Source organism: Bacillus cereus group sp. BcHK124 (genome assembly GCF_027712065.1).
Taxonomy (GTDB): domain Bacteria; phylum Bacillota; class Bacilli; order Bacillales; family Bacillaceae_G; genus Bacillus_A; species Bacillus_A pacificus.
This window is the reverse complement of record NZ_JAQFPJ010000012.1, coordinates 1-115343: the sequence shown is the minus strand read 5'-3', so window position 1 is coordinate 115343 and position 115343 is coordinate 1. Positions and strand designations below refer to the sequence as shown.

Genomic DNA, 115343 nt, shown 5'->3' with positions numbered 1-115343 from the left:
TTTTAACTTGGAAACTTTCTTGATGACCAACGATTTCTCTCATTACATCATTAATTTCATCAATAAACTTCCCTAAATCCGTTACATTTGTTAAAACACTTACTAGCATTTCATTACATTCTTCTTGTACTCTTTCTGATTTCTCTACTTGCACTTCTACCTTACTTGCTTGATTACTAAAATCCTTCAAAATCCCTTGAATTCTTCCCGCAGAACGATTCGATTCCTCAGCAAGCTTTAATACTTCATTCGCTACAATAGCAAATCCTTTTCCATGCTCACCTGCTCTTGCAGCTTCAATATTTGCATTTAAAGCTAGCAAACTCGTCTGACTTGAAATATTCGTTATTACATCTACAATTTCATTAATTTGTTTCGATTGCATCATTAAATCTCTAAATATAATTCCTGATTGTGAAACAACATCATTTAAACTTCTCATATTCGCTTCAAAACTTCGTAGAGTATGTACACTACCTTTTGAAATTTCTAAGCTTTCATCAACACGAATCGATGCATTTCTTACTTGAGAAATGATTTGTTCAATATTTCCCTCCATATCGTTCAATACTTCTACCGAACGATGCATCATCTCTGATTGTGATTGCGTGCCAACTGCTACCTCTTCAAAAGCAAAATTGATTTCACTCATTGACTCCATCGATGTATTCATATTTTGTCTTAAATAATTGAAATTACGATCTAGTTTCACAACCGTTTCCTCAATAAGCCTTTGCGTTTCTTCTAACTCCTGAGCTTTTCTCATTACTTCTTGCTTCTCATCACTTAAACGAGCCAGTAAGTTAGAACCAATTTTCGTGACGCCCCACATAGCGATTGTAACGATCGCTAACAAGCTTGCGAAGTTTGCAGCTTCAGATGCTGCTGTATAAGCAAAGAATTGCTCGGGCCAATAACTACAAAGAATAAATGTGATTACAACTGCCACTCCGCCGAGAATTACAACGAGACGTTCACTTAAATAAATAAGTGAAACGGCTAGTGTAAAATAGACCATTTGAAATACAGCTGGGCTTTCATTAAAAGCTTGTACCATAATGAAAGACATCGTAAGTAACATAAACGTCATGATATATTTATACATCGCTTCCATGCTTTCTATAAAAGTAAGAAGCGTTCCAAATACAACGACAGAAATACCACAAACCCAAAACGCGATTGCTCTCTCTGTAAAAATATATCCGTAATACCCAATCGCGATGATTCCAAGGAAGAAACTACAAATTGTAATAAACAACAATAAATGATTTTTCTGTGATTCTTTCTCAAGGTTAGAAAAACAAGTTTTCTTTAACCATTCCATATATAGTCCCACCTTCTGCACCTAATTACTTCAGCTTAAATACCGCACTCACTGGGTTATGATCACTATTTTCAAACTTTAAATCTTTTCCTTGCACATTTACAATCTCAACATTCGGTGAAACGATAAAGCCATCAATAATCGTGACGAAGTTTTCACCTTCTACATACTTCTTCACATCGTCTCTCACCGTCATAACAGATGAGTCTACAGCCCACTTAAAGCCACCATCAGTAAAGTCCTTCGGTAACTCTACCAACCATTCAGGACGCTCTTTCACAAACTTCGGATCACTTAATTGAACGTTAGAAAGTAATTGATTCCAATCTCCGCCCATTATTACGTAATCACCATTTTTATAATGCTTGTTCATATATTCTTTTAAAAACTCTACTTGCTGTTTTCTAATTTTCCCGCCTTCATCATACGCAGACAAATGTAAATTTACGAGTCTAACAAACTTCCCATTACTAACAGGAATTTTATGCTCAACAATCGCTCGATCTAAATCAAACAAACGCTTCGGCCAAGGCTCCATTCCAGGAAGTTGGAACCTCTCCGCTGTTTGAACTTTATATTTAGAAAATGTACTTAATCCAGCCTCCGCATATCCCATTGGACTTGTAATTGGGACAGGGACCCATTTTGTATCATAGTTCTTTCCGAATGATGAAGCATAATCAGGTAATCCATTTTTCAAAAATTCATGCCCATTTACATCAAAAGATCGCATTGATTTTATATCGACTTCTTGTAATAACGCAAAATCACTATTCTCATTTTGTAAAAACGAAAGCATATTCTTTAGGTTAACTTCCGTTTGCTCTTTACTACTTGAACCAGACCCCTTTCCTCCATCCATAAAGAAGTCTTGGTCCTTATCTAATCCGGCATATCCAATATTAAATGTTGTAACTTTAAATTCATTTCCTGTCGCTAATACGCGCTCTTTATTATTTTCCACCTTCAAACTTACAACATCAGCAGGCTGTTCTTTAGTAAGTGTCATATACCCTAAAAAACCACCTACAACTCCTACCCCTACTAAAATACATATAAGTACTATTTTTAATAACTTCTTCAAATAAACGCCCCTTTTCTAAAACACACAGCTAAATTATCTTTATTTTCAGTTAACTACAACTGAATGACAGACATAAGAAATATTTTATCACATTGAAAACCTTATATCACTATATTTAGTTTATAAGCATACCCATCTACCCTAAACCATTACACACATACAAACGACTTCACTTCTTCACTGGAAATTCAATAAGATTTTTAGTACACTATATGTAATAATCATAGGCGATGGAGTTCGCCATAATCGCTGCTTAGCTAATGACTCCTACCAGTATCACTACTGGTAGGAGTCTATTTTTTTGAGCACACTATTTTAAAGAGGTGAAGATATTGATTTATATTATCGTTGGCATTGCCGGTATATTAGGAGCCCTCTCTCGTTATTATTTAGGCCTTACTATTCATACTTCATGGCATCATTCATTTCCATTAGCTACATTACTTATTAACTTAGCTGGCTGCTTCTTATTAGCGTGGCTAACTAGCTATATCGCTCGGCGAAATATTTTGCCCTCAGAGATTATAACAGGTATTGGAACTGGATTTATCGGTTCATTTACGACATTTTCGACATTTAGTGTAGAAACTGTGCAATTAATTCATCATTCTGAATGGAGTACGGCTTTCTTATATGTATCATGCAGCATGCTCGGTGGCCTCATTATGTCTGCTCTTGGCTATACACTAGGTGGTTTCTTAATTAAGAAACATCTTACGGAAGGTGATCACTTATGATAGAAACTTTATTAGTAGCAATAGGCGGTTTTTTCGGTGCTATTACACGATTTGCAATTAGCAATTGGTTTAAAAAAAGAAATAAAACTTCCTTTCCAATTGCTACATTTCTCATTAATATAACAGGTGCATTTTTACTCGGATATATAATTGGCAACGGGGTCTCTACAAGTTGGCAATTATTATTAGGGACTGGATTTATGGGAGCCTTCACTACATTTTCGACGTTTAAATTAGAATCTGTTCAGCTTCTTAATCTAAAAAAATGTAGCACACTCCTTTTATACATAAGCACTACTTACATAATCGGTATCCTCTTCGCATTCCTTGGAATGAAACTAGGCGGAATATAATGAAAGAAAGCGACTCTAATCAGTCGCTTTCTTTCATAAGAAGTATGTCCCGCCATATGGAATAGAAAATAAGCCCATTGGTTGCACATCGTAATGTACACTTTGCATCGGAAGCTGTGAGTACGACATATACGGTCCTTGCATCATTTGTGCAAAATATGCTTGTTGCTGCATTTGAATCGCTTGATTCACAGCATGAATTGTCCCCTGAGCTCCTGCCAGTGTAATAGCTGCCCCCACTTGTCTACCATTATAAAAATAATGATTCATTATGATTCAGCTCACTTATTATTTTTCTTAGATATAGTATGTTCCTATTTTATAGTGAGTATTTTGTCCTGATTAATGGATCCCTCACTACTTAAACTTCATTTTATCTATTACTTTTTTTTAGCTTTGAAGCAATAAATTCAAATAGTAATACACCAATACCACTCAAGAATAATACATAACTTATCGGTACTAGGAAAAAGAAAGGTTCTTCAAGAAATCCATTCGCCCCCACTTTACTATTTGAAGCATGTATAGTTAAAGAAATGATCGCTAAAATCATGAAAGAAATAGATACTACGTATTTATTTATCATTTCAAATTCTCCTCCATTCATATAATTATCCTTAGATTGTTAACATCATACTATCTAAAAACAAATTAAAAATCAATATTTTTTTATCGTTTTACAATAAATTAGTTTTCTAAATTTAAAACAAAAAGTTTTGCGAAGCATCTTGCATTGCCTCACAAAACTTTTCAAACATACATATTTATACTTCAAATCTCTTACTTACTACAACATATATCGCACACAATAGTACGAATATCCCAGCATAAATTAACAAAATTTCTACACTAAACATATCAGCCAATGGGCCAAATATTATCATTCCTAAAGGAAGGGCGCATGAATTAGCGATTTGTACAAGACTAAACATTCGTCCGTGCATGGAAGGTTCTACTTTTTCCTGCAATAACACGTTAACCGGTGTATTGAAGCACGGCATTGTTATACCAATTAAAAAGTTAAATACTAAATACATAATAAATACCGGAGCAATTCCTAGTCCAATCATAAGCAGTCCATACAACGCACAAGCTAGCGCTGTTGTATGCATACGATTACGGAAACCACCCCACGCTGCAATCAATATGCCACCAGCTGCCGCTCCCGCACTAAAAATCATCTCGCTAGCAGTAAGTCTCCACATTTCTGCACCGAAAGAACGAGTTACCATTAAAGGTGTTAAAAAGGCAGCTGGACTTATTAAAATCATGACAATGATTAATAAAACGAGTAGCCTTTTAATAAATACATTTTCTTTTAAATAAGCAAAGCCTTCTTTTATGCCTTGTAGATTAGATTTTTGCTTACTCTCTGCATTCACATGTCTCTTCACTTGAATGATAAACATAATACTAATTCCAATCATAGCCGTAATGACATCAATAAAAAATGTCGTTTCAATACTAGCAATAGAAAGAATTGCAGCACTTGCTGCTGGAGAAAGAAACATAATTAAAGATGTAATACTGCTATTCATCCCATTTACTTTCATAAGATAATCTTTTGGAACGATTTGTGGGATTAATGCATTCACAGCTGGCGTTTGTACCCCTGTCCCAGCTGAACGAATGAGTAATACTATAAAAAGTAACCAAATACTTTTATATCCTGTTAAAAATAAAACTGCTAAAACTAATGTAGCAATTGCTATAACCCCGTCCGATAACATAATCATCTTTTTACGATCGTAACGATCAATCCAAACACCCGCAAATAAAGAAATCGCAATTTGTGGTAAGAAACCGGAAACGGTTGAAATGGTTAACATTAACCCTGACGATGTCGTTAAGGTGATATACCATATAATCGCGTACTGTACGAGAGATGAACCGAATAACGAAATCGTTTGAGAGGTCAAAAATAATATAATTTTCGTTTTCCAATTGTTTTCAATCATACGTTTCACACCCCCTTAACTAATCCTGTCTCTATATTAAAAATACTATCTGCCCAATCAAGATAAAAACTTGCTTCGTGAGATACGAGTATAATGCTGCCCTTAAACTTAATTAATGCCTTTTGCAAAGCTTCCTTCGCTTCTGCATCTAAATGGTTTGTCGGCTCATCTAAAATTAAGAAGTTACAAGGTGATAGTAATAATCCGCACAGTTTCACCTTCGATTGTTCACCACCACTTAACGTACGAATTTCTTGCGAAACGTGCGTATCCTTCACACCACATGCAGCTAAATGATGGCGTATTTCCTTCCTATTCAGTTTAGGAAACTGTTCTGAAATAATTTGAAGCGGCGTTAAAGAATCATTGCTCCAATTTAAATCTTGCTCATAATATCCAATCTTTATTTGCTCTGAAAAGTGAAACTCTCCAGAAATACTAGCAATATTTCCAACGATTGTTTTTAACAAAGTAGATTTCCCTACTCCATTGAAACCTGTAATCACAAGTTTTTGCCCACCCATTACTGAAAAATTCAACTTTGGTAAGAGAGCAAAATCGTAACCAACTTCAAGATTATTTACTTCCAGAACTGTCTGAACTGAAATGGGAAGTTCCCGAAAATGAATAGACGGTTTATGAGTAAAACTTGGTGGCGCAATTCTTTCCATACGTTGCAACTGCTTTCTACGTCCCTGTGCTATTTTTGAATTGACCCCAGCAATATTTCTACGAATATACTCCTCCGTTTTTTCAATTTTCTTTTGTTGTGCATGATATTGACGAATATAATCTTTTCGCAAATGCTCCTTTTGTCTTACAAAATCCGAGTATTTTCCATAATACTTCTTCACCGTTCCAAACTCTACATCACATATACAAGAAGTCACTTTTTCTAGAAAATCAAAGTCATGAGACACGACAATAAACGCCCCTTCAAAATTCATTAAATAATTAGCAAGCCATTCAACATGCTCTTTATCAAGAAAGTTTGTCGGTTCATCTAGTAATAAAATATTAGGCTCTTCTAATAAAAGCTTTGCTAAAATTACCTTTGCCCGTTGTCCTCCGCTTAATTCACCAATAATACGCTCCATCCCAATAGCATCAATACCTAAACCAGCTGCCACCTTGTTTATTATGCTATCTACTGAATAAAAACCGCGAGCCTCAAGCTGCTCTTGTATTTCAGCTGCTTTCAATAATTGATTCTCACCTCTAGTCATCGCACTTTCTTCATATAACTTATTCATTCTCTTTTCCATTTCAAACAAATCATAAAAAGCTCGTTTTAAATACTGTGAAATAGTATAGCTCCCATCAATTTCTGCATATTGATCAAGATGTCCAATCTGAATATTAGGTTGCCACTTAACACTCCCCTTATCAGAAATAATTTCCCCCACCAATATTTTCAGTAACGTACTTTTTCCTGCACCATTCTGTCCAACAATCCCCATATGTTCCCCTTTATGCAAATCAAAAGAAGCATTTTCGTATAATACTTTATCTATAAAACTATGTGATAAACTTTCAACTTTAAGTAAACTCATTTTTATTCCTCTTTTCCTGAAATTAAAAAAAGCAGAGAGATAGCGTCATTCGACACTAGCCCTCTGCTTCGTGGTTTTTTCCATACTAATCCAATTTACAGTAAAAGCTCATTGGAATAATATACACAAAGGGCCATAGACAAAGCATTGTCTATGGCCCCTTAATCTATTTTATACATCAGCTAAATAACCATAACGAAATAAGCATAGGTAGACTATACTTTTTTCAAAAATTATTCAGCCGATGAATATAGGGGGTTATACCCCTTGATTAAGCTCCGTACAACGCTTCACCGTATACATTTGTGCGGAGCAAAGTTTTCTAATGAGTTTTACAAATTTTATATAAAGCATGTTCTACACCTTCCTTAATACTTAAAAGGGATTTTAGCATACAGTTTTATGAAGCGTCAACATTACTTCCAAATCTTTCAACTACTTATTTTCAAAATATTGCTTCTGAAACATACACATTCTTATCGCATTATGATAGTTACCATCAACGAAAAACTCGTCTAACAGTTCACCCTCTACCATAAATCCAACCTTTTTATAAACATGTACTGCTTTTTCATTTTCCTTATCCACAACTAAATATATTTTATGCATATTTAATACAGAAAAAGCGTAATCCATCGCTAAACGCGTCGCTTCCGCTGCATAACCATATCCTTGATAATTCGGATCAATAATGATTTGGAATTCCGTTCTACGGTGAATATAATCGATTTCCACTAACTCAACCAATCCAACCATTTCATTATCTTTTTCAACGATAAATCGGCGTTCACTTTGATCATGTATATGTTTATCGTATAAATCTTGCAGCTCCACAAATGCCTCATACGGCTCTTCAAACCAATACGACATAATATGTGCATTATTATTCAGTTCGTGTACAAACTTTAAATCTTCTCGCTCTAATGGACGCAATTTCAATTCCTGACTCATTTCTATAACCTCCAAGTAAAAGAAACCTCTTCACTTAATTTCTCAATTTTTTTCAATTTCAAACGCCCTAATTTCATTGTAAAGTCTCAAGTGACTTTAAGGTCAAGATATAAAAAAAGTAGTGCAAACTTATGTGTGCACTACTTTCTCTTACTCTTACTCTTCTTCTCGTAATGTTTCTAACACTTCAATTGCCCATTCACACCAGTCGATGTACATTTTTGAATACCTTATTCCATATTCAACAGTAATATACTCTCCGATCACCTGTTTACGAATAGACGACTGATCCGGAAAACTATAATCTTTCCATTTTTGAGTTTCCCGCATTACATGTGTTTCTCTATCAATTACCTTCTGTAATAGTGAAATAGCTTCACTTACTGAAATAACATTAAAACTTGAGGCTTTTAATAAAAACTCATCCTTTATACGTTGAGGCTTCGTTTTCGAATGAATAATCCATTCAACAAGAGCCTTTTCGCCCTCTTTCGTCAAAGAATATATTTTTTTATTTGGACTTCCTTCTTGATAAATATATTCGAACGTAACCAGGTTATCCTGCTCCATTTTTGATAATTCTTTATACACTTGTGAATGACTTGAATTCCAAAAATAAATGAGTTGTTCTTGAAAAGTATGATACAAGTCATAACCAGTTTGTTCTTTTTTTGAAAGTAGTCCAAGTAATGCATAACGAATAGACATTCTAAATTCTCCTAACTGGACTTTTAAATTATGAATAATTTGTTTCAATTTCATTATATCGATTGTACTCCTTTTAATAAACCATTATCATAACCATATGACTATTTAGTCATATGTCATTTAACTAATAAGAGTAAAGGAGGATATGATGAAAAAGAATATAGTTCCGTTAATGATCGTTCAATTTTTCATCTTTTTAGGATTCGGTATGATTATCCCTGTTCTACCAGAAATCATTACAAATTTACATGTGCCGTCGCATCATTTAGGAATGCTGTTATCTTCTTATTCGCTCGCTTCATTCTTAACAGCTCCACTTTGGGGAAAGATTTCTGATCGAGCAGGTCGGCGTCCTGTACTACTAATTGGCATACTCGGGTATTCCATTAGTTTTTTCTTAACAGGTTTACTGATTAATAATTTAACTGGCTTATACATCGCAAGAAGCCTAAATGGATTGTTTGCCGGTGCATTATACACCGCTGCAACAGCTTCCATTGTCGATATGACAAATGAAACTGAGCGTAATCGTTATATCGGAATGATGGGTGCTTGTATCGGGATGGGCTTTATTGTCGGTCCAGCAATTGGCGGGATGCTAAGCCATTTTGGAAATGCAGTTCCGTTCCAAATTGCTAGCAATCTTCTTGTCATTTTATTTCTCTATACATGCTTTACTTTTAAAGAGAGTTTAAACAATGCAGGTGAAAAAAATGCGGGAAATCCATTTAAAAAGTTTATTCATTTACCAGCTTCATCAATCGGCTTGTTTTTCATTACTTTCACAATTTCTATGGCATTAGCTGGGTTAGAAGGTACCTATCAACTATTTGGCAAACAAGCAATCGGCATTACACCATTACAAATCGGCATAATCTTTTTAGCAAGCGGCCTAGTAGATGCATGTATACAAGGTGGACTCATACGCTACATTCGTAACGGAGATGAAAAACGCTACATTATAATCGGACAAATCATTTCTGCAACAGGCCTATTTTTAATCCCTTTTATTACGAACTTACTATGGGCCGGCATTTGTTTATCCATCTTCACAGCTGGAAACGCGCTCGTACGAACTTGTACTCTATCCTTTTTAACAAAACAAGTAAAAAGCGATCACGGTACCATTTCAGGCTTAAATTATTCATTTGATAGTTTAGGAAGAATTATCGGACCAATATTTTTCACAATGATATTTACATCACAAGGGGCAGTATCTTTCATAGTAGGAGGCATGATGACGATGCTTTCTATCGGATTCGTAATCCTATTTTCAAAAAAACAACATACATACGGGAGTGAACTATAATGCTTAATATGTTTTATCAAATTCACGCGGGATCATGGGCAATTCTTATCATCTTATTTATTATGAGTTACATGCTTAACAAACAAGAATTTACACTGTGGGGACAACGTGCCTTTTATGTTCTTATGCTAGGTTCAGGAATTGGAATGGTAGTCATTAAAAACTTCCCTGTCATTTCTATGATAAAAGCTGTATTCGCTCTTATCCTTATTATGTCGATGGAAATCCTCGTAGCAAGGAAAAGAAGAGGACAAACTCATACGTTATGGTGGGGCGTATTCGCTATCACGTTCATCGTTATTTTATTAATTGGATTTCATATTATATAAAGTGAAACTTTAATCAGTGGGGTTTTGTTCATCCCCCACTGATTATTAGTTGAACCAATCGGGCTTTTACGGGCAGTTGATCCCCCACCTAACTTCTTTGCTTCCTCTGAATTTTGAGATGGGGGTCTTACTGCCCGTTAATGCGGGATAAAGTAAAAACCCCTAGATTTAGGGGTTTTTACTACTCTTTTCTCAAATCTCTCATATTTGATATGTATAACGCAATGACTAAAACAAGAATTGCTCCTGCGTATAATAACGTCTCCATCGGTTCCTCATGAGATACAATAATTAATCGAATTAAAGCCGTAATTCCTATATAAATAAAATAGCGTAACGGGAAATGATAATTCGATTTAAAATACTTAATAATCAATGCGATGAACTCGAAGTATAAGAAATAGACGATGATACTCTCAACCAATTTATACGATGTATATTCCTTTGTTGAAAATATGTATTGAATAAATGTGATAGTCTCGTTAATTAAAAAGATAGATAAGACAATGGATAATATAATTAACGCTATATTCAATATCCACTGTAAAACGCTAGCTATGTAATGATCGATATTAAACTTCATTTCACACTCTCCTTCACGTAAATACTTATTTATTATAGCAAAATTATAATTGGAGGTGGGTTAAATCATATTTTCGCCCTTTGTTGGTGCCGGTGTGTGGGATGTTCATTGTTTTGAGGAGTCTTTTAACCGCAGAACTAGATTGCATATTAAGAAAGTCCCTCAATTTGCTATTGGTAGTTATTGTTCCAAACAGAAGTGTGTAGTCTTGTAAAGCACGTAAATGAGCATTTTTAGACGTACTATTACAGTTTGAGCAACGCCAGCCCTGTTTTTCTTTTAACATTGCCATTGTAAAACATTCCTCACACTGCACGCCATTTAGTAATTCCTCTTTTTTTAATTTATATTGTGCAAAAATATTTTGTCGTTGCGGAATGTGCTCATTCATAATCTGATTTATAAGTCCATCTACATTACCAATTATATCTTCTTTATATTGATTTTCCATCTGTTTGATTCTATTAGGTAAATTTGCACCGTGGATAATTTTATTAGGAAGCATTTCATCTGAAGTTTTAATAATTGTACGAGGAGAACTAATTACAATGAGAGATTCAATCGGAATATTATATAAACCATGCAAACTCAGCCATTTTCTCAGCTGCATCTCTTGCCGTTTCACTTGTAAAAGCGGATCTGGAAAACCCTCTTCTGAAGCACCATCTACGATTCGAATGAGTTGATTAAACTTTGCATCAAAAATTAACGTACCAATGATATTTTTTATTTCAAGAAAAAGAAGAAAACATGAAGAAATTATGAGGGCATCAATTTGGAAATAATGTTTCTGATCAAACAATCTAATGTCATGTAAAATGCTATATTTTGTTTCAGATAGAAAACTAAGCGGATATTCAATTGCCTGCTCTCCTTTATAGCCAGCCATAAATTTCGCTAAATTTTCAGCCACCACGTTCCTTTTTGGATGATGAGCAGGCAATCTTCTAAGTAAAGCTTCTAATTGGAGCAAATGTACGGGCATTTTCCGTTCTTTCACAATCATCTTTATCCCCTCCAAAATATATCAGCGATTTTTCAAATATATCAGCGCAACTCCAATTATATCGGCGATTTTCGAAATATATCAGCGCAACTCAATTTATATCAGCGATTTTCATAATATATCGACTTACCGACAAAAAACGACACAACAAACACTCATAAACAGTATATCACCACATCTAAAATCGCACTGTAAGCATAATGTTACTCCTCCCTTTTGATTACGACATTTTAAAAACGAGAGAATCACATTCACCTTATGTAAAATAACTTTTTTATAAATGCAATCGCAAAAAAGCTGCTGCCTACAAAATATAGACAGCAGCTACAGTATACATTTTATAACTAATAAACAGCGATCGGCCCATAAGGACCATCAATAATCTCTATTTTTGTTTCAAAAATATCTGTCAAAAGTGTTGGGTCCATAACCTCTTCTACTGTTCCAAAAGCAGCAATTTGTCCATCTTTCATAGCACAAATTTTGTCAGAGTATTTTGCTGCAAAATTTATGTCATGCATAACAGTCAAAATTGTTCTTCCAAATTCATTAGCTGCACGTCTCAAATGCTCCATCATTTGAACAGAACGAGCAACATCAAGGTTGTTCAAAGGTTCGTCCAAAAGTACATATTCCGTCTCTTGGCACAATACCATCGCTACATATGCCCTTTGTCTTTGACCACCAGAAAGCTCATCTAAATATCTATTCTCTAAATTCGTTAAATCTAGGAAGTCGATATATTTAGAAATAATAACTTCATCCTCTTTCGTTAATCTTCCCTTTGAATAAGGAAAGCGTCCAAATCCAACTAATTGTCTAACAGTAAGCCTCGTTACAAAATGATTTTCTTGTCGCAATATAGTCAAAACTTTTGCTAAGTCTTTTGATTTGGATTCAGAAACATCCATATTTGCTACTTGGATTTGACCTTCATCCATATCTAAAAGTCTTCCTATCATCAAAAGTGTCGTAGACTTTCCAGCACCATTTGGTCCAATTAAAGAAGTAAAGCCCGCTTTTGGTATTTCAATATCCAAAGGTCCTATTTTTACCTTATCAGTATAGAACTTTTTAACATTATCGATTTTTATCATAAAGCCCTCTTCCTTAAAACTATAGTTAAGAATATAATTCCACCAAATAATTCAATAATAACTGAAACTACACCTTGAGCATTGAATACATGATACATTAAAAAGTATGCGCTCGTCATTATTAAAAATCCGATTGCAAAAGCCATTGGGAAAATATATCTATGATCATAAGTTGCCGCCGCCTGATAACTCAAAGTTGCTACTAAAAACCCATAGAAAGTAAGTGGCCCAATTAGAGCTGTTGAAATAGACATTAAAATAGCTACTAATACAAGCGTATAAATTACACTAGGTTGATATTTAACTCCAAAGGAAGTAGCAACATCCTTTCCTAGTGATAACACATTTAAATTCTTAGAATGAGCAAAAATTAATACTGCTACAATTATGATCATCGGAATGACAATAGGAAAATATGCAGGATCTGCATGATTAACAGAACCAAATAATTTTGCTTGTAAAAGATCAAACTCTGAAGGCGCAAGTAACTTTCTCATGAAAGTTGACATAGAATTTAGTCCCGCACCAATAATAATTCCGACTAAAAGCATAAGTTGTAAATTCCCGTATTTACCGGAAAGTAACCATCCATAAAGTATCAAGCTCATGAGGACCATAAGAACGACTTGAAATAAAAATGATCCAATTCCATTAAAATTGATCAATGCACTAGCACCAAAGAAGAATATTGTGCTCGTATGAATTGCTGAATAAAGTGATTCGAAACCTAACAGTGAAGGAGTAATAATCTTATTATTCGTAATGGATTGGAAAGCAACTGTCGACAAGCTATGGCAAACAGCTGCAATAATCATTGCAACAATAGCTACAATCCTTCTCTTAACAACTGGGATAAAAGAAGGTGAATCTATCGGAACTGGATTGTTATACACTAACAGTCCATATGAAGAAAGGAGGCCTAAAGCAATCAATGTGATCAGTACAATCCAATAACGTCTTGCTTCCTTCTTAGAACGAAAAGCGCTAGCTGATCTACTTTCATTATGAAGGCTAGAATCGACTTCGACATTTTCTTTATTTCTATAATCTAATGTGATCATCGTGGCCTCCTTGGTTTTCTTTTTCTCAATAAAATAGTAATAAACACGACTGCTCCCACTGATGCAAGTATTAAAGAAACAGGTAATTCAAAAGGCTTTATAATTGTTCGAGAAATGATATCACAGGCAGTTATTGTACCCATTCCGATCAGACACACCCAAGGTAAATTACTTCTAAGATCATCACCTCTAAACATGGAAACAATATTTGGAACAATTAACCCTAAGAAAGGTAAATTTCCAATAACTGCTGCAACAATCCCAACGGCAAAAGAAATAAGGGCTGTTCCAAAAAGAACAATTCGGTTGTAATTAACGCCAAGACTTGTTGCGACATCTTCTCCTAGTCCAGCTAAAGTCAATCTATTCGCATACATAAAAATAAGCAAAGTAACGATAACAATCAGCCATAAATATTCGTATCTTCCGACCTGAATGTTAGCAAATGAACCTACAAACCAAGTTTCAATACTTTGCGTCATTTGAAAAAGGAGTCCCAAAAAAGTAGACACTGCAGAAATAACTGCTCCAAGCATCAATCCAATAATCGGGACAATTAAAGACGAACGAAGCTTAACTCTTCTTAAAAATAGAAAGAAAATCATAGTTCCTATAAAAGAAAAAATGATTGCACCAGTCATTCTTTGAACTAAAGTTGGGGCAGGGAATAGTAAATACACAAAAAGCAGGCCTAAGCCTGACCATTCAATAGTCCCCGTTGTAGTAGGTTCAACAAATCGATTTTGTGTAATAAGTTGCATGACAAGCCCTGCCATCGCCATTGCAGCTCCAGTAAGCATTAATGCAACTGTTCTCGGAACACGAGTGATGAAAAACATCTCCATTCCGTCCTCTTGTCCACGTATATCATAAACGCCAGTAAACAGTGATATAATCCCTAAAATTAGAACAACTATAATCGCTATTATAAAAGATTTTGTCCATAATTTATTGTGATTATAAAACTGGGGTTGAGAAATATTCTCAACCCTAGAAATTATATTTTTTGACACTGCTTCGTACCCCTTTACACTACTTAGCTAAAGTTTTTGCGATATTTCCAAATAACTCTATATAAGTCTGAATTGATTCATTTGTGTAAGTATCTGCTGGTGCATAAATAACTTGTTTTTTAGAAACAGCAGTTGTGTTTTGAAGAGCTGGTGATTTAGAAATAACATCCTGAGCAGGAGCTGACTTAGCTGCATCAGATGTTGCAGCATCACGATCTAATACGAACAGCCAATCAGGATTTGTTTGTGCGATAGCTTCAACAGAAACGTCATCACCTTTATGACCTGCAGTAGAATTAGAAACTTCTAACGCTGGAGTCCAACCGAAAATTTCATACATTGGTCCCCAAACGCGACCAGAGTGCGGCGCAGCAAAACCAATATTACCACCAGTAACGATAACACTCATAACTTTATCTTTTCCGTTATAAGCAGATTTTGCATTTTCAATAGATTTATCAAAATCAGCTACTAATTTTTTAGCTTCTTTATCTTTATCAAAGATTTTTCCTAAAGTAATTGTAGAATCTTTAAGTCCTTTTACTAAGTTTTCACCAGGCTTAGTAGCTTTCTCAGAAACATCAACGTTAAGATCAATAACTGCTGCATTTGGTACTAATTTTTTAATTTCTTGATAATGGCTAGCAAATCTTTGGCCAACGATTACAAGATCAGGGTTTGCAGCTGCAATAATTTCAAGATTTGGTTCGCGGTGATTCCCAATATTTTGAACTGAATTATCTTTTACATATGCTGAATCAGCGGGCATTACATCCTTTGGAGCAGCCGCTAATTTAATTCCCCAATCAGATAAAGTTTCAAAAGTTCTATTATCTAAAGCAACTACATTCTTTGGATTTACAGGAACAGTAACTTTTCCATGCGCATCAGTGATTTCAACCGTTTTTGGCTTATCACTACCATTACCTTTAGTAGCCTTCGAAGTTTCTTTACCTGCATCTGAGCAAGCTACTAACATTAAAGTGAAAACTGCTAGAATACTTACTAATTTTAAAAGCATAGTTTTTTTCATACGTATACTCCTTATTATGTAATTTAGTTCGAAAATGATAACATCGATAGATTAAATTAGACAGTAACTTTTATGTACCCAAACTGCTATTGATAATCATTTTCATTTGAATATCCTGTAAATAAGTATAGTCATTAATTCTGTGAAAATCTTGTGAATGGTGTGAATTAATAAAACCAAGCATAAATTAAATATGAAAAGTAACATTTGAAATCCAGCATGTTGACTAACTATGGTTTTCCCTACAAAACCGGCTCATTAATAGCTAACATTTTCATAATCCCTCGCCTGATAGAAATATACTTTTTACATCTTTTCATACTTCTCAAAAACTATTTGATTATTGATTTAAAGAAAAAAACGAGTAAAACTAAATGAAACGTTTTACTCGTTTTTTCTATTATCTTATTTCTATCATTCAATCATTGAATAACCTCTACCATGTATCGTTTGAATATATCTGTCTTTCTTCTCACACTTTAACTTTTTTCTTACATATCCAATATATAAGTCTACTACATTTGGATTTACGACTACGTTATGTCCCCAAACTTGGTTCAAAAGCATTTCACGGCTCAATATTGTATTTTTATTCTTAATTAAAAATACAAGTAAATCGTACTCGCGCTTAGTAAGTGAAAGATTTTTACCACCTTTTTTCACAATATTGCTAGATGCATCAACAAAAAGATCTTTAAACTGAAAAAAGGTTGTCTCATGTTGCTGGTTACAGTCACTTCTCCTTAAAATAGCTTGCACCCTTGCTACTAGTTCTTCTTTCGCAAATGGTTTTCTTATATAATCATCAGCTCCTGCTTGTAACCCTGCCACGCAATCCTTACTAGAAATATTGTCAGTCACAATAATGATCGGTGTCATTTTAACAAGTCGTATTTGTCTGCAAATTTCTGGCCCGGATATGCTTAATGAATCCCAATCTAATATGATAATATCCCAATCTTGTTCATATATTATATTTAAACCTTCGTTTTCATTGTGAAGTTTTAAAATGAAATGGCCTTCTTCCGTTAAACCGCTTACGATTTTCTTTGCTAAAGACCGTTCATTTTTAATTACTAACACCTGCCTCACCGATGGTTCACCTCTACTTCAATATAACTTAGTTAGATAAAAAATTATTTAAGATTTATAAATATTAAATCCCTAAAAAATCCATTCAAACAGCTTATTAGGAGAACTCTATATAATCTTACAATAGGTATGTATAGAAACACAAAACATATTAAGATTTGAATAAAATGATTTTATTAATAGAAACTCACCAATTGGGCGTTTACCAGCAGCTATAGTATCTACCTGCTTATCATTAATAACCACTTCTTCCTTTTCTGTTTCAGGGGTACCGGCTCATCCCCATCAACTTAAGCAGTTTATAAAACCACAAAACAAAAAGAACCATAACCTCACCAAACTGGCAAAATTATGGTTCATATCATACAAAATAAAAAACCACCAAATATGTATTGGTGGAGACGGTGGGAGTCGAACCCACGTCCAAAAATATCGGCACTTAAGCTTCTACGAGTGTAGTCGATATATTAGCATTTCGCGAACTCTTCGGCCTATCGACAGGCTTCCAAGTTGCTAGTCTGGTTGTTCTCTTCCTTTGTCCTCAGACGGCGAACTCCGGCGTAGTCCACTTAGTTTGAGTCCCTTACCCTACCACATGGACGATGGAGGGAGGAACCTTTAGTGCAATTAAGCAGCTAAAGAAAGATTGTTTTGTTTGCCAATTATAGGCTTTGACGTTTTAACGAGGCCGATCCCCTCGACTCGCAACCTAAGCTCGAACTATCCCTGTCGAATCCGTAACGTCCCCATGATAAAAATGGAGCATACGAAGAAAATTTCGTGATAGCTACTAAGAGCTGTTTTTCAATGTGCAACAATCTTACATAAGTTATTATAACATACGCGCGCCGTTTTACAAATGTAAATATCTGTATTACATCTTTTGGCGATCACGGAACGCGCGTGCAATTTCACGTTTTGCTTCTTTCTCTTTTAAATCGTGACGCTTATCATATTGTTTCTTACCTTTTGCTAAACCAAGTGCCATTTTCGCGAATCCATTTTTCAAATAGATTTTAAGTGGAACTAATGCATATCCTGTTTCTTTTGCAGCTCCTGCTAATTTATCAATTTCTTTTTTATGCAGAAGTAACTTTCTCGTACGAAGCGGATCATGGTTGAAACGATTTCCTTGCTCGTACGTACTAATATGCATATTATGAACCCATACTTCACCATTATGTACACGAGCAAATGCATCTTTCAAGTTCACGCGTCCAGCGCGAATCGACTTAATTTCCGTTCCTTGAAGGACAAGCCCTGCTTCGTATGTTTCTTCGATGAAATAATCATGAAATGCTTTTTTATTTTGTGCAATAACCTTACCTGAACCTTTTGGCATATAACGTCCCTCCTCTATTTTTACTATTGTAACAAATGTTAATAAAAAGCGAAAGTGGCTCGCTTAGAATGTGAGGTGGATGGAGCTTCTGACCTTGAGGCGCCCTTTGCCTCTCGGGAAGAAGCGAAGCCGCCGAACATTCTAGCCACTGTAGCTGGATTCCCATAAAAAGCGAAAGTGACTCGCTCTCGAGCCACCAATAAAAAAGAAAAAGCCTCGCTTTTTATCAAAGCGAAGCCATCCTTTTCTTACTTACGCTTTTTCTTCTTCTTCTTGAATCCTGGTACGTTTTCGAAGAATGCTTTTTTCTTCTTGCCGTTACCATCTTTTTTCCCTGGTTGGCTAGCGGACGCGGATGCAGATCCTCTTCCTTTACCTTTGCCACCACGGTCAAATTTTCTACCTGTGCCACGTTCTCCGCCGCGCTCATTACTGCGTTCGCTACGTCCGCCGCGTTTCTTTCTGCCTGTTCTTGGCTGTTCGATCACGACTGGACGATCTTTGAACTTACGACGAGGCGTACCTTTCATACCAACGATTTCAAAGTCGATTGCACGCTCGTCTTTGTTTACGTTAATAACACGAATTGTAATTTCGTCACCGATGCGGAATACGTTACCTGTACGTTCTCCGATCATTGCGAAGTGCTGCTCATCATAACGATAGTAATCATCCGTTAAGTAGCTAACGTGTACAAGACCTTCAATTGTATTTGGAAGCTCTACGAATAAACCGAAGTTTGTTACAGAGCTAATCATACCGTCATACTCTTCGCCAATCTTATCAAGCATATATTCTGCTTTTTTCAGCTCGTCTGTTTCACGCTCAGCTTCAACAGCACGACGTTCCATATTAGAAGAGTGCTCTGCAATCTCAGGTAATTTTTCACGCCATTTTGCTTGCGTTTCATTGTCGACTTTACCGTTAATGATATATTCACGAATCAATCTGTGAACAATCGTATCTGGGTAACGACGAATTGGTGATGTGAAATGCGTGTAGAACTCAGTTGATAGACCAAAATGTCCTAAGCTTTCTGCATCGTAACGTGCTTGCTTCATAGAACGAAGCATTACTGTCGAAATGACTACTTCTTCTGGTTGCCCTTGAACCATTTCAAGAATTTGTTGTAGCGCACGAGGGTGTACTTCATTTGCACGTCCTTTTACTGCATATCCGAAGTTCGTTACAAACTCGAAGAAACGCTCTAGCTTATCTTCTTTCGGATCTTCATGGACACGGTACATGAATGGTACGTTCATCCAGTGGAAGTGCTCTGCTACTGTTTCGTTCGCGACAAGCATAAATTCTTCAATTAACTTCTCTGATACTGAACGATCACGCATGACAACATCAGTCGGTTTTCCTTCTTCATCTACTAATACTTTCGCTTCTTTAAAGTCAAAGTCGATTGCACCGCGGCGCATACGTTTTTCACGTAAAATTTGTGCTAATTGCCCCATCTCTTTAAACATCGGTACTAACGGCTCATAGCGTTTAATTAATTCTTCGTCCTCATCTTCTAAAATGCTTCTTACGTCAGCATACGTCATACGCTCTGTCGTTTTAATTACACTTTGGAAAATCTCGTGCTTTACAACGTCACCTAAATTGTTGATTTCCATTTCACAAGATAACGTCAGACGGTCTACTTTCGGATTTAATGAACAAATACCGTTAGATAGACGATGCGGAATCATCGGAATTACACGGTCAACAAGGTATATACTCGTCGCTCTCTCCGCTGCTTCTACATCAATTGGAGAACCTTCTTGAACGTAATGACTTACATCTGCAATATGAACCCCAAGCTTATAGTTACCGTTCTCGAGCTTCGTTACTGTAACAGCGTCATCTAAATCTTTCGCGTCTGCACCGTCAATTGTTACGATCATTTGGTCACGAAGATCACGGCGATCTTTTAAATCTTCTTCTGAAATCGTTTCTGGTACACTGTTTGCGTGCTCCATCACTTCTTCAGGGAATGCTAAAGGCAAATGATGTTTATGGATGACAGATAAAATATCTACTCCTGGGTCATTTTTATGACCTAGAATTTGAATAACTTCACCTTCTGCACTTAAACGATTCTCTGGATAGCTCGTAATTTTCACAACTACTTTATGACCTTCTACAGCGCCCATTGATGCACTTTTCAATACGAAAATGTCACTCGTCCAGCGCTTATTGTCAGGTATAACAAATCCAAAGTTTTTCGATTCTGTATATGTACCAACTAGTTCTTTCGTTCCGCGTTCTAAAATGCGTACAATGGAACCTTCTTGACGCGAACCACTCGATTGGGAACTAAGGCGTGCTAATACTGTATCGCCATGAAGCGCACCGTTTAATTCTGTAGGCGGGATGAAAAGATCGTCGTCTCCTGTTTTCTTCTCGTCTGGTACAACGAATGCAAAGCCACGTGCATGTCCAATTAACTTACCACGTACTAAATTCATTTTTTCAGGCAGACCGTAACGGTTGCTACGAGTACGAATAATAAGTCCCTTCTCTTCCATCATTACAAGTGCCTTTACGAAATCTTTAAAGCCCTCAGAACCTTCAATTCCAAATGCCTCTTCTAACTCTTGTATCGTTAGCGGTTTATACGCTTCTTCTCTCATAAATAATAACAACTTATCAATATGTTCTTGTATGATTTCTTCCAAGCAAAAATACCTCCTTTAAAACCTTATATTATTTAGTGTATCCGAAAGATAGGGGATGTATAAAGCGAAACTTCAATACTCCCCTTATGATTTTTACAGTTTTCACAAAAAATTCCTTATGAAAAAAAGAGGCAACTAGATCTTACCAATCTAGTTGCTCCAAGAAGTTATATACATCCTCATGTAGCTCGTCACGCTGTTTATCAAGTGTAATGACATGCGTAGAGTCTTCATACCATTTAATGTCTTTTAACGTTGATTCTACACCGTTATAAATAATGTTCGCACTATCTGTATTAATCATTTCATCATGACGCGCTTGTACAACAAATGTTGGGGCATAAATCATGTCCACATTGTTACGTACGTCAGCAATTAATTGTTGTAATGCTTTTAATGTATTCATCGGTGTCTTTTGGAATTCCAACATTTCTTGTTCAATTTGCTCTGGTGATTTTTGCTCACGCTTTTTATATTCGCGGGCATATGCCAATATACCTTGGTACATCGTTTCTTCACTCTTAATATACATCGGTGCACACATTGGCACTACACCTAAAACCGGTACTGTATAACCTAATTTTAGAGAAAATACACCGCCAAGTGACAATCCAACGACAGCAATTTTCTCAAAACCTTTATCTTTTAAAAGCTGATATGCCTCCGTTACATCTTGCCACCAATCTTCAGGACCTGTATGAACAAGCTCTTCTGGTGGTACACCGTGCCCTTTATAAATTGGCGCATGACAAGTGTAGCCTTTCTTTTCTAAGAAACGCCCTAACATACGTACATCAGCTGAGTTTCCTGTGAATCCATGTAGTAATAAAACAGCGCGGTCTCCACCCTCAAATGTAAATGGTTTCGGAGATGCTAATTTCATCATGTACTTCTCCTCTTTCTCTTCTGTAATCTAGTCGTATTCTTTCTATATCTAGTGTACCATATTTATATTTCTATAATCTAATTAGAAACATCTTTCAAATGGCAAAACAAAAAAAGAAGAACCATTAGTACATCCTACTAACGCTTCTTCTTTCAATTCTATAAGTTTAAGTACGTAACACCAATTGTTAATGCGAAGAACAATACAGCTAAAACAATTGTAATACGGTTTAATACCGCTTCAATTCCACGTGCTTTTTGCTTACCAAATAATTGCTCTGCACCGCCTGAAATTGCACCTGAAAGGCCTGAGCTATTACTAGACTGCATAAGTACCATAACAATCATTAAAATCGATACAATAATAAGTAAAACGGATAATAACGTATGCACTTGGCGTACCTCCTACAAAGATTCAGTTATTGTAACTGTAGCATAAATTCTATAGAAAAGCGAGAGCTATAAGGTTGCTCTCGCTTTTCTTCCATTACATGAACATCATTGCAAATAGCGGCCCGAGCAAACATGTCAAAATCGCTGTTAATGTCATTGTTACCGATCCAATAACACCTTCATGTTCATTATTTTTCATCGCTCTCATAACACCCATAATATGAGAAGCACATCCAAATCCGATACCTTTACCAACTGAGTTTGTAACGCGGCTCCATTTTAATAAAAGCGGGCCGGTAATCGTTCCAGTAATACCTGCAATAACAACGAAAGCTGCTGTTAATGACGGTACACCACCAACTTGCTCTGAAACACTCATCGCAACTGGCATTGTCACTGATTTTGGTAAAGAAGATAAAATTAAGCTTTTATCTGTTCCCATAAGTGACGCAATAGCAAAGTCACTTGCAATGGCAACTGTTGTACCTACTAGTACCCCGCCGGCAATCGGTACAACATATTTTTGAAGAACGTGGCGTTGTTTATAAAGAGGAATTGCAAATGCTACAACACCGGGTCCGAGCAGTTTTGCAATCCAACCGCCACCACTTTCCATATAATGTTGATACGGTATATCAAGCATAATAAATAAGAAAGCCATTAATCCTGTTGCTACAAGCATTGGAATGGTGAATGGTGTTGGAAATAATTTATAGATTTTTTTAGATAATTGGTATAATAGCACCGTAAAAATAACCCAACCGATTCCGATCAATATTTGGCTCATCGCGACTCTCTTTCCTTTCTATTCGCAAGATATTGTCCTGTATGTCCTGCGACAATAATAATTAAAAATGTACTCGCTACAATTGTAATGAAAAGAGAAATTCCTTTACTCATAAAAAAAGCACCGTAATTCATTAGGCCAAGTGTTGGCGGAATTAATAAAAACGGCATAATAGCAACGAGTGTTTCTGCTCCTAAATCGAACCATTTCACTGGAAGAACTTTTAGGCTAAGTAAAACAAGTAAGAGGAACATTCCAATCAAACTTCCTGGAATCGGAATATTTAACATTTCTTGTACCCAAGTTCCAACCATATAAAAAACGTAAAGAGCAGCAATTTGGACAAGAATCTTTGTAAATTTCATGTTCATCATCCCTCTTGTTTATACGATCTTCTGTTAATATCTTTATCATAGTATAAATTGTAAAAAGCTGCAATTTATCAACTTGACAGCAAAAAACGCCTATGTTATACGCTTACAACCTTGATATGACTACATTTCTAAAAGAAAATTAAGTCAAAAACCTTGACCTAATATAAGAAGTTTTTATTTTCTGAATTTTAAAGGTTGTTATTTCAATAAAATAATCTTTTTATCCTTAAGCTTACATATATATAAAGTGAAACTTTAATCAGTGGGGGTTCTTTATCCCCCACTGATTATTAGTTGAACTAATTCGCTGTATTTCGAGGTGGAGGTCTTACTGCCCATTAAAGTGGGATAAACAAGATAGGTGGTGAACATATGCCCAAAAAAGTTCTCATTTTTTGTGATCCTGGGATTGATGATACGATGGCTCTCCTCTTAGCATTCTTTATTGATGAAATAGAAATCATCGGCATTGTTGCTGATTACGGCAATGTTCCAAAAGAGATGGCCGTACAAAATGCTCATTTTCTTAAGAACGAAACAATGAATAGAAATATTAAGATATTTGGTGGGTCAGAGCGTCCACTTACTGGTGCCCCACCTGCTTTTTTTACCGATGTACATGGGAAACAAGGGCTCGGGCCAATTATTCCAAAAGGGAATGTAACTAACGGGGAAATGGAGAATTTTTTCGAAGTTATTCCTCTTATTGAACAGTATAAAGATGAAGTAATCATTGTAAGTTTAGGAAGACTTACCTCCCTCGCAATTTTATTCATCGTATGTAAACAGTTAATGAAGCAAATTAAATCTTACTACATAATGGGCGGTGCCTTTTTACACCCGGGTAATGTTACCCCTATTTCTGAAGCAAACTTTTATGGTGATCCTGCTGCCGCTAATATAGTCCTTCAATCCTCACCTAACATGTACATCTATCCATTAAACGTCACCCAATATTCCATCATTACACCAGAAATGGCTGAATATATTGAAGCAAAAGGAAAAGCCCCACTCGTCAAACCTTTATTCGATCATTATTACTATAGTTATTATAAAAATGCTCTACCACATTTAAAGGGTAGCCCCTTCCATGACACAATGCCAATACTCGCTTTACTTGATAACTCTATGTTTACGTATCACAAATCACCTATCGTTATCATGACCGAATCTTATGCACAAGGGGCAAGCATTGGGGAATTCCGCTCTTTAGAAGAATCTAAACCATTTATTGATCGGCCGATTCATCAAATCGCAATTGATTTTGATTATAACCGCTTCTTTAAACATTTCATGTCACTTATGACGGGGGAAGAATTTTAACATAAAAAAACAGACCGTGATTTCTCACGGTCTGTCGTTATTTTCTACAATTATCGTTTGATGTTGTAGAAAGATTTGATACCATCGTAAACAGCGATTTCGCCTAGTTCGTCTTCGATGCGTAATAATTGGTTGTACTTAGCAATACGGTCAGTACGGCTCATAGAACCAGTTTTGATTTGGCCAGCGTTAGTTGCAACTGCGATGTCAGCGATTGTAGCATCTTCAGTTTCACCAGAACGGTGAGATACAACTGCTGTGTAACCAGCACGTTTAGCCATTTCGATAGCTTCGAAAGTCTCAGTTAAAGTACCGATTTGGTTAACTTTAATTAAGATTGAGTTAGAGATACCTTTTTCGATACCTTCAGCAAGTTTTTGAGTGTTAGTTACGAATAAGTCGTCACCAACTAATTGTACTTTATCACCGATACGCTCAGTTAATAATTTGTGACCATCCCAGTCGTTTTCGTCTAAACCATCTTCGATAGAGATGATTGGGAAGTCTTTGCAAAGCTCTTCGTAGAAATCAACCATTTCTGCAGAAGTTAAGCCAGTACGGCCTTCGCCTGCAAGGTCATATTTACCAGTTTCTTTGTTGTAGAACTCAGAAGAAGCAACGTCCATTCCTAAGAATACGTTCTCGCCAGCTTTGTAACCAGCTTTTTCGATAGCTTCGATAATTACTTCTAATGCTTCACGGTTAGAACCAAGGTTTGGAGCGAATCCACCTTCGTCACCTACTGCAGTGTTAAGACCTTTGTCATGTAATACAGCTTTAAGTGCATGGAATACTTCAGCACCCATACGGATTGATTCTTTGAATGTTGGAGCACCAACTGGTAAGATCATGAACTCTTGGAAGTCTACGTTGTTATCAGCGTGAGAACCACCGTTGATGATGTTCATCATTGGAGTTGGTAATTGTTTTGCATTGAATCCACCAAGGTAACGGTATAATGGAAGACCTACGAAGTCAGCTGCTGCGTGAGCTACTGCCATAGATACACCAAGGATAGCGTTAGCGCCTAGTTTACCTTTGTTTGGAGTGCCATCTAATTCGATCATAGCACGGTCGATACCAGCTTGGTCAGTTACGTCGAAACCAACGATTTCTGGAGCGATAATTTCGTTAACGTTGTTTACTGCGTTAACAACACCTTTACCAAGGTAACGAGATTTGTCACCGTCACGTAATTCTACTGCTTCGTGTTCACCAGTAGATGCACCACTTGGTACGATAGCGCGTCCGAAAGCGCCGCTTTCTGTGTAAACTTCTACTTCTACAGTTGGGTTACCACGAGAGTCAAGGACTTCGCGAGCATAAACATCAATAATTGTTGACATAATAAATTCTCTCCTTTTTATATAAGCAAATTATTTAATAATTGTTTTACCTGTCATTTCTTTCGGTTGCTCAACACCAAGAAGTGTAAGCATTGTTGGAGCGATATCACCTAAGATACCACCTTCACGTAATTCTACGTCGTTCTTCGTAACGATGAAAGGAACCGGGTTAGTTGTATGAGCTGTCATTGGCTCTCCGTCAGAAGTTAATTCTTCGTCAGCATTACCATGGTCAGCAGTAATAAGTGCTACACCATCTTTTGCAAGAATCGCTTCTACAACTTTTCCTAAACATTCGTCAGTTGCTTCTACTGCTTTAATTGTTGGTTCCATCATCCCAGAATGGCCAACCATATCACAGTTCGCAAAGTTAAGAATGATAACATCATGTTTATCATTTTCGATTTCATTTACTAAAGCGTCCGTTACTTCGTAAATGCTCATTTCAGGTTTCAAGTCATACGTTGCAACCTTCGGTGAGTTAATTAAAATACGCTCTTCTCCTGGGAATTCAGCCTCACGACCACCGCTAAAGAAGAATGTAACGTGCGGATACTTTTCAGTTTCCGCGATGCGAAGTTGCTTTAATCCCGCTTGCGCAACAACTTCACCTAAAGTGTTATCAAGGTTCATTGGCTTGAATGCCACGTAACCATCTACTGTTTCACTAAAGTGTGTCATACATACGAATTCTGGAATGTGAGGTACTTTTTCACCACGATCGAACTCACGGAAGTCTTCGTTTGTAAATACACGAGCAATTTGAATTGCACGGTCTGGACGGAAGTTATAGAAGATAACTGCATCATCATCATTGATTGTTGCAACTGGCGTGTTATCTTCGTTAACAATTACAGACGGCAATACGAATTCATCGTAGATACCATTTGCATAAGAGTCTTCTACACACTCTTCTGCCGATTTATAAGTAGGGCCTTCACCATTCACCATAGCACGGTAACATTTTTCTACGCGATCCCAACGCTTGTCACGGTCCATGGAGTAATAACGACCAGAGATAGTCGCGAATTGTCCTACTCCTGTTTCTTTAATTACTTCATTTGTTGCATCAATATAGCTTTGTGCTGTTTTTGGTCCAACATCGCGGCCATCTAAGAATGCATGAATGTATACTTTCTCAACGCCTTCTTTAGCTGCTAAGCGAAGAAGAGCAAACATGTGGTTCATGTGACTGTGCACACCACCGTCAGAAAGTAAACCGAATAAATGAAGTGCAGTACCTTTTTCTTTTACGCTTTTAATTGCACTTTGGAACGTTTCGTTCTTGTCGAACTCACCTTCACGAATTGCAACGTTTACGCGTGTTAAGCTTTGATATACAATGCGGCCAGCACCGATATTTAAGTGACCAACCTCAGAGTTACCCATTTGACCTTCTGGAAGACCTACTGCCTCACCACAAGCTGTAAGCGTTGTGTGAGGGAATTTGTTCCAGTAACCATCAAAATTAGGTTTCTTAGCTTGTGCTACAGCATTCCCGTAAGTTTCTTCACGAAGTCCGAAACCGTCAAGAATAATTAGAGCTGTTGGCTTTCTCATTTTACCGCCTCCAGAAGACCTAAGAACGAAGCAGGCTCTAAGCTAGCACCGCCAACTAAAGCGCCGTCGATGTCAGATTGTGCCATGTACTCTTTAATGTTTTCTGGTTTTACGCTACCGCCGTATTGAATACGAACAGCTTCTGCAGCAGCTGGAGAAACAGCCTCTGCAACAACTTTACGGATGTGCGCACATACTTCGTTTGCATCTGCAGAAGAAGAAGATTTACCTGTACCGATAGCCCAGATTGGCTCATAAGCGATAACAGTTGCTTTAACTTGCTCTTCAGTTAAACCTGCAAGTGCTTTTGTCACTTGACCTGCTACTAGATCAAATGTTTTTCCGCTTTCGCGCTCTTCTAAAGTCTCACCACAACATACGATTGGTGTTAAACCATGTTCAAATGCTGCGATAGTCTTTTTGTTTACTGACTCATCTGTTTCAGCAAACATTTCACGACGCTCAGAGTGGCCAAGTACTACGTAGCCTACTTTTAAGTCGCTAAGTGCTACTGGGCTAATTTCGCCAGTAAATGCACCATTTTTTTCGAAGTGCATGTTTTGTGCACCTACTTGTAAATCAGTTCCTTCAGTCGCTGCTACAAGGCGCTCTAAGAATAGAGCTGGAGAGCAAACTACTGCATCAACAGCTGAAGCTGCTGGGATTTGACCTTTAACTTCCTCTACGAAGCTAACTGCTTCAGATAGAGTTTTATTCATTTTCCAGTTACCTGCGATAATTGGTTTACGCATGCTTTGCACCGTCCTTTTTCTTTGGCTGCTACTTATTTGTCGTTAAGACAAACTACACCTGGAAGCTCTTTACCTTCCATGAATTCTAATGACGCACCGCCGCCAGTAGAAATGTGGCTCATTTTATCAGCCATACCGAATTTTTCAACAGCTGCTGCAGAGTCACCACCGCCGATAACAGAGTATGTACCTTCTGCATCTGCTAATGCTTGTCCTACTGCTTTTGTACCTTCTGCGAATGGAGTCATTTCGAATACACCCATTGGTCCATTCCATACAACAAGCTTAGAGTTTTTAATTACATCTGCATAAATTTCACGTGTTTTAGGACCGATGTCCACGCCTTCCCAGTTAGAAGGGATAGAATCGATATTAACGATTTTAGTTGTTGCAGTTTCAGAGAATTCCTCAGTGATTACAACATCAACTGGCATGTAGAAGTTTACGCCTTTTTCTTTTGCAAGTTGCATAAATTCTTTAGCTAGTTCAATCTTGTCGTCTTCACATAGAGATAGACCAATTTCATGACCTAAAGCTTTAACGAATGTGTAAGCAAGTCCGCCACCGATGATTAAGTTATCTACTTTGTCTAATAGATGACGAATTACACCGATTTTATCTTTTACTTTCGCACCACCGATGATAGCTGTGAATGGACGATCTGGGTTAGAAAGTGCTTTTCCAAGAACATCTAACTCTTTTTCCATTAGTAAACCAGATACTGCTGGTAGGTAGTCCGCGATACCTGCTGTAGAAGCGTGAGCACGGTGAGCTGCACCGAATGCATCGTTTACGAAGATGTCAGCAAGAGCTGCAAATTCTTTCGCAAGTTCTGCATCGTTCTTTTCTTCGCCCGCATAGAAACGTACGTTTTCAAGAACTAATACGTCGCCTTCGTTCATTGCTGCAACCATTTCTTGTACAGCTGGTCCGAATGCTTCGTCTGCTTTTTTAACGTCTTTACCAAGAAGCTCGCCTAAACGTGCTGCTACTGGAGTTAAACGCATTTCTTCTACTACTTGACCTTTTGGACGGCCTAAGTGGCTTGCTAAAATAACTTTCGCACCTTGCTCTACTAAATATTGAATTGTAGGAAGAGCTGCACGGATACGAGTTTCATCTGTAATTTTGCCTTCTTTCATAGGTACGTTGAAGTCAACGCGGCAAAATACACGCTTACCTTTTAAATCTACGTCACGAATTGATTTTTTGTTCATTGGATTTCCCTCCGACTACTAGTTAGGATTGACAAAACCCACTCAAAAGCTTAACACATTTGCTTTTAAAACGAAAGAAGAGAGAGAGGGAACAAACCCTCTCCCTCGTTTTGTCATTGATAACTTATATAATTAAGAATTAAAGACCTTTTGAAGTCATGTAAGCTGCTAGGTCTACTACGCGGTTAGAGTAACCAGTTTCGTTATCGTACCAAGAAAGTACTTTAACCATGTTACCTTCCATTACCATTGTAGATAATGCATCGATTGTAGAAGAAGCTGTACATCCGTTATAGTCGATAGATACTAATGGCTCTTCGCTGTATCCAAGGATACCTTTTAATTCGCCTTCAGCTGCTGCTTTGAATGCTGCATTTACTTCTTCAACTGTTACTTCTTTGTCAAGTTCAACAACTAGGTCAACTAGAGAAACGTTAGCAGTTGGAACACGTACAGCGCCACCGTTTAATTTACCTTTAAGTTCTGGTAATACTAATGCTACTGCTTTAGCTGCACCAGTAGATGTTGGGATCATGTTTTCAGCTGCTGCACGAGCACGACGTAAATCTTTGTGTGGTAAGTCTAAGATTTGTTGGTCGTTAGTGTAAGAGTGAATTGTTGTCATCATTCCGCGTTTTACGCCGAATTTTTCGTTTAATACTTTAGCAAATGGAGCTAAGCAGTTTGTAGTACAAGAAGCGTTAGATACTACGTTGTGGCTAGCTGCATCGTATTGTTCGTGGTTAACACCCATAACTACAGTGATATCTTCGTCAGAAGCTGGAGCTGAGATGATAACTTTTTTAACTGATCCACCTAAGTGTTTTTCAGCGTCTGCTTTTTTAGTGAAACGACCAGTAGATTCTACTACGATTTCTACTCCGTAGTCGCTCCATGGTAATTGTGCTGGGTCACGCTCAGCGATAACTTTGATTTCTTTACCGTTAACAACGATGCTGCTTTCGTTAGCAGATACTTCTGCGTTTAAAGTTCCGTGAACTGTGTCATATTTTAAAAGGTGAGCTAAAGTTTTAGCATCTGTTAAGTCGTTGATTGCTACTACTTCTACCTCTGGGTTGTTAAGTGCTGCGCGGAATACGTTACGTCCGATACGTCCAAATCCATTAATACCAATTTTAGTCATTTGAATTTCCTCCTTGGGGGATTATATTAAAGGGTAATACCCTTTGTTAATTGTTTTGCTGCACCTTCATCTGTAATTAGAATTGAAGTGTGCCCTTGTTTAATTACAGCCTGTATTGCCTTTGCCTTTGAAGAACCTCCAGCGACTGCAACAACGTGAGATACATTTTGTAAATCCTCTAGTTGCATACCAACTGTTCTTACCTTATGAACAACATTTCCTTGTTCATTAAAGTAGTAACCGAAAGCTTCGCCAACTGCTTCGCTTGCCTGAATCTTTAACCAATCTGCTTCTGAAGTATTTCTGCGACGTGCCATTGTTAACGCATCACCTATTCCATGAATGACGATATTGGAAGATCGAATCAACTCAAGAACTTCTTTCACGGAAGGCTCTGTCACAATAGACGCATATGCTTCGCTGCTAACATGGTCTGGAACATACAATAAGCGATAATTACTCATCGTATTTTGCGCCATCTTGGCACAAATAGTATTGGCTTCTAACTCGACGCCTTCTCCAATTCCACCACGTGCTGGGACAAATAGCATATGTAAATCTTTGCAATCAAGCTGCATCATGTCCGCAACAGCAGCTAGCGTAGTTCCTCCAGCCACAGCAACGATATTATTCGCTGTCAGACGGTCTTTTATACAAGTCACACAAGCACGGCCCATCTCCAGTTTGACCCAAGGCGATTCATCACTATCACCAGGGACAACGAAAACTTCATCCAAGTCTAATGTTTCCTTAAGTTGCTTTTCTAAAACCTTTAACCCGGAAATTTCTTTCATAAAGTCTTCCAAAGCAAGAACTAAAGCTGTTCCTTCTTCTGTCAAAGTCATTCCAGAAGAAGCGACGTGAACTAAGTTTTGTTCTTTCAAAACTTGAACTTCACTTCGCAATACTCGTTCTGTCATACCGAGACTTGCTGATAAATTTCTTCTTCCAATCGGCTGCATAAGCCTAATGTATTGAAGAATTTGCATTCTCGTTTGCATAACAGGTAGCAGATCAGGTAATAATTTTTTTGTGTTCTGAATCCATGAGCGCATATCTTTTCTCCTCACTACATCGGTTCATTTTCCCTCGTGGTCACTTTACGTCCCGTAGTGACATTTTGTGTCCCACATAGGTTAAAAAAATAATCCCTGCTACGTGTATTATTGTAACAGGAGATAGAAACTTATTCAACTCTTAACTGCATTCTTTATATAGTTTATTATGACACCTTTGTGAATGTTACCATATTCTACTTGTTTTCCGTCTATTTCTACAACCGGAATCATTAGGTGATATGTTTCTAAAAGGTCATTATCTTCATATATATCTATTTCCTCAATTTGAAAAGAATATTCACATTGTACTTCCTGTAAAACTTGTTTCGCCTTCACGCAAAGGCCACAATCATTTTTTGTATACAGTACAACTTTCATCTTCTTCACCTATCCGATCGTTTTTCGTAATGACGACGCTGGGATGTGCATTTGCTCCCTATACTTCGCCACTGTTCTTCGAGAAATAACGATTTCATGCTCTTCTTCTAACAATTTTGAAATCTTTTGGTCTGAAAGTGGCTTTTTCTTATTCTCCGCCTCAACAAGCGTTTGAATAAATTGTTTTACACGCTTTGTAGAAACCGCTTCATCTTCAGTAGTCGAAACGGCATTACTAAAGAACGATTTCATCTCAAATAAACCGTGTGGTGTTTGCACATATTTATTTCGCGTTGCCCGACTAATTGTCGATTCATGGACGCTTAACTCTTCTGCTACTTCTTTTAAAGCAAGTGGCTTTAAATACTCCGGACCTTTCCAGAAGAAATCACGTTGTTTTTCCATAATAATGGTCATCACTTGCAAAAGCGTTTGTTTTCTTTGTTTCAAACTACGCATAATCCACTGTACATGCTGATACTTTTCTGAAACGTAAGATGCTACTTCACTTTCACTATTATTAAGAAGCGCACTATATTCAGAATGAATTTCAATTCTCGGCATATTTCTCTCATTCATTTGTAAAACGAGACGATCACCATCTTTTTTCACAGCCATATCAGGCACAATATAAAGTGGTTTATCAGAAGAAAACGCAAGACCTGGTTTCGGCTGTAATGACGTAATACAGTTCACCGCCGATTGCAATTCCTCATTACTACACTTCAGCACTTGAACGAGCTTTCGCCAATCTTTCTTCACGAAATAAGCGAAATGATCTTCTACAACCTCTTCTGCTAATCCATTTCGTCTTTGTAAGCGCTTCAATTGCAAAGTTAGACATTCCTGAATATTACGCGCTCCTACCCCTGCTGGCTCAAGTGATTGGACAAGCTCTACAGAGCGGTCAACTACATGTAGCGGTGCGGAAAGGAGATTTGCTAACTCCTCATTCGTTTCTTGTAAATACCCATTTCCATCCATGTTCATAATAATGAAAGAAGCTACTTTTCGCTCTTCTTCCTCTATTTTATAATACTGTATTTGATTTAATAAATGTTGCTGAATCGTTGTAGAATCCACACTGTAGATTTCCATCTGATTCTCGACTTGTTTGCTGGTACTTTTACTGTTGTTAGAGCTCTTTTTCTTCTCCCTCTCAAAACCACCTAACTCAATAAGGGGATTCTCTAACGATTGCTCATACAAAAACTCCGATAATTCTTGTACATTATACTGGAGCATTGTAATCGCTTGCCTTAACTCTTGTGTCATTGCCAAACGTAAGCTTTGTTCTTGTAAAAGACTTGCCTTCAAACTAATCTCCCCCTTGTTTCTATTGTACAATAAGTTTGGTAAAAGGAGAATGCTATCACAGACACCCATTCCAAAATATTATTAATTTATATGTATTAATGAGATTTACAACTTAAAACCGAAATTTGAATAATATTGAAAGAAAATAATAACGGAATTTAATTATAATCAAGTACTAATAGTAAATCTTATTATCAGATATAACAAGAGGGAAATAAAAAAAGTCCTAACCTACAAAACGTAAGTTAGGACTTTTTGACGCGCCCAGAGGGATTCGAACCCCCGGCAGACGTGGTACCGGAAACCACCGCTCTATCCGACTGAGCTATGGGCGCATGATTATAAAATACACTTCATTTTCTCTTCATAATAATAGCAATAAAAACCATTTAAATCAATAAAAACTCTTTGATTGCACTTTATATATACACTATTTTTCACATAAAAAAGCCCCCTAATTTCTATATTTAGGAGGCAATTCTTAACGGTCTTATTTATCTAGTTTCTCTTTAATCTCTTTTGGAATTTCATTAGGCTGTACTTCTTGATATGTTTCAATATATTCACCTTTTGTTTTAACCTTTACATACGCTCCCTCTCTAAGTCCACGAGGTGCATAAAACTTAACATCTCTCTCTTCACCTGAAGTATAATAACCCATTAGTTTATAATCCCCAGCTACCTCTCCAATTTTGGATAGTCGACCAGATTCTTTCGCTTTTACATATACAAAGTCCTCTTTCACAAGCGGATTGTATCTATCTGTTATCTCATTATGAGAAACACTTGCCACACCAATAACTAATATAAAAGCTCCAATTAAACCCAATAATAATTTCTTCATTTTTCTCTCCTTAAAATATGCTTTTAACTTATTTTACCTTCTTTATTCTAGGAGAAAAAAGTTTTTGTCACTATCGCTTTTCCTTACATGTTCATTACAAAATTGTAATGCTCAGATGCTTCATCCCTAAAATTCCCAATCATAAATTCACTCCAACTCACAAATTATAATCTTTGAATTGATATTCCAAAGGGGGCTTCATTCAATGACTGTAATTACGAAATTAAAGCAAACTGTTTCTGGATTAAAAAGTGCACAAGCTAGCTTAGAGGGATTCGCTCTTGATACGGATAACCAACAAGCTAAGCAACTTTTCCAAACAGCTGCGCAGCAAACACAAACAATTATCGATTCTTTAAACCCACGTGTTGAAGAAGTCCAACAAGAAGAACCACAATACTCACAGCAATAACGAATCAGTCTTGCTGTGAAATAGAAAAAGGGTGATATGCAGTCATCCTTTTTCTATCACATTACATATTGCAATAGAAATGGAATGATGATTATGCGAAAGATCGGACTCATTACCGCGTTATTTATACTTCTATTTAGTTCTTTTACCGGTTGTGATCACAGCCCATTAGATAAAAAGGTAAAAAAAGAAGAAGCAAAACGAACAGAGAAAGAGAAAGGTCCCAAATTAACAAAGACGAGTACGGAATCCTTTAATCAATCTATATCACAGGGAGCGAAGAAAAGAGCTCTCGCTATGGATGAAATTATAAAGAGCGCAGCTGTGAATTCAAATTTAGATCTCTACATAGCAGTTAAGCCTGAGCATCATGAACGATTTGGGTTAAAACCTTTACGCAAGAAACTTCAAAAGCAACTAAGTGACGAATATCCCACTTTCGATGTTCGTGTTAGCACCGATAAAAAAATCTTTATGTTACTCGAAAAGCTTGAAAACAGAATCAAGAAAAAAGAAATATCTAAAGATGAAATCAAAAAACAGTTAAAACTTATCGGATCAGAAATGGAATCTAACACTTAACGCTTTCGAATAGAAAAGGAAGGATTTAAATGTCTAGTAAAGATAAAAACTTAACCCCTGTACAACAGGAATATAAAAAATTCGAGCAAGAACGCGAACCGAAGCGTCCTGTCTTAAAAAACTGTATAAAAGCCTTTTTCGTTGGTGGTTTCATTTGCCTAATTGGGCAACTCATTTCTACTTTTTATATTACGTATTTCGATTTCACTGAACGCTCAGCAGGGAATCCAACAGTAGCAACTCTTATTTTCATCTCGATGTTACTAACTGGGTTCGGCGTATATGATCGTCTCGGTCAATTTGCAGGTGCTGGGACAGCTGTACCTGTCACTGGATTTGGTAACTCTGTTGTCGCCGCATGTATCGAACACCGGACGGAAGGGTTTGTCCTTGGCGTTGGCGGTAACATGTTCAAATTAGCCGGATCCGTTATTTTATTTGGTGTATTTTCAGCTTTCGTCATCGCACTTATTAAAACGATTCTCGTTCAATGGGGAGGGCTATAAATGTTACAAGGACACCGAACGTGGGTATTTGAAAACAAACCAGTTATCATTTCAACTGGAGTCGTTGGCGGACCGTTTGAAGCAAAAGGGAAAATCCCCGAAGACTTCGATATCCTTCATGAAGATTTATGGCTCGGACAAGATTCCTATGAAAAAGCACATAAAATTTTGTTCGAAGAAGCTTGTAGCCGCGCCACTGAAAAAGCAGAACTTCGTAAAGACGATATTCAATTTGTACTCGCAGGAGATTTAATTAATCAAATTACCCCTACAAGCTTTGCTTGCCGTACACTGGGCACTCCTTATCTCGGACTATTCGGCGCTTGTTCTACTTCTATGGAAGGTTTAGCACTTGGGGCGAGTATCGTAAATGCAAAAGGCGCAAAATATTTATTAACTGGGGCATCAAGCCATAACACCGCTGTAGAAAAACAGTTCCGCTACCCTACCGAATATGGTGGACAAAAGCCACCTACCGCACAGTGGACAGTAACTGGAGCAGGAGCCGCTATTTTAAGCGATACTGGACATGGCCCTAGGGTAACATCCGCAACAATCGGAAAAGTGGTTGATATGGGATTAACAGATCCGTTTAATATGGGAGGCGCAATGGCTCCAGCCGCCGTCGATACAATTGAAGCTCACTTACGCGAACGTCAAATTGACGCCTCTTACTACGATTTAATCGTAACCGGTGACCTCGGGCATGTAGGACGTGAAATTGCTTATGACTTACTACATAAACACGGAACGAAAGTAACGAGCGAACAGTTTCAAGATTGCGGGCTACTCATTTATAGAGAAGGGCAACCTGTCATAGCTGGGGCTAGCGGACCAGGATGTTCCGCAACAGTCGTGTACGGTCATTTATTAAACCGAATGAAAAGAGGAGAGTTCAAAAAAATACTTGTCGTTGCGACAGGCGCTTTACTATCTCCACTTACATTCCAACAAGAAGAAACGATTCCGTGCATCGCTCACGCCGTTTCAATTGAATTCGGAGGTGCAACGCAATGATTTTTTTCTGGGCTTTCGTCATTGGCGGACTCATATGTGTAATCGGCCAACTTATGTTTGATGTCGGCAAGCTAACGCCCGCTCATACAATGGCAACACTCGTTGTTGCTGGAGCTATATTAGATGGATTCAATTTGTATGAACCATTAATTGACTTCGCTGGAGCTGGGGCAACCGTACCTATTACAAGCTTTGGTAATGCCCTCGTTCATGGCGCAATGGAAGAAGCCGCAAAACATGGCATCGTTGGCGTTATTACCGGCATGTTTAAAGTAACAAGCGCCGGTGTATCCGCAGCTATTATTTTCGGCTTCATCGGAGCATTGCTATTCAAACCGAAAGGATAAGGTGTTCGTATGACAGTTATCGCTAGCGTCAAAACCTGCCTTGCTAGTGTAAGGGGCGCTCAAGCAACTTTAAGCTCCCTTTCACTACATTCACAGGACGCAGAATCAAAACGTGTATTTCATGAATGTATGTTAGAAATGGACAGCATCATCGCTGATTTACAAAATAGAGTTTCAGTATTAGAACGTGAAGAACCTCAATATAAAGGGTTTTAAGTAGACTGGAGGAAATGACTATGTCTCACCTGCCGGAATGGACACTTGTCATTCTTCGCTCTGTATTCATATTAATTATTTTATTCGCTATTACGAAATGGTTAGGGAAAAGACAAATCTCTCAGCTCTCCTTTTTTGAATACATAGCCGGAATGACAATCGGTGACATCGCTGCCCAAGTATCTACAGGGCTCGATTCAAAATTTTTTCACGGCGTCTTTGCGATACTCATTTTCGCTGTGGTACCTTTTTTAACAGGAATCCTTTCTTTAAAGAACAAAACAGCTCGGGACTTCTTTGAAGGGAAATCTACCGTATTAATAAAAGATGGAAAGATACTCGAAGATAACTTAAAGAAAGAAAAATATACAAGTGACGAATTACTGGAACTTCTCCGTGGAAAAGATGCTTTCAGCGTAGCTGATGTTGAATTTGCTGTACTAGAACCGAGCGGAGAATTAAATGTATTATTAAAGAAAGATCGCCAACCACTCACAGCAAAAGACATCGGTTTAAAAGTAGCAAACGAAAAAGAACCACAAACTGTTATTATGGATGGCAATGTCTTAGATGAACCGCTATCCGCAAGTGGACATAACCGCGCTTGGCTACATGCTGAACTAGAAAAGCTCGGTGTTGTTATCGAAAATGTCTTTCTCGGTCAAGTTGATTCATACGGACAACTGACTATCGACATTTATAATGACAAACTACAAATGCCTTCTCCTCAAAACAAACCTTTATTATTAGCATCATTAAAAAAATGTCATGCTGATCTCGAACTATTTTCCCTAGAAACAAAGTCGAAATCAGCGAGCGAAATGTATAGTAAAAACGCGAAACAAATCGAAAAGATTTTAAATAAAGTAACCTATCTTTTAAAAGAATAGATATCGCAAGAACGCTTCAGTCAAAAGGCGTTCTTTTCTTTTTTTCTACAGTTTTTATAACGTTTAAATTTATGTAATTCGGTTATGATGTTGAAGATACATAAGCAGGGAATTTCAAAAACATAGCGAATATTTCATGGTACAACTACATATTTTTTTGATTTAAAGTGGTTTCGTTTGACCTTTATTGACCATAATTGTATTATAAGACTAAGAAAGCTTTATAAGGAGGAAATAACAGATGAATTTAATTCCTACAGTAATTGAACAAACAAATCGTGGAGAACGCGCTTACGATATTTACTCTCGACTATTAAAAGACCGCATCATTATGCTTGGTAGCGCAATTGATGACAACGTAGCTAACTCAATCGTTTCCCAGCTTTTATTCTTGGAATCTCAAGATCCAGACAAAGATATTCACCTATACATCAATAGTCCAGGTGGTTCTATCACAGCAGGTATGGCAATTTACGATACAATGCAGTTTATTAAACCGCAAGTATCAACAATCTGTATCGGTATGGCTGCATCTATGGGTGCATTCTTACTTGCAGCAGGTGAAAAAGGAAAACGTTATGCACTTCCAAACAGTGAAGTAATGATTCACCAACCACTTGGTGGAGCACAAGGTCAAGCGACTGAAATCGAAATCGCTGCTAAACGTATCCTATTCTTACGTGAAAAACTAAACCAAATTCTTGCTGACCGCACAGGTCAACCACTTGAAGTACTACAACGCGACACAGACCGCGACAACTTCATGACAGCAGAAAAAGCTTTAGAATACGGTTTAATCGATAAGATCTTTACAAATCGTTAATAGATATTTAAGGCGAAAGCGGCTCGTTTAGAATCGCAGGGCGATGGAGCCCCTGATTCTGAGGCGATTTTTGCCTCGAATGAAGGGGCGAAGCGACCGGAGATTCTAGCCGCTGGAGCTGGATAAAATTAAAAGCGGAAGCGGCTCGTTCAGAATCGCAGGGTGTTGGAGCTTTTACATCCGAGGCGCTTTTTGCCTCGAATGTAAAAGCGAAACAACCGGAGATTCTAGCCGCTGGAGCTGGATAGATTAAAAGCAGAAGCGCCCTATAACAGGGCGCTTTTTTTATATGCTGTTCTCCGCCCGCATACCCCACCTAGTATCAGCCGAAATATATCGGCGATTTTTCAAATATATCGACCGTAACTCCAATTATATCGGCGATTATTTTAATATATCGACGTTTCGACACAACTTATCGACTTACCGACAATTCTCGACAAGTACACACACCCCACATACCCCCCACCAACAAGCCCCAAACAACAAAAAAGCTATCGCACATACGCGATAGCTTCTTATTGTACATATGCAGCTAATGCTTCTAAAGCTTCTTCTGCATCTGAACCTTCTGTTGTAATTGTTATCATGCTACCAGTTCCAATTGCTAAGCTCATAATCCCCATTATGCTCTTTGCATTTACTGTCTTCCCATCTTTTTCGATGAAAATATCTGCATGAAAGCGATTGGCTTCTTGTACAAACAACGCAGCCGGACGTGCTTGTAAACCGTTTTTTAATGAAACCTGAACTCTTTTTTGAACCACAGCTCCATTTCCCCTTTAACCTCTTATTTTTTTGCTACCGTTTCCCCCGCGCGTAATTTCTCTGCAATATCATCAATTTTACGCAAACGATGATTAATACCCGATTTACTAATTTTCCCCCCGGATACCATCTCACCTAACTCTTTCAATGTTACATCTTGATAATCTCTTCGTAGTTGCGCAATTTCTCGTAGTTTATCCGGCAATATATCAAGACCAACCGTCTCATCAATATAGCGGATATTTTCAATCTGCCTTAGCGCTGCACCAATTGTTTTATTTAAATTAGCTGTTTCGCAGTTCACTAAGCGATTTACAGAATTACGCATATCACGTACGATTCGAATGTCTTCAAATCTTAAAAGTGCATTATGAGCACCTATAATATTTAAAAACTCTGTAATCTTTTCTGCTTCTTTCAAATACGTAATGTACCCTTTTCTTCTTTCCAACGTCTTACTATTTAAATCAAATCCGTTCATCAGTTCACATATAGCATCATTATGTTCCTTATATAACGAAAAGATCTCTAAATGATAAGATGATGTTTCTGGGTTATTTACTGAACCACCTGCTAAAAATGCACCGCGTAAATACGATCGTTTACAACATTTCTTCTCAATTAATTCTTGTGATATATTTCGAATAAATGAAAAGTCGTCTCGAACGATATGAAGATCAGCTAATATTTCGCGCGACTTCTCAACAAGCCTTACGATATATACATTGTTTTTCTTCAATCGCATTTTTTTACGAACAAGTAATTCTACCGTCACGTCATATCCTTTTTTCAAAAGCGTATAAATCCTTCTTGCAATTGCCGCATTTTCCGTTTGAATATCGATTGATAGACGACGATTTGAAAAAGAAAGCGATCCGTTCATGCGAAGTAACGCTGATAATTCTGCTTTCTCACAGCATTCCTTCATCTCCAGATTCGTCAACTCTTTCTTTGTTTCTGATGCAAATGACACAGTCAACACCTCCTTATACGATTATTGTGGAACAAAAATCTTGTCCTATATGAAATGAGGAGCGTTACCTCAAACGAGGCAACGCACATCTACAACAGTGAATATAAAATAGAAGCTAGTTTTAATGTATCGTGTCTTACAACACGGTCATCATACTTCGCTAATTGATCTTGAATCACATTAATATTGTTTTCAGTAAAACGCTCTTCATCTACTACAACTGGCACCGACATTTCTTCCTCATATAACTGACGTAATTCACAAGGAATATCACGGTTATTTACAATTGCAGTATCGATAAATGGTTCACCTAAATGATCATGTAACGCCTGCACATGGTCAAACGCAGTATATCCCATCGTTTCACCAGCTTGCGTCATAACATTACACACATATACCTTCTTCGCTTTTGCAGCAAGAACAGCGTCCCCAATTTTGTTAACAACTAAATTCGGTAATATACTCGTATACAAACTTCCTGGACCGAAAACAAGTAAATCAGCTCGTTTAATTTCAGTCAACGTTTCATGTAACGGCTCTACATCTTCTGGAGTTAAAAAGACACGGTTAATTTTCTTTCCGAAATAAGGAATCTTTGATTCACCTGTTACAATTTCTCCGTCTTCTAGTTCCGCATGTAGTACTGCACTTTGATTCGCTGCTGGTAATACACGTCCTCTAACATTTAAAACTTTACTCGTTTCTGTAATAGCATGGAAGAAGTCTCCTGTAATCGAGGTCATACCTGCCAATAATAAATTTCCTAACGCATGACCTTTCAGCCCATCTCCCGTTGTGAAACGATGCTGAAATAAAGCTTCCACCAGTGGCTCTACATCTGATAACGCAACAAGTACGTTACGAATGTCACCTGGGGGTGGAATTTCTAGCTCATCACGTAATCTACCTGAACTGCCACCATCATCAGCGATTGTAACAACTGCTGTAATATCAACCGGATATTGTTTTAATCCTCGTAATAAAACAGAAAGTCCCGTTCCGCCTCCCATGATAACAATTTTAGGTTTTCTCTCTTTTTTCATCCCTTAATGACCCTTTCTCTTCTCCACATCACGATGAGATACATGAACGCTATACTCTGGTTTCAGATGTTTCCCAAGGTATTCTGTAAGCGTAACAGAACGATGCTGTCCACCTGTACATCCAATTGCAATTACAAGTTGACTCTTGCCTTCTCTTTTATAATGAGGCAGCATGAAAGTGATAAGATCAGTCAATTTCTCTAAAAACTTATGCGTCTCATTAAATTTCAGCACATACGATGAAACTTCTTCATCTAGTCCTGTTAATGGCTTCATATGTGGAATGTAATATGGATTTGGTAAAAAACGAACATCAAATACTAAATCTGCATCAATTGGAATACCGTACTTAAATCCAAATGACATAACATTTACACGAAATGCTTGCTCAGTTTCAGTTGAAAATAGGTGAACAATTTTTTCACGTAATTCTTTCGGTTTTAAATCCGATGTATCAAGCACAATATTAGCGCGTGCCTTCATATCTGTTAATAAATTACGCTCTGCTTCGATTCCCTTTAACGGCAGACCAGTTGGTGCAAGTGGATGCGAGCGTCTCGTTTCTTTATAACGAGTTACAAGCGTGCTATCTTTCGCATCTAAGAATAAAATATGAGGAATAATCCATGTACGTTCTGATAAATCATCAAGCGCTTCCCATAAATGTTCGAAAAACTCTCGGCCACGTAAATCAATACCAAGTGCTACCTTATTCATTTTTCCTTTTGAATCCGCCATAAGCTCAATAAACTTCGGCAATAACATCGGTGGTAAATTATCCACACAGAAATATCCTAAATCTTCAAAACTTTGTAAAGCTACTGTCTTTCCAGCTCCAGACATTCCTGTAATAATTACCATTTTTATATCATTATTCTCTGTCATCGTATCCTCTCCTTGACGGTTTAACTCGGATCTAATCGATATGAAAGCAACTCAAAATCTGGGGTATATACAAATGTACCGTAGATTATGCCATTTCCTTTAATTAAATAATCAATAATGTGATAATCTCCTGGTGCCATTGCTAAATCATCAATTTTATCAAATGTATGCCAACCAATGATGCCTTCTTCGCTCTCTAGTTTGTTTTCTCCTGCAAAATCTGTCGCTAAAAAGGAGAACATCATCCATTCAGAAACAACTTTATCACCTTCTTGGATGACAAAGGTGAAGACCCCCTTTAACGCTGGGTTCTTTAAATAAATACCTGTTTCTTCACGATACTCGCGAACAACGGAATCTCTTACAGTCTCACCACGCTCCATTTTCCCGCCTGGTGCAACCCACCAATTCCGGCGAGGTTTTTGGAGTAAGAGTACTTCATTATCTCTAATTAACACACAGTTTGTCACTCTTTGCATGTTTCTTCACCTCAGCTACTTGCAGCAAATTTCTCACTGCATACTCATTTCATTATACTATCAAAAACAGTTTGCTACAACGAAGGAGCCAGTCCCCCTTTCGCTAAGCACTGCTACTCAACAATTTTAAAAAAGCTTTTTATAACAAGCAATGTAAATGCCTGCACTTTCCGTGAATAGCATGAAAAATCCCCTTAACGACTTTTATCGCCAAGGGGACTCCAGCCCTTACTTCTTACCGAAATAAGTAACAATCGCAAATCCTAAAATAAAGGTAATAATTGAACTTATAATTGAAAATCCTCCAGTTGGAATACCAGGGAACACAATTACAATCGAACCGATAACTAGTCCAATAATTGCCGCAAATGTCATACTTTTATATCGATCTAATAAGAAGCTAATTCCTTTACTACTTACAACGAACCCTACCATAACACCAGCACCAATAACTGCGATTAAAGGTAAGTTGAGTGTAGTTAAAGCATTAATTGCTGTCGGATACACACCAATAATTAATAAAATAAACGATCCGCTAATTCCAGGAAGCAACATAGCCATACTAGCCATCCATCCTGCGAAAAATAAACCAATTGCATTTAAAATTGTTAACGTTGTAATTGGGTCTGCTGTCTTATCTGGTTTAAAGAAAGCTGTAATCGCAACAAGAATTGCTGCAACTATTAATAAAACAATGTGCTTACCTTTAAACGATGACTTTGCATCAGCTTCTCTCATTAACATCGGTAATATACTAATAATTAAACCGAGGAAGAAAAATTGAGTCGGTTCATAATGATTTGCAAGTAAATATTTAATAACGTGACTTAACGTTAAAAACGCTGCTGCCACACCAGCTGCAAGTGGAATTAAAAATCCTAAATGTTTTTTCCATTCACGACTAAAGAATCCGCTAATTGCCGCAAGCAATTGTTCATAAATCCCTAACACAACAGCGATTGTACCGCCGCTCACACCAGGAATTAAATCACTAACGCCCATACAAAATCCACGATATATATTACGCCATTCCATATTGAATAAATTCCTCATTTCTTATAGTGATTTTTTCCGTAAAGTCCAGTATATCAATAAGAAAGCTTATAATCCCAATATTTTTTGACAAAACTTTGACATTTTCACACAAAAAAAGAAGAAAGCTCCTATCGGTAGCTTTCTTCTCAAAAGGTATATTATCCCTTATTTTTCTGATACAGTTTTTAGTTCTTCTAATAATTCTTCTACGTAATGTTGTGCACTTTGTGCTGCAATACTACCATCACCTGTTGCAGTTACAATTTGACGTAGCATTTTTTCACGAACATCACCTGCTGCGAAAATACCAGGAACTTTCGTTTCCATACGCTCGTTTGTTTCAAGGTAACCATTTTCATTTGTAATACCTAGTTCAACAAATGGTTTTGATAGTGGTAACATACCGATGTATACGAATACGCCGTCAGTTTTGACTTCCTTCTCTTCTCCACTGTTTACATCTACAAGTGTTACACTTCCTACTTTACCATTTGCTTCGTTAATTTCTTTTATCGTGTGGTTCCAAATGAAGTCTACCTTTTCGTTTTGGAAAGCACGATCTTGTAAAATTTTCTGTGCACGAAGCGTATCACGACGGTGAACGATCGTTACTTTTGATGCGAAGCGTGTTAAGAACACACCCTCTTCAACAGCAGAATCTCCGCCGCCAATAACTACAAGTTCTTTACCTTTAAAGAATGCGCCATCACATACCGCACAATATGATACACCGCGGCCGCCAAGTTCTGTTTCACCTGGTACACCAATTTTTTTATACTCTGCACCACTTGCAACGATAATTGCACGTGCTTTATATTCTTTTTTACCAGCAATAATTGTTTTGTATTCTTTACCATCGATGACTTCTTTCACATCACCGTATGCATATTCAGCACCAAATTTCTTCGCATGCTCGAACATTTTATTTGATAAGTCTGGTCCTAAAATAGACTCATAACCTGGGTAGTTTTCTACATCTTCTGTATTTGCCATTTGTCCGCCTGGAATACCACGCTCAAGCATTAATGTGCTTAAATTCGCACGAGATGTATATACTGCAGCTGTCATACCAGCTGGTCCTGCACCAATAATAATGACATCATAAATTTTTTCTTCCGACACACTATTCACTCCTATCCATTCCTACACAATTAAGTTACCCTCATTATACTGTTCGCATCATTTTTTTCCCAATGATTTGCTTATCTATGTGTGCGTACGCTTAACAGCTTGCACATACTTTCGAACAGTCGCTACAGATACATTATACACATCTCCGAGCTCCGACTGTGTCATCTTATTTCCTTGTTCACTGCGTACGATATATTCAACCGCAGCTGACCAGCCGTATACATTTGTAAAAACTGCCCCAGATGTATATAAACGTATGAACGTACAAAACCAAAATTGTAAACACTCTTCGATTAATTCATCATCTTTTTTCGTATAATTGTATAAAGCATCCGCGATTCGCGCGCACTGTTCAAATTGCTGTAAATCAGCTGGAATACTCTTATGGCTATTCAGTAAAAAGAAATACTTTGCAAGTTGCGATACGATCGGAACACCATTCTTCGCCTGCGTTACATCAAAGAAGAATCCAACCTTCTCTGGCGTTGATAATTCATTCATTAAATATAAAGCTAGCATTTGTTCCTCTAGCGTCGCACTTTGCTGAAATGATTTTCGTAATTCTTCAAATAACACGCTTTGTCCTTCATCCGCTAAATTCAATGCATTCCACGGTTCTTTTCCCTTTTTATCAGGGTGCAATTCTACAACATGTTGCCACATTTTTTCAGCTACTTGCTGATCTTTTACCATATACGCAGAATATGCAAACCAATAATAAAAACTAACGTCTCCCTCGTATCCTTGACGCTTTAATAATTTGAACCATTTATATGCAGGCTCGAAATGACCAATTGTTGCAAGTGTCGTCCCAAGTTTCAAACGATGTTCAAACGAAATCGGATATACCGAAACTAACTGAGCAGCTAACGCCTCTACTTGTTTATGCTCTCCAATTGAATATAGAAAAATAAGTGTATTACAAAGCGCATGTATATTACCAGGATTTTTCTCTAAAATCATTTCCGTTAATTTCAGCGCCTTATCTACATTACCAGATTGAAAATGCGCAATGGCTAAATTATTATGCCCCGACCAAAATTCCGGATAATCTTTCGTAACAATTTCTAATGTAGCAATTGCTTCTTCCAATTGTCCGTTACGAATATAACGATTGGCTTCTTCCTGCATAACAATTAAATCATCTTCATCCTCAATCTCTTCCGCACCCATCGCTTCTTCTTCCATAATTTCAAGTAATTCTAATGTATCTTCAACAAATTCCTTCTCTTCTGCAACTTCTAAATAGCGATCCGCATACTTCTTCGCCTGCTGAAATAGCCCCATATATGCATAATTATTTGCAATAAAATAATAACACTGTTCAAGTTCTGGATTAGATCTAACAAGCTTAAAGAAGGTTTGATTTGACTCTTGATATTCACCAGCCTCAGATAATACTGTTGCTAATTGACATAAAATAAACGGCTCCTTCTCACTTTGTGCCGCTCTTCGAAAATATTTAATTGCATCTTGCAATTTTTGTCCTTTGTAAGCCCTCATCCCTTTTTTATAAAAGAAGTCCGCTAATTGATTAAAAGAGATAACTTGTCCGTTCTCCTTATATATTCTTTGATTTTTCCCCATATATCCTCCAGTTTTTTGTTTTCTTCGTTCACACATTCTTCTATCTATAAGTATAAACGATTCCGTAAAAAACAAAACAGTATATTATACTCAATTATTTCCTTTTTATTCATTAAAAAAGAAGAGAAATGTTACATTTTTAGCATCAACCTTCTCTAGCATCCATTTCTTCTTTTGTATAAATAACACGCATTGGATTTCCACCTACGAAAGCACCGCTTGGTACATCTTTATGAACGAGTGTGCCAGCTGAAACAATCGCACCATCTCCAATTTTCACACCTGGTAATATAGTCGTATTCGCTCCAATCATCACTTCATTTCCTATAACGATCTCTCCAAGTCGATATTCTCGAATTAAATATTCATGTGCTAAAAGCGTTGTATTATAGCCTATAATCGAATTTTCTCCCACAGTTATCTTTTCCGGGAACATAATGTCTGGCATTACCATAAGCGCAAACGAGGTTTTCTTTCCTACTTTCATCCGCAAAAATGTGCGGTATAACCAATTCTTGACCGATAAAAAAGGTGTATAACGTGCAATTTGGATAATCATAAAGTTTTTCATTACCTTCCAAAAAGACACTGTTTTATACACATTCCATAATGAATTCTCTCCTGAAACAGGATAGCGCGTTGTCCGTCGCACTTCACTCGCTCCTCTACTTATCTTTACGAACGATTCATGTCGGACAAAATCGGCAATAAATCACTCATTTTATCTAGCATAAAGTCTGGCTTGTAAGCCTCTAAATACGCTCTCCCTTTCAACGTCCATGAAACCGCAGCTGTTTTCGTACCCGCATTTTGTCCGCCAACAATATCATGATGATTATCCCCAACCATCAATGCTTCTTCCGGTTTCGCATCTAATAACTGAAGCGCTTTTTGAAGTGGCTCTGGATGTGGTTTCACATGCTCGACATCATCAATCGTCACAACAACATCAAAAAACTCATCAAGCTTTGAAAACTTTAATCCCATTTCAACGGTTTGTCTCGCTTTCGTTGTAACAATACCAACCTTATAGCCTTGCTTTTTCAACTCTTGAACTGTTTCATATACAGTTTCATATTCTTCTACTAATTCATCATGATGATCATGGTTAAATTGACGATAGCTTGTAATTAACTCTTCAACCTTACTTTCATCAATCTTGCTGAAAGTATCATGTAAAGATGGACCGATAAATGGCAATACATCTTCACGCTTATATTGATTTGGATAATATGTATGTAAAGTATGTAAAAAAGAAGAAATAATAAGTTCATTTGTATTAATTAACGTTCCATCTAAATCAAATAACACTGTATTTATTTTCATTGCCTTAGTCCTTTCTCTTTCCTGAATATGAAAGAAGCAGCATCTTACAATAAGATGCTACTTTTCTCTAATTTTCTAAATATCTTTTATCAGCTTGCCCCATTTTTCGTCTCACAATAATGAAAATAACAGAAATAACAACAAGTCCAATTGACATTACTTGTGCAATACGAAGTGGCCCTAGCATTAAACTATCTGTACGTAACCCTTCTACGAAGAATCGTCCTATTGAATACCAAATTAAATATGTGAAGAATAACTCCCCGCGTCGTAAATTCACTTTTCGTAATGCAAGTAATAGAATTACCCCTGCAAAATTCCATAATGATTCATATAAAAACGTCGGGTGATAGTAAACACCATCAATATACATTTGATTAATAATGAAATCCGGTAAATGAAGGCCTTCTAAAAACTGTCTCGTTACCTCATCACCATGTGCCTCTTGGTTCATAAAGTTTCCCCATCGGCCAATTGCTTGTCCTAGTAAAATACTTGGCGCAGCAATATCCGCCAACTTCCAGAATGAAACTCCGCGGCGTTTCGCAAAAAGAATCCCTGTAATAACAGCCCCGATTAAGCCACCATGAATCGCCAAGCCACCTTGACGAATATTAATAATTTGACTCGGGTTTTGCGCGTAATATTCCCATTCAAAAATAACATAGTACATTCTCGCAAATAGAATAGCGATCGGTACTGCAATTAATACAAGGTCAACAAATGTATCTTTTGGAATACCTAGCCTTTCTCCTTCGCGAGTTGCTAGCCAAAGACCTAATAGCACACCTGTACCGATAATAATCCCGTACCAATAAACAGGAAACGGTCCAAGTTGGATAGCTACGCGGTCAAGCTGTGGTACAGAACCTAACAGCATATGTATGACCTCCCTCTCCAATGTTTACTCCTGATTTCCTAACTCAATCGCACTCATTAATCGTTCTGAGAACTGCTGTGCTGCATTGACTCCCATACGTTTTAAACGGAAGTTCATCGCTGCCACTTCAATAATAACAGCTAAGTTTCGACCAGGACGAACTGGAAGTGTAATCTTCGTAAGTTCTGTATCAATAATCTTCATCTTCTCTTCATCAAGACCTAAGCGATCATAATTTTTCTTTTGATCCCAAATTTCAAGATTAATAACAAGTGTAATACGCTTATAATTTCGCACTGCCCCTGCACCGAATAACGTCATAACGTTAATAATGCCTAGACCACGAATTTCTAATAAATGCTCAATTAAATCTGGCGAACTTCCAACTAACATGTCTTCATCTTCTTGGCGAATTTCTACACTATCATCCGCAACAAGGCGATGACCACGTTTTACAAGCTCAAGAGCTGTCTCACTTTTACCGACACCACTTTGTCCTGTAATTAAAACACCAACGCCGTAAATATCAACTAACACACCGTGTACAGCTGTTGTTGGTGCTAACTTACCTTCTAAATAATTTGTTAAACGACTTGATAATCTCGTTGTCGTTTGAGAAGAGCGTAATAAAGGCATGCCTGATTCACGCGATGCTTGCAGCAACTCATCTGGTACATCTTGATTACGAGTTACAATAATACATGGCGTCTCCTCAGTACAAAGCGCTTTCATTCTCTCTTGTTTTTGCTCTGACGTTAACGTGTCAAAGAACGTAAGCTCCGTCTTTCCAAGAAGCTGCACGCGATCAGCTGGATAATATGTAAAAAATCCTGCCATTTCAATACCAGGTCGTGATAAATCACTTGTATCAATCGGACGATGAATTCCTTCTTCACCACTTATTAACTCCAATTGAAATTGTTCAATTAAATCCTTTGTCCTTACTTTCGGCATATGTATAAACCTCCACTCCGCTGCGGGTTCAGTCTCATTTGATGTAAAATTCCATTCTACCGGATATTGTACCATTTTTTTCTGGAAACAAGAAATACGGTTTCTAATAAATAGAAAAAAACATTTCATACATATCATGAAATGTTTTTCTTTTTGTCATTTTCTCTTTTTTTCATATAAAGGTTCCACAATTGCCTTTTCAATAATCATATTAAAAATTGAAATACAAATTGCCGCAACGATCGCTACACCGAAACCTGATATATTAAATGCGTCTCCTAATAATGAATCTGCTATTTTTAACGTAATCGCATTAATAACAATTAAGAAGAAACCGAAAGTTACAACAGTAATTGGTAGCGTAATTAAAATTAAAAACGGTTTTACGAACACATTTAAAACAGCCAAAATAATACTCGCAATAATTGCAGTTTGTATATTTGCTACGTAAAACGCGTCTGGTGCAATCCCTTTTAAAAGTCCCGATACAGCGATTAACACAACACTATTTACAAGAAGTGATACAATCCATCTCATTTTCTTACACATCCTTTTAAACATATATCTTTCATCATACGCTAATCAATAATAAACGCAAGCACGATACAAACACTTATATCAATTTATTCGATTCTTCATGCTTGTATACCTACTAACACTTCCTTGCAAAATAAGGGCCATACCATCCATGCTCATGCGTTTTCACAAAAGTCCAAGTGAAATCTTTATCTACAATGTAAATATCGCCTTTATACATATCATCTGTTTCACGTAATATATCATCCATACTTAATACACTTGCATCTTTTATTAATAGTACATCATTACAGTGTTGATAGAAGATGTAGCACTCCTTTTTCACCTCATTATGAAACGCATTTTCTGCTTCTTTCCCCTTTAAGTATTTCTTTTTCTCTTTTCACATTGTGGTTCTATTAAAATAATTATCGTACTATTCCACCGCTATATTTCAATTCATACACCTTTTCATCACCTATGAGAATAATTTCTTTACCTTGAAAACAATCAAGAGTGCCTTCATACTCATTCTTGAAAATATATGTACCTGATTTATAGTAATTTGGACCACGATAGATAGAATTCGTATCAACTGACCTTAATGCTTGGCGAAGAAAGTTATAAATTGGACCCATGATATCCCAATCTGAGTTTGGGTTAGTGACACCACCTGAATAGACCATTGACCAAATGGGACGATTCTCAAACTCTACAGTTTCTTGTCCAATAAAAAAAGCTGAACCAAAATAAATATCTCGATAAAAATAATCACCGCTACTGTACTCAAGTTGTTTCGATCTGTTTAATAACGCCTGAACCGATGCGTCATCTCCCTGAGATGCATATGTCCTTCTTTTCGCTTCTACAATAAATTGGGCAAGTGATTTATGATTAATTGACATAATCCCCCTCCATTACAATTCCATTTTGATACCTTATAAATTTCTTAAAACCCCATCTTCTCCCCCTATACAATAAAAACCGAGCGTCATTTCAACTCGGTTTTTATTACTAAACTTATTGTGATAGCTCTACTTCTTTTATTCTCTCTTTCATTCTTGCTTTATCACGATTTAAAATCTCTTTTAAATACTTACCTGTATACGAGCGCTCTTCTTTCACTACTTGCTCTGGCGTTCCGGAAGCAACGATTTGTCCACCTTTGTCTCCGCCCTCTGGTCCAAGGTCAACGATATAATCCGCTGTTTTAATTACATCTAAATTATGTTCAATTACAAGTACCGTCTCACCGCTCTCAACAAGACGTTGCAACACTTCTAGAAGACGCGCGATATCATGCGCATGTAAACCAGTCGTTGGCTCATCTAAAATGTATAGTGTACGACCTGTAGAACGACGGTGTAATTCAGAAGCTAATTTCACACGCTGTGCTTCACCACCAGATAACGTCGTAGCTGGTTGTCCTAATTTCATATAACCAAGCCCTACATCTACAAGCGTTTGAAGTTTACGCTTAATTTTTGGGATATTAGCGAAGAACTCTACCCCGTCTTCAATCGTCATCCCTAACACTTCAGAAATGTTTTTATCTTTATATTTCACTTCTAACGTTTCACGGTTGTAACGTTTACCGTGACAAACTTCACACGGAACGTATACGTCTGGTAAGAAGTGCATTTCGATTTTAATAATTCCATCACCACGGCACGCTTCACAACGTCCACCTTTTACGTTAAAGCTGAAACGTCCTTTTTGATATCCGCGCACTTTCGCTTCATTCGTTTGAGCAAACACATCACGAATATCATCGAACACACCTGTATAAGTCGCAGGGTTAGAACGTGGTGTACGACCGATTGGCGATTGATCTATATCGATTACTTTATCTAAATGTTCAAGACCTTTAATCTCTTTATGCGTACCTGGCTTCGCTTTCGCTTTATATAACTTTTGCGCTAACGATTTATATAGTACTTCATTAATCATCGTACTTTTACCAGAACCAGATACACCCGTTACCGCTACAAACGTACCAAGCGGGAATGACATTTTCGCGTTCTTTAAATTATTCTCTTTTGCACCGACAATTTCCACTTTTCGTCCGTCACCTTTACGTCTTTCAAGTGGAACTGGAATAAACTCTTTACCGCTTAAATACTTCCCTGTTAGCGAATTCTCATCTTGCATCACTTCAGCTGGTGTACCTGCTGATACGACTTGTCCACCGTGAATACCTGCGCCAGGCCCGATATCAAGTAAATAATCAGCTGCCATCATCGTATCTTCATCATGCTCAACAACAATTAACGTATTACCTAAATCACGCATTTCTTGCAATGTACGAATAAGACGATCGTTATCGCGCTGATGCAAACCGATAGAAGGCTCATCAAGAATGTAAAGTACGCCAGTAAGACGAGAACCAATTTGCGTTGCTAAACGAATACGTTGCGCCTCACCACCTGATAAAGTTCCTGCGGCACGACTTAACGTTAAATAATCTAAACCGACGTTCACTAAGAACCCAACGCGCTCCTGAATTTCTCTTAAAATTAAATGAGCAATTTTTTGTTGTTTCTCTGTTAGCTCCACACTTGAGAAGAATTCCTGTACTTCTTGAACAGAATATTTCGTTACATCAGCAATCGTTTTTCCGCCAACGAAAACAGCTAAACTCTCAGGTTTTAAACGTCCACCTTTACACTTCGGACAAGCTTGTTCTGCCATATACTTTTCCATTTGCTCACGGATGTAATCAGAACTCGTTTCGCGATAACGACGTTCAATATTTGGAATAACACCTTCAAATAAAATCTCATTTTCCTTTACTTGACCAAATTCATTTACATAGCGGAAATAAACTTTCTCTTCACCGCTTCCGTACAACACTTTATCAAATAAATCTTTCGGTATATCTTTTACAGGTACATCCATATCAACACCGTAGTGATTACATACAGATTGTAAAAGCTGTGGGTAATATTGTGAACTTGTCGGCTCCCAAGGCGCAATCGCATGTTCATTTAATGATAAATCCCAGTTCGGAATAACAAGTTCTAAATCTACCTCTAGCTTTGAGCCAAGTCCATCACAAGAAGGACATGCACCGAACGGACTATTGAATGAGAACATACGCGGCTCTAATTCTCCGATTGAAAAACCACAATGCGGACAAGCATGATGCTCACTAAATAGAAGTTCCTCTTCTCCCATAACATCGATTAACACTCGTCCCCCGCCAAGCTTTAATGCACTTTCAAGTGAATCCGCAAGACGGCTTGCGATTCCTTCTTTTACAACAATACGATCTATTACAACTTCAATGGAATGCTTCTTATTTTTATCTAACGTAATATCTTCAGACACATCAAGCATTTCACCATCAACACGTACACGAACATATCCTTGCTTCTTAATGTCTTCAAGTACTTTCACATGTGCACCTTTACGGCCAGAAACGATAGGAGCTAACACTTGTAATTTCGTACGTTCAGGATATTCAAGGACGCGGTCTACCATCTGCTCTACTGTTTGTGATGTAATTTCAATGCCATGATTCGGACAAATTGGCGTACCAATTCGCGCAAATAATAAACGTAAATAATCATAAATCTCCGTTACTGTTCCAACTGTTGAACGTGGATTACGACTCGTCGTTTTTTGATCGATTGAAATTGCTGGTGACAATCCTTCAATCGTATCTACATCCGGTTTATCCATTTGCCCTAAAAACTGGCGTGCATACGCAGATAACGATTCTACGTATCTGCGCTGCCCTTCTGCATAAATCGTATCAAATGCTAATGATGATTTCCCCGAACCAGACAATCCCGTTACAACGACAAGCTGATTTCTCGGAATGGTTACATCAATATTTTTTAAGTTATGTGCTCTAGCACCTTTTACAACGATAAAATCCTTGCTCTTACTCACTCTTTTCACCCTTCCGCTTTTAATTCTAATAGTAAATCTCTTAATTCAGCTGCACGCTCGAAGTCTAACGCTTTTGCTGCTTCTTTCATTTCTGCTTCCATCTTCGCAATTGTCTTTTCACGCTCTTTTTTCGTCATCTTCTTAGCTGGCGTTGCTTCATACGTTTCTGTTTCTTCAGCAGCTGTCGTTGCACGAATTACATCACGCACACCTTTTTGAATCGTTTTCGGCGTAATACCATGCTCTTCATTGTAAGCTTCTTGTATACTACGACGACGCTTCGTTTCTTCAATCGCAATTTCCATCGATCTCGTTATGCGATCTGCGTACATAATAACGCGGCCGTTTTCATTACGTGCTGCACGACCGATTGTTTGAATTAATGAACGTTCTGAACGCAAGAATCCTTCCTTATCAGCATCTAAAATAGCGACAAGTGATACCTCTGGAATATCTAACCCTTCTCGTAATAAGTTAATACCGACAAGAACATCAAACTTACCAAGACGAAGATCCCGAATAATTTCAATGCGTTCTAATGTTTTCACTTCAGAATGCAGGTAATTCACCTTAATTCCTACATCTTTTAAGTAGTCTGTTAAATCCTCTGACATCTTCTTCGTTAAAGTTGTAATTAATACACGTTCATTTTTTGCAATGCGATCTTGAATCTCTCCTAATAAATCGTCAATCTGCCCTTCAATTGGTCGTATATCAATTGGCGGATCTAAAAGCCCTGTTGGACGAATAATTTGTTCTATTACTTCTGGCGACTGCTCTAATTCATATGGTCCTGGCGTTGCTGACACGTAAATAACTTGATTTGTTTTCTCTTCAAACTCATCAAATGTGAGCGGTCTATTATCTAAAGCTGATGGCAGACGGAATCCATGATCCACAAGCACTTGCTTACGCGCTTGGTCCCCGTTATACATCGCTCTTACTTGCGGCACTGATACGTGCGACTCATCCATAACGATTAAGAAATCTTCCGGGAAATAGTCTAATAACGTATACGGCGTTGCCCCTGCTGGACGAAGTGTTAAATGACGGGAATAGTTTTCAATACCTGAACAAAAGCCCATCTCACGCATCATTTCTAAATCATAACGTGTACGCTGCTCTATACGCTGCGCTTCTAACAACTTGCCGTTATCATTTAATTCCTTTAAACGCTCTTCTAGTTCTTTTTCGATATTTTCAATAGCGACCTTCATTTTTTCTTCACGTGTAACGAAGTGAGATGCTGGGAAAATTGCTACATGATCACGTTCTGCTAATACTTCCCCTGTTAACGCATTTACTTCGCGAATACGATCAATTTCATCACCGAAAAACTCAATTCGGATACAATGCTCGTCAAGTGATGCCGGGAAGATTTCAACTACATCTCCGCGCACACGGAATGTACCGCGCTTGAAATCAATATCATTACGTCCATACTGCACATCAACAAGTTCACGAAGCAATTGATTGCGATCCTTCTCCATACCAACTCGAAGTGAAACAACTAACTCGCGGTATTCTTCTGGAGAACCTAAACCATATATGCACGAAACACTCGCAACGATAATTACATCATCCCGTTCAAATAATGCAGACGTTGCCGAGTGACGCAATTTATCAATTTCATCATTAATCTGTGCGTCTTTTTCAATAAACGTATCTGTTTGCGGCACATACGCTTCTGGTTGATAATAATCGTAATAACTAACAAAATATTCAACTGCATTATTTGGGAAAAAGTCCTTCAACTCACTATATAACTGTCCTGCTAACGTTTTATTATGAGCCATGACAAGTGTTGGCTTTTGCACTTCTTTAATGACATTTGAAATCGTAAATGTCTTACCCGTTCCTGTCGCTCCAAGCAACACTTGCTTTTTCTTTCCGCTATTAATTCCCTCTACAAGCTTCTCTATAGCTACCGGCTGATCACCTTGTGGGGAATACGCTGAGACAATTTCAAATTGACGTTCCAAGAAAATCCGACCTCCTCATAAAAATCTGTATTATTATTTTACCACGAATGCCTATAAAAAACCTAAAAAAACGAACAGATATTCGGTAAAGTTTTCGACAATATATAGAAAAAGGAAGGAGAGTACACTTCCTTCCTTATCAAATCTTCTTCCGCATGAACAAACAGTAAGCACCACACTGATTAAGATTCCACTTCATTTAAAATCAGCTCTTTTTCCTACTGTCATCCTCTCCTATACGAAACTATTGGCATACTAAAAAGCTACTTCCCCTAAGAAAGTAGCTTCTTGTTCCCTTTCTCCTTCTTCGGAAAAAGAACATATGAAAATGAAATAGCTGCATCCACTAAAAGTATAATCGCCCAAACTTGGCTAACCCGACTCGCTGCTTTATTTAAAACAATTCCCGTTTCTAACCAATTACGCCATTGTTCAACCGGAGCAAGACCGTACAGAAAGAAAAAGAAAATATGCACAACAACAAACAAACTAAGGTGCAATACCCAATTTTTTATTTCCTGCTTCGCATAAGCCATACCTGTTAATTCTACCTGTTCTTCTATAATAGGCGCCGGCTCATTTCGCCATTTGGCAACTAGCTTTTGCGCAAATATATCAAGCTTCTTCAAATCCTTTTTCCCGTAAAAGACTGCATACAATAAAATGATTACCGTAATAATTTGAAAGTTAGAGAACTTTCCTGTTTGATAGTAATCCACTACTCCTAAAGTTAAAATAAACACTTCATTTATGAGTAGTACAATCCCCATAATAAAACTCGCCTTTTTCAAACGGAATCCGTAACGGAGTAAAAAGAAACCGATAGCTGATAACCAAAATACAATCTCTGCCCCAATTAAAAAATACCAACGATATTCTGCAAGTATACTCATTTATCCTTCTCCTTTTCATCATATATACGAAAAGCTTCATCCATATATAATAAAAGTTCTTCTTCGATTGGATACATGCTCATTTTCTGGGAATCTTCTTTCGATTTTCTAACTTCCCATAACTTATCTAAAAACGCTTCGTCACCATTAGCCATTTCTAAACACTTCTGCATTAATCTCTTCGTTGCCCCTTGTACCTCATCATTTGCAGCTTCTTTACCATCTTTCATAAAAGTGCGAAATTGCTTTAATAAATCTACCCACTCTAAAACATTCGGATCTTCTTCACTCATATTCGGCAAATTCTGAAGCAATTTTTGTTCTTCCTTTGAAAACACTTCATTTTGAAATATTTCACGTATACGAGAAGACTGTTTCGAAAGCTGAATTAATTCAAACATAACTTTCCAATCGAGCTCTCCCTCTACATCTACCGAATAAACAACCGCTTGTAAAACACGCTCCATTCGATTAAATTTCTTTTGTTCTTCCTGTACAAATCGAAGTTGTTTTTCAAGAGAATTCTTTAAATCCAACTCACCTTTTACTAACATATTCGCAGTTTCTTTTAACGAAAATCCCATTTCCTTTAAAAATAAAATTTGTTGCAAACGAATAACGTCCGCTTCACTATATAACCGATGTCCACCCTCTGTTTTACCACTCGGCTTTAATAAATCTATTTGATCATAATAACGTAATGTGCGTACTGTTATCCCTGTTTCTTTCGTCAATTGTTGAATTGAAATCACTATCATCACCTCTTCTCCTTCATTATAAAAGATGACGTTACGTAACTTTCAAGTGTTTTGTAAAAAAAATACAAAAGGCTGTTTATACGCTTCGTATAAACAGCCTTTACGGAAATAACCCCTTTTGCACAGCACGACCACAAAATAAAATAAGTGCTCCGACAACAACGCTCGTTGCTGTTTTATGATAATGAGCTGAAACTAATAAATAATACGATAAACCTACAGTACCAAGCATAATACAAATACTCGGCACTGGATTATGAGAGAAGTTCTGCATTCCCCAAAACAAAGCAAAAATAGCTGTAGCGACACATAATACCGGTAATCCCATCCCAGTTCCCCTTTTTCTATCTATTCCTTGTTGCTAACACGCTCGTCGATGCCATACTTATTAATAGACCAAAAATAGCAATATATAATAACTCATTTACATGTACTACTGGCCTGTCTAAATATTTATTTACACAAAGATACATAATGAATAAGAACACGAAGCTTGTCATAACTCCAGCGTAAATATTTCTTCCACCTTCACTCCAAAATATTTGGCGATTTTTAAGGATAACTCTAGACTCGGGTTGTAATGATGGTTTTCAATCGCCACGATTGTCTGCCGTGTCACCTGCATCGCCTTTGCCATTTCAACTTGCGTTATATGATGTTGCTTTCTTAATTCTTTAATTTTATTTTTTACACCCATAGGCTCCACCTTCAAAAGTAAAGATATCTTTACTTTAATTATGAATATTTTCCAAATACAAGTAAAGATATCTTTACAAATTTTAGAAAAACGTCTCATTAAACATCTACTCTAACAAAGTACAAAAGTAATTCAATTTATATCAGCGATTTTTCAAATATATCAGCGCAACTGAAATTATATCGGCGATTTCCCAAATATATCAGTGCAACTCCATTTATATCAGCGATTTTTCGAATATATCGACTTACCGACAAATACCGACATTCGTAGCAAGGTAAACATAAGAAAAAGCTGCCCCCAAATATACCTTCGGGAACAGCTCTCTCCTTTACTACATAAATCCTAACGCATATACAAGAACATATCCAAGCACCGATAAGCAAACCGAGCCAATTAGCCCTGCCACGAATGCTTTGCTTCCTAACTTACGGAACGTTTTAAACTCTACATTTAAACCAAGCCCCGCCATCGCCATTGCGATAAGCATATAAGCGATGACTACAATATATCCCGCAACAACTTCTGGAATAATCCCGAGCGAATGCACTGCACTCATCGCTAAAAATCCGAAAATGAACCACGGAATTGGAAGGTCGCGCCATGATCTTTTTTCCCTGCTTCCTTCACTCTTACCAAACCATAATCCAATTAAAACCGCTACTGGTACAAGCATTGCAACGCGCGTTAACTTCACGATAACTGCGATGTCTACAGCCGCGCTTCCTCCTGGCGCCGCAGCTGCGATGACATGAGCGATTTCATGCAGCGTGGCCCCTGAGAATACACCGTAACCGTATGGAGATAGGCCAAGTACTGGATATAATAACGTATAAATAAGAGTAAATATTGTACCTAAAATCGCAATGATTGCAGCCCCAACTGCCGTTTCATCATCTTTTGCTTTCACTTGCGGCGCAATTGCCACGACCGCTGCCGCGCCGCAAATTGCTGTTCCACATGCTGTTAGAATCCCAAGTTTCTTTTCTACCTTAAATACTTTCGTTAGTCCATATACAACGAAAATTGTAAATGTAATAACAACCGCAGCGATAACCAATACTTTCGGTCCCGCCTTCGCAATATCAACAAGATTTAATCGCATTCCAAGTAAGATGATCCCGAAGCGAAGTAATTTCTTACTCGCGAAATTCGTTCCTGCAATCGCATCATGAGGAACTCCAATTGCCGCACGCCAAACCATCCCAATTAGAATAGCAATTACTAATTGTCCCATAATATTTAAAAATGGAAGCTCCGCTAAATATTTCGCCACAATTGCGATTAATAATGTAATCCCAATCCCTTGCGAAAATCCAAAACGCTTCTTCTTTTGTATAACAAGTGTTTGTTCCACTTTGAACCACTCCAATAATCGTATTGGAACATGCATGTTCTTTCTACTTACATTATAAGAGAGTTTCTATAATAAGTTTAATACCAATACCAAATCTCTATCATCAGAAATACTTATGATAAGATGATAGAAAAAGAAAGGAGCAGATGATATGAACGTAGACATTTTAAAAATTTTTGTTACGGTTGTTGAACAGAAACACTTCTCTCGTGCAGCAGAATTATTAAACCTTTCACAGCCTGGCGTAAGTATGCACATTCGCAACTTAGAAAACGAATTTGGAACTACACTCATTCAGCGATCCCCGAAGCACGTTCAAGTGACCGAGGCCGGAAACATTTTATATATACATGCAAAGCAAATACTCTCTCTTTACGAAGACGCTAAGCAAGAAATTAACGAGCTACATAACGTTGTAACAGGAACACTTCGCATCGGTGCTAGTTTTACAATTGGCGAATACTTACTCCCGAAAATATTAGCTAATTATGCCAATGAAAATCCACGCGTCGAAGTCCATACCTTTATCTCAAATACAGAAGACGTTTTGCAAAGTCTTCGATCTAATCAAATTGATATCGGCTTAGTGGAAGGGCAAGTCGTATACGCCGACGTTGACGTTGAAACATTTATGCAAGATGAAATGAAACTCGTCGTCCCGCCAAATCATCCACTGCTCGACACAAAGGAAGTGAATGAAAGGACACTCCAAGATCAAGTGTGGGTATTAAGAGAAAGTGGTTCCGGAACACGTGCTTATAGCGATCGCTTTATTCATCAACACCATTTAAAAATGAAACGATTCTTTACCTTTAGTAGTATCCAAAGCGTAAAGGAAGCTGTCGCTGCCGGGCTTGGCATCGCTATACTTTCTGATTGGACTGTACGGAAAGAGCTACTGGCAAAAGAACTATTCCACGTCGAAATTCCAAATGAACAACTCATCCGTCCATTCTCCATCGTGCGCGGCAAATATTTTATTCCGTCTAAAGCTATTCAAGTGTTTTTAAATCATGTAGATTACTTTGCGAAAAAACAGATTTGACCTTCACATTAGTGTGAAGGTTTACAATACATGTAAAAGGAGTGAAACGCATTGCGAATTGGGGAGTTATCAAAAGAAACTGGCGTTAGCGAAAGATCACTAAGACATTACGAAGAAAAGGGATTACTCCCTTCGAAGCGCCTCGCAAATGGCTATCGTGATTTTGACGAAAGTGCCATCGAAAAAGTGGAGCTTATTCAAATGTACTTACAAATTGGCTTAAATTTAGAAGAGACGGCAAGGATGCTGCGCTGCCTTGAAATTGAACCGCACTTATACGACAATCCGTGCAGCAGCATCCTTACGCTTTATGAAGATAAACTTAATGAAGTAACAAAGCAAATTTCATTGCTTTCCAATATTCAAACGAATTTGCAAAAACACGTTTCACTCCTAAAAAAAGCAAAAGAAAAGGAATGATTACATGTTTGTTATACACGGCAGTTCAAGACAAAATGGAAATACGGAAGCTTTAACACATATGATGATTGATGGAATTGAAACAGAACAAATTTATTTACGTGATCACACAGTCTATCCTATTACAGATCAGCGTCATGATGCAGGAGGATTCCAACCTGTAGATGATGACTACGAGCAGTTAACGAAGCGCATGTTAGAGCACGACACAATTATCTTTGCTACACCATTATATTGGTACGGGATGAGTGGTCATATGAAAAACTTCATCGATCGCTGGTCACAAAGCTTGCGTGATACATCCCTTCATTTCAAAGAAAAAATGAAAGGCAAAAAAATGTACGTTGTTATCGTTGGCGGCGATAATCCGAAACTAAAAGCATTACCGCTTATCTCCCAGTTCCAATACATCTTTGATTTTGTTGGTTCATCATTTGAAGGTTATATTATTGGGGATGCGAATGGATTAAATGAAATTCAAAATGATGCTGAGGCGCTAGCGAAAGCACAAATTTATAATAACGAATTCAAAAATCACAAGCTGAAATAAGTTTGACAAACTCATTTGTATGCGCATACAATAAAAGTAATATTATGAAAGGAAGGTACTTTGACCAATGAAGTTCTAATTCTCTTATTTATTTCATCCATCACAAATAGTGAACAAAAATGATGAAAACTAGCAGAGGATTAGTCTGTCCATTTGTCGATACTTTCTTTCGAAACGATCATGTGAAAAATCGTTTATTTATGTACGATTTTTACATGCAAGGACGACATTTATCCTCTCTAGTGAAACTAGGGAGGTTTTTTTATGACTATTTTATTCGCACGTAATATTGAAAAAAGCTTTGGTGATCGTACACTATTTACGTTACCATCACTGGAAATTCAATCACAGGATCGCATAGGAATTGTCGGAGTCAACGGTGCTGGTAAATCTACGTTATTACAAATATTAAGTAAAGAAATAGAAGCTGACAAAGGCATAGTAACTCATCATAGTTCTATCAGCATCATTCCTCAGCTTAGCGAAGAACTACCAGAAACCGCTTCTTCTCTCGCAAAAGGAAAATGGTGCATTTCAAACGTTACAGATTCAATGAGCGGCGGTGAACGAATGCGTCTAAAGATTGCCCACGCTCTTGAACAGAATGCAGGCATTTTATTCGCTGATGAACCAACAAGCCACTTAGATATGACCGGTACAGAACAATTAGAAAAGGCACTTTTATCTTATAAAGGGGCACTTGTTTTAATATCACATGATCGTGACTTTTTAGATGCAATATGTACAAAAATCATCGAAATCGAAGACGGCACTATTCAAGAGTATAAAGGTAATTATTCAAACTATCGCAAGCAAAAAGAACGTGAGCGAATACAAAAACAAGCAGAATATGAGCAATATGTACAAGAAAAAAATCGTTTAGAGCAGTCCATTTTACAAAAAAAGCAACGTGCTTCTAGCATGACAAAAATCCCAACACGGTTCAGTTCATCTGAATCTAAACTGTATAAATTAAGTGGGGCTCATGGCCAAGAACAGGTTAGTAAAGCAGCGAAAGCATTAGAAACACGTCTTGAAAAACTAGAAAAGAAGGAAAAGCCAAAGGATCTTTCTCAAGCTCAGTTTGACGTGCAATACCATACACCCATTCATAGTAAAGTGGCATTACAGTTTAATAAAGCAACAAAGAAAATAGATGACCGCACACTATTCAAAAATATGAACGGAACGATTGTCCCTGGTGCAAAGCTTGCTATTTTAGGGGCAAACGGAAGTGGAAAAACGACCCTGTTCAACATGCTTCTTGCAAACGAGCGTGGCATTCAGCTTTCGAAAAGTTGTAAGATTGGGTACTTTGAACAAACACTATCCATTTTAAAAACGGATAAAACCATTTTAGAAAATGTGCTAGAAGAAACAAACTATACAGAGTCGTTCGTTCGCACAATACTTGCACGGCTTCTATTCCGCCGTGAAGATGTTCATAAACCTGTGCACGTTCTAAGCGGGGGCGAGCGAATGAAGGTTGCACTCGCAAAAGTATTTTTAGGAAACTATAATATGCTTCTGCTTGATGAACCGACAAACTATTTAGACTTAGCAACACAAGAAGAATTAGAAAGCATGTTACAAGAATATCCTGGCACTATACTTTTTATTAGCCATGACCGTGCCTTTATTCGCTCTGTGGCAGACCATATTCTACAAGTAGACGAGAGTGAACCTAGAGTATTCCACGGTAATTACGAGCAATACACCAAGAGAACAACCGAGGATTCTGTAAACGTTACCGAACAAGAATTGTTACGATTACAAACAAAATTAACAGAAATCATCGGCCGAATTTCCATACCAAATCATCACGATGACATTAAATCTCTCGAACAAGAATACGAAACATTATTAATTGAAATCCGGAAATGTAAAGGAGCACTCTAATGTCTTCCCTATATATCGACGGGACCTTCCGCATTTCCCAAGAAATATTGAATCTTCGACATAGCATACAAAAAGCCGTGCATCAGCACGGCTTTTTACTTCAGATACGGACAGCAGTCCCGCTGACCGCAACCATTAGCATCCCTTCGCGAACCACTTCATAATCCACGTCGATACCAACAATTGCATTCGCATTTTTTTGTCTTGCGAAAGTTTTCATTTCTTCCATTGCGATGTCGCGCGCTTCTTTTAATTTACTTTCATAAGCGCCAGCACGACCACCGACAACGTCACGGACAGAGGCGAAGAGGTCACGAACGATATTCGCACCCATAATCGCTTCTCCATTGACGATATCGATATACTCAATAATTTCTTTTCCTTGAATTGTAGACGTTGTTGTTACAATCATACTTTATTACCTCCCATATGAGATTTTTACCTACTTATGGTGCACTAATTCCGTACAAATTATATTTACGAACTAAACTGAGCTTCGTATAACCTACTGTATCCCCCGCCTTGCTCAATTAATTCATCATGTGAACCTTGTTCTGCAATACCATCTTTATTTACAACGACGATGCGATCTGCATTTTTAATCGTTGCCAGTCTATGAGCGATAACTAACGTTGTACGACCGACAGATAGTTCAGCAAGTGATTTTTGAATCGCAAGTTCCGTCTCTGTGTCTAATGCGGAAGTCGCTTCATCTAATATTAAAATTGGCGGGTTTTTCAAGAACATACGAGCAATTGCTAGACGTTGTTTCTGTCCACCTGAAAGTTTCACACCGCGCTCACCAATAACGGTATCTAAACCGTCTCGTTGTGAGTAAATTAAGTCTTCTAATTGCGCACTTTTTACTGCCTGCCAAATTTCAGCTTCTGACGCCTTTAAATTTCCGTAAGCAATATTTTCACGAATCGTTCCAGAGAATAGGAACACGTCTTGCTGCACAATTCCAATTTGCTTACGAAGTGAAGATAACGTCATGTCTTTCGTATCAATACCATCAATTTGAATGGATCCAGATGATTGCTCATAAAAACGTGGTAATAAGCTACATAACGTCGTTTTTCCAGCTCCAGATGGTCCAACGAACGCAACTGTTTCACCTGCATGTATTTTCAAACTAATATCATTTAAAATCGGTTCTTTATTTTCATATCCGAACGTAATGTTGTTATATTGAATATCACCGTGTACATGTTTCACTTCCATCGCATCTTTAGAGTCCACAATATCTGGCTCTGTTTCAAGAAGCTCTACATACCTCTTAAAACCGGCAATCCCTTTCGGATAACTTTCGATTACCGCATTAATTTTTTCAATTGGGCGGAAGAAAATATTCGTTAATAGAACGAATCCGATAAATCCACCGTACGTTAATTCACCTTGCAGAACAAACCATGTACCGCATATTAAGACGAAGAGCGTTACGAGGCGCATGAGCATATAACTAATCGATGAATTTAACGCCATAATTTTATACGCCATTAATTTCGTTGTACGGAAACGAGCGTTGTTCACAGCAAATTGCTCTTTCTCAAACTTTTCATTTCCGAATGCTTGTACAACGCGAATACCACCAACGTTATTCTCAATACATGCATTGAAATCAGCAACGTCTGAGAATAAACGTCTAAACGTACCTGTCATTTTTTTGTTGAAGTAAAGTGCTAACCATAATAGGAATGGAATGACGAAGAACGTTAATAGCGCTAACTTCCAGTTGATCATCATCATAAATGAGAATGCCCCAACTAAAGTCATTACAGCGATAAATAAATCTTCTGGCCCATGGTGAGCAATTTCCCCAATTTCCATTAAATCGTTCGTAAGACGTGAAATTAAATGACCTGTTTTATTATTGTCAAAAAATCTGAATGATAGCTTTTGAATATGATCAAATAATTTCTGTCTCATATCTGTTTCAATGTTAACACCAAGCATATGTCCCCAGTATGTAACGACATATTGTAAACCTGCATTTAACATATACACTGCAAGTAAACCGAAACAAGCCCATAAAATAAGCGTCCAGTTTTGCCCTGGCAATAACTTATCAATAAATTGATTTACGATAAGCGGGAAGCCAAGTTCTAGTAATCCTGCGACGACTGCACAAGAAAAGTCGAGTATAAATAAACCTTTATACGGTTTATAGTAAGAAAAAAATTTACGTAGCATATCTTCCCTCCATTTTCCAAAATTAAAAAGACTCCCTAAATGATAACCATTATCAAATAATTATTCAAGTGATTCGACTATGAAACTAAAATGAGGTTTGCGATAGTTGTCGTTTTTTGCCGGAAAGTCGATATATTTGGATAATCGCTGATATATTTCAATAATCGCCGATATATCTCAAGTTGCGCTGATATATTCCGATAATCGCCGATATAAATTTCATGTACTATAACTACCGCCCATCTTACACAAAAAAGGCATCACCACAAGGTGATACCTTTTCTTCTATTACATCGCTTCCGAATCCCACTCATGCTCCTGCTGAACAAACACAATACCTAATTCGTGATGTCCACCAGCGTATAATGCCGTTTGAGCAAGACGAAGCTCTCCATTTGTATCTAATACTTCTAATTTACAAAATGCTCCTGTCGTCTTCGTTTGAAGCGCATCATAAAATTCCTCAGCACTTCTTGGAATGACTCCATTTACTTTCGTAATCATTTCTCCAGGCAGTAAATTCAGCTCTGCTCCAATTGTATTTGGAATTGTATCTAGTACAACGAGTCCATCATTACGTGCAGCGAAGTACGCTGGTCTTGTTTCATCCGCAATTTTCTCTTGCATGGAAATTGTAAAACGTCCAAGCATTGCAACGCCCATTGCAATAATGGCAAGTACGTGCCACCAATAACTTGCGATTCCTAAAACAAGCACAAGTCCTGCTAATCCGTACACACGTCTTCCTGTAAATAATAAAGCTTCCGTCGGCTCATAACTTCTAATCCTTCTCATAAATCCAATTAAAAATGGAACGAGGAATAAAGAATATGTATCAGAACCGATTGAAACGACAGGCCACCATGAAATAAACTGCGTTACTGCGTCACCTGGTACAAGAATAAAAATAGGAACGATCCATAAACGCTTTGATTCGTGTAAACCAATCTTTAATCCGCGCTTCCCCTTCCTAATCTTCGGCGTCGAATATCCTACTGCATTTTTAGAAATCAACAAGCCCTCTACAACGAGCATGATGCCTAGCAAAATAGCAAGGGATACGATTGTATTCTCTTCACCTTCTCCAAGCTGTAAGAAAGAAACTGGTAGCTTAGAAGATAATAGAACACATACAATCGCGATACTAAACGTATAAGCCGCTGATAAATATCGATACATAGCAGTTAATCCAAATAGTAACGTCCAAAGTAAAATGGCCCATAAGCTCGCCTTAGAAACAACAAGTCCGAGCCCAATCGTAATGATAGATACGATTAATCCGTATTTAACTCCCGCCAATAAAGATGTTCGCAGTTCAAACCAAATATCATAAACTTTAAAAGAAAAATCTTTTCGTTCTCGTAACATACGTAAGTATCCAACGAAGATACTACTTATTAAAAATACATAGACAGCAGGGTGTAAGAAAAAACGTCCAACTGCCCGCATTATTTCAAAAATCCATGCCTCCACGAACCCATTCACCACCATTTATATCATTCTTTCTTTTTATATTATCATAACTGGACAAACGTTTGTTTAACACAAAAAAATACAGGCAGCAAACCGCCTGTATTTCTTTTTACTTCGCCATTAATTTTAATGCTGACTGTAATTGTAGATCATTTTCTCCAGAACGGATTTTTTCAATAATTTTCGTTTGAATCGCCTCAGCTGTCTTTTTATCGAGCTGTCCTGTCGCTTCCATCTTATTCGCATTTTGGAATGCTTTCAGTGCTGATTCTGTCTCTTTACTAAAGTAGCCATCTTCACGTCCTGGTACATATCCTAAACTCTTAAGCATTTCTTGGGCATGTTTTACTTGTACATCATTTGCATTGTATGAAAGTGTCTTTTCAATTTGAATTGGTGTCGCATGATAATAATCTGGTTGTTTCACTTCTACAGTTGGCTTGATTCCTTTTTTATGAATCCAGTTTCCATCCGGTGTTAACCATTTGAACATCGTTAATTTGATATTGCTGCCATCTTTAAATGGAACAGCTTGCTGAACAGTACCTTTGCCAAACGTTTTTTCACCAATTAAATCGTATCCTTCTCCCTCTTTTAGCGCACCCGCTAAAATCTCTGAAGCAGAAGCACTTCCATTATCAATTAATACTGAAATTGGATATGGCTTTCTCTCTTTTAGTTCCGTAGAGAATTTCTTCTTCTCACCATTTCTTTGCTCTACTTGTAGCATCGGCTTTTTATCCGTCATAATTTCTCCTAGTATCTCTTCTACACTATTTAAGTAGCCACCTGGATTACCACGTACGTCAATAACTAAGCCTTTTATGTTTTTCTTCTCTAACTCTTTTAACTGATCCTTAAATTCTTTCGCTGTATTTTCAGCAAAAGAAGTGATTTGCATATAACCGATATCTTTTCCACTCTCTTGTTTCACGGAGCTAAACACTGTGAAGATTGGAATTTTTTCACGCTTAATTTTAAATACAATCGGATCAGCTACTCCTGCACGCTTAATTTCAATCGCAACAGTCGTTCCTTTTTTACCACGAATCTTTAATACTGCTTCTTCACGTGATAAATCTTTCACACTATTTCCATCTACAGATAAAATTTGGTCATTCGGTTTAACTCCAATCTTTTCTGCTGGTGAGCCTTTAATTGGAGATACGATAATAAGCTTACCGTCCGTTTTGTTCACCTCAGCCCCAATCCCTTCTAACTCGGGATCAAGCGATTCACTAAACTGTTTAGCCGTTTCTTTATCCATATACGTGGAATAAGGGTCCTTCAGCGTAGACAACATGCCTTGTATTGCACCTTCGACTAATTTTTCATCTTTCACGTCTTCCACATAACGTGAATCAATTAGTGCATACGCCTCATTAATTTTTGCCAAATTCCCTTGCGCAGTGCTAGCGTTTCCATTCGAAATTGTTTGCGTTACTTCTGCTGGGTTAACCCCAAATAAAGACATACCTGCAAACATTCCGCCAGCACCAATTAAAAATGCAACAACCATTCCAATAATTGCAACTCTACGTTTCAATGCGGAATTCCCCTTTCCAAAACACACAGGTGGTGTAGCAAAAGGCATCACACAGTGTGTGATGCCTTTACCTATTTCTACTATATGATAAGCTTGTACGAATTATGTTTGCAACTTTTTATACTTTTAAGAAGCGACGAATTGACATTACACTTCCCCACATACCGATTAAAGCCCCGATTAACACTAGTAAACCAGCTAATTGGAATACGAATGGGCTGTATGGTAGAAGTTCGAAAATTGTTCCGCCAAGTTTTTCGTTAAACACACCTTGCAACGAATTATACGTAACTAGAATTAAGCCAATTGGAATAATTGATCCTAATACTCCTAGGAATAATCCCTCTAATAAGAACGGCCAACGAATAAACCAGTTTGTTGCACCTACAAGTTTCATAATTTCGATTTCTGTACTACGAGCATAAATTGTAATTTTAATTGTATTAGAGATTAAGAACATCGCTGTGAATAAAAGACCAGCAATTAACACAATCCCGATGTTACGACCAGTTTTTACAGTATCAAATAATCGTTCAACTTGCCCTTTTCCGTACTGAACATTACTTACAAACTGCATTTTTTCAATCTTTTTCGCAATTGTTGCTGTATCTGTTGGTTCTTTTGCTTTTACAACGAATACGTTTTTAAGTGGGTTATCTTGTTCAAATAACTCAAATGTCTTTCCGCTATCGCCTAAGCTTTTAATTAAACGTTTTAACTCTTCTTCTTTAGAAGAATATTTAATAGAGTCTACTTTTGCAATCTTACTCATATCATCTTCTAATTTCTTTTGATCAGCTTCTTTTGCTGCTGGATCAATGTGTACACGAATTTCTACATCTTGCTCTACTTTCGTCGCAAAATGGTTCATATTCATAATCGCTGTTAAAAAGACACCTACAAGTAATAATGTAACTGTTACTGCACTAACAGAAGCAAACGTCATCCATCCGTTACGTGATAGATTCTTTACACCTTCTCGCAAATGTCGACTAAGGGTCTTAGCCTTCATATCCGTATCCTCCCTCCATCTCATCTCGAACAATTTTTCCGCCTTCAATCGCGATTACACGATGACGGATTGTATTTACGATATCTGCGTTATGTGTCGCCATAACGATCGTTGTACCACGCTCATTAATGCGCGTGAAAATCTTCATAATATCAAGAGCTGTTTCAATATCTAAGTTACCTGTTGGCTCATCGGCAATTACAACCTTTGGTCTATTAACAATTGCTCTCGCAATCGCAACACGTTGCTGCTCCCCGCCTGAAAGTTCGCTTGGAAGTGCGTCTGCACGATCTTCAAGACCTACAAGACCTAACACTTCTGTTACACGCTCACGAATTGCATCTGGCTCTTCTTCAATTACTTCTAAGGCAAACGCAACATTCTCATATACCGTTAATTTAGGTAGTAATTTAAAGTCTTGGAAAATCACGCCTAATTGACGACGGAAATATGGAACGTCTCTTTCTGCTAATGACTCGATAGTAAGACCATTTACATTAATTGATCCTGTAGATGGCTTCTCTTCACGATACATCATTTTAATAAATGTAGATTTTCCGGCTCCACTCGGTCCAACTACGTATACAAACTCGCCTTGTTTAATGTTAACTGTGAGACCAGCAATGGCTTTCATACCATTCGGGTACTCCTTATAAACATTCGTCATTTTTATCATTATTTATCACCCAATACTTAATGATTTTTTTCGAAATACTTTTCTGTACATTTGAAAATAAAAGCTAAACCTTTATTCTCTTTTAAACCACTCTTGTTGAAGGTAGTCTACTTATACTCTTTTTCTAAGCAATACTACTCTATGTAATATATTTCAGCAAAATTCTACAAACCTCATTGTAACATCAAACGGTTTCCAGTTTGGATACATTTTTGTTACAGTTATGTTACATTCCAAAAAAAGGGAAACGAGTTGATTATATGAATCAACTCGTCCATTTTACCCCTTTTTATTTATGTTCAGCTAACCACTCAGCTACTTTTTTCGCATCTTCACCTTGAATAAGTCCTGGCGACATTGAACCGCGACCTTTTTTAATAATTTCTTCGATATCTGCAGCGTCGTACTTCCCGCCTACTTTTCTTAAATCAGGTCCAGTTGCTCCTGATAAATCTGTTGCGTGACACCCAGCACAACTTCTTTGGAAAATTTGTTCTGCACTGTCTGTACTTGCAGACTGGTTCGAAGGCTTACTCTCTTCTTTATTTCCACACGCTCCTAAAGCAAAAACGACTGATGTTCCTAGCGCAATAGCCAATAATTTCTTTTTCACTTCTATCGCTCCCCATTGTTGATATTCTTTTCATTCCTAACACACTCATTTTCATTATAAGCATTATCTTTATATAGAAAAACTAAGGTATATTTCATATTCTTCAAAAATAAAGTGAGAACCCTAATGATATAAAGCTTTTATAAGTTGTTTCAATTCTGTGAACAACTTATAAACTTCTATAAAGGATTCTTTTTGAACGGGAATTTAGAAAAATTCTGTAGAAAGCCTTACTCTATTGCCAATCTGTTTTACTATTTTCTACTTTTTACAAAACAATATACAACATTGTATGCTACATATAATCCCATCAAAAAGAGAAGTTGTCGTTTCCAACTTCTCTTCCTCTGTACTTCATCCATATAAATAAAATAGCACTCTTTATGTCCTCTATATCCTCAACGTGCGCCAACAATTTTGTTGGCTTTTTTTCACTTAGCTTATTAGATGCGAGAACGTAAGTAAGCATCAATAAATGGATCAATTTCTCCATCCATAACTGCTTGCACATTACCGACCTCTGTATTTGTACGGTGGTCTTTCACAAGAGAATATGGGTGGAATACGTAAGAACGGATTTGGCTACCCCATCCGATTTCTTTTTGTTCTCCGCGAATTTCATCTAACTCCGCTTGTTGCTCTTCTAATTTCTTTTGATATAATTTCGCTTTTAACATCTTCATCGCATGCTCACGGTTTTTAATTTGAGAACGCTCTGACTGACACGTTACAACCGTATTTGTCGGTGTATGCGTAATACGAACTGCTGAATCTGTCGTATTAACGTGCTGTCCACCCGCTCCACTTGCACGATACGTATCAATTTTCAAGTCTTCTGTACGCACTTCAATTTCAACTTCATCATTGAACTCAGGTACAACTTCACAAGATACGAACGATGTATGACGACGGCCTGAAGAATCGAATGGTGAAATACGTACAAGACGATGTACACCTTTCTCAGCTTTTAAGTAACCGTAAGCGTTATGACCTTTAATTAATAAAGTAACGCTCTTAATACCAGCTTCATCACCTGGTAAGTAGTCAACAGTTTCTACTTTAAACCCACGTTTTTCAGCCCAACGTGTGTACATACGTAGTAACATAGAGCCCCAGTCTTGTGACTCTGTTCCACCAGCACCTGGGTGTAATTCTAAAATGGCGTTATTTTTATCATAAGGATCGCTAAGTAGTAACTGCAGCTCATACTCATTCATTTCTTGAATTAAGCCTTTTACTTCTGATTCAAGTTCCTCATGTAAATCTTCATCATACTCTTCTTTTAAAAGCTCATGCGTAATTTCTAGGTTTTCGAACGTCTCATCTAGCTGACGGAACTTTCCAACCATATCTTTCAGTGCATTTGCTTCGTTAATTACAGCTTGTGCGCCTTGTTGGTCATCCCAAAATCCTGCGCCCATCATTTTCTCTTCTAATTCTGCAATTTGTTTCTCCTTAGTAGGGAGGTCAAAGAGACCCCCTAAAAGCCGCTAATCTCTTAGCCATTTTCTCTAATTCCTGTCTAATTTCTACTAATTCCATTTCCTTCACCTCTATGTAATTGCTGTTACTTTCGTATGAAAACAAGGGAAACTCTCTCCACTTATGACGGAGAGAGTTTAATCCTTCTTAATTATACATTTTTGATGTAAAAGTTTGCAAAGCAGCCTAGGCTACCGCCCTATATTACTTCCCAATGCCACAGCAGTTTTTATATTTTTTACCGCTACCACATTTACATAAATCGTTGCGGCCCACTTGGTCACCTTTTACAACTGGTTTTTTCTTCGCCTCTTCGCCATCGCTAGATGGGTGAACAGCTTCACCTTGAACAACTTCTTGACGCTCTAAGTTTTGTTCAATTTCAGCTTTCATAATGTAACGAGAAATTTCCTCTTCAATAGAAGCAATCATTGATTCGAACATTGCGAACCCTTCCATTTGATACTCACGAAGTGGATCAATTTGACCGTAAGCACGTAAATGAATACCTTCACGAAGGTGATCCATCGCATCGATATGCTCTGTCCATTTCGTATCTACAACACGGAATACAACAACTTTTTCGAATTCACGCATTTGCTCTTCTGGCATAAGCTTCTCTTTTTCGTTGTAACGCTCTATTAATTTCGCGATAATTGGCTCGCTCATTTCCTCTGGAGCAAGGCGACGTAATTCTTCTTCTTTCACATCTCCTTCTTGCAGAAGGTTTGTATTTAAGTAGTCAACAAGACCTTTAATGTTCCAATCTTCTTCAATTTCCTCTTGTGTATGAAGTGCAACCGCACGCTCTACTGTAGATTTCATCATACCTTCAATAATACCGCGTAAGTTCTCAGACTCCATTACCTCTTGACGCTGTTTGTAAATAACTTCACGTTGCTGACGAAGTACATCATCGTATTGTAGTAACTGCTTACGTGCATCATAGTTATTTCCTTCTACACGTTTTTGCGCAGATTCTACTGCACGAGAAACCATTTTACTTTCGATTGGCTGAGAATCATCCATACCAAGGCGATCCATCATCGCTTTCATATTATCAGAACCGAAGCGACGCATTAGTTCATCTTCCATTGATAAGTAGAACTGCGTAACACCTGGGTCCCCTTGACGACCAGCACGACCACGTAACTGATTATCAATACGACGACTTTCGTGACGCTCTGTACCGATAACGGCTAAACCAACGTTTTTCACATCGTCTCCAAGCTTAATATCTGTACCACGACCTGCCATGTTCGTCGCAATCGTTACAGCGCCTTTTATACCTGCTTCTGCAATGATATCCGCTTCACGCGCATGGTTTTTCGCATTTAAGATGTTATGACGTACACCTTTACGCGTTAACATTTTTGAAATAAGTTCTGACGTTTCAATCGCAACTGTACCGACAAGAACTGGTTGCCCTTGTTTATGACGATTTACAATATCCTCAACAACAGCATTAAATTTACCTTCCATTGATTTGAAGATTAAATCTGCACGGTCATCACGAATAATCGGTTTGTTCGTTGGAATTACGATAACGTTCATATTGTAAATGTTACGGAATTCCTCTTCCTCTGTTTTCGCTGTACCAGTCATACCAGATAACTTTTCGTACATACGGAAGTAGTTCTGGAATGTAATTGTCGCAAGCGTCATACTTTCATTTTGAATTTCTACGCCTTCTTTTGCCTCGATAGCTTGGTGTAACCCTTCGCTATAACGACGACCTTTCATAAGACGACCAGTAAATTGGTCTACAATTACGATTTCGCCTTCTTGTACAACATAATCTGTATCACGATGCATAACAACGTGCGCACGAAGTGCCTGATTAATATGGTGAAGAAGCGCTACATGTTTTAAATCAAATAAGTTTTCAATATGGAAAGCTTTCTCCGCTTTCGTAATACCATCTTCTGTTAACATTACATTTTTCGTCTTCACATCAAATGAATAATCTTTTTCATTTTCTAACGTACGAACGAATGCATTTGCAAACATGTACAGCTCTGTTGATTTTTGAGCTTGTCCAGAAATAATAAGTGGCGTACGCGCTTCATCGACTAAGATAGAATCGACTTCATCGATAATAGCAAAGTGCAGTGGGCGTTGAACGCACTGCTCTTTATATAAAACCATGTTGTCACGTAAGTAATCGAATCCAAGCTCATTATTTGTGCTATACGTAATATCAGCAGCATAAGCCTCTTGTTTCTCTTCGCGTGACATACTGTTTAAATTAATTCCTACTGTTAATCCTAGGAACTCATGAAGTTGTCCCATTTCGCTCGCATCACGTTGTGCTAAGTATTCATTGACTGTAACAACGTGAACACCTTTTCCTGTTAAAGCATTTAAATATACAGGTAATGTAGATGTTAACGTTTTACCTTCACCCGTTTTCATCTCAGAGATATTCCCTTCATGTAAGGCAATACCACCCATTAACTGTACACCATACGGACGCATTCCAAGAACACGAGTCGCAGCTTCACGAACAACCGCAAAAGCTTCAGGTAGTAGATCATCTACTGTTTCACCTTTTGTTAGACGTTCTTTAAATTCAAGCGTCTTCCCTTTTAATTGTTCATCAGTTAATGGCTTAATAGATGACTCTAATGCATCAATTTGCTCAACTGTCTTCTGCATACGTTTAATTTGGCGTTGATTTACATCAAACACCTTTTTTAAAATACCGATCATAGGAAATACGCTCCTCTTTTTATTAAAATAAAACTTCCGATTGTTTTTTCTTTTTCTCTATTACAATCAGTCGTTATAAAAATCAAATGTATGTTATGCCAATTTTTCTCCTAATTAAAAAAACTAAAATGTATATACCTAATGATAATTGTAACACTTGTCTTATAACTATGACAACAATCGGCCGAATGTCTCGTTCTAAATTAAGAAAACTTTTTTAAAAAATCTATTTTCAGCAAAAAAAGCGCAGCCATTTCGGCTGCGCTTTTGAATTATTATTTAGTTTCAATTAAACCATATTTCCCATCTTTACGGCCATATACAACGTTAGTTTCATTTGTATCAGCATTTGTGAAGACGAAGAAATTATGTCCTAGCATATCCATTTGTAGGATTGCCTCTTCAACGTCCATCGGTTTTAAATCGAATCGTTTTGTACGTACAAGTTCTAGTTCATCCTCTTCTATCTCATCCAGAACAGCTACTGCTTCTGGAAGGATAAAGTTCGTTTTCATAGAACCTTTCTCACGTAACTTACGATTTACTTTTGTTTTATGTTTACGAATTTGTCGCTCAAGTTTATCAACTACTAAATCGATAGCAGCGTACATATCGCTATTAGTTTCTTCTGCACGAAGTAATAAATCAGTAAATGGAATTGTTACCTCGACACGTTGCTTGTCAGAGTATACTTTTAAATTAACTTTAATCTCTGGGAATGTATCAAAATAACGCTCTAACTTACTTAGTTTTTTCTCTACATATTCCTTTAATGCTGGAGTTACTTCAATATTTTCACCACGAATGTTGAATTTCATAGATGAATTCCTCCTTTCAAGCCTATGTACTATAATTTCGACACCGGCTTAAAAACTCCTTCTAACTTTTTTAAAAAAATTAGTGGAATTGCGATTTTTTTATCGTTTTTTGTTGAAATGAAAAGATGCATCGTTTCTATCTTTATTTTATCCTATTAACATCGTGAATAACGAATATAACTGTGGACAATTCGTTACAGAAAAGAAACAACTTTTTGACAACTCCATTCATAACAAAAACCCCTTGCAAAAAAACAAGAGGTTCTACCATATATATAACGTTGCCACAAGCGCAGCTTTCTCTTCCCAAAAACAATATACCTACAGTTTTACAACATTAGCTGCTTGTGGTCCACGTGCTCCCTCTACAATATCAAACTCAACTTGTTGCCCTTCTTCTAATGACTTATATCCATCTTGTTGAATAGCAGAAAAATGAACAAACACATCATCACCGTCTTCACGCTCAATAAACCCAAATCCCTTTTCTGCATTGAACCATTTTACTCTTCCTTGCATGTTCATTCCATTCCCTTCACTCTAAAAATCAGGGCATTTGCCCCATAATTTCACTATAACGAATGACAACATACGAAGTCAAAGAAGACTTATCGTCTTTTTATTATCTCTTTCGACAGTTACAGATCAACTTCTACAGAGCGTCAAACTAGAAACTTCGCTTGCTCCTTTATCATAGAAAAGACTTCCAATTTGTCTCACTGTAATTCCTGTCGTATATACATCATCAACAAGTAAAATGTGTTGACCATGAAACATCTCTTCTCTCTGAAAATAAAAAGGATTACTTCCCGAAAGCCTTTCTTTACGCGATTTCTTACTTTGCTTTTCTGTTTCCTTCCTTCTTAATGATGAATAAAAATTTTTGACAGGCAAACAAGCTGCTAATAACTCTGCTTGATTAAAACCTCGCTCATATTCCCGTTCCCTACTAAGCGGAACAGCAATAACAGTTGAAACGTCCGTAAAATACTTTTGAAATAGCTCCCGAAAAGATCGATAAAAAATACAAACTAACTCCGCATCACCTCGAAACTTAAACTGCGCTAGTATACCTTTCATGTCATCATTGTACACGTACAACGAACGATTTTTAAAAGGACGATATCCTTCCTCATTCCTCCATCTTATACAGTCCATGCAAATGTCATTTTCTTTATATCGAGTAGGTAAGTCATCTAAAGGACGGCCACAATCCATGCAAATTCCTCCTATAATATAGGAAAGTTTTTGCTCACATCTATCACATACATATTTTTTATGGGACTTTACAAAGAAGGCGTACCAACTAACTGTTTCCACCATATACTCATCACAAAGTAAACAATGCATTAATCGATCAATCCTTGTTCTTTCGCATTTTTGTTCATACTTTGAATATGTTTTTTCGCGCGTACCATCGACTCTGTCTTACCGTAATGAAAATACATAACCTCGCCATATGGCTCTTCAAAACTACGACCCGCTCGGCCTGCAATTTGTACGAGCGCACTTTCCGAAAAGATTTCTTCTTCAGCTCCTAACACAGCCACTTGTAAGTTCTTCACAGTCACTCCTCTTTCTAAAATTGTCGTTGTAACTAATAACGGAATTTCTCCCTTTCTGAACGCTGCTACTTTTTCTTTTCTCATCGAATCTTCTGCATGTACACCATCGATTCTATTATCCAACCCTTTCAACAACTGACTTATTTCTTCTATATATCGCACATGAGGAACAAATAAAAAAATAGGATACTTTTTGTTTAAGTTCATTTTTAACCATTGTAGTAACACGCGAGGAATTTTTTTATGATGGAGGCTTTTCTTCCAATTTCCGCACCAACTAAATAGAGGAACTGGTAACGGGTGACGATGGTATCGTCCTGACACAATAACACCTTTTTGTTTCCCCTTTCTGAAATTACGCTTCCACTTCTCATCAGGGGTTGCAGTTAAATAAATACGCGCTGCTTTCTCTTTCATTGCTTGCCTAACTGCATACTGTAACATTTGATCTGCATGATACGGGAAGGCATCAATCTCATCTACAATCATCACATGAAACGCTCTATAGTAACGTAACAGTTGGTGAGTCGTTGCAACGACTAACGCTGCATCTTTTTTATGATCTACACTCCCTCCGTATAAAGCAGCTACAGTTATACTTGGAAACACTTCTTGTAATCTCGGCGCTAATTCCAGTACAACGTCCGTCCTTGGCGTTGCGATACAAACTCTTTCTCCTTTTTGGAGCGCCTCTTCTATACCGTAAAATAACATTTCTGTTTTTCCAGCCCCGCACACAGCCCAAATAAAAAAAGATTCTTTCTGCTTAATCGCTTCTATAACTCCTTGCGCCGCCAACTCCTGACCAGTAGATAAAGTCCCTTTCCAATGTAACGGTTTTTTATGAAACTCTCCTGTTCTTTCAGCAATCCCGCGAACAAGTACAGTACATTCGCTAACTCTCCCCATCGTGATACACTTCCGGCAATACGCGCATGCTTTACCGCACCTTTTACATAAAAATGATGCAAATAGCCGCTGCTCTATATTTCCGCAGCGCTGACATATATATTTAGAAGCCTTCTTCGTTATACCTTGTACACATACAACCTCTCCCTTCTTTTTCAAATCACTTAATTCTCTCCGTAAATCTGAAGAGAGTTCTTCTAATAGCAACTGTTTTCCAGCAAGCATTAGCACTCACCTCCAGCACTACTATAAACCTTTCTCATAATCTCGTAAAAACGCAAAAAAGCCGATAACCTACTTATAAAATAGTAAGCTATCGACTTTATACACGTTTTTTATTCAATTATAATCCTATAATCTACCGTAACCTAAGAAATGTTTTTGGTTATAAGAACTATTTACACTACCGTAAGTAACACCCGTTGATTCATCAGCAGCATGGATCATTTGACCGCCACCAATATAAATACCAACGTGAGATACGCCTTCTCTGTAAGTACCTTGTAAGAAGATAAGATCTCCTGGTTTTGCTTCAGATGGGCTAATCTTTTGTACAGAGTTCCATAAACCTCTAGTATCTTGACGACCTAAACCGTAAACATAAGAGATTAAACCACTGCAGTCAAATCCACCATTTGAAATTGACGCACTACCCCATACGTATTTTAAACCTACTAAGCCTTTAGCTTTTGAGACAACATCTTGTCGTCCCCCATCATCATTACCTGGTACTGGAGTTGGAGCTGGTGTTGCTTTTTTCTCTTCTTTTTTCTTAGGCTCTTCTTTTTTAGATTCTTCTTTTGGAGCTTGTACAGCATTGTTTGCTGGAGCTACTGGCTCTGCTTGTGTTTGTGCTGGTTGAGCTGGAGCTTGTTGAGCCTGAGCTTGCTGAGCAGCTTGTTCTGCTTGTTTTTGAGCAGCAACTTCTTGTGCAGCTTTTTCTTGCGCTTCTTTTTCAGCAATTTGCTGTAATTTTAATGCCTGTTGTTCAAGCTCCTTCAATTGGTCTTCCGTACTTGTCATTGAAGTTACAACTGTATCCATTTTACCGCTTAAATCGTTTACTGCCGCTGCTTTTTTCTCTTTTTCAACATCAAGTTCTTTTTTAGCAGTTTCAATTTGAGCTTGTGCTTCTTTTAATTCTTTTTGCTTTGTTTTTACCGTTTCAACATCTTTTTTCACGTTCGCTTGATCTTCTTGTTGTGTTTTCATGATGTCTTCGTCAGACTCAAGAATTTTAGAAACTGAATTTAAACGATCAACTAAATCTGCAAGATTTTTAGAGTTTACAAGAACTTCTGTTACAACGTTCGTGTTTGGTTGCTCTTGAAGTGCAACTAAACGTTTTCTTAATAACTCTTCACGTTTTGCAATTTTCGTTTGTAATTCTGCAATATCTTTATTTTTCTTTTCGATTAATTGCTCAGTGTCCGCAACTTTTTTCGTTGTTTCATCAAGCTTTGCAGCATTCTCTTGAACAGACTTATCTAAACCTTGAATTGTTTTGTTTAAGTCATTCATTTGTTTTTGTAATTCATCACGTTCTTGTTGTTGTTTATGTAAAGTGTCATTTTGTGTATTAATTTGTGATTTCACGTCAGAAATTTTATCTTCTGCAAATACATTTGGTGTTAGTCCTGAAAACATTAACCCTGCCACTAATGCGCAAGATGCCATTTTTAGCTTTTTCATTTTATTTTTTACACCGCTTTCTTTTTTCTTTTTCCGTATATAACCTATAAAATTTATACCATAATTCGGGATTTTTTTTGCTAATGTTACGCTTTTGTAAAACAAATGTAATATTATATGTAACACTATCGCAAAATATGCATATTTTTGTATATACGTGTAGAGTTTTAAAAGTTTTTTTAAGCAAAGAAAAAAACGCAAGGTTTCCCTTACGTTTTATTAAATATACTAATACGGATGAAATCAAAACGTTATTTCATCCATTTCTCAGCCCAATTTTGGACTTCATCCATAACACTTTCTAACGCTTTTCCCTTGTCCGTTAAGCCATACTCGATTCGAACTGGTACTTCTGGATAAACATTACGAACTACAATGCCTTCGCTTTCCAATTCCTTTAAACGCTCTGATAACATACGATCGCTCATATTCGGTATAATATCTGCGATTTCTCTAAAACGTTTTGACTCTTCCAGCAAAGATTTAATAATTAAGCCAGTCCACTTCTTACTAAGCAAAGTAAAAGCTGACTCAAACTTTGGACATAAACAAGAATTATGCTCCATATGTTTCACCTCTCTTCTATTATAATATAGTTTCTTGTAAAAAGTAAGTTATAAAACTTTCCTCATTATTTTATTTTACGTACATTTTACCATTTCCAAATATTAACTTGTCAACTTCACGTAAAATATCCGTAAAAAAACCCTCTTCCGAAAGAGAGCTTTTTATATCTTTATTACTTCGTATACCATCCAAGACCTAGTGCACCTTCACCTAAATGCGTTCCAATTACAGCACCGAAATAACCTGTGCGGATTGTAACATGAGGATATTTTGCTTCTAATTCTGCCTTCCATTCATTCGCTTCCTCTTCACGTTGTGCATGAATGATAACTGCTTCCATAGGTACACCTTTACTTGCTTGCTCATCAAAAATTTCAATGATACGTTTTAGCGCTTTTTTACGCGTACGAATCTTTTCAAACGGGATAATGATTTTGTCTCTAAAATATAAAACCGGCTTTACTTGTAACAGACTACCGATGAAAGCTTGCGCACTATTTAATCGGCCTCCACGTTGTAAATGGTGTAAATCATCTACTACAAAATAAGCGTCCATCGTTTTCTTCATTTCATCAAAACGGGCGATAATCTCTTTTGGATCCTTCCCTTCGCTTGCTAGCTTTGCACCTTCACGCACGTAGAATCCTTGTACTTCACAACTAATTTCAGAGTCGTACGTATATACATCAATACCCTCTACCATTTGACCAGCTGTCGTTGACGTTTGATATGTACCACTAATCCCACTTGAAAGATGAATGCTAATAACTGCATCATAATCCTTAGATAATTCTTCATATAGCTCAACAAACTTTCCGATTGCTGGTTGAGAAGTTTTCGGAAGCTCTTCTTGCTCACGTACTTTTACATAAAAATCATCTGCTGAAATTTCAGCTTCTTCTTGATAAGATTCCGTTCCAAACACAACGTTTAATGGAATCATATATATATTGAGTTCATCACGAATATGCTTCGGTATATATGCTGTACTATCAGTAACAATAGCTGTTTTCATTTTCGTACCTGCCTTATAAAAAAGTTTTTATTTCCTAATTTTACACGAAAACTAAAAATGGTGCATCCATACATGAAAATGCGGGTTTGAAATTATACTTATCATCTCGACAAATTACAACAAAAAGGTAAAATACTCATCAAAAATTTCAGCTTATTTATAAAAAATGTTTGAATATAAAAACGCCCGCTTTTAAAATGTAAAGTACTAGTCATTTTGATGGATAGGGGCGTATACAAGTGTTATTACAATATTTAACAATAAAAAACTACGGTGAACACGAAATTGTTATTCAAAAATCAAGATTCATCTGTTATGTTAGTCGTGCTACAACCGAAGAAGAAGCTCAAGAATTCATACAAAAAATCAAAAAACAAAACTGGAATGCAACACATAATTGTTCTGCGTATTTAATTGGCGAACAAGATCAAATCCAAAAAGCAAATGATGATGGTGAACCTAGTGGTACAGCTGGCGTACCCATGTTAGAGGTACTAAAAAAACGCGGTTTAAAAGATACCGTCGTTGTCGTTACCCGATATTTTGGTGGCATCAAACTGGGAGCTGGTGGATTAATTCGCGCATATGGAAAATGTACAAGCGAAGGCATTAATCATGTCGGTGTTGTCGAGCGAAAGCTAATGCGTATTATGCAGACCGAAATTGATTACACATTACTTGGCAAAATTGAAAATGAATTACGCAATTCAAAATATGCCATTAAAGATATACATTACCTCGAAAATGTCACATTTGATACGTATGTAGAAGAAGATGGAAAACAAGCATTCACGGATTGGATGATTGAATTAACAAATGGGAAATGTACAATTACAGAAGGAGATATGTTGTACTTAGAACAAGATATTATCTAAGAATAACTACTGTATCGCCTTTAAAGATTAATGTAGTGAATTACTTTCCTACAAATGAACTAAGGAGATTATATATGGAAGAACGTTATTATCATCTCCAAAATAGCAGAATAAAAAAGAAACGAAGAAGAAAGTTTTTCTACTTCCTTATTTTCTTATTTTTATTTGGTAGTGTAGGACTTTATATATTAAATTCCTACTCTTCTCTCATGGGGATGTATAGTGGTTTTACTCGTGAAAAATCGGATTTGAGAACCGAAGATGTAGAAATTACAAAGGAGCCTTTTACACTCCTTATTATGGGTATAGAAGATTATGCAACAGACGGCCAAAACGGTCGTACAGATTCATTAATGTTTGCGACAGTCAATCCGAAAACGCAAAAGATTTCGCTTATGAGTATCCCTCGTGATAGTCGCGTTCCAATTGTCGGAAAGAATAAAGAGGACAAAATTAACGCTGCGCATGCTTACGGCGGAGAAGAAATGGCAATCAAAACTGTCGAAGGTTTCCTAAAAGTACCTGTAGACCATTATGTTAAAATTGATTTCCAAGGATTTAAAGGTATTGTTGATGCTGTTGGCGGTGTTACTGTTGATGTTCCCTTCGATTTTTGGGAGCGTTCAGACGTAGATTACTACAAAAAAATCCAATTTAAGCAAGGACAGCAAGAATTAAATGGTGAAGAAGCACTCGCTTACGTTCGTATGCGAAAGCAAGATCCAAATGGTGACTATGGTCGGGCCGCTAGACAAAGACAATTACTAGCTGCTGTTGCTCAAAAACTAAATTCCACCTCTACCGTATTTAAAATTAAAGATTTAACAGCGGTCGTTGGAAAATATATAAAAACTGACATTCCTATTTCTGATGGCCTTGCTCTTTACAAGAAACTTTCTGGGTTTGATCCTTCCACAATACAAACACTCAAACTTGAAGGAGAAGACAAAAAAATAGGTGGTATTTATTACTTCCTTCCAGATCCAAACGGTGTTGAGGCAGTACGTAACGAAATTAAAAAAGAACTAGGAGAAAAGGTAACCACGCAAGAAAATTCAACAACAAAAACCGAATCCACTCCTTCTTCAAATTCTAACTCTAACGAAAAAGCGAAGAAAGAAACGAATCGGAATCAGAATAAAACACCAACTGATCCCCCTCCTTCTACGAATGCTCATGCAGAGTGGATTATGAGAAATCAGCAATAAAAAAGAGCCAAATCGCATGCGATTTGGCTTTTTTTTTATTTATTAAAGTGTTTTAAAATTGCTTCTACAATACGCTCTGATGCACGGCCATCACCGTACGGATTAGATGCTTTTGACATCTTATCATGAGCTTCTTTGTCTGATAACAACTCATCAGCAAGGCTAAAGATTGTCTCTTCGTCTGTTCCCGCTAATTTCAACGTACCTGCTTCAATACCTTCTGGACGCTCTGTTGTATCACGAAGAACAAGAACTGGCACACCGAGTGACGGTGCTTCCTCTTGTACCCCGCCAGAGTCAGTTAACATTAAGTATGAACGAGCTGCAACATTGTGGAAATCAATTACATCTAGCGGCTCAATTAAATGAATGCGGCCATGATCGCCTAAAATATCATTTGCAGTTTCACGAACAACAGGGTTCATATGAACAGGATACACAACTTGTACGTCTTCATGCTTATCAACAAGACGCTTAATTGCACGGAACATATTACGCATTGGCTCTCCTAGGTTTTCACGGCGGTGAGCTGTCATAAGTACAAGACGATCATTTCCAAGTTTCTCTAGTACAGGATGACTATATGTTTCTTTTACAGTCGTTTTTAGCGCGTCAATCGCTGTATTTCCTGTTATGAAAATGCGTGATTCATCTTTATTTTCTTTCTGTAAGTTCGTTGCTGATTTTGCTGTAGGTGAGAAATGAAGATCTGCCATTACGCCTGTTAATTGGCGATTCATCTCTTCTGGGTATGGAGAATACTTATCCCATGTACGAAGTCCTGCTTCGACATGACCTACTGGAATTTGATTGTAGAAAGCAGCTAAACTTGCAATAAACGTTGTCGTCGTATCACCATGTACAAGTACGATATCAGGCTTTGCTTCTTTCATTACTTTATCCAAACCTTCTAAACCACGCGTTGTAATATCGATTAAAGTTTGGCGATCCTTCATAATATTCAAATCGAAATCTGGTGTAATTCCAAAGATACTTAATACTTGGTCTAACATTTGACGATGTTGTGCTGTTACAGTCACAATCGATTCAATTTTCTCAGGATGCTTTTGCAACTCTAATACAAGAGGTGCCATTTTAATTGCTTCTGGACGTGTCCCGAAAATTGTCATTACTTTTAAACGTTCAGTCATTTCATTGCCTCTTTTCTTTCACTAGTTACAAATCCTATTATGACATATAAGAATATACATGAATACATACCTTTTTAACGAATAACAGAAAAATCCCTCTTATGAATACTTTCTCTTCCAACGGAATAATAATCTATTCCTTGTTTCTTGACATCCTCATTAGTATAACAATTTCTTCCATCAAATAAAATAGGCTCTCTCATAAGTTGTGCGTACTTTTCTAACGGATAAGCTCTGATTGCTTCCCATTCTGTCACGATAAAAGCCGCACTCGCTCCTCTAATCGATTCATCTATACATTCGCTATATTGTATAGTCTCCCCAAAGATATTTTTCATATTGTGAATTGCCTTTGGATCATATAGAACTACATCCGCACCCATATGAATTAATTCTTGTATCATAATAAGGGACGGTGCGTCTCTTATATCATCCGTATTCGGCTTAAATGCCGCTCCCAGCACTGCAATCCGCTTCTTGTTCATATTTATTACTTTCTTCGCTTTCTCAATCAATAACAACTGTTGTTTATTATTCACTTCAATGACGGCTTTTAACAAACGAAAATCATGCGCCACATTCCCTGCAATTTGCACAAGCGCTTTCGTATCTTTCGGAAAACACGATCCCCCGTAACCAATGCCCGCATTTAAAAAAGACGACCCAATTCTCTTATCCATTCCCATTCCTTTTGCAACATCTAATACATTAGCTCCTACCTTCTCACATATATTTGAAATTTCATTGATAAAACTAATTTTTGTCGCTAAAAAGGCATTCGATGCGTATTTAATCATCTCTGCACTTTTTATATCTGTAACATACGTTTGCAAATGTAATTTACTATATAAATTCTCAACTTTTCGCGCCGCTTCCTCATTATCAGCTCCAATTACAATACGATCTCCCTGAAAAAAATCGTAAATCCCTGAACCCTCCCGTAAAAATTCGGGATTCGATACAATATGTAATTCATGCCTATTTTGTAATGTCTCCTCAATCCATCCCCTCATAGCACCATTCGTCCCTACAGGAACAGTACTTTTTGTAACAACAATAATGTCTTTAGTCGCATATGCTCCAATATCAAAACATGCATTTTGAATATATGTTAAATCTGCTGTCCCATCTAATAACGATGGCGTTCCAACTGCAATAAATATAAATTCTGCATCATGAAATGCTTCTTCTTTACTTGTTGTAAAAGTTAAACGATTATTCTCACACGCATCATGTATTAATTCATATAAGCCAGCTTCATAAATAGGCAGATCCCCTTGTTTTATCCGTTCAATTTTCTCATCATTTATATCAAAACATGTAACCGAATGTCCCAATACTGCCAATCCTACTCCTGTAATCAATCCAACGTATCCGGTACCTATTATCGTAATTTTCATTTCCTTTTCGCACAGGAATATACAATAGAAAATATACGAATACATAGAATTTCCCCTGTGCTTCCCCCTCTCACATTAAAAATGAGAAAACTCTTTTACTTCTTTATTATATGAATTGCTTTCTTCATTCTTTTTTAAGTTTTTGTAAAATTAAATATTGTCCATAAAACCAATAGAAATTTTACCGAGATTAAAGCTGCACGTTCAGACTTGAAAAATTCCCACATTTTAACACGGAACTTACTCATTTCTACGTGTAACACTTATAATATTGAAATAAAATTATTCGCTATTAAAGAGAAAGAGAAAATGTCATATTCCAAAGCCCAATACGATTAACCTTCTCAAACGATTCAACATTCTGTATACCATTGTCATATATTCTATCTGCTTCCATTTACCATAAAACGAAAAAAAGATTGAATTCTAATCTTTTTGTGATACCATATGTTATGAGCCTGTAAATAAACATCATAATTTTCAGATAAATATATTAAAAAAAATTACGTTAGACTATAAAAGGGTGGGGTATTAATGGACTCACAAGTGATTTATGCCATTTTGGCATCTTTCATCACTGTACTCGTCGTTACTCCTTTAGTTATTAAGTTAGCTTTTAAAATAGGAGCAACAGATAAGCCAAACGCGCGTAAAGTGCACCAAAAGATTATGCCTCGTCTTGGCGGGTTAGCAATATTTATTGGTGTGGCTGTTGGATTTGTTGTCGGTGGCTTATACGAACAAAGAATGTTATCGATAACGCTAGGTGCGATTATCATTGTAATCATCGGTATTTTAGATGATATGTACGAGTTATCTGCGAAGGTAAAATTCGGTGGACAACTATTAGTTGCCATTATGATTGTAAAAAGTGGATTATTAGTGCAAGTATTATATATTCCAATCCTCGGGGATACTGAACTTGGATGGCTTGCTTACCCAATTACAGTATTTTGGATTGTAGGTATTACAAATGCAATCAACTTAATTGATGGCTTAGATGGATTATCCGCTGGTATTTCATCTATCGTACTGGCAACGCTAGCATACATGGCCTTCACTAGCCCATGGGGTACTGGAACGGCTATCATTTTACCTCTAGCACTAATTGCACTTGCAAGTACAATTGGATTTTTATTCTACAACTTCCATCCAGCAAAAATTTTCATGGGAGATACAGGAGCACTATTTTTAGGATACTGTATTTCTGTTATATCGTTACTCGGATTATACAAAAGTGTAACGCTATTCAGCTTTATCGTTCCAGTTATCATTTTAGGCGTGCCTGTATTTGATACGACATTTGCAATTATCCGTCGTATCGTAAATAAAAAACCTATTTCAGCACCAGATAAGTCGCATTTACATCACCGTTTACTTGCAATGGGCTTCTCTCATCGTAAAACGGTACTAATTATATACGCATTCGGTATTTTCTTTAGTGTAAATGCAATCATTTTCTCTAGTGCGACATTATGGTTATCCATTATTCTTCTTTTCGTTTTAATCTTCTTTACAGAGATTATTGCTGAAGTAATTGGACTTGTACATGAACGTTACAAACCACTTATTTCCTTTTATAAAAAAGTGAAAAAACGCGAAGACTAATTGTAGTATAGCCTTTACTATTATGAAATATTCAAATAGCATCCTCTTTCTTATAAGAGGATGCTATTTTTATTCATTATTTTACATTTCCAAAATATAGCTTGTTTGAGAGTTCCACTATTGGAGAAAGATATACATAATAAGAAAAGGATTATATTTTCTTTTTACATCTTGATTGTCAAACTGAGGGTGAATGTTATGATCAAGCGAGTATTTCAATACATTATTTTATTTTTAACGATTACTATGTACGCGTCATCTCACGCAGGAGCAACTACCATTCCCCCTGCTGAACATCATCCAAATACCGAAACTACCTCTTCTACCCAAAAAATCGCGTACTTAACATTTGATGACGGACCAAACAAATATACTACGCAAATTTTAAACATCTTAAAAGAAAAGAACGGAAAAGCAACTTTCTTTGTTATTGGGGGAAAAGTACCACATTATAAAAAGACAATGCAACGATTAATTAAAGATGGACATTATATCGGACTTCACAGTATGTCCCATGATGTAAAACGCCTTTACACTGGTGACCCATCTACTTTAATTACAGAAATGGAACAAGCACAAAGCATCGTTCAGCAAGTTACAAAATTAAATTCACATCTCGTTCGTGTCCCGTATGGTAGCATGCCTTACTTAAAAAAGAATTACCGTGATGCACTTGTATCAGCCCAGTATAAAATGTGGGATTGGACAATCGATACATACGACTGGAAAAGCTATGACAATCCCTCTGCCATACTAGAAAGGGTACGTAATCAGAGCGATGAACAAGTCGAAGTAATTTTAATGCATGATTCGAGTGTAACCGTACAAATACTGCCACAAGTAATTGATTACTTACAGTCACAAGGATACAAGCTTCTTCCCTATAATCCATCTTCTCATCTCGAAGTAAACTTTTGGAAAGACACAAGATTGTAACAGCTTTAGTGCTATGTGCTAAAGCTGTTTTATTTTTCTCTTCCCACCCTTCCCATTTTTGTGTAAAATTTTAAATAGTGATGAAGTTTCGAGGTGAATAGAAATGAAACGAATAGATCTCATTTTTAACGCAATACAAAAAGGCAATTATACAGAAGGTGTAACTGCATCAGAACTCGCTACCCTGTTGCAGCTAGATCGAGCCAATGTAAGTAGCGACTTAAACAAACTCGTAAAAGATAAACGTTTATTAAAAACAAATACGCGTCCTGTTCGTTTTTATATAGAAACGAACACTTCGTTGGAAACGCATTCAAAAGAAGTAACTTCATTAGATACATTTGCAGTTGAAAATACGAGCCTTAAAATCGCAATCGAAAAAGCGAAAGCTTCTATTCTCTATCCTCCAAACGGTATGCATACTTTACTGCTCGGAGAAACAGGCGTCGGAAAATCCATGTTTGCTTCTTTAATGCACGAATATGCAATTGAAGTTGAACAGCTTCCTAAAAATGCACCATTTATCGTCTTTAACTGTGCTGATTATGCAAATAACCCACAGCTACTACTCGGACAATTATTTGGGATTAAAAAAGGAGCCTATACAGGGGCAAGTGATCAAAAAGGGTTAATTGAAAAAGCACATGAAGGGATCCTTTTCTTAGATGAAGTACATCGCCTTCCTCCAGAGGGACAAGAAATGCTTTTCACCTTTATTGACCGCGGAGTATATCGCCGCCTTGGAGAAACAGAAAACGAACGTAAAGCACAAGTATTGATCATTACTGCTACAACAGAAGAGCCAAATTCATTTTTATTAAAAACATTTACAAGACGTATACCAATGACTGTCACGCTGCCACCACTTCGTGAGCGTACACATAAAGAACGTTTTGCTTTACTGCAGCTATTTTTCACAAATGAAGCAATTCGCTTGCGAAAAGAAATTCACGTTAGTTCGAATGCAATGCGTGCTTTCGTCTTTTACAATTGTCCCAATAACATCGGCCAATTAAAAACAGATGTACAAATTGCCTGTGCGAAAGCCTATTCTGACTTCGTGACAAAGAAACGTGATTCTGTCTATGTTTCAAGTACAGACTTACCTTGGTATATGAAGGAAGGGCTCTTCATTGAAAGAAAAAGCCGTCATCTATACCAAATACCAAATGAAACATTTATATTTACAGGCGATGAAGGTTGGAGTAATCATAAAGCAGAAAACGAAAAACAGTCTTCTATTTACGATTATATTGACTATAAATATGAAGAGCTTCAAGCTCGTGGTATTGAAGAGGAAGAATTAGAATTACTAATAGAAAATGATATTCAAAGCTTTTTCGTACAATATTTTAACCAAATGTCAAAAAAAACAAGTCATGAAAATGTTTTTAAAATTGTAGATCGTAATATCGTTTCCGTTTGTGAAAAAATTGCTGAACTTGCTGAAAAACATTTATCCAAGACATTCGATGAAAAAGTATTTCTCGCTTTAAGTTTACATGTACAGACAACTCTACAACGTTTACAAGCTGGAAAACAAATTCATCACCCACAATTAAATCAAATTCGTACGAAATATAAAGAAGCTTTTTCCGTAGCTATGCAATGCATTCAACTACTGGAAGACGAATTACAAATAACAATGCCTATCGATGAAGCAGGCTTTTTAACAATGTTCTTCGTTGTTGATCCAATTCCTGCCTCACAAACAGAAGTAAAAGTATTAATATTAGCGCACGGCAACGGCATAGCAACAGAAATGGCAAACGTCGCAAACGAACTGCTCGGCATTGACGAAGTAACCGGTATCGATATGCCGTTACATGAATCGCCGAAAGATTTCTTAGAGCGTGTGAAAGTGTATATGAAAACACTCCAAAATGTAAACGGGCTTCTCTTACTCGTTGATATGGGATCTCTCGCTTATATTGGTGATATATTAGAAACTGAGTTCAAAATTCCGGTACGTGTTCTTTCCATGACGAGCACTCCACATGCACTAGAAGCTGCTCGAAAAGCTCAGCTTGGCTACTCGTTAGATGCATTATATGAAACGGTGAAGAACTTAACACCGTTTTACTTAAACGTACAAGAAGAAAAGAAAAAGCCACTATCACCAATGAAATCTGTTATTTTGACAGCTTGTTTAACAGGGGAAGGCAGTGCTTTAGCTATTCAAAAAATGTTGGAGAACTATTTGCGATTTGACAAAAACTTAATTGAAATCATTCCGATTAGTATTGTCCATGAAAAAGATTTAACGAAAATGATTGAGAACATAAAAAAAGAGCGGAATATCATTTGTATCGTCACAAATTTCGATGTGCAGGTGCCATGCTTAACTTATCATTTCCAAGACATTGTAAACTACACAGCGATTCAGCCAATTCAAGAATTAATTACGTATGAAGAAACATATGCAAAAATGGCTGATATTCTTGAACAACAAATGCAGCGTAACGACGGAGCACTACTTATTAAAACAATTCGTTACGCATTAAATACAATTCAAGAATTAATTTCCTTACAGCTAACTCCTGACAGTTTAATGGGTGTTATTCTGCATATGAGCTGTATGGTTGACCGTCTTCAAAAAGGAGAAAGCCTTCTCCCTCATCCAGATAAAGAGAAACGAAGACAAGATGAATACTGGATGTATATGAAAGTAAAAAAAGCATTGCAGCCAATTGAAAATACATTTGAAATACAAATACCTGATGACGAAGTGTTTTATGTTATGGACTTCTTCATTAAAAATCAGCCTGTAAAAAATTAATCGAGGCTGTTTTGTAGTATATCGACCGTAACTCGGATTTTATCGGCGATTTTCAAGATATATCAGCGCAACTCAGATTTTATCAGCGATTTTCAAAATATATCGATTTACCGGCTATAATCACTAAAATTTGTACCTTATAGCAAAAAAGGCTGTTCCAGATGAACAGCCTTTTTTCTACTTCTTTACTTTCCTAATTCTCCCCCTGATTTCGCCTTTCTTATTAGACTTCGTATAAACATTTACATATACATTCGCCTGAATGATTTCTTGCAGTAAGCTATCAAACGCTCTCCCCTGTAAAGGTCCTTCAAAATCCCCCACATTAACTACACCAGTGACGACTCCTTCATTAACACTAATACCTTGCTTTAATGGACCAAATAAACTTAAAACAATTGGACCAATTTGATCTGTTTTCCCTAAATGAATTTGGCATGATGTAACTTTTTCGATGTTTTTCAATATGACCCGATATTGCAACTTCTTTAAATCCTCACTAAATATAAACTCTGCTACGCCATAAGCTTCTGTATTTACAGGAGGTATTTCCCTCTTACCTGTTAACCTCGCAAAGAAATGTGTTGTCATACGGGCATTCTCCTTATATAAATTTCCCAGCACTACTTCTACTACTTTATGGTTTATACATAATCATTTATGACTTTTTCAAACTTTAATTACGAAGAAAAGATTCACACAATCTTTACATTAGAATCGTTCCTTTTGCTTTACTACCTCTTGTATAATGCACATAGAAAAACATTCTAGGAGGTTATTTTGGAAAATAACAAATATACTATTCACAAATTATTAGAGATTTTTCTCGTTTCATTTAAATTAGGACTTACTTCATTTGGTGGTCCTGTCGCCCATCTTGGGTATTTCCACCACGAATATGTGCAAAAAAGAAAATGGATGGATGAACGGAGCTACGGAGATTTAGTAGCACTAAGTCAATTCCTTCCTGGTCCTGCTAGCAGCCAAGTCGGTATGGGGGTTGGATTATTAAGGGGCGGACTATTAGGAGCTATTATTTCATGGATTGGATTCACACTACCGTCTGTGCTCGTTTTAGTTTTCTTCGCTTCATTCTTTAATCAGTTCGATCTTGGAAGTGCTGGCTGGATTCATGGGCTAAAACTTGTAGCAGTCGCTATTGTCGCTCATGCAATATGGGGAATGGCGCAAAAATTAACGCCAGACCGAAATCGTGCGACGATTGCAATTGCAACTGCCGCAATCGCCCTATTATGGCCAAGTAGCTGGACACAAGTCATTCTCATTATCATATCTGGCTTTATCGGCTGGTTTTTATATCGCAACCAACCAATTAGCCAATCTCAAAGTATAAAAGTACCTATTTCAAAAAAGATAGCAGTTTCGTGTCTCGTCTTATTCTTCGGACTATTACTACTGCTACCAATTTTAAGACCGTTCTCTTATTACATCGCCTTATTCGATAGTTTCTATCGCTCTGGCGCACTTGTATTTGGAGGCGGACACGTCGTGCTACCTCTTCTTGAAGGTGAATTCGTACAAAACGGAATGATGACAAAAGAACAGTTTCTAGCTGGATACGGATTAACACAAGCAATGCCAGGACCACTGTTTACATTCGCTTCTTATATAGGAGCAGTGTTAAACGGAACGCTTGGTGCAATACTCGCAACAATTGCGATCTTTCTTCCTGCTTTCTTACTCGTTATTGGTGTTTTACCCTTTTGGGACAGTGTAAGAAAAATATCTTTCATACAAGGCGCACTACTCGGTGTTAACGCCGCAGTTGTTGGTATTTTAATTGCCGCTTTTTACGATCCCATTTGGACGAGCACAATTATAAACGCTGTAGATTTTGTTTTTGCATCTCTTCTATTTTGCTTGCTCGCTTTTTGGAAAACACCACCTTGGGTTATCGTTATACTTGGAGCCTTTGGCGGATATATTCTATCCATTTTGTAAATAAAAAAAGACGGCATAATGTAGCCGTCTTTTTTCTATTAAAACTTTACAAGCTCTATTCCTTCAGGCAACTCACTCTCTGTTAAAATACGCAATTCCTTCACACGATCTATTACGTAAGAGGAACGCTTCACAAGCTCTGGATCAATATACGCTGGATGAACCATAATTTCTACCGTTTGTTCGCCGTGTACTCTTTCTTTTAACTTCACAAAGTAATCTTCCGTCACACCATCCGCATAAAAGTCACTGTAAAATACGTCAGAAAACGGGCGTACTGCTCGCTCTTCCTCACAACGACGAATCGGAACATTATATGTAGCCGCTAATCTCTCAAGAACATCGTGCAAAATCGGTAAGCTGTGCACATGGTGATGACTATCTAAATGAGTTGGTGTTAATCCGTAAGATAAGAATTTCTCAATTTGAGCAGTCCATTCTCGCTCGACTTCTTCTGGATTTACCTTCCCTTCCCATACGACGCTTTGTTTATGAAACAGCCCATCGCTACTTACAAGTGATGGTACGTCTCCAAGAATTGGTTTCCCTGCCGTTAATACGAGATGTACGCCTATCCCTAACGTTTTATACTCTTTTGCTAAGCGTACCGCATGCTCTGTTCCTGGCATATTCATCATCATCGTCGTTGAATTTACAAGTCCATTTATATGTCCATCAATAATGCCGTAATTTGTACCTTCTGTAAGACCGAAATCATCTGCATTTACAATTAATTTAATCATCATAATACCTCCTAATAGAATAAAAAAAGCGGGCTAAATAGCGCCGCTTTTATTTCTCTACCTTTTTGAAGAACTGCGGAAGATATTCTTTATGCGCTTCCAACATTTCATCTAAAATTTGTTTTGCCACTTTATCTGATGGTACAAGTGGATTAATTGTCATAGCAAGCAGCGCTTTATGATAATCCCCTGTAACAGCAGCTTCAATTGTTGTGCGCTCAAATGATTTAATTTGTTGTACTAAACCGCGAACTGGTACTGGAAGATCTCCAACTGCAATTGGTTTTGGACCTTCTTTCGTAATAATACAGTTCACTTCAACAGCCGAATCATGTGGCAAGCTTGCAATTGTTCCGTTGTTTCGTGTATTAACAGGCTGGATATCACCTTTATTATTATAAATAGACGTAATTAAGCTACATGCTGCGTCACTATAATAAGCGCCTCCACGTTTTTCTAATTGTGGTGGTTTAATATCTAAATTCGGGTCTTTATATAACTCGAATAAATCATCTTCTAATTGTTTTACTACTTCTGCACGTGTACCTTTTTCAACCGAAGCTTCTTTCTCTTCTTCTAGCATTTCACGTGTTTTGTAGTAGTAACGATGGTATGGACATGGAATTGCACGAAGGCCGCGAATAAAGTCTGGCTCCCAGTTAAGCGCAGCGATATTTTCCATCGTAATTTGCTTTTCTGGATCTGTTACAAGTTCTAACACACGATCCATTACACTTACGCCATCTAAGTATACGTCTAATCCATATACCATGTGATTTAAACCTGCAAAATCAACGTGAACACGGCTTGCATCTACTTCAAGCAATTTTGCAAGACCCATGCGGATTCCGATTGGAACGTTACATAGACCAACTACTCTTTGAATATTTGTATAACGAAGAACAGCTTCTGTTACCATACCAGCTGGATTTGCAAAGTTAATTAACCATGCATTCGGACAAAGCTCCTCCATATCCTTACAAATATCTAAAATAACAGGAATCGTTCTCAACGCTTTGAATAAACCACCAGGACCATTCGTTTCCTGACCGATTACATCATATTTTAACGGGATTGCTTCATCTTTTGCGCGAGCTTCTAATAAACCTACGCGAAGCTGCGTCGTTACGAAGTCAGCATCTTTTAATGCTTCGCGACGATCAAGCGTTAAATGTACCTCAATTGGTAAACCAGATTTTTTTACCATACGTTTCGCTAAGTTACCAACGATTTCTAACTTTTCTTTTCCTGCCTCAATATCTACTAACCAAATTTCACGAACAGGAAGCTCATCATAACGTTTAATAAATCCTTCAATTAACTCTGGTGTATAACTAGATCCACCGCCGATTGTAGCAATTTTAATTCCAGTCATGCTTTATTCCCCTTTCGCTTCTAACTTTTTATAAAGGTCAATAAACTCTGCTGCTAATTCTTTCACTGTAATCGCATTCATTAAATGATCTTGTGCGTGAATTAAAAGAACACTAACCTCTGTTTTTTCTCCTCTTGCTTCTGATTGTATGAGCTCTGTTTGAAAATGATGCGCTTCATTAATCGCTTCTTTCGCCTTTACCATCGCTTCATCTGCTTCTACCATTTTCCCCTGTTTGGCAAATTGAAGTGCCTCCATCGCAAAGCTTCGTGCGTTACCACTATTTAAAATCAATTGGAATGGAATTTGTTCTGCTGTAGTCATTATAATTACCGCCCTCTCTATAAGGTTCAACCGATTTAAATACCCCTTCAGTTTGAACATGTCTATTAAAGTATGAATTTATTAATGATAGTTTAGTGTTCATATAGATGTTTTTCATCTTTTTGAACATGATATAAAGGTAATTGTTCTCACAGGTATCGTTGTCTATGAGAACAATTACTATGTTACATAGGTACAGAGTTGTTGTTTCCTTGTGCTGCTTTCTCAGTACGGATAACTGAACGATCGCATGCGACAACGAATGGGAAGTAAATCGCCATTGCAACAACAAAGTTGAATAATTGTAAAATCGCACCAGAAGGATGTAAACCGGTTACAAGATACCCACTAATAATTGGTGGAACGTTCCATGGAACCATCGCTACTGTTTTTGGTACCCATCCTAAGTAAATTGCTGTATAAGATGTAATAACTAACACAACAGGTGTTAATACAAACGGGATGAATAAAATTGGATTTAATACGATTGGTGTACCAAAGATTACTGGTTCGTTAATGTTAAATGCACCAGGTCCAATTGATAGACGAGATACACCGCGTAATTGTGCACTTTTCGCTACAATTAATACAACTACTAAAAACGCTAATGTTGCACCAGAACCACCAAGATATACGAAAGTATCAAAGAATGGTTTTGTAATAATGTTTGGAACATCAAATGCAGATGTACCATCTTGGAATAACTTAATATTTTTCTCTAATGCTGGTAAATAAAGTGGCTCAATAATACCACCAACAATATTTGGACCATGTAAACCGAAGAACCAAAGTACATGTACTAATAACGCAATAAAGATTGCACTTGGTAACGTACCTGCTAATCCTTGTAATGGAACTTGTAATGTATTAAAGATATACTCATGAACACTTGTACCTGCTAGTTTTACTGCTAATTGAACACCTGCAATACCTGTTAAAATCACAAATGCTGGAACTAACGCAGCGAAAGATTTCATTACTGCTGGTGGTACACCGTCTGGCATTTTAATTGTAATGTTTCTTTGAACAAAGAAGCGGAATATCTCCGTTACGAGTATGGAGACAATAAGTGAAACGAACAAGCCCTGTGCGCCTGTCCAAAGCATATTTATTCCAGCTTCTTTTGGTGTTGTTGGCGTAAGAATAATTAATGCACCAAACGAAATAATACCTGCTGACAATCCATCAACACCGTAAGATTTTGCTAAGTTATAACTTGTGGTAACTGCAACCATCAGAGCTAATACTCCGAAGGACCCTGTCCACATGCCAGCACCAATTTGTTTCCAAGTTTCACCGAATAAATCTTTCATAAAATCTTGGAATGCTGGAATTGGTAAACCATTAACTAGTACTGCCATCGAACCCACTAAAATAAGTGGCATAACTGCAATAAATCCATCCCGGATCGCAGCTAAGTGACGTTGCGATCCGATTTTACCAGCGACAGGAACAATATATTTCTCCATGAATGCAATAAACTTTTGCATTTTGCTTCCCCCCTAATTATTTTTTAAGTGTTAATGCGTGATCTAAAACTGCCTCTCCATTCATCATGCCGTAGTGCATTGGATTGATAACGTCGATTCCAACGTTCTTCTCATCAGCAAGCGTTTTCATTGAAGAAAGCATGTAACGAACTTGTGGTCCTAGTAATAATACATCCGCTTGATCAATATTTGTTTTTACTGCATCCCCAGATACAGCCCAAATCTTTCCTTCTAGACCGCGAGCTTTTGCAGCCGCTTCCATTTTTGTAACTAGTAAACTTGTAGACATCCCTGCTGAACAACATAATAAAATATTCATTTGAAAATCCCCCTTGTGTAGTATAAAAAATTTATGTTTTATTTATTTTTCTTTACGCTATTTATTAATGCAATTAGCGTGCCAACTTTTTAAAACCACTAAAATCAGCACTTTTTCGACTGTTTTCTTTGTGTGTTAACGCTTTCAATTAGTGTGTCACCCCAAAAACACACAGTGTGTTATAAAACAACACGCTTTTAACACATAACTGTATGAAAATAGATTAGTGTTTAGTTGTCTAGTTGTGTTTAAAACAAAAAATACACTAAAAAAATTTTTTAACGAACAATAATTTATTATTTTTACCCACTATTTAATGAAATAAAAAAACCTTGCATACGCAAGGTTCATTCAGTTACCGACATCTTCTTATATAATTCTACAAATTCACTCGCTAATTCCTTCACCGTAATTGCATTCATTAAATGATCTTGCGCGTGCACCATCAGAAGGGTGACTTCGGTCTTTTCACCACCAGCTTCTTTCTGTATGAGATCCGTTTGTACACGGTGCGCCTCTTTTAATTCTTCTAACGCTTCTTGTAATTTCGCTTCTGCTTCTGTAAATTCTCCACGCTTTGCACAATCAATTGCTTCCATTGAACAACTTCTCGCATTTCCCCCATGCAAGATTAAGTGAAAGGCCTTCGTTTCTATCGTATCCATTTTAGTTCTCTACTCCCCCTTTTCTTCCGCTATTTTTTGTTTATCCCATATTTTTAAGAACGGTAAATATATGACGAACGCTAGTGCAAAGTTAACGAGTTGCAAAATCACACCTGAAATTTTGCCACCCGAGCCTAAATATCCACTAAATAGAATTGGTGTCGTCCATGTTACAGCAGCACCACTCGGGCGAGCTACCAATCCCCATTCCATTGCGAAATAAGAAACAATCGTTAATACAACAGGAACTACTATAAATGGAATAAGTAAAAGTGGATTCATGACAATTGGCATACCGAAAGTTACCATTTCATTAATGTTAAAGATACCAGGTGCAATTGACAATCGTCCTAAACTTTTTAATTGCTGACTTCGTGCAAACAATAACATTCCGACAACTAAGGCTAATGTTGCACCAGAACCGCCCATATAAATCCATAAATCAAAAAACTGTGCAGTAATCGTGTTCGGTACATCTTGGCCCGCTTGAAAAGCAATCCGGTTCTGATCCATTAACGATAACCAAATCGGGCTCATTACACCGCCCACAATTGTAGCTCCATGAATTCCACACGCCCAAAGGACATGAACGAGAATAACCGCTATAACTGCTCCCCAAAGACTAGCACCAAGTATACTCAGCGGTTCTTGCAGTAGCTTCCCTACAACATTATGAATGCTTCCGAAAGTTGTGTGTTCAAAAATCAATCTAATGATCCAAACAACTGTCACAACAATAAACCCAGGAATAAGCGCTGCAAATGAACGCGTTACTGCCGGTGGAACTGTCTCAGGCATTTTTATAATCATCTTTTTTTGTACAAGAAATCGGTATATTTCAGTAGATATAATTGCAATAATCATCGCTACAAATAAACCTTGGCTTCCCATTAATGCCGCTGGAATTACTCCATCTACCAGTATACTTTCTTTCGTACCCGGCATGATATATGCAACTTGAAATGGAGTTGCAAGTAAAAATGTCACAAGCGACAATGCCCCGGATGCTAAAGCGTCCACTTTATAATATTCCCCAAGCCTGTAAGCGATTCCAAAAACAGCTATTAAAGCCATTATATTAAAAGTTGCACTAACTGGATACCCTAATGCTACGTTCCAGTTTTTCCCGAACAAACTCGCCATGAATTCACTATACCCAGGGATTGGTAATGTACTAATAATAAGAAAAATTGATCCTATAATTAAGAACGGCATCGTCAATACAAGTCCATCACGAATTGCTAGCAAATGCCTCTGCTCTGCAACCTTTCCTGCTACCGGCATTACATATTTCTCTAAAAACCGTATCATCTATCCCACTCTCCTCATGGTTTCATTGACAAAGCTGCTTGCAAGATAGCTTCTCCATTACAAAGCCCGTAATGGACGGATTGAATGACATCAACAGGTACTCCTTTCTCCTTACATAATTCTTTCATTTTCGGTAATAAATAACGTATTTGCGGTCCAAGTAAAAGTACATCCGCTTTATCAATATGGCTATTTACTTCAGAACCTGATACAGCCCAAATCTTTACCTCTATCCCTTTTGCCTCTGCTGCTTTCTCCATTTTTGTAACAATCAAACTGGAAGACATTCCCGCTGCACAGCAAAGTAAAATATTCATCCCTTTTCCCTCCCCCTTTTTCCAAACCTAAGTTACGGCGCATCCCTTACCACAACTAGGTTACAAATATATATGTCTAGATTTCCTGCTGTATGCCGAGCTTAAAAACAAAAATTTCTCGGTTTTCACGCTATTCCATCTATCCGTATTCTCCTAGTAAAGAGGGCTCTAACTCGCTATAATAATTCAGTATGATTTTTTATAATTGATAGGAGGATATATTTATGAAGGCATATCGCTTTCCACTTATTTTATTATCTTCTATCCTAATTGGTGGTTTCATTGGTTATTTCATGGGTGCCGATGCAGTTGCTTTAAAGCCGCTTGGTGACATTTTCTTAAACTTAATGTTTACGATTGTTGTACCTCTAGTGTTCTTTAGCATCGCGTCATCTATTGCTAATATGGATGGATTAAAACGTTTCGGTAAAATTATGTCTAGTATGGCTGGGACTTTCTTATTTACAAGTATTTTAGCTGCTATTTTTATGATTATTGTCGTGAAAGTATTCCCGCCAGCACAAGGTGTTGTATTAGAACTAACACAACCTGACAAAGCTGAAAAAGCAGTTAGTGTTGCAGATCAAATCGTCGGTATTCTAACAGTATCTGACTTCTCGAAGTTACTATCTCGTGAAAATATGTTAGCTCTTATTTTCTTCTCTATCTTAATGGGAGTTGCAACTTCAGCAGTTGGTGAAAAAGGAAAACCATTCGCTACATTCTTACAAGCTGGTGCAGAAATTTCAATGAAAGTCGTATCTTTCATTATGTACTACGCTCCAATCGGACTTGCTGCTTACTTCGCAGCATTAGTTGGTGAATTCGGACCACAGCTTCTTGGAACTTACTTCCGAGCAGCAATGGTATACTATCCAGCGTCTCTTATTTACTTCTTTGTATTCTTTACGTTCTATGCATACCTTGCAGGTCGCAAGCAAGGTGTACAAGTATTTTGGAAGAACATGGTCTCTCCTACTGTTACATCTCTTGCAACTTGTAGTAGTGCCGCAAGTATTCCAGCGAACTTAGAAGCAACGAAGAAAATGGGTATCTCTTCTGACGTTCGTGAAACAGTTGTCCTTCTTGGATCTACACTTCATAAAGACGGCTCTGTTTTAGGCGGCGTATTAAAAATTGCTTTCTTATTCGGTATTTTCAACATGGAATTCGAAGGACCAAAAACATTAGCAATCGCACTTGTTGTTTCTTTATTAGTAGGAACAGTAATGGGCGCTATTCCAGGCGGCGGTATGATTGGTGAAATGTTAATCGTTTCTCTATACGGCTTCCCGCCAGAAGCATTGCCAATTATCGCAGCGATTAGTACAATCATCGATCCTCCTGCAACGATGTTAAACGTAACAGCAGATAATGCTTGTGCCGTAATGACAGCTCGCCTTGTAGAAGGTAAGAATTGGATCAAAAACAAATTTGCTTAATAAATAGAAAGAGGATGCTCGTTTTGAGCATCCTCTTTTTGTCGTTATTTGTTGATAAGTCGATATTCCTTGTCGAAACGTCGATATATTGAAAAAATCGTCGATATAATCTATTCCGCCACAAATTTGTTAAAACCTTCACAAATATTCCACACTCATTATCCTTTCTCCGTACTATAATCATGTATGGAAAAGGAGATGGACATAATGACTCAAAGCGCACCTGAATTTAAAGTTTTGCAAAGCATTGCATTCCTTGCGGTCGTTTTGCAAAGTTCCTTATTATATACAATGAATCAAGGAAATGTCTTACTTGAGCAATCTCTCATTATGGGCATGCTATTTAACCTTGCAAAATTTTCAGCACCTGCATTCATATTTATCGTCGGCTTCCACTTAATTCGTCACTATACAAAGCAATTAGTATACAAAGAATATATTTCTGAAAAAGCCGCACATTTACTCATTCCTTATTTCTTCTGGTCTGTTCTTTACTTATTAACAACAAACGATATGATTACACTACAAAGCGGAATAAAAAGTTTATTACTCGGAACAGCCGCACCTCATCTTTGGTACGTGATTATGATGTTTCAAATTCACCTACTGTTCCCTTTGCTGTGCACACTATTTTATTGGTTTCAAAAACGAACAGAAAATAAAAAAGACATATATAAATATATGACCATCTTTGCTTCTCTATATTTCCTCTTAATGTGGTATTCTTCGCACTACATTTTTAATGGAGAGAAATTGACTAGCTCAACCATTTTACATTATACAGATCGTTCCTTCTTCTTCTATTCGTTCTATTTCGTCATGGGAGGAATCGCTGCTGTCGCACTAAAAGCGTGGCGTACATTTGTCATAAAACATATTCCGCTTATTACAATCTTATTCTTTATCTTATTTTTATTCATCAATTATGAGTTATTTAGTTTTTACGGAGCAAACTCTATTCATTTAACCGTTTCGACTTATTTAAAACCGTCTATGTTTTTATATATCGTATGCGAAATTATCATACTTTACGTGCTATCTATTACAATCGTACAGCGACGTGGTTTCTTATATAAAGCTTTACGATTTATCGGGAATTACACGTATGGTGCTTATTTAGCTCACTTTTTCTTCTTGCAACTATGTACAAAGTTTCTTTCTTTATTCACACTGCAAGAAAACACAATATTATATAGCTTATTATTATTTACAATAACAGCCACAATCTCGATTTCAACAATGGTCATATGCAGTACACTACCATTTCATACATGGATTACAGGACCTTCTCCTACAACAAATATGAAATGGGCTAAGATTGCACTTCGGAAAAATCACGAAAAGGTATTCAAACCATATCTTTGATATAATAGAATTCCATAAAAGAAAAGAAAGTAGGACACACCTATGATTAATCAAATTGGACAAATTATGCTATATGTAAATAATCAAGATGAAGCAGTACAATTTTGGACTGAGACAGTAGGATTCCAAATTATTGCGGAAGAAAATAACGGACAAGGTTTTCGCTGGATTGAAATTGCGCCGTCAAAAGAAGCAGGCACAAGCATCGTCCTTCACGATAAAGAGTTAATTGCAAAAATGCAACCTGAATTAAACTTACATACACCTTCACTTATGTTCTTCTCTAACAACTTAGATCAACTGTATAAAGATCTTTCTGAGAAAAATGTTACTGTTGGACAAGTTGTAGATTTACCTACTGGCAGAGCTTTTAACTTCGCTGATAACGAAAACAATTACTTTGCGGTAATGGAACGCAAATAATAGGCCAAAAAATGGTTCTCCTTTCATACATATACATTGAAAGGAGAACCATTTTATATTTTCTCTATAGTTTTACGCTTCTTTCTTCTATATAAAGCAATTAGAAATGCACCTACAATGATAGCACCTGCTCCTATCATTCGTTTATCTACTCCAACAACTTCCTTAATCTTTTCTTTTTCCTTTTCGTCATATGGAACACGGTGTCCTCGAACGAGTAACCTATGCGTGTTTACACCATATGGCGTACATGTAATTAGTGTCACATAATCCTGACTTTCAGCTACTGTTAAATCATCCGTTTCTTCTGGGAGCACTACTTTAATTTGATCTACTTTATATGCTAATACTTTATCTAAAGAATGAATATAAAAAACATCCGCCTCTTTTAATTTATCCAAATCTGTAAATAATACAGCAGATGGCAACCCCCTATGTCCAGTCAAAATAGAATGTGTTCCTTCTCCGCCAACTGGCAAAGAGGAATTCTCTATATGACCTACCCCTCTACTTAAAACATCCTCAGACGTTCCATGATATATAGGAAGCTTCACATTAATTTTAGGAATTTCTACATAGCCCATTACTTCTCCTACATTCAACATATCTACGTAAGAACTGGAATTTCCACTCTTATCGGAACGAAATGGATCTGTAACGGTCTGTCTCTCCTGTTGTAGTTTCTCATTGTACTCTTTCGCTTCTTTTTCTTTACGTTTAATCTCTTCCCTTTGCAGCTCTTTCACCTTTTTGTCATATGTACTTACTTCAGAATAATGCGCTCTTGTCGCTAACCAATTACTCACCGTCGGGTATAAAAAAATACTAAGTCCTACTAAAAAGATGCATCCAAAAATAATATTACGTTTCATAATATACCCCTTTATTATGCATATGTAGTTCCATTTATCCCGCTATTTACCGGGCAGTAAATAACGAAAAGAGGAAGATGTTCTTTCTCCCTCTTTTCTCCCTATACTCGTACGCTTATTAAGCTTTTCTTCTTAAGAACATAAACGCTGCGCCCATTAATACAAGGCCAACTACTGTGAAGAGGATTGTCCCAATTCCACCTGTTGCAGGAAGGATCCAGCCACTCTTATTATTTTCTACAGTTAATTTCACCGTTTGGTTATCCTTATCAATCTTAACTTTAATTGGCTCTCTTAATTTTTGATAAGATTTCACTTCACCTTTATCAGTATACTTCGGTGCTTCAATTTCAACGATTTCGTATTCACCGTAAGGGATGTTGTCCCAATTAATAATCCCATCTTTATCAGATACGCCGACAACGTCAACACCTTTTACTTTTACAACTTTACCATCTTTTCGTAATTCAAATTTCGCACCTTCTAAAGCATCTTTAGTTGCACCGTCAATTTTTTTCAATGAAATTTTGCCATCAGTTACGATAACTTTTACAGGAGGTGTTGTTGTTTCATCGTCTGGTGGTGTTACTTTATCACCAGTTTCATAATCGATTTTTGCTATATTTTCTATTACTGTTCCACCGTTAATATCTCCATTTACTTTCGCCTTGATTTGCAAATGTAGTTCTTTTTTATCTTTTAACGCTGCAAAATTCTCTACAGTCACTGTCACTAATTGACCTGCAGCAGTCTTTTCACCTAACGTTACTTTTACAACATCAGAAGATACTTTTTCACCATCAATTGTAACAACTGGTGTACCGATAATTGTTAATCTTGGATCCACGTTATCTGTTATTACGTATTTCTTGTACAGATGAATATCACCTGGTAGTTTCGTTTTAATGTCGTATGTGAATTCTTCATCTACGTTAATTGGTAAACCATTTAAATTACCGTTAATCTTCTTATCAATTGTCGGTTTTTTATAGTTTATAATTTTATCTAGTTTTACAATTTCCCCATAGCCTGCTTGACCGTCTTTAGGGAATGCACCTGATTTTTCAACTTTAAATTCATATTTTTTAGGATCTAAAACATACCCTTCTAGTGCTTTTGACTCTTTGAAATAATATTCTCCATACAATAAACCGTCAACGCGGATTTTACCATCCTTATCTGTCTTTAGATCCTTTAATTCTTTTCCTGCTTTATCTACTACTACTTTATCAGTCCCTTTATGATATAGTGTGAACTCTACATCTTTTAATGGTTTTCCTGCATCGTCTACTTTCGTTAATTCTACTGCTCCACGCTTGATTTCATTTTTTGGATAAATATGAACGTCGTAGTTTAATTTTTTACCTTCTTTATCAGTCATTGGGATATCAATTGTATATGGCTCTGTATTTATATTTACGTTATCTGGACCGCTAACTTCTTTCACTAAGTAACGACCGATTGGAAGGTCCTTAAAAGTTACTGTACCATCTTCACCTGTTACGTCGCTAATAGGTGTTGCATTGTCAACTTTCTCAACAGCTTCTTTTACAATTTCTCCATTTCTTTCAATCACTTTAAAAGTTGCAACTTTTACAACTTCATACTTTACTCCTTTTATCGGTGTTGCCCCTTCAGGAACTTTCTGACCAGGTTCACCAGTTCCTGCTTCACCTTGTTGTCCATCTTTTTCATGCGCATATTTATGAATTGTTAAAGACCCTTTTGTCGGAACCTCATTTGCAGCAAATGCACTTGGCAGCGTTGAAAGCATTAATATAAATGCTAAAACCATACTAAATACCTTTTTCATACTCGTATTGCCCCCTTTATATTTTATAAATTACTGTCCCCTTTTCGGAAATAGAGAAATAGCGTTAACACAATGAGTAATGTGCTAAATAAGTAAATGAGATTTGTTCCAAACCCTCCTGTATTCGGAATGACCCATTCACTCTTGTTGTTCTCTACTTTCAACTTTTGCAAAGGTGATGTAAGTTCTACATGAATTGATTCCTTCAAGATCATGTAACCTGTCGGTGCTTTTATTTCTTTAATTTCATATTTACCGAATACTAGCGGTTCAGAAATTGCTTTTCCACTTTCATCGGTTACTAATTTTCCGACTACATTTCCATCTTTATCGATAATTTGAAACTCTGCATTTTTCAGTTTCAACGTATGATCCTTTGCATCTACTTTTTCAATTTCAATTTTCCCTGACGGAGGAGGTTCCACTGCTATTTCTACTGATGGTTTTTGTGGAGAAATATTATCTCCTTTTACCGTACCTACGTTCAGTATTTTTTTATCTTCATAACCATCTTTTATCTTCACTTGAAATACGATTGTATGCCATTCGGTATCTTGAATGTCTCCAAGTTTCCCTATTACTTTTCCAGCCTTATAATGACCACTGTCAGTATCTTCGGCATCCGTTACTATATTGCCATCCACCCGAATTGATCCTGGTACATATTCCACACCTTCTGGCAATTGGTCTTCTACTAAAGAATTTCTTATGATGCTATCTTTGACTGTATTACGAACCTTAATCGTATATTCAATCGTATCTTTTACTTCATACTTCTTACCTTGTGGTAAGTTCTTTACTTCTTTCACTGATTCCACTTTCGGATTCTTATAATCTACTTTTACTAGTTTTTCAGGTTCCTGCGGTGTAATGTTCTCTCCTGTTACCTTCGCTTTATTTACTATTTCTTTCCCTGCTTGATTCGTTTTCACTTTCACATGGAACACTACTGTATGCCACTCTGTATCTCGAATATCTCCAAACTTCCCGGTTATTTTTCCAGTCTTATAATGGCCACTATCCCCATCTTCAGCATCTGTGACAACCTTCCCATCTATTCGAATCGTCCCTGGCACATATTCCACACCTTCTGGTAATGGATCCTCAATAATAGCATTGTTTATCACACTACTCGCTACGTTATTACGCATTTTCACTGTATATTCAATCGTATCTCCGACTTCATATATGCTCTTACCTTGCTGTAAGTTCTTTGCTTCTTTTACCGTTTCTAGCTTTGGATCTTTCGGTTCTATTACAATAGATTTCTCTGGTTCTTGCGGTGTAATATTCTCACCTGTTATTTTTCCTATGTTACGAATCGTCTTATCTAACTGATCCGATTTTACTTTCGCTTGGAAGGTGACCGTATGCCATCCTGTATCTGTAATATCACCTAAATTCCCAATCACTTTACCTATCGTAAAGTGGCCGCTATCTTGATCTACAGCGTCCGTTACCGCTTTTCCATCTACTTTAATGGTCCCTGGTACATAATCTACCCCGTTTGGTAATGAATCTTCTATTACAACCTTTTTCGCAATGCTATTCTCAATTTTGTTACGCATTTTAACTGTGTATTCAATTGTATCTCCGACCTCGTACCTACTCTTACCTTGTACATTTTTCACTTCTTTAACCGACTCTATTTCAGGGTTTCTTGCAATAACCTCGTTTACAACTTCATTGGAATTTGTATATTCCTTTGAGCCCTTCAACAAGTTGCCATAATCTATTCTTGCCTTATTCGTAACTTGCTTTCCAATATAACTTGGTAAAGCCCTTACTTTAAATTGAACTGTAATTCCATTTGGATCCTCTTCTGTATTTTGTACATCGCCTAATTTAACAGTGACTTTTTTGTCTTTATAAAAGCCTGCATCATTATCTTCTGCATCTGTTATAGCTTTTTCGGTTCCATCAGCTTTTAGTTTTATGGAGCCCGGTACATATTCTGTTCCATCTGGAATCATGTCAGTGAACATTGCTTCACCAGCAACATCTCCGCCGTGGTTTTTAACGTTCACTGTATACGTCAACTCATCTCCCGCATACACTTTTCCTTCTGGACTTACAGCTTTTGTTGCCGTAACACAAGGTTCTGTTCCTAGGAAAATATCATCTAGGAAATTTCCTACTGATAGGACATTTCCGTATGTTTTGACAGCCTCAAAACCAAATCGAGTTAACGTTTGACCTGCTGGAACTGTATAAGTCCCGCTATAGCGACCCCACGCTTTATTATCATCTTCCATCGTTTGAATAGTAGGTAAGGAAGTAATATTCGCACTTGCTGATCCGATACGAACTCGCATCGTATCTTTCCCATCTCTTCCCCTATGAGCTAATCTCCAATAAATCGTTTGCCCTGGAGTCGTTTTCACATCTTGATATAACATTCCAGGTTCCCTTGCATTTAGTTCGGCAAATTGCTCTCCTTCTGCTGGAAGTGGTGAAGGCAATGGTATTCTATCTCTCGTTCTCCAAATTTCGATTACTTTATAGCGATCTGTCGTTCTCCAGCCCTCTACATTATCTTGATCAATAAAGAAGTCTTTCGTTATCCTTGGCTTTTCAAATCCACCATTTTTAAGTACAACTCTATTTTGCTTAGCACATGTATTATCTACCAAACTTGCTGGTCTCATATCTTTTATCCAAGAAAATGTTCCAAGTTTCTCCTCTTGAACCTCTGCAGGAATATTTTTTGCTACATTTTTTCCATACGGCGGACCTGGGTCAAAATCTTTCACAGTTTCCGGATTCGGTAGCTCTATTGCAGAATCTATCTTCGTATCTTTCGATTGTTCTGCTGTAGAATCTACCACCTTATCTTTCGGTTGTTCTACCGTAGAATCTACTCCTTTATCTTTCGGTATAGATTCTATCTCTGCGTGCATCGTTATGTTGCCAATTAAACTGATAGGTATATCCGCGAACACTAATAAAAGCATTAACAATACTAAAAAGGGTTTTTGTCTTCTTAGCTTCTTTTTTCGCCTCCATATGTTCATATACGATATCCCACTCCTCCCCAGACTTCTTGACTTGTTACTACGCCATGTGCATTGTACTTTCCATTTCAAAAAGGAAAATTAATTTACATCATTAAGAGTGAGAATTGGTAGCTTGCAAAGGAACGGTTCATCATTATACGTATAAGAAAATTTACTGAATGAGCATTCAGTAAAAAGTTCAAACAATCTAACATATAAACTATGTACGCCTTCTCTTCCTACCTTAAAAACATTTGAATACCTTTCCTTCCATGTAAAACAATGCCAATATTTAATTTGTACGTTCATTATATTTATTTCCAAAAAACATTTCCATAATATTCTAACAATTGGCATACTCCAATTTTAGAATATTCAAACTTTTACAAATGCAAATATACAATAAAATGTATAATAAAAATAAGCTATCCGAAAAAATCGGATAGCTTATTTCATTTTAAGAAACTTGTTCTACATTCGTTTCTCTATGCTGTATATGGCTCGTGATCCAAGCAATTCCGCCAGCAACAACGAGATAGCATAACAATATTAAAATTTGCATTTGTAATTGCGACCAATCTCCTAAAGAAATCACATCTTGCAATCCTCTAAGAGAATGGGACATTGGGAGAAATTGTCCAATCTTGCTAAGAACAGCTATATTTAATTCTCCTGGGAAAGTCCCACCGCTCGTCGCTAATTGCAAGACGAGAAGCGTTACCGCTAAAAACTTTCCAACAAGACCAAACACCGTTACTAACATAAGAATAAACGTCATGAACGTAAAGGAAATAACGATACTTGATAAAACAAAGAGTGGCACACTTGCAACTTCTAACTTCATAACTCCTAGCACAACTACATCCACAAGTAATGCTTGAATAAGTCCAATTACATATACCAATCCTAATTTATTAATAAAATGTACCGTTCCGCTTACTTTCATATTTTGTCTACGGCCAAGCGGTAAAATATTTGATGCCATAATTCCGCCAACATAAAATGCAAGCGATAAGAAATATGGTGCAATACCTGAACCGTAATTAGGCACGTCAGAAACTGTTGACTTCACTAATTGAACCGGCTCTGAGAACATCGTATTGCGTGCATCATCATTGCGAACATCCGCTATCTTCTCTGCGCCCTCTCCTAATTTCGTAGAAAGTTCTTTCGCACCATCATCAAGTTTAACAAGTCCGTTCGTTAACTGATCAGCACCATGATTCAGCTCTGTTCCGCCACTCGCAAGTTGATTTACACCTTCTTGTAATGATGTAAATCCAGCTCCCCATTTCGTAAATCCACTAGCTAAATTTGTAGCACCATCTGCTATCTTTTTCGTTCCAGCAGTAGCTTCATTTAACTTAACTCCGAATGTATTCATACCTTCTTCAACCTTATGCTGACCATCTGCAAGCTTCTGAGCACCTTGTGTCAATTGTTGCTGGCTATTACTTAAAGTGTTTGTTGCTTGAGCTAATCCATTAGAAGTAGCAACAATCTTTTGAAAAGCAGGATCTTGCTGCACTTCTGGATGACTTTTCACGTACTCTTCTAATTGTTGTTTTACACTATTTGCTGCATTCTCCGCTTTCACTTGCCCTTCAGCAAGTTTCTCACTTCCGTTCACCCATTCATTTGTACCAGCACTTAATTCACTAACCCCTGATTGTAAGGTTTTTTCACCTTGCGTCAATAACTCCATACCGCTATGAAGTGAGGTTGCTCCTTGACTTAGCTCATTTGCTCCGTCAGTTAAGGCAGATTGGCTAGAAGCAAGTTTGTCACTTCCCTCTTTCACTTTTGATGTCCCGTCACTTAAACGATGAATACCATCTGCGAGCTGATTTGCCCCATCTTTCGCATCTGTCGTTCCTTCATGTAACTTCCCAGCACCATTACTTGCATCATTCAACCCTTGTGCTAAGTCTTGAAACTTTGAAAAGACACCTTCTGTATAAGATTTCGTAATACTATTTGAAATTTTTGTTTTCATATTTTCAACAGCTGTCGTTCCAATTTGCGCTGCTACAAAGTTTTTACCCGGATTTACTTTGTACTGCAATTGTGCTGGTTCTGGTTTCTCATCCATAAGTGTACTTACCTTTTTAGAGAAATCGGCCGGAATCGTAACAACCATATAGTACTTATCTTCTTTTAGCCCTTCATCAGCATTTTTTTCTGATACGAAATGAAAAGCCAGTTCCTTATTCTCTTTTAAATTTTTTACAAAATCGTCTCCTGCATGAATTGTTTTCTCATCCATTGCAGCACCCTTATCTAAATTTACAATCGCAACAGGTAATTTATCTAATCGTCCGTACGGATCCCAATATCCAGCTAAAAAGAACCCTGAATAAATTAAAGGAACGATTAATAAAAAAATTAAAGCGATACGTCCATGTTTATGGTGCCACATCGCTTTCCAATCTTTAAATATAAGTTGAATTCCCTTCATGAAACATACTCCTTCTCCTAATTTAACACCATTAGAATGGTTTAACAGATTTACTATACACGTCCATTTTCATACTGTATAATACATCTTTAATTATCAATCCATTCCTTTTGGTCTATAGAAAGGAGAGTCAAAATGGAACTTCTTCAACTAAAATACTTTCAAACAGTTGCACGATTAGAACATATGACAAAAGCCGCTGAAGAATTGCATATCGCACAGCCTTCGCTCAGCAAAACAATTGCTAGACTAGAAAAAGACTTAGGCGTCCCGTTATTTGATCGCCAAGGTCGACAAATTACATTAAACTCTTTCGGGAAAGTATTCTTAAAACGAGTAGAGCGCATTTTTCATGAATTAAGTGAAGGCGAACGAGAAATTAAAGATTTAGCTGACTTACAACAAAGCTCTATTACGCTGGCCGTTTCTATTCCAAGAATATTACCAGAACTACTCGGTTCTTTTTTACTAGAACATCCTAATGTTCGATTCCAACAGTTTCTCGCATCTACTCCTTCTATGAAACGACAACTAGATAATATAGAAATTGACTTTTGCATTTCTTCTGTGCCAATTGAAGGCGAGGAGATTATTTGGGAACCACTTATTACAGAAGAAATTTTCTTAGTCGTCCCTTCAGGCCACCGTTTATCAGAACGTGAAAGTGTATATCTACATGAAGTAAAGGACGAACCGTTTATTAGTATGAATACTGGTTATGGATTTCGGCACTTAACAGATGAATTTTGTAAGGAAGCTGGCTTCACTCCACATATCGCTTTTGAAGTAGATGAACCAACTGTGATTAGCGACCTTATTAAGCAAGGCCTCGGCATCGCCTTTGTCCCAAGTTTAACTTTATTAAAAAACTCTACTTTAGCATTAAATAAGTTACGTATTATTGAACCCGTTTGTAAGCGAACGATTGGCTTAAGCTGGTCAAAAAAACGTTACTTATCGAAAACCGCTCAGCAATTCCGTGAATTCGTGATTCATTACTTCTCCAATATTAGGACGTAAAATGATATCCAAAAATAAAAGGTGCCATCCCCATAGGGTGGCACCTTTTATTTTTCACTCTTCTCTAATTCTATTTCAGCTAAAAGCGGCAAAACATTATCAAAAATATGCGTATTGTTATTTTCGCCTGTTACGTATCCACCGTAATATCTACTAAATACATTGTCATTTCGAAATGTGGCCATATGATCATATAATTCCTTTGCAAACTTTGTATCACCTGTTTGTAGTACGTACAAAATCGTTAATCCGTAAGCGGCTGGAGATTCATAATTCACAGTTTGCTTTCCCGTTTCTAAATTGTAACGACCGTATAGCTTTCCATCCTCCTGGAATTTCTTCTTTATAAATTCCAAATATGCATCTGATGAAAGCCCGCCTAAACTACGATGATATGCAACGTATGATTGGTCAATAAGATTCACTTCTTTGTCGTACGTAAATGTACCATCTGCTTTATACTCTTTCGGGAATGCCCATCCACGCCTTGGATAATCTGCTAAAAATTGAACGACTTTCTGATATTGCTCAGCAGAAACTTTGCCATACTTTTTCATATAGGAGAATGCGCGCGGATTTATATATGACGTTGTTGCAAAATCATTTTGTTTCCTTGCATCTGCATCATAATAATCAACATAATAATTACCTTTCTTATTATAACGAATTACAGCATCACTCAATTGATCTGCCAAGTTTTTATAACGCTCTTCCTTGTACATTTCATAAGCGCGATATAACTGTTCTATAATACGAAGATCATCGATAAGTGCATTTGTAGCTGACTGCATTTCTCCCTTTTCAGAGATTTTCCATAAAACAATTTGGTTCTTATGTACAAAGTTATTTTGAATAACCTTAACTTGTTCATCAAATAACGCTTGATCGTCTTTATCCAATGTATATTGTAGCCATAGTCCTGCTGATTCCGATAAAGCTTCACGGCCTTTCGCTTCACCGGTACCTGCTTTTGTATCTTCTAAACGATATGTAGCAAGCGTTCCATTTTCATTCACCATATGTCTTAAAATAAAATGTTCCGTACGGTTTCCTTGCAGAGCTGACCAAAATACAATTCCACCTAAAGCGATTAAAAGAATAACTCCGATCACTATATATATACGTTTCCGCAAACTTTTCACCTGGTTTGAAATTCTTATAAAAATCTATAAATTGTTGGCGAACCAAGTCAAATGCCAACTACCGAAAAGGAATCTCACCTTTTTCCTGTCCGTAAGGGTTGTGACCTTTTCATCCACCTATTGTGAAAGAATGACGGCAGGTTCCTGTTAGGAACGATCTGTCCTTGCATACTACCATTCATCCAAGTCAGTAGTATGCAAGAGGTTATAAGAAATAAACCAGTACCCCCCTTCTCATTTAAATTTTAAATACGAATTGTTGATTGTTCATATAAACAATTTTGTGAAGAATGCTCCACAATTTCCAATTATGATATTCTTTCCACGTTTGAATTGTTTGTAACCATTTTTTATATACTTTTTGCGTATTCTTTTTACTTTCTTCCATGGAAGCAACAAGAATACGCAGTTTTGTTGTAATTTGGTTTTTTAATAATAATATAATTTCTTGTGGTAATTGTTCTTGCAATTCTAATCCACGTCTTGCGATCGTGAATGCGGCTGCTTCATGAACGCTAATACCGAAATTTTTACTATATTTTAATTTTCCGATCACACTTGTATAAGCGGGGTTTACTGTTTTAACAGAAAATCCGTTACGAAGAGCCATACGAATTAAACTGTTCAA

Annotated in this window: 110 protein-coding genes, 1 tRNA gene, 1 other RNA gene, 3 pseudogenes and 1 riboswitch (1 of these 116 running past the window's edge); of the genes and pseudogenes, 27 read left to right on the top strand and 88 right to left on the bottom strand. The window is 37.1% G+C overall.

Features of this window, described 5'->3' with window-relative positions; translation table 11 throughout:
* Positions 1-1324, bottom strand: the 5' portion of a protein-coding gene (locus tag PDK19_RS18165) for a DUF4077 domain-containing protein (RefSeq protein WP_000455050.1). Its footprint begins 179 nt before the window's first position; the window shows 1324 of its 1503 coding nt (coding positions 1-1324); it begins with the start codon at positions 1322-1324; the stop codon falls past the left edge of the window.
* A gap of 25 nt (positions 1325-1349) precedes the next feature.
* The gene (locus PDK19_RS18160) at positions 1350-2408 is read right to left on the bottom strand and encodes an endonuclease/exonuclease/phosphatase family protein (protein ID WP_000734866.1); all 1059 of its coding nucleotides are present in this window, start codon (positions 2406-2408) and stop codon (positions 1350-1352) included.
* Between the two features lie 217 nt (positions 2409-2625).
* A riboswitch (Fluoride riboswitch) is annotated at positions 2626-2685 on the top strand.
* A gap of 55 nt (positions 2686-2740) precedes the next feature.
* On the opposite strand from PDK19_RS18160, the gene crcB (PDK19_RS18155) reads away from it, so the two are divergent.
* Together crcB (PDK19_RS18155) and crcB (PDK19_RS18150) are read left to right on the top strand one after the other, a co-directional pair.
* Complete coding sequence (gene crcB, locus PDK19_RS18155; RefSeq protein ID WP_270707776.1) at positions 2741-3145, top strand: fluoride efflux transporter CrcB; 405 nt, start codon at positions 2741-2743, stop codon at positions 3143-3145.
* Complete coding sequence (gene crcB / locus PDK19_RS18150; protein ID WP_270707774.1) at positions 3142-3498, top strand: fluoride efflux transporter CrcB; 357 nt, start codon at positions 3142-3144, stop codon at positions 3496-3498. The genes crcB (PDK19_RS18155) and crcB (PDK19_RS18150) overlap by 4 nt, the downstream gene beginning before the upstream one ends.
* Positions 3499-3531: 33 nt before the next feature.
* Here crcB (PDK19_RS18150) and PDK19_RS18145 read toward each other — a convergent pair whose 3' ends face one another.
* The 6 genes from PDK19_RS18145 to PDK19_RS18120 form a co-directional block, all read right to left on the bottom strand.
* Positions 3532-3771: a DUF3947 family protein gene (locus PDK19_RS18145; protein ID WP_270707787.1), complete on the bottom strand. Its 240-nt coding sequence runs from the start codon at positions 3769-3771 to the stop codon at positions 3532-3534.
* A gap of 100 nt (positions 3772-3871) precedes the next feature.
* Positions 3872-4105 carry a DUF3955 domain-containing protein gene (locus PDK19_RS18140; protein WP_270707771.1) on the bottom strand — a complete coding sequence of 78 codons (234 nt, stop codon included), beginning with the start codon at positions 4103-4105 and terminating at the stop codon, positions 3872-3874.
* A 157-nt stretch (positions 4106-4262) separates the two neighbouring features.
* On the bottom strand, positions 4263-5456 hold the full coding sequence (locus tag PDK19_RS18135; protein ID WP_270707770.1) for an MFS transporter: 1194 nt from the start codon (positions 5454-5456) through the stop codon (positions 4263-4265).
* Positions 5457-5461: 5 nt separating this feature from the next.
* The gene (locus PDK19_RS18130; protein WP_270707768.1) at positions 5462-7009 is read right to left on the bottom strand and encodes an ABC-F family ATP-binding cassette domain-containing protein; all 1548 of its coding nucleotides are present in this window, start codon (positions 7007-7009) and stop codon (positions 5462-5464) included.
* 435 nt (positions 7010-7444) lie between these two features.
* Positions 7445-7960 carry a spermidine N1-acetyltransferase gene (speG, locus tag PDK19_RS18125; RefSeq protein ID WP_000076825.1) on the bottom strand — a complete coding sequence of 172 codons (516 nt, stop codon included), beginning with the start codon at positions 7958-7960 and terminating at the stop codon, positions 7445-7447.
* A 156-nt stretch (positions 7961-8116) separates the two neighbouring features.
* Positions 8117-8668: a PadR family transcriptional regulator gene (locus PDK19_RS18120; RefSeq protein ID WP_000027915.1), complete on the bottom strand. Its 552-nt coding sequence runs from the start codon at positions 8666-8668 to the stop codon at positions 8117-8119.
* Positions 8669-8816: 148 nt separating this feature from the next.
* On the opposite strand from PDK19_RS18120, the gene PDK19_RS18115 reads away from it, so the two are divergent.
* Positions 8817-9977 (top strand): MFS transporter, encoded by a 1161-nt coding sequence (locus PDK19_RS18115; RefSeq protein WP_270707765.1) that lies wholly within the window; start codon positions 8817-8819, stop codon positions 9975-9977.
* The gene (locus tag PDK19_RS18110; protein ID WP_000933661.1) at positions 9977-10306 is read left to right on the top strand and encodes a DUF1516 family protein; all 330 of its coding nucleotides are present in this window, start codon (positions 9977-9979) and stop codon (positions 10304-10306) included. Before PDK19_RS18115 ends, PDK19_RS18110 begins: the two co-directional genes overlap by 1 nt.
* Before the next feature lie 181 nt (positions 10307-10487).
* Here the strand turns inward: PDK19_RS18110 and psiE are convergent, their stop codons facing one another.
* The 14 genes from psiE to PDK19_RS18040 form a co-directional block, all read right to left on the bottom strand.
* Positions 10488-10889: a phosphate-starvation-inducible protein PsiE gene (psiE, locus tag PDK19_RS18105; RefSeq protein ID WP_270341000.1), complete on the bottom strand. Its 402-nt coding sequence runs from the start codon at positions 10887-10889 to the stop codon at positions 10488-10490.
* A gap of 43 nt (positions 10890-10932) precedes the next feature.
* Positions 10933-11895, bottom strand: coding sequence for a nuclease-related domain-containing protein (locus PDK19_RS18100; protein ID WP_000635731.1), 963 nt, complete (start codon positions 11893-11895; stop codon positions 10933-10935).
* 344 nt (positions 11896-12239) lie between these two features.
* Positions 12240-12992 carry an iron ABC transporter ATP-binding protein gene (locus PDK19_RS18095; protein WP_000590065.1) on the bottom strand — a complete coding sequence of 251 codons (753 nt, stop codon included), beginning with the start codon at positions 12990-12992 and terminating at the stop codon, positions 12240-12242.
* On the bottom strand, positions 12989-14053 hold the full coding sequence (locus PDK19_RS18090) for an iron chelate uptake ABC transporter family permease subunit (RefSeq protein WP_000631127.1): 1065 nt from the start codon (positions 14051-14053) through the stop codon (positions 12989-12991). The genes PDK19_RS18095 and PDK19_RS18090 overlap by 4 nt, the downstream gene beginning before the upstream one ends.
* Positions 14050-15066, bottom strand: coding sequence for an ABC transporter permease (locus PDK19_RS18085; protein ID WP_000041834.1), 1017 nt, complete (start codon positions 15064-15066; stop codon positions 14050-14052). Before PDK19_RS18085 ends, PDK19_RS18090 begins: the two co-directional genes overlap by 4 nt.
* A gap of 19 nt (positions 15067-15085) precedes the next feature.
* Entirely contained in the window at positions 15086-16099 is a 1014-nt protein-coding gene (locus PDK19_RS18080) for a siderophore ABC transporter substrate-binding protein (protein ID WP_088106294.1), read from the bottom strand.
* A 414-nt stretch (positions 16100-16513) separates the two neighbouring features.
* A complete protein-coding gene (locus PDK19_RS18075; RefSeq protein WP_001250246.1) occupies positions 16514-17191 on the bottom strand; it encodes a response regulator transcription factor in 678 nt (225 codons plus the stop codon).
* 393 nt (positions 17192-17584) lie between these two features.
* Positions 17585-17939, bottom strand: a transfer-messenger RNA (tmRNA) gene (ssrA, locus tag PDK19_RS18070).
* A gap of 126 nt (positions 17940-18065) precedes the next feature.
* Positions 18066-18533, bottom strand: coding sequence for an SsrA-binding protein (gene smpB / locus PDK19_RS18065; RefSeq protein ID WP_001123901.1), 468 nt, complete (start codon positions 18531-18533; stop codon positions 18066-18068).
* A gap of 248 nt (positions 18534-18781) precedes the next feature.
* The gene (gene rnr / locus PDK19_RS18060; RefSeq protein WP_000391075.1) at positions 18782-21202 is read right to left on the bottom strand and encodes a ribonuclease R; all 2421 of its coding nucleotides are present in this window, start codon (positions 21200-21202) and stop codon (positions 18782-18784) included.
* A 142-nt stretch (positions 21203-21344) separates the two neighbouring features.
* Positions 21345-22085 carry a carboxylesterase gene (estA, locus tag PDK19_RS18055; RefSeq protein ID WP_000761976.1) on the bottom strand — a complete coding sequence of 247 codons (741 nt, stop codon included), beginning with the start codon at positions 22083-22085 and terminating at the stop codon, positions 21345-21347.
* A 161-nt stretch (positions 22086-22246) separates the two neighbouring features.
* On the bottom strand, positions 22247-22480 hold the full coding sequence (gene secG, locus PDK19_RS18050) for a preprotein translocase subunit SecG (RefSeq protein ID WP_000557262.1): 234 nt from the start codon (positions 22478-22480) through the stop codon (positions 22247-22249).
* Positions 22481-22574: 94 nt separating this feature from the next.
* Positions 22575-23267: an LrgB family protein gene (locus PDK19_RS18045; protein ID WP_000078293.1), complete on the bottom strand. Its 693-nt coding sequence runs from the start codon at positions 23265-23267 to the stop codon at positions 22575-22577.
* Positions 23264-23632, bottom strand: a complete 369-nt coding sequence (locus tag PDK19_RS18040) for a CidA/LrgA family holin-like protein (RefSeq protein ID WP_000673220.1) — start codon at positions 23630-23632, stop codon at positions 23264-23266. The genes PDK19_RS18045 and PDK19_RS18040 overlap by 4 nt, the downstream gene beginning before the upstream one ends.
* 381 nt (positions 23633-24013) lie before the next feature.
* Here PDK19_RS18040 and PDK19_RS18035 point away from each other — a divergent pair, with 381 nt between their 5' ends.
* On the top strand, positions 24014-24964 hold the full coding sequence (locus tag PDK19_RS18035) for a nucleoside hydrolase (protein ID WP_001125025.1): 951 nt from the start codon (positions 24014-24016) through the stop codon (positions 24962-24964).
* Positions 24965-25014: 50 nt separating this feature from the next.
* Here PDK19_RS18035 and eno read toward each other — a convergent pair whose 3' ends face one another.
* The 10 genes from eno to PDK19_RS17985 all read right to left on the bottom strand — a co-directional run bounded on the left by eno (position 25015) and on the right by PDK19_RS17985 (position 34580).
* Positions 25015-26310 carry a phosphopyruvate hydratase gene (gene eno, locus PDK19_RS18030; RefSeq protein ID WP_000103956.1) on the bottom strand — a complete coding sequence of 432 codons (1296 nt, stop codon included), beginning with the start codon at positions 26308-26310 and terminating at the stop codon, positions 25015-25017.
* 30 nt (positions 26311-26340) lie between these two features.
* Positions 26341-27870 (bottom strand): 2,3-bisphosphoglycerate-independent phosphoglycerate mutase, encoded by a 1530-nt coding sequence (gene gpmI, locus PDK19_RS18025; RefSeq protein WP_001231150.1) that lies wholly within the window; start codon positions 27868-27870, stop codon positions 26341-26343.
* On the bottom strand, positions 27867-28622 hold the full coding sequence (tpiA, locus tag PDK19_RS18020) for a triose-phosphate isomerase (protein WP_001231036.1): 756 nt from the start codon (positions 28620-28622) through the stop codon (positions 27867-27869). The genes gpmI and tpiA overlap by 4 nt, the downstream gene beginning before the upstream one ends.
* A 32-nt stretch (positions 28623-28654) precedes the next feature.
* Positions 28655-29839 carry a phosphoglycerate kinase gene (locus tag PDK19_RS18015; protein ID WP_001036347.1) on the bottom strand — a complete coding sequence of 395 codons (1185 nt, stop codon included), beginning with the start codon at positions 29837-29839 and terminating at the stop codon, positions 28655-28657.
* 139 nt (positions 29840-29978) lie between these two features.
* A complete protein-coding gene (gene gap, locus PDK19_RS18010; RefSeq protein ID WP_000161231.1) occupies positions 29979-30983 on the bottom strand; it encodes a type I glyceraldehyde-3-phosphate dehydrogenase in 1005 nt (334 codons plus the stop codon).
* A gap of 26 nt (positions 30984-31009) precedes the next feature.
* The gene (gene cggR / locus PDK19_RS18005; RefSeq protein WP_001258187.1) at positions 31010-32038 is read right to left on the bottom strand and encodes a gapA transcriptional regulator CggR; all 1029 of its coding nucleotides are present in this window, start codon (positions 32036-32038) and stop codon (positions 31010-31012) included.
* 135 nt (positions 32039-32173) lie between these two features.
* Entirely contained in the window at positions 32174-32419 is a 246-nt protein-coding gene (locus PDK19_RS18000) for a glutaredoxin family protein (protein ID WP_000869739.1), read from the bottom strand.
* A gap of 9 nt (positions 32420-32428) precedes the next feature.
* On the bottom strand, positions 32429-33736 hold the full coding sequence (rpoN, locus tag PDK19_RS17995) for an RNA polymerase factor sigma-54 (protein ID WP_000647971.1): 1308 nt from the start codon (positions 33734-33736) through the stop codon (positions 32429-32431).
* A gap of 259 nt (positions 33737-33995) precedes the next feature.
* Positions 33996-34071: transfer RNA gene (locus PDK19_RS17990), tRNA-Arg, on the bottom strand.
* Between the two features lie 155 nt (positions 34072-34226).
* Positions 34227-34580 (bottom strand): YxeA family protein, encoded by a 354-nt coding sequence (locus tag PDK19_RS17985; RefSeq protein ID WP_049112618.1) that lies wholly within the window; start codon positions 34578-34580, stop codon positions 34227-34229.
* A gap of 205 nt (positions 34581-34785) precedes the next feature.
* Here PDK19_RS17985 and PDK19_RS17980 point away from each other — a divergent pair, with 205 nt between their 5' ends.
* The 8 genes from PDK19_RS17980 to clpP all read left to right on the top strand — a co-directional run bounded on the left by PDK19_RS17980 (position 34786) and on the right by clpP (position 39373).
* Complete coding sequence (locus PDK19_RS17980) at positions 34786-34992, top strand: DUF1657 domain-containing protein (RefSeq protein WP_000216166.1); 207 nt, start codon at positions 34786-34788, stop codon at positions 34990-34992.
* A gap of 93 nt (positions 34993-35085) precedes the next feature.
* A complete protein-coding gene (locus PDK19_RS17975) occupies positions 35086-35574 on the top strand; it encodes a YhcN/YlaJ family sporulation lipoprotein (RefSeq protein WP_001226063.1) in 489 nt (162 codons plus the stop codon).
* Between the two features lie 29 nt (positions 35575-35603).
* Positions 35604-36080: a stage V sporulation protein AC gene (gene spoVAC / locus PDK19_RS17970; RefSeq protein ID WP_000095407.1), complete on the top strand. Its 477-nt coding sequence runs from the start codon at positions 35604-35606 to the stop codon at positions 36078-36080.
* Positions 36081-37097 (top strand): stage V sporulation protein AD, encoded by a 1017-nt coding sequence (gene spoVAD / locus PDK19_RS17965; RefSeq protein ID WP_000938952.1) that lies wholly within the window; start codon positions 36081-36083, stop codon positions 37095-37097.
* Positions 37094-37444 (top strand): stage V sporulation protein AE, encoded by a 351-nt coding sequence (gene spoVAE / locus PDK19_RS17960; protein WP_000575919.1) that lies wholly within the window; start codon positions 37094-37096, stop codon positions 37442-37444. Before spoVAD ends, spoVAE begins: the two co-directional genes overlap by 4 nt.
* A gap of 9 nt (positions 37445-37453) precedes the next feature.
* Entirely contained in the window at positions 37454-37660 is a 207-nt protein-coding gene (locus PDK19_RS17955; RefSeq protein WP_061654108.1) for a DUF1657 domain-containing protein, read from the top strand.
* A 20-nt stretch (positions 37661-37680) separates the two neighbouring features.
* Entirely contained in the window at positions 37681-38550 is an 870-nt protein-coding gene (locus tag PDK19_RS17950) for a DUF421 domain-containing protein (protein ID WP_000018909.1), read from the top strand.
* A gap of 241 nt (positions 38551-38791) precedes the next feature.
* Positions 38792-39373, top strand: a complete 582-nt coding sequence (gene clpP / locus PDK19_RS17945) for an ATP-dependent Clp endopeptidase proteolytic subunit ClpP (RefSeq protein ID WP_001049154.1) — start codon at positions 38792-38794, stop codon at positions 39371-39373.
* A gap of 518 nt (positions 39374-39891) precedes the next feature.
* Here clpP and PDK19_RS17940 read toward each other — a convergent pair.
* The 23 genes and pseudogenes from PDK19_RS17940 to PDK19_RS17830 form a co-directional block, all read right to left on the bottom strand.
* Positions 39892-40140 carry an HPr family phosphocarrier protein gene (locus PDK19_RS17940; RefSeq protein ID WP_000250307.1) on the bottom strand — a complete coding sequence of 83 codons (249 nt, stop codon included), beginning with the start codon at positions 40138-40140 and terminating at the stop codon, positions 39892-39894.
* Between the two features lie 23 nt (positions 40141-40163).
* A complete protein-coding gene (gene whiA, locus PDK19_RS17935; RefSeq protein ID WP_000006561.1) occupies positions 40164-41114 on the bottom strand; it encodes a DNA-binding protein WhiA in 951 nt (316 codons plus the stop codon).
* Between the two features lie 89 nt (positions 41115-41203).
* On the bottom strand, positions 41204-42157 hold the full coding sequence (locus PDK19_RS17930) for a gluconeogenesis factor YvcK family protein (RefSeq protein WP_000712176.1): 954 nt from the start codon (positions 42155-42157) through the stop codon (positions 41204-41206).
* Between the two features lie 3 nt (positions 42158-42160).
* Complete coding sequence (gene rapZ / locus PDK19_RS17925; RefSeq protein WP_000138457.1) at positions 42161-43042, bottom strand: RNase adapter RapZ; 882 nt, start codon at positions 43040-43042, stop codon at positions 42161-42163.
* Between the two features lie 20 nt (positions 43043-43062).
* On the bottom strand, positions 43063-43521 hold the full coding sequence (locus tag PDK19_RS17920; protein ID WP_001190080.1) for an NUDIX hydrolase: 459 nt from the start codon (positions 43519-43521) through the stop codon (positions 43063-43065).
* Positions 43522-43749: 228 nt separating this feature from the next.
* A complete protein-coding gene (locus tag PDK19_RS17915) occupies positions 43750-44556 on the bottom strand; it encodes a DUF368 domain-containing protein (protein WP_000455203.1) in 807 nt (268 codons plus the stop codon).
* 165 nt (positions 44557-44721) lie between these two features.
* The gene (gene trxB / locus PDK19_RS17910; RefSeq protein ID WP_001288072.1) at positions 44722-45678 is read right to left on the bottom strand and encodes a thioredoxin-disulfide reductase; all 957 of its coding nucleotides are present in this window, start codon (positions 45676-45678) and stop codon (positions 44722-44724) included.
* A gap of 84 nt (positions 45679-45762) precedes the next feature.
* Positions 45763-47274: a tetratricopeptide repeat protein gene (locus tag PDK19_RS17905; protein ID WP_000517733.1), complete on the bottom strand. Its 1512-nt coding sequence runs from the start codon at positions 47272-47274 to the stop codon at positions 45763-45765.
* Between the two features lie 145 nt (positions 47275-47419).
* On the bottom strand, positions 47420-47926 hold the full coding sequence (locus PDK19_RS17900; RefSeq protein WP_001255081.1) for an acyltransferase: 507 nt from the start codon (positions 47924-47926) through the stop codon (positions 47420-47422).
* Positions 47927-47949: 23 nt separating this feature from the next.
* Entirely contained in the window at positions 47950-48600 is a 651-nt protein-coding gene (ppaX, locus tag PDK19_RS17895; RefSeq protein WP_000700954.1) for a pyrophosphatase PpaX, read from the bottom strand.
* A gap of 67 nt (positions 48601-48667) precedes the next feature.
* Positions 48668-49480, bottom strand: a complete 813-nt coding sequence (gene lgt / locus PDK19_RS17890; RefSeq protein ID WP_000924231.1) for a prolipoprotein diacylglyceryl transferase — start codon at positions 49478-49480, stop codon at positions 48668-48670.
* 24 nt (positions 49481-49504) lie between these two features.
* The gene (gene hprK, locus PDK19_RS17885) at positions 49505-50434 is read right to left on the bottom strand and encodes an HPr(Ser) kinase/phosphatase (RefSeq protein WP_001127250.1); all 930 of its coding nucleotides are present in this window, start codon (positions 50432-50434) and stop codon (positions 49505-49507) included.
* Between the two features lie 156 nt (positions 50435-50590).
* Positions 50591-50971 carry a phage holin family protein gene (locus PDK19_RS17880; protein WP_001267308.1) on the bottom strand — a complete coding sequence of 127 codons (381 nt, stop codon included), beginning with the start codon at positions 50969-50971 and terminating at the stop codon, positions 50591-50593.
* Positions 50972-51086: 115 nt separating this feature from the next.
* A pseudogene (locus tag PDK19_RS17875) lies at positions 51087-51350 on the bottom strand (DUF4275 family protein); the annotation flags it as partial.
* Positions 51351-51378: 28 nt separating this feature from the next.
* Positions 51379-51855 carry a DUF5680 domain-containing protein gene (locus tag PDK19_RS17870; RefSeq protein ID WP_053090662.1) on the bottom strand — a complete coding sequence of 159 codons (477 nt, stop codon included), beginning with the start codon at positions 51853-51855 and terminating at the stop codon, positions 51379-51381.
* 115 nt (positions 51856-51970) lie between these two features.
* Positions 51971-54847, bottom strand: a complete 2877-nt coding sequence (uvrA, locus tag PDK19_RS17865; protein WP_000045582.1) for an excinuclease ABC subunit UvrA — start codon at positions 54845-54847, stop codon at positions 51971-51973.
* 5 nt (positions 54848-54852) lie between these two features.
* Complete coding sequence (gene uvrB, locus PDK19_RS17860; protein ID WP_000441045.1) at positions 54853-56829, bottom strand: excinuclease ABC subunit B; 1977 nt, start codon at positions 56827-56829, stop codon at positions 54853-54855.
* Positions 56830-57101: 272 nt separating this feature from the next.
* Positions 57102-57722, bottom strand: a complete 621-nt coding sequence (locus PDK19_RS17855) for a hypothetical protein (RefSeq protein WP_262721452.1) — start codon at positions 57720-57722, stop codon at positions 57102-57104.
* On the bottom strand, positions 57719-58480 hold the full coding sequence (locus PDK19_RS17850; protein WP_000635520.1) for a MerR family transcriptional regulator: 762 nt from the start codon (positions 58478-58480) through the stop codon (positions 57719-57721). Before PDK19_RS17850 ends, PDK19_RS17855 begins: the two co-directional genes overlap by 4 nt.
* 100 nt (positions 58481-58580) lie before the next feature.
* On the bottom strand, positions 58581-58808 hold the full coding sequence (locus PDK19_RS17845; RefSeq protein WP_000524119.1) for a hypothetical protein: 228 nt from the start codon (positions 58806-58808) through the stop codon (positions 58581-58583).
* Positions 58809-58824: 16 nt separating this feature from the next.
* Positions 58825-58989, bottom strand: a pseudogene (locus tag PDK19_RS17840) (ATPase); the annotation flags it as partial.
* Positions 58977-59177, bottom strand: a complete 201-nt coding sequence (locus tag PDK19_RS17835) for a helix-turn-helix transcriptional regulator (protein WP_000538360.1) — start codon at positions 59175-59177, stop codon at positions 58977-58979. The pseudogene PDK19_RS17840 and the gene PDK19_RS17835, both read right to left, overlap by 13 nt.
* Before the next feature lie 334 nt (positions 59178-59511).
* Positions 59512-60534 carry a YeiH family protein gene (locus tag PDK19_RS17830; protein WP_000438448.1) on the bottom strand — a complete coding sequence of 341 codons (1023 nt, stop codon included), beginning with the start codon at positions 60532-60534 and terminating at the stop codon, positions 59512-59514.
* A 151-nt stretch (positions 60535-60685) separates the two neighbouring features.
* On the opposite strand from PDK19_RS17830, the gene PDK19_RS17825 reads away from it, so the two are divergent.
* The 4 genes from PDK19_RS17825 (at position 60686) to abc-f (ending at position 64448) form a co-directional block, all read left to right on the top strand.
* Positions 60686-61579: a LysR family transcriptional regulator gene (locus PDK19_RS17825; protein WP_270707757.1), complete on the top strand. Its 894-nt coding sequence runs from the start codon at positions 60686-60688 to the stop codon at positions 61577-61579.
* A gap of 51 nt (positions 61580-61630) precedes the next feature.
* Entirely contained in the window at positions 61631-61999 is a 369-nt protein-coding gene (locus PDK19_RS17820) for a MerR family transcriptional regulator (RefSeq protein WP_001219200.1), read from the top strand.
* A 4-nt stretch (positions 62000-62003) separates the two neighbouring features.
* A complete protein-coding gene (locus PDK19_RS17815) occupies positions 62004-62549 on the top strand; it encodes a flavodoxin family protein (RefSeq protein WP_000497604.1) in 546 nt (181 codons plus the stop codon).
* Positions 62550-62813: 264 nt separating this feature from the next.
* On the top strand, positions 62814-64448 hold the full coding sequence (gene abc-f / locus PDK19_RS17810) for a ribosomal protection-like ABC-F family protein (protein ID WP_074567477.1): 1635 nt from the start codon (positions 62814-62816) through the stop codon (positions 64446-64448).
* A 100-nt stretch (positions 64449-64548) separates the two neighbouring features.
* On the opposite strand, the gene PDK19_RS17805 is transcribed toward abc-f, so the two are convergent.
* From PDK19_RS17805 to PDK19_RS17730, 16 genes are all read right to left on the bottom strand, one after another.
* Positions 64549-64860: a heavy metal-binding domain-containing protein gene (locus tag PDK19_RS17805; protein ID WP_000637523.1), complete on the bottom strand. Its 312-nt coding sequence runs from the start codon at positions 64858-64860 to the stop codon at positions 64549-64551.
* Positions 64861-64925: 65 nt separating this feature from the next.
* Positions 64926-66641: an ABC transporter ATP-binding protein gene (locus PDK19_RS17800; RefSeq protein WP_000944623.1), complete on the bottom strand. Its 1716-nt coding sequence runs from the start codon at positions 66639-66641 to the stop codon at positions 64926-64928.
* A 288-nt stretch (positions 66642-66929) separates the two neighbouring features.
* Positions 66930-68132 carry a PDZ domain-containing protein gene (locus PDK19_RS17795; RefSeq protein WP_053090663.1) on the bottom strand — a complete coding sequence of 401 codons (1203 nt, stop codon included), beginning with the start codon at positions 68130-68132 and terminating at the stop codon, positions 66930-66932.
* A gap of 91 nt (positions 68133-68223) precedes the next feature.
* On the bottom strand, positions 68224-69660 hold the full coding sequence (locus PDK19_RS17790) for a S41 family peptidase (RefSeq protein ID WP_442868813.1): 1437 nt from the start codon (positions 69658-69660) through the stop codon (positions 68224-68226).
* A 118-nt stretch (positions 69661-69778) separates the two neighbouring features.
* Complete coding sequence (ftsX, locus tag PDK19_RS17785; RefSeq protein ID WP_000645019.1) at positions 69779-70672, bottom strand: permease-like cell division protein FtsX; 894 nt, start codon at positions 70670-70672, stop codon at positions 69779-69781.
* Positions 70662-71348: a cell division ATP-binding protein FtsE gene (ftsE, locus tag PDK19_RS17780; protein WP_000594318.1), complete on the bottom strand. Its 687-nt coding sequence runs from the start codon at positions 71346-71348 to the stop codon at positions 70662-70664. Before ftsE ends, ftsX begins: the two co-directional genes overlap by 11 nt.
* 289 nt (positions 71349-71637) lie before the next feature.
* Positions 71638-71961 (bottom strand): cytochrome c551, encoded by a 324-nt coding sequence (gene cccB, locus PDK19_RS17775; RefSeq protein WP_000727968.1) that lies wholly within the window; start codon positions 71959-71961, stop codon positions 71638-71640.
* A gap of 443 nt (positions 71962-72404) precedes the next feature.
* Positions 72405-73503 (bottom strand): peptide chain release factor 2 gene (gene prfB, locus PDK19_RS17770; protein WP_096001716.1). Its coding sequence is split into 2 segments (ribosomal slippage): positions 72405-73430 and positions 73432-73503, totalling 1098 coding nucleotides; the frame shifts between segments, so codons are not numbered across the junction.
* Between the two features lie 144 nt (positions 73504-73647).
* Positions 73648-76155 (bottom strand): preprotein translocase subunit SecA, encoded by a 2508-nt coding sequence (gene secA / locus PDK19_RS17765; protein WP_000579382.1) that lies wholly within the window; start codon positions 76153-76155, stop codon positions 73648-73650.
* A gap of 275 nt (positions 76156-76430) precedes the next feature.
* A complete protein-coding gene (hpf, locus tag PDK19_RS17760; protein ID WP_270707752.1) occupies positions 76431-76973 on the bottom strand; it encodes a ribosome hibernation-promoting factor, HPF/YfiA family in 543 nt (180 codons plus the stop codon).
* A 321-nt stretch (positions 76974-77294) separates the two neighbouring features.
* The gene (gene cspC, locus PDK19_RS17755) at positions 77295-77492 is read right to left on the bottom strand and encodes a cold shock protein CspC (protein WP_001162041.1); all 198 of its coding nucleotides are present in this window, start codon (positions 77490-77492) and stop codon (positions 77295-77297) included.
* 126 nt (positions 77493-77618) lie between these two features.
* Positions 77619-78323 carry a ComF family protein gene (locus PDK19_RS17750; RefSeq protein WP_014893412.1) on the bottom strand — a complete coding sequence of 235 codons (705 nt, stop codon included), beginning with the start codon at positions 78321-78323 and terminating at the stop codon, positions 77619-77621.
* The gene (gene comFA / locus PDK19_RS17745) at positions 78323-79672 is read right to left on the bottom strand and encodes an ATP-dependent helicase ComFA (protein WP_270707750.1); all 1350 of its coding nucleotides are present in this window, start codon (positions 79670-79672) and stop codon (positions 78323-78325) included. Before comFA ends, PDK19_RS17750 begins: the two co-directional genes overlap by 1 nt.
* A 126-nt stretch (positions 79673-79798) precedes the next feature.
* Positions 79799-81244 carry a C40 family peptidase gene (locus tag PDK19_RS17740; RefSeq protein WP_041184798.1) on the bottom strand — a complete coding sequence of 482 codons (1446 nt, stop codon included), beginning with the start codon at positions 81242-81244 and terminating at the stop codon, positions 79799-79801.
* Positions 81245-81390: 146 nt separating this feature from the next.
* The gene (locus PDK19_RS17735) at positions 81391-81705 is read right to left on the bottom strand and encodes a winged helix-turn-helix transcriptional regulator (protein ID WP_000400857.1); all 315 of its coding nucleotides are present in this window, start codon (positions 81703-81705) and stop codon (positions 81391-81393) included.
* Positions 81706-81878: 173 nt separating this feature from the next.
* A complete protein-coding gene (locus PDK19_RS17730; protein ID WP_000844764.1) occupies positions 81879-82721 on the bottom strand; it encodes a DegV family protein in 843 nt (280 codons plus the stop codon).
* Positions 82722-82960: 239 nt separating this feature from the next.
* On the opposite strand from PDK19_RS17730, the gene PDK19_RS17725 reads away from it, so the two are divergent.
* Both PDK19_RS17725 and PDK19_RS17720 read left to right on the top strand, forming a co-directional pair.
* Entirely contained in the window at positions 82961-83596 is a 636-nt protein-coding gene (locus PDK19_RS17725) for a YigZ family protein (protein ID WP_000926694.1), read from the top strand.
* Positions 83597-83670: 74 nt separating this feature from the next.
* Complete coding sequence (locus PDK19_RS17720; RefSeq protein WP_000392775.1) at positions 83671-84804, top strand: LCP family protein; 1134 nt, start codon at positions 83671-83673, stop codon at positions 84802-84804.
* Positions 84805-84839: 35 nt separating this feature from the next.
* Here PDK19_RS17720 and wecB read toward each other — a convergent pair whose 3' ends face one another.
* A complete protein-coding gene (wecB, locus tag PDK19_RS17715; RefSeq protein ID WP_000140128.1) occupies positions 84840-85955 on the bottom strand; it encodes a non-hydrolyzing UDP-N-acetylglucosamine 2-epimerase in 1116 nt (371 codons plus the stop codon).
* A gap of 74 nt (positions 85956-86029) precedes the next feature.
* Positions 86030-87400, bottom strand: a complete 1371-nt coding sequence (locus tag PDK19_RS17710) for a UDP-glucose dehydrogenase family protein (RefSeq protein ID WP_270707749.1) — start codon at positions 87398-87400, stop codon at positions 86030-86032.
* 489 nt (positions 87401-87889) lie between these two features.
* Between PDK19_RS17710 and PDK19_RS17705 the strand changes: the two genes are divergently transcribed.
* From PDK19_RS17705 to PDK19_RS17695, 3 genes are all read left to right on the top strand, one after another.
* The gene (locus tag PDK19_RS17705; protein WP_000378310.1) at positions 87890-88963 is read left to right on the top strand and encodes a glycosyltransferase family 4 protein; all 1074 of its coding nucleotides are present in this window, start codon (positions 87890-87892) and stop codon (positions 88961-88963) included.
* 198 nt (positions 88964-89161) lie between these two features.
* The gene (locus tag PDK19_RS17700) at positions 89162-89899 is read left to right on the top strand and encodes a polysaccharide deacetylase family protein (protein WP_000597164.1); all 738 of its coding nucleotides are present in this window, start codon (positions 89162-89164) and stop codon (positions 89897-89899) included.
* Positions 89900-90002: 103 nt separating this feature from the next.
* Positions 90003-92678, top strand: a complete 2676-nt coding sequence (locus PDK19_RS17695; RefSeq protein WP_270707746.1) for a PRD domain-containing protein — start codon at positions 90003-90005, stop codon at positions 92676-92678.
* A 177-nt stretch (positions 92679-92855) separates the two neighbouring features.
* Here PDK19_RS17695 and exsM read toward each other — a convergent pair whose 3' ends face one another.
* Positions 92856-93269, bottom strand: coding sequence for an exosporium regulatory protein ExsM (gene exsM / locus PDK19_RS17690; protein ID WP_000207032.1), 414 nt, complete (start codon positions 93267-93269; stop codon positions 92856-92858).
* Positions 93270-93458: 189 nt separating this feature from the next.
* Here exsM and PDK19_RS17685 point away from each other — a divergent pair, with 189 nt between their 5' ends.
* Positions 93459-94640, top strand: a complete 1182-nt coding sequence (locus PDK19_RS17685) for a chromate transporter (protein ID WP_270707744.1) — start codon at positions 93459-93461, stop codon at positions 94638-94640.
* 38 nt (positions 94641-94678) lie between these two features.
* Here the strand turns inward: PDK19_RS17685 and chbG are convergent, their stop codons facing one another.
* From chbG to PDK19_RS17645, 8 genes are all read right to left on the bottom strand, one after another.
* Positions 94679-95383 (bottom strand): chitin disaccharide deacetylase, encoded by a 705-nt coding sequence (gene chbG, locus PDK19_RS17680; RefSeq protein ID WP_000593466.1) that lies wholly within the window; start codon positions 95381-95383, stop codon positions 94679-94681.
* A 49-nt stretch (positions 95384-95432) separates the two neighbouring features.
* The gene (gene celF / locus PDK19_RS17675) at positions 95433-96758 is read right to left on the bottom strand and encodes a 6-phospho-beta-glucosidase (RefSeq protein WP_000145749.1); all 1326 of its coding nucleotides are present in this window, start codon (positions 96756-96758) and stop codon (positions 95433-95435) included.
* A 3-nt stretch (positions 96759-96761) separates the two neighbouring features.
* Complete coding sequence (locus tag PDK19_RS17670) at positions 96762-97085, bottom strand: PTS lactose/cellobiose transporter subunit IIA (protein WP_000989059.1); 324 nt, start codon at positions 97083-97085, stop codon at positions 96762-96764.
* A gap of 182 nt (positions 97086-97267) precedes the next feature.
* A complete protein-coding gene (celB, locus tag PDK19_RS17665) occupies positions 97268-98572 on the bottom strand; it encodes a PTS cellobiose transporter subunit IIC (protein ID WP_270707740.1) in 1305 nt (434 codons plus the stop codon).
* A 16-nt stretch (positions 98573-98588) separates the two neighbouring features.
* Positions 98589-98891 carry a PTS sugar transporter subunit IIB gene (locus PDK19_RS17660; protein ID WP_001023567.1) on the bottom strand — a complete coding sequence of 101 codons (303 nt, stop codon included), beginning with the start codon at positions 98889-98891 and terminating at the stop codon, positions 98589-98591.
* A gap of 347 nt (positions 98892-99238) precedes the next feature.
* Positions 99239-99556, bottom strand: coding sequence for a PTS lactose/cellobiose transporter subunit IIA (locus tag PDK19_RS17655; protein ID WP_000379635.1), 318 nt, complete (start codon positions 99554-99556; stop codon positions 99239-99241).
* 9 nt (positions 99557-99565) lie between these two features.
* Positions 99566-100867, bottom strand: a complete 1302-nt coding sequence (gene celB / locus PDK19_RS17650; protein ID WP_000617776.1) for a PTS cellobiose transporter subunit IIC — start codon at positions 100865-100867, stop codon at positions 99566-99568.
* Between the two features lie 14 nt (positions 100868-100881).
* Positions 100882-101184: a PTS sugar transporter subunit IIB gene (locus PDK19_RS17645; RefSeq protein ID WP_001023537.1), complete on the bottom strand. Its 303-nt coding sequence runs from the start codon at positions 101182-101184 to the stop codon at positions 100882-100884.
* A gap of 224 nt (positions 101185-101408) precedes the next feature.
* On the opposite strand from PDK19_RS17645, the gene PDK19_RS17640 reads away from it, so the two are divergent.
* From PDK19_RS17640 to PDK19_RS17630, 3 genes are all read left to right on the top strand, one after another.
* On the top strand, positions 101409-102626 hold the full coding sequence (locus PDK19_RS17640; protein ID WP_000649373.1) for a dicarboxylate/amino acid:cation symporter: 1218 nt from the start codon (positions 101409-101411) through the stop codon (positions 102624-102626).
* A gap of 207 nt (positions 102627-102833) precedes the next feature.
* On the top strand, positions 102834-103991 hold the full coding sequence (locus PDK19_RS17635) for an acyltransferase (protein WP_000194309.1): 1158 nt from the start codon (positions 102834-102836) through the stop codon (positions 103989-103991).
* Between the two features lie 42 nt (positions 103992-104033).
* The gene (locus PDK19_RS17630) at positions 104034-104414 is read left to right on the top strand and encodes a VOC family protein (RefSeq protein ID WP_000609844.1); all 381 of its coding nucleotides are present in this window, start codon (positions 104034-104036) and stop codon (positions 104412-104414) included.
* A 53-nt stretch (positions 104415-104467) separates the two neighbouring features.
* On the opposite strand, the gene PDK19_RS17625 is transcribed toward PDK19_RS17630, so the two are convergent.
* The 4 genes from PDK19_RS17625 to PDK19_RS17610 all read right to left on the bottom strand — a co-directional run bounded on the left by PDK19_RS17625 (position 104468) and on the right by PDK19_RS17610 (position 112553).
* Positions 104468-105286 carry a class C sortase gene (locus PDK19_RS17625; RefSeq protein WP_074614976.1) on the bottom strand — a complete coding sequence of 273 codons (819 nt, stop codon included), beginning with the start codon at positions 105284-105286 and terminating at the stop codon, positions 104468-104470.
* A gap of 118 nt (positions 105287-105404) precedes the next feature.
* Positions 105405-107099 (bottom strand): SpaH/EbpB family LPXTG-anchored major pilin, encoded by a 1695-nt coding sequence (locus PDK19_RS17620; protein WP_270707738.1) that lies wholly within the window; start codon positions 107097-107099, stop codon positions 105405-105407.
* 23 nt (positions 107100-107122) lie between these two features.
* A complete protein-coding gene (locus tag PDK19_RS17615; protein ID WP_270707736.1) occupies positions 107123-110113 on the bottom strand; it encodes an isopeptide-forming domain-containing fimbrial protein in 2991 nt (996 codons plus the stop codon).
* A gap of 439 nt (positions 110114-110552) precedes the next feature.
* Positions 110553-112553, bottom strand: a complete 2001-nt coding sequence (locus tag PDK19_RS17610) for a YhgE/Pip domain-containing protein (protein WP_074567485.1) — start codon at positions 112551-112553, stop codon at positions 110553-110555.
* Positions 112554-112688: 135 nt separating this feature from the next.
* Between PDK19_RS17610 and PDK19_RS17605 the strand changes: the two genes are divergently transcribed.
* Positions 112689-113573: a LysR family transcriptional regulator gene (locus PDK19_RS17605; protein ID WP_000421918.1), complete on the top strand. Its 885-nt coding sequence runs from the start codon at positions 112689-112691 to the stop codon at positions 113571-113573.
* 47 nt (positions 113574-113620) lie between these two features.
* On the opposite strand, the gene PDK19_RS17600 is transcribed toward PDK19_RS17605, so the two are convergent.
* Positions 113621-114706: a hypothetical protein gene (locus tag PDK19_RS17600; protein WP_001231579.1), complete on the bottom strand. Its 1086-nt coding sequence runs from the start codon at positions 114704-114706 to the stop codon at positions 113621-113623.
* Positions 114707-114953: 247 nt separating this feature from the next.
* Positions 114954-115343: pseudogene (locus PDK19_RS17595) on the bottom strand (IS200/IS605 family accessory protein TnpB-related protein); the annotation flags it as partial.

What these genes read in the sequence shown, in the direction of transcription:
- crcB (WP_270707774.1), top strand. Translation starts at nt 3,142, where the DNA reads ATGATAGAAACTTTATTAGTAGCAATAGGCGGTTTTTTCGGTGCTATT.
- PDK19_RS18140 (WP_270707771.1), bottom strand. Translation starts at nt 4,105, where the DNA reads ATGAATGGAGGAGAATTTGAAATGATAAATAAATACGTAGTATCTATT.
- PDK19_RS18135 (WP_270707770.1), bottom strand. Translation starts at nt 5,456, where the DNA reads ATGATTGAAAACAATTGGAAAACGAAAATTATATTATTTTTGACCTCT.
- PDK19_RS18130 (WP_270707768.1), bottom strand. Translation starts at nt 7,009, where the DNA reads ATGAGTTTACTTAAAGTTGAAAGTTTATCACATAGTTTTATAGATAAA.
- speG (WP_000076825.1), bottom strand. Translation starts at nt 7,960, where the DNA reads ATGAGTCAGGAATTGAAATTGCGTCCATTAGAGCGAGAAGATTTAAAG.
- PDK19_RS18120 (WP_000027915.1), bottom strand. Translation starts at nt 8,668, where the DNA reads ATGTCTATTCGTTATGCATTACTTGGACTACTTTCAAAAAAAGAACAA.
- PDK19_RS18115 (WP_270707765.1), top strand. Translation starts at nt 8,817, where the DNA reads ATGAAAAAGAATATAGTTCCGTTAATGATCGTTCAATTTTTCATCTTT.
- PDK19_RS18110 (WP_000933661.1), top strand. Translation starts at nt 9,977, where the DNA reads ATGCTTAATATGTTTTATCAAATTCACGCGGGATCATGGGCAATTCTT.
- psiE (WP_270341000.1), bottom strand. Translation starts at nt 10,889, where the DNA reads ATGAAGTTTAATATCGATCATTACATAGCTAGCGTTTTACAGTGGATA.
- PDK19_RS18100 (WP_000635731.1), bottom strand. Translation starts at nt 11,895, where the DNA reads ATGATTGTGAAAGAACGGAAAATGCCCGTACATTTGCTCCAATTAGAA.
- PDK19_RS18095 (WP_000590065.1), bottom strand. Translation starts at nt 12,992, where the DNA reads ATGATAAAAATCGATAATGTTAAAAAGTTCTATACTGATAAGGTAAAA.
- PDK19_RS18090 (WP_000631127.1), bottom strand. Translation starts at nt 14,053, where the DNA reads ATGATCACATTAGATTATAGAAATAAAGAAAATGTCGAAGTCGATTCT.
- PDK19_RS18080 (WP_088106294.1), bottom strand. Translation starts at nt 16,099, where the DNA reads ATGAAAAAAACTATGCTTTTAAAATTAGTAAGTATTCTAGCAGTTTTC.
- smpB (WP_001123901.1), bottom strand. Translation starts at nt 18,533, where the DNA reads ATGCCAAAAGGTTCAGGTAAGGTTATTGCACAAAATAAAAAAGCATTT.
- estA (WP_000761976.1), bottom strand. Translation starts at nt 22,085, where the DNA reads ATGAAATTAGCATCTCCGAAACCATTTACATTTGAGGGTGGAGACCGC.
- PDK19_RS18045 (WP_000078293.1), bottom strand. Translation starts at nt 23,267, where the DNA reads ATGAGCCAAATATTGATCGGAATCGGTTGGGTTATTTTTACGGTGCTA.
- PDK19_RS18040 (WP_000673220.1), bottom strand. Translation starts at nt 23,632, where the DNA reads ATGAAATTTACAAAGATTCTTGTCCAAATTGCTGCTCTTTACGTTTTT.
- PDK19_RS18035 (WP_001125025.1), top strand. Translation starts at nt 24,014, where the DNA reads ATGCCCAAAAAAGTTCTCATTTTTTGTGATCCTGGGATTGATGATACG.
- eno (WP_000103956.1), bottom strand. Translation starts at nt 26,310, where the DNA reads ATGTCAACAATTATTGATGTTTATGCTCGCGAAGTCCTTGACTCTCGT.
- gpmI (WP_001231150.1), bottom strand. Translation starts at nt 27,870, where the DNA reads ATGAGAAAGCCAACAGCTCTAATTATTCTTGACGGTTTCGGACTTCGT.
- tpiA (WP_001231036.1), bottom strand. Translation starts at nt 28,622, where the DNA reads ATGCGTAAACCAATTATCGCAGGTAACTGGAAAATGAATAAAACTCTA.
- PDK19_RS18015 (WP_001036347.1), bottom strand. Translation starts at nt 29,839, where the DNA reads ATGAACAAAAAATCAATTCGTGACGTAGATTTAAAAGGTAAGCGTGTA.
- gap (WP_000161231.1), bottom strand. Translation starts at nt 30,983, where the DNA reads ATGACTAAAATTGGTATTAATGGATTTGGACGTATCGGACGTAACGTA.
- cggR (WP_001258187.1), bottom strand. Translation starts at nt 32,038, where the DNA reads ATGCGCTCATGGATTCAGAACACAAAAAAATTATTACCTGATCTGCTA.
- PDK19_RS18000 (WP_000869739.1), bottom strand. Translation starts at nt 32,419, where the DNA reads ATGAAAGTTGTACTGTATACAAAAAATGATTGTGGCCTTTGCGTGAAG.
- PDK19_RS17985 (WP_049112618.1), bottom strand. Translation starts at nt 34,580, where the DNA reads ATGAAGAAATTATTATTGGGTTTAATTGGAGCTTTTATATTAGTTATT.
- PDK19_RS17980 (WP_000216166.1), top strand. Translation starts at nt 34,786, where the DNA reads ATGACTGTAATTACGAAATTAAAGCAAACTGTTTCTGGATTAAAAAGT.
- PDK19_RS17975 (WP_001226063.1), top strand. Translation starts at nt 35,086, where the DNA reads ATGCGAAAGATCGGACTCATTACCGCGTTATTTATACTTCTATTTAGT.
- spoVAC (WP_000095407.1), top strand. Translation starts at nt 35,604, where the DNA reads ATGTCTAGTAAAGATAAAAACTTAACCCCTGTACAACAGGAATATAAA.
- spoVAD (WP_000938952.1), top strand. Translation starts at nt 36,081, where the DNA reads ATGTTACAAGGACACCGAACGTGGGTATTTGAAAACAAACCAGTTATC.
- spoVAE (WP_000575919.1), top strand. Translation starts at nt 37,094, where the DNA reads ATGATTTTTTTCTGGGCTTTCGTCATTGGCGGACTCATATGTGTAATC.
- PDK19_RS17955 (WP_061654108.1), top strand. Translation starts at nt 37,454, where the DNA reads ATGACAGTTATCGCTAGCGTCAAAACCTGCCTTGCTAGTGTAAGGGGC.
- PDK19_RS17950 (WP_000018909.1), top strand. Translation starts at nt 37,681, where the DNA reads ATGTCTCACCTGCCGGAATGGACACTTGTCATTCTTCGCTCTGTATTC.
- clpP (WP_001049154.1), top strand. Translation starts at nt 38,792, where the DNA reads ATGAATTTAATTCCTACAGTAATTGAACAAACAAATCGTGGAGAACGC.
- PDK19_RS17930 (WP_000712176.1), bottom strand. Translation starts at nt 42,157, where the DNA reads ATGAAAAAAGAGAGAAAACCTAAAATTGTTATCATGGGAGGCGGAACG.
- rapZ (WP_000138457.1), bottom strand. Translation starts at nt 43,042, where the DNA reads ATGACAGAGAATAATGATATAAAAATGGTAATTATTACAGGAATGTCT.
- PDK19_RS17920 (WP_001190080.1), bottom strand. Translation starts at nt 43,521, where the DNA reads ATGCAAAGAGTGACAAACTGTGTGTTAATTAGAGATAATGAAGTACTC.
- PDK19_RS17915 (WP_000455203.1), bottom strand. Translation starts at nt 44,556, where the DNA reads ATGGAATGGCGTAATATATATCGTGGATTTTGTATGGGCGTTAGTGAT.
- PDK19_RS17905 (WP_000517733.1), bottom strand. Translation starts at nt 47,274, where the DNA reads ATGGGGAAAAATCAAAGAATATATAAGGAGAACGGACAAGTTATCTCT.
- ppaX (WP_000700954.1), bottom strand. Translation starts at nt 48,600, where the DNA reads ATGAAAATAAATACAGTGTTATTTGATTTAGATGGAACGTTAATTAAT.
- lgt (WP_000924231.1), bottom strand. Translation starts at nt 49,480, where the DNA reads ATGCTGTTAGGTTCTGTACCACAGCTTGACCGCGTAGCTATCCAACTT.
- hprK (WP_001127250.1), bottom strand. Translation starts at nt 50,434, where the DNA reads ATGCCGAAAGTAAGGACAAAGGATTTAATTGAACAATTTCAATTGGAG.
- PDK19_RS17880 (WP_001267308.1), bottom strand. Translation starts at nt 50,971, where the DNA reads ATGAGATGGATTGTATCACTTCTTGTAAATAGTGTTGTGTTAATCGCT.
- PDK19_RS17870 (WP_053090662.1), bottom strand. Translation starts at nt 51,855, where the DNA reads ATGTCAATTAATCATAAATCACTTGCCCAATTTATTGTAGAAGCGAAA.
- PDK19_RS17855 (WP_262721452.1), bottom strand. Translation starts at nt 57,722, where the DNA reads ATGAGTATACTTGCAGAATATCGTTGGTATTTTTTAATTGGGGCAGAG.
- PDK19_RS17850 (WP_000635520.1), bottom strand. Translation starts at nt 58,480, where the DNA reads ATGATAGTGATTTCAATTCAACAATTGACGAAAGAAACAGGGATAACA.
- PDK19_RS17845 (WP_000524119.1), bottom strand. Translation starts at nt 58,808, where the DNA reads ATGGGATTACCGGTATTATGTGTCGCTACAGCTATTTTTGCTTTGTTT.
- PDK19_RS17835 (WP_000538360.1), bottom strand. Translation starts at nt 59,177, where the DNA reads ATGGGTGTAAAAAATAAAATTAAAGAATTAAGAAAGCAACATCATATA.
- PDK19_RS17825 (WP_270707757.1), top strand. Translation starts at nt 60,686, where the DNA reads ATGAACGTAGACATTTTAAAAATTTTTGTTACGGTTGTTGAACAGAAA.
- PDK19_RS17815 (WP_000497604.1), top strand. Translation starts at nt 62,004, where the DNA reads ATGTTTGTTATACACGGCAGTTCAAGACAAAATGGAAATACGGAAGCT.
- abc-f (WP_074567477.1), top strand. Translation starts at nt 62,814, where the DNA reads ATGACTATTTTATTCGCACGTAATATTGAAAAAAGCTTTGGTGATCGT.
- PDK19_RS17805 (WP_000637523.1), bottom strand. Translation starts at nt 64,860, where the DNA reads ATGATTGTAACAACAACGTCTACAATTCAAGGAAAAGAAATTATTGAG.
- PDK19_RS17800 (WP_000944623.1), bottom strand. Translation starts at nt 66,641, where the DNA reads ATGCTACGTAAATTTTTTTCTTACTATAAACCGTATAAAGGTTTATTT.
- PDK19_RS17795 (WP_053090663.1), bottom strand. Translation starts at nt 68,132, where the DNA reads ATGGTGGTGAATGGGTTCGTGGAGGCATGGATTTTTGAAATAATGCGG.
- ftsX (WP_000645019.1), bottom strand. Translation starts at nt 70,672, where the DNA reads ATGAAGGCTAAGACCCTTAGTCGACATTTGCGAGAAGGTGTAAAGAAT.
- ftsE (WP_000594318.1), bottom strand. Translation starts at nt 71,348, where the DNA reads ATGATAAAAATGACGAATGTTTATAAGGAGTACCCGAATGGTATGAAA.
- secA (WP_000579382.1), bottom strand. Translation starts at nt 76,155, where the DNA reads ATGATCGGTATTTTAAAAAAGGTGTTTGATGTAAATCAACGCCAAATT.
- hpf (WP_270707752.1), bottom strand. Translation starts at nt 76,973, where the DNA reads ATGAAATTCAACATTCGTGGTGAAAATATTGAAGTAACTCCAGCATTA.
- cspC (WP_001162041.1), bottom strand. Translation starts at nt 77,492, where the DNA reads ATGCAAGGAAGAGTAAAATGGTTCAATGCAGAAAAGGGATTTGGGTTT.
- PDK19_RS17750 (WP_014893412.1), bottom strand. Translation starts at nt 78,323, where the DNA reads ATGCATTGTTTACTTTGTGATGAGTATATGGTGGAAACAGTTAGTTGG.
- comFA (WP_270707750.1), bottom strand. Translation starts at nt 79,672, where the DNA reads ATGCTTGCTGGAAAACAGTTGCTATTAGAAGAACTCTCTTCAGATTTA.
- PDK19_RS17735 (WP_000400857.1), bottom strand. Translation starts at nt 81,705, where the DNA reads ATGGAGCATAATTCTTGTTTATGTCCAAAGTTTGAGTCAGCTTTTACT.
- PDK19_RS17730 (WP_000844764.1), bottom strand. Translation starts at nt 82,721, where the DNA reads ATGAAAACAGCTATTGTTACTGATAGTACAGCATATATACCGAAGCAT.
- PDK19_RS17720 (WP_000392775.1), top strand. Translation starts at nt 83,671, where the DNA reads ATGGAAGAACGTTATTATCATCTCCAAAATAGCAGAATAAAAAAGAAA.
- wecB (WP_000140128.1), bottom strand. Translation starts at nt 85,955, where the DNA reads ATGACTGAACGTTTAAAAGTAATGACAATTTTCGGGACACGTCCAGAA.
- PDK19_RS17710 (WP_270707749.1), bottom strand. Translation starts at nt 87,400, where the DNA reads ATGTATTCGTATATTTTCTATTGTATATTCCTGTGCGAAAAGGAAATG.
- PDK19_RS17705 (WP_000378310.1), top strand. Translation starts at nt 87,890, where the DNA reads ATGGACTCACAAGTGATTTATGCCATTTTGGCATCTTTCATCACTGTA.
- PDK19_RS17700 (WP_000597164.1), top strand. Translation starts at nt 89,162, where the DNA reads ATGATCAAGCGAGTATTTCAATACATTATTTTATTTTTAACGATTACT.
- PDK19_RS17695 (WP_270707746.1), top strand. Translation starts at nt 90,003, where the DNA reads ATGAAACGAATAGATCTCATTTTTAACGCAATACAAAAAGGCAATTAT.
- exsM (WP_000207032.1), bottom strand. Translation starts at nt 93,269, where the DNA reads ATGACAACACATTTCTTTGCGAGGTTAACAGGTAAGAGGGAAATACCT.
- chbG (WP_000593466.1), bottom strand. Translation starts at nt 95,383, where the DNA reads ATGATTAAATTAATTGTAAATGCAGATGATTTCGGTCTTACAGAAGGT.
- celF (WP_000145749.1), bottom strand. Translation starts at nt 96,758, where the DNA reads ATGACTGGAATTAAAATTGCTACAATCGGCGGTGGATCTAGTTATACA.
- celB (WP_270707740.1), bottom strand. Translation starts at nt 98,572, where the DNA reads ATGCAAAAGTTTATTGCATTCATGGAGAAATATATTGTTCCTGTCGCT.
- PDK19_RS17660 (WP_001023567.1), bottom strand. Translation starts at nt 98,891, where the DNA reads ATGAATATTTTATTATGTTGTTCAGCAGGGATGTCTACAAGTTTACTA.
- PDK19_RS17655 (WP_000379635.1), bottom strand. Translation starts at nt 99,556, where the DNA reads ATGGATACGATAGAAACGAAGGCCTTTCACTTAATCTTGCATGGGGGA.
- celB (WP_000617776.1), bottom strand. Translation starts at nt 100,867, where the DNA reads ATGATACGGTTTTTAGAGAAATATGTAATGCCGGTAGCAGGAAAGGTT.
- PDK19_RS17645 (WP_001023537.1), bottom strand. Translation starts at nt 101,184, where the DNA reads ATGAATATTTTACTTTGCTGTGCAGCGGGAATGTCTTCCAGTTTGATT.
- PDK19_RS17640 (WP_000649373.1), top strand. Translation starts at nt 101,409, where the DNA reads ATGAAGGCATATCGCTTTCCACTTATTTTATTATCTTCTATCCTAATT.
- PDK19_RS17635 (WP_000194309.1), top strand. Translation starts at nt 102,834, where the DNA reads ATGACTCAAAGCGCACCTGAATTTAAAGTTTTGCAAAGCATTGCATTC.
- PDK19_RS17630 (WP_000609844.1), top strand. Translation starts at nt 104,034, where the DNA reads ATGATTAATCAAATTGGACAAATTATGCTATATGTAAATAATCAAGAT.
- PDK19_RS17625 (WP_074614976.1), bottom strand. Translation starts at nt 105,286, where the DNA reads ATGAAACGTAATATTATTTTTGGATGCATCTTTTTAGTAGGACTTAGT.
- PDK19_RS17620 (WP_270707738.1), bottom strand. Translation starts at nt 107,099, where the DNA reads ATGAAAAAGGTATTTAGTATGGTTTTAGCATTTATATTAATGCTTTCA.
- PDK19_RS17615 (WP_270707736.1), bottom strand. Translation starts at nt 110,113, where the DNA reads ATGAACATATGGAGGCGAAAAAAGAAGCTAAGAAGACAAAAACCCTTT.
- PDK19_RS17610 (WP_074567485.1), bottom strand. Translation starts at nt 112,553, where the DNA reads ATGAAGGGAATTCAACTTATATTTAAAGATTGGAAAGCGATGTGGCAC.
- PDK19_RS17605 (WP_000421918.1), top strand. Translation starts at nt 112,689, where the DNA reads ATGGAACTTCTTCAACTAAAATACTTTCAAACAGTTGCACGATTAGAA.